General features: G+C 68.2%; 108 protein-coding genes, 1 tRNA gene and 2 riboswitches (2 of these 111 only partly in view). Of the genes, 63 read left to right on the top strand and 46 right to left on the bottom strand.

Going from position 1 to position 109,696, the window contains the following annotated elements:
* Both G8A07_RS16310 and G8A07_RS16305 read left to right on the top strand, forming a co-directional pair.
* Positions 1-158, top strand: partial view of a gamma carbonic anhydrase family protein gene (locus G8A07_RS16310; RefSeq protein WP_195793086.1) — the final stretch only. The gene continues 367 nt to the left of window position 1, outside the view; only the last 158 of its 525 coding nucleotides appear in the window; its start codon lies beyond the left edge, outside the window; its stop codon occupies positions 156-158.
* 13 nt (positions 159-171) lie between these two features.
* On the top strand, positions 172-1,140 hold the full coding sequence (locus G8A07_RS16305) for an Hsp33 family molecular chaperone HslO (protein WP_195793085.1): 969 nt from the start codon (positions 172-174) through the stop codon (positions 1,138-1,140).
* A 57-nt stretch (positions 1,141-1,197) separates the two neighbouring features.
* Here the strand turns inward: G8A07_RS16305 and G8A07_RS16300 are convergent, their stop codons facing one another.
* From G8A07_RS16300 to G8A07_RS16245, 12 genes are all read right to left on the bottom strand, one after another.
* Positions 1,198-2,910, bottom strand: a complete 1,713-nt coding sequence (locus G8A07_RS16300) for a bifunctional UDP-sugar hydrolase/5'-nucleotidase (RefSeq protein WP_195793084.1) — start codon at positions 2,908-2,910, stop codon at positions 1,198-1,200.
* 92 nt (positions 2,911-3,002) lie between these two features.
* Complete coding sequence (locus G8A07_RS16295) at positions 3,003-3,452, bottom strand: N-acetyltransferase (RefSeq protein WP_195793083.1); 450 nt, start codon at positions 3,450-3,452, stop codon at positions 3,003-3,005.
* Between the two features lie 10 nt (positions 3,453-3,462).
* Positions 3,463-4,149 (bottom strand): AAA family ATPase, encoded by a 687-nt coding sequence (locus G8A07_RS16290; RefSeq protein ID WP_195793082.1) that lies wholly within the window; start codon positions 4,147-4,149, stop codon positions 3,463-3,465.
* A complete protein-coding gene (gene pnuC, locus G8A07_RS16285; RefSeq protein WP_195793081.1) occupies positions 4,149-4,787 on the bottom strand; it encodes a nicotinamide riboside transporter PnuC in 639 nt (212 codons plus the stop codon). The genes G8A07_RS16290 and pnuC overlap by 1 nt, the downstream gene beginning before the upstream one ends.
* A gap of 19 nt (positions 4,788-4,806) precedes the next feature.
* Positions 4,807-5,076 carry a cell division protein FtsB gene (gene ftsB, locus G8A07_RS16280; protein ID WP_195793080.1) on the bottom strand — a complete coding sequence of 90 codons (270 nt, stop codon included), beginning with the start codon at positions 5,074-5,076 and terminating at the stop codon, positions 4,807-4,809.
* 76 nt (positions 5,077-5,152) lie between these two features.
* On the bottom strand, positions 5,153-6,439 hold the full coding sequence (gene eno, locus G8A07_RS16275; protein WP_195793079.1) for a phosphopyruvate hydratase: 1,287 nt from the start codon (positions 6,437-6,439) through the stop codon (positions 5,153-5,155).
* A gap of 114 nt (positions 6,440-6,553) precedes the next feature.
* The gene (locus tag G8A07_RS16270; RefSeq protein WP_195793078.1) at positions 6,554-6,841 is read right to left on the bottom strand and encodes a DUF1330 domain-containing protein; all 288 of its coding nucleotides are present in this window, start codon (positions 6,839-6,841) and stop codon (positions 6,554-6,556) included.
* A gap of 42 nt (positions 6,842-6,883) precedes the next feature.
* The gene (gene kdsA / locus G8A07_RS16265) at positions 6,884-7,741 is read right to left on the bottom strand and encodes a 3-deoxy-8-phosphooctulonate synthase (protein ID WP_195793077.1); all 858 of its coding nucleotides are present in this window, start codon (positions 7,739-7,741) and stop codon (positions 6,884-6,886) included.
* 13 nt (positions 7,742-7,754) lie between these two features.
* Positions 7,755-9,398, bottom strand: a complete 1,644-nt coding sequence (locus G8A07_RS16260) for a CTP synthase (RefSeq protein ID WP_195793076.1) — start codon at positions 9,396-9,398, stop codon at positions 7,755-7,757.
* Positions 9,399-9,445: 47 nt separating this feature from the next.
* Entirely contained in the window at positions 9,446-10,297 is an 852-nt protein-coding gene (locus tag G8A07_RS16255) for an alpha/beta fold hydrolase (protein WP_249937019.1), read from the bottom strand.
* Positions 10,294-12,906: a DNA mismatch repair protein MutS gene (mutS, locus tag G8A07_RS16250; RefSeq protein WP_195793075.1), complete on the bottom strand. Its 2,613-nt coding sequence runs from the start codon at positions 12,904-12,906 to the stop codon at positions 10,294-10,296. The genes G8A07_RS16255 and mutS overlap by 4 nt, the downstream gene beginning before the upstream one ends.
* 67 nt (positions 12,907-12,973) lie before the next feature.
* Positions 12,974-13,936 (bottom strand): inositol monophosphatase family protein, encoded by a 963-nt coding sequence (locus G8A07_RS16245; protein WP_195793074.1) that lies wholly within the window; start codon positions 13,934-13,936, stop codon positions 12,974-12,976.
* Between the two features lie 124 nt (positions 13,937-14,060).
* Between G8A07_RS16245 and G8A07_RS16240 the strand changes: the two genes are divergently transcribed.
* Entirely contained in the window at positions 14,061-14,789 is a 729-nt protein-coding gene (locus tag G8A07_RS16240; RefSeq protein WP_249937018.1) for an RNA methyltransferase, read from the top strand.
* A 52-nt stretch (positions 14,790-14,841) separates the two neighbouring features.
* Positions 14,842-15,618, top strand: coding sequence for a serine O-acetyltransferase (cysE, locus tag G8A07_RS16235; protein ID WP_195793073.1), 777 nt, complete (start codon positions 14,842-14,844; stop codon positions 15,616-15,618).
* A gap of 11 nt (positions 15,619-15,629) precedes the next feature.
* Here cysE and G8A07_RS16230 read toward each other — a convergent pair whose 3' ends face one another.
* Genes G8A07_RS16230 through yjgA form a run of 3 tightly spaced genes read right to left on the bottom strand, consistent with a single transcriptional unit; the run spans position 15,630 to position 17,246 of the window.
* Entirely contained in the window at positions 15,630-16,109 is a 480-nt protein-coding gene (locus G8A07_RS16230; RefSeq protein ID WP_195793072.1) for a peptidylprolyl isomerase, read from the bottom strand.
* Positions 16,106-16,687 carry a molybdopterin adenylyltransferase gene (gene mog / locus G8A07_RS16225; protein ID WP_195797802.1) on the bottom strand — a complete coding sequence of 194 codons (582 nt, stop codon included), beginning with the start codon at positions 16,685-16,687 and terminating at the stop codon, positions 16,106-16,108. The genes G8A07_RS16230 and mog overlap by 4 nt, the downstream gene beginning before the upstream one ends.
* The gene (gene yjgA / locus G8A07_RS16220; protein WP_195793071.1) at positions 16,680-17,246 is read right to left on the bottom strand and encodes a ribosome biogenesis factor YjgA; all 567 of its coding nucleotides are present in this window, start codon (positions 17,244-17,246) and stop codon (positions 16,680-16,682) included. The genes mog and yjgA overlap by 8 nt, the downstream gene beginning before the upstream one ends.
* Before the next feature lie 41 nt (positions 17,247-17,287).
* Here yjgA and pmbA point away from each other — a divergent pair, with 41 nt between their 5' ends.
* Positions 17,288-18,676, top strand: a complete 1,389-nt coding sequence (pmbA, locus tag G8A07_RS16215; protein ID WP_195793070.1) for a metalloprotease PmbA — start codon at positions 17,288-17,290, stop codon at positions 18,674-18,676.
* A gap of 223 nt (positions 18,677-18,899) precedes the next feature.
* Positions 18,900-19,985 (top strand): TRAP transporter substrate-binding protein, encoded by a 1,086-nt coding sequence (locus G8A07_RS16210; protein ID WP_195793069.1) that lies wholly within the window; start codon positions 18,900-18,902, stop codon positions 19,983-19,985.
* Positions 19,986-20,063: 78 nt separating this feature from the next.
* Here the strand turns inward: G8A07_RS16210 and G8A07_RS16205 are convergent, their stop codons facing one another.
* From G8A07_RS16205 to G8A07_RS16170, 8 genes are all read right to left on the bottom strand, one after another.
* Positions 20,064-20,570, bottom strand: a complete 507-nt coding sequence (locus G8A07_RS16205) for a hypothetical protein (protein ID WP_195793068.1) — start codon at positions 20,568-20,570, stop codon at positions 20,064-20,066.
* Between the two features lie 3 nt (positions 20,571-20,573).
* The gene (locus G8A07_RS16200) at positions 20,574-22,073 is read right to left on the bottom strand and encodes a TRAP transporter large permease subunit (protein WP_195793067.1); all 1,500 of its coding nucleotides are present in this window, start codon (positions 22,071-22,073) and stop codon (positions 20,574-20,576) included.
* A complete protein-coding gene (locus tag G8A07_RS16195) occupies positions 22,070-22,609 on the bottom strand; it encodes a TRAP transporter small permease subunit (protein ID WP_195793066.1) in 540 nt (179 codons plus the stop codon). Before G8A07_RS16195 ends, G8A07_RS16200 begins: the two co-directional genes overlap by 4 nt.
* 212 nt (positions 22,610-22,821) lie before the next feature.
* Entirely contained in the window at positions 22,822-23,163 is a 342-nt protein-coding gene (locus G8A07_RS16190; RefSeq protein WP_195793065.1) for a TIGR01244 family sulfur transferase, read from the bottom strand.
* Between the two features lie 16 nt (positions 23,164-23,179).
* Positions 23,180-23,626, bottom strand: a complete 447-nt coding sequence (locus G8A07_RS16185) for a GatB/YqeY domain-containing protein (protein WP_195793064.1) — start codon at positions 23,624-23,626, stop codon at positions 23,180-23,182.
* A gap of 109 nt (positions 23,627-23,735) precedes the next feature.
* Positions 23,736-23,948 (bottom strand): 30S ribosomal protein S21, encoded by a 213-nt coding sequence (rpsU, locus tag G8A07_RS16180; RefSeq protein WP_007833691.1) that lies wholly within the window; start codon positions 23,946-23,948, stop codon positions 23,736-23,738.
* 146 nt (positions 23,949-24,094) lie between these two features.
* On the bottom strand, positions 24,095-25,321 hold the full coding sequence (locus G8A07_RS16175) for an NAD(P)/FAD-dependent oxidoreductase (protein WP_195793063.1): 1,227 nt from the start codon (positions 25,319-25,321) through the stop codon (positions 24,095-24,097).
* A gap of 10 nt (positions 25,322-25,331) precedes the next feature.
* Positions 25,332-25,781 (bottom strand): OsmC family protein, encoded by a 450-nt coding sequence (locus G8A07_RS16170; protein ID WP_195793062.1) that lies wholly within the window; start codon positions 25,779-25,781, stop codon positions 25,332-25,334.
* 291 nt (positions 25,782-26,072) lie between these two features.
* Here G8A07_RS16170 and G8A07_RS16165 point away from each other — a divergent pair, with 291 nt between their 5' ends.
* A complete protein-coding gene (locus G8A07_RS16165; RefSeq protein ID WP_195793061.1) occupies positions 26,073-27,101 on the top strand; it encodes a sensor domain-containing diguanylate cyclase in 1,029 nt (342 codons plus the stop codon).
* A 7-nt stretch (positions 27,102-27,108) separates the two neighbouring features.
* Here the strand turns inward: G8A07_RS16165 and G8A07_RS16160 are convergent, their stop codons facing one another.
* The 8 genes from G8A07_RS16160 to G8A07_RS16125 form a co-directional block, all read right to left on the bottom strand.
* Positions 27,109-27,924 (bottom strand): sulfite exporter TauE/SafE family protein, encoded by an 816-nt coding sequence (locus tag G8A07_RS16160; RefSeq protein ID WP_195793060.1) that lies wholly within the window; start codon positions 27,922-27,924, stop codon positions 27,109-27,111.
* Positions 27,921-28,385, bottom strand: a complete 465-nt coding sequence (locus G8A07_RS16155) for an EVE domain-containing protein (RefSeq protein ID WP_195793059.1) — start codon at positions 28,383-28,385, stop codon at positions 27,921-27,923. The genes G8A07_RS16160 and G8A07_RS16155 overlap by 4 nt, the downstream gene beginning before the upstream one ends.
* A gap of 247 nt (positions 28,386-28,632) precedes the next feature.
* Positions 28,633-28,953: a cell division protein ZapA gene (locus tag G8A07_RS16150; protein ID WP_195793058.1), complete on the bottom strand. Its 321-nt coding sequence runs from the start codon at positions 28,951-28,953 to the stop codon at positions 28,633-28,635.
* Positions 28,954-28,958: 5 nt separating this feature from the next.
* The gene (gene zapB / locus G8A07_RS16145; RefSeq protein WP_195793057.1) at positions 28,959-29,177 is read right to left on the bottom strand and encodes a cell division protein ZapB; all 219 of its coding nucleotides are present in this window, start codon (positions 29,175-29,177) and stop codon (positions 28,959-28,961) included.
* 11 nt (positions 29,178-29,188) lie between these two features.
* The gene (nth, locus tag G8A07_RS16140) at positions 29,189-29,836 is read right to left on the bottom strand and encodes an endonuclease III (RefSeq protein ID WP_195793056.1); all 648 of its coding nucleotides are present in this window, start codon (positions 29,834-29,836) and stop codon (positions 29,189-29,191) included.
* A 31-nt stretch (positions 29,837-29,867) separates the two neighbouring features.
* Positions 29,868-30,548 carry an electron transport complex subunit RsxB gene (rsxB, locus tag G8A07_RS16135; protein ID WP_249937017.1) on the bottom strand — a complete coding sequence of 227 codons (681 nt, stop codon included), beginning with the start codon at positions 30,546-30,548 and terminating at the stop codon, positions 29,868-29,870.
* Positions 30,545-31,843 carry a polyhydroxyalkanoate depolymerase gene (locus tag G8A07_RS16130; RefSeq protein WP_195793055.1) on the bottom strand — a complete coding sequence of 433 codons (1,299 nt, stop codon included), beginning with the start codon at positions 31,841-31,843 and terminating at the stop codon, positions 30,545-30,547. Before G8A07_RS16130 ends, rsxB begins: the two co-directional genes overlap by 4 nt.
* A 138-nt stretch (positions 31,844-31,981) precedes the next feature.
* Positions 31,982-33,184 carry an amino acid aminotransferase gene (locus G8A07_RS16125; RefSeq protein ID WP_195793054.1) on the bottom strand — a complete coding sequence of 401 codons (1,203 nt, stop codon included), beginning with the start codon at positions 33,182-33,184 and terminating at the stop codon, positions 31,982-31,984.
* Positions 33,185-33,331: 147 nt separating this feature from the next.
* Between G8A07_RS16125 and uvrB the strand changes: the two genes are divergently transcribed.
* The 9 genes from uvrB to tsaD all read left to right on the top strand — a co-directional run bounded on the left by uvrB (position 33,332) and on the right by tsaD (position 42,115).
* Positions 33,332-35,461, top strand: coding sequence for an excinuclease ABC subunit UvrB (gene uvrB, locus G8A07_RS16120; protein WP_195793053.1), 2,130 nt, complete (start codon positions 33,332-33,334; stop codon positions 35,459-35,461).
* A 226-nt stretch (positions 35,462-35,687) separates the two neighbouring features.
* Complete coding sequence (gene iscR, locus G8A07_RS16115) at positions 35,688-36,221, top strand: Fe-S cluster assembly transcriptional regulator IscR (RefSeq protein WP_195793052.1); 534 nt, start codon at positions 35,688-35,690, stop codon at positions 36,219-36,221.
* Between the two features lie 34 nt (positions 36,222-36,255).
* Positions 36,256-37,476, top strand: a complete 1,221-nt coding sequence (locus G8A07_RS16110) for an IscS subfamily cysteine desulfurase (protein WP_195793051.1) — start codon at positions 36,256-36,258, stop codon at positions 37,474-37,476.
* A gap of 36 nt (positions 37,477-37,512) precedes the next feature.
* Positions 37,513-37,932: a Fe-S cluster assembly scaffold IscU gene (gene iscU / locus G8A07_RS16105; RefSeq protein WP_195793050.1), complete on the top strand. Its 420-nt coding sequence runs from the start codon at positions 37,513-37,515 to the stop codon at positions 37,930-37,932.
* Between the two features lie 10 nt (positions 37,933-37,942).
* Positions 37,943-38,266: an iron-sulfur cluster assembly protein IscA gene (iscA, locus tag G8A07_RS16100; RefSeq protein WP_195793049.1), complete on the top strand. Its 324-nt coding sequence runs from the start codon at positions 37,943-37,945 to the stop codon at positions 38,264-38,266.
* A 76-nt stretch (positions 38,267-38,342) separates the two neighbouring features.
* The gene (gene hscB, locus G8A07_RS16095; protein WP_195793048.1) at positions 38,343-38,861 is read left to right on the top strand and encodes a Fe-S protein assembly co-chaperone HscB; all 519 of its coding nucleotides are present in this window, start codon (positions 38,343-38,345) and stop codon (positions 38,859-38,861) included.
* 4 nt (positions 38,862-38,865) lie between these two features.
* The gene (hscA, locus tag G8A07_RS16090) at positions 38,866-40,734 is read left to right on the top strand and encodes a Fe-S protein assembly chaperone HscA (RefSeq protein ID WP_195793047.1); all 1,869 of its coding nucleotides are present in this window, start codon (positions 38,866-38,868) and stop codon (positions 40,732-40,734) included.
* Between the two features lie 8 nt (positions 40,735-40,742).
* Positions 40,743-41,081 carry an ISC system 2Fe-2S type ferredoxin gene (fdx, locus tag G8A07_RS16085; RefSeq protein ID WP_195793046.1) on the top strand — a complete coding sequence of 113 codons (339 nt, stop codon included), beginning with the start codon at positions 40,743-40,745 and terminating at the stop codon, positions 41,079-41,081.
* 2 nt (positions 41,082-41,083) lie between these two features.
* Positions 41,084-42,115 (top strand): tRNA (adenosine(37)-N6)-threonylcarbamoyltransferase complex transferase subunit TsaD, encoded by a 1,032-nt coding sequence (gene tsaD / locus G8A07_RS16080; protein ID WP_195793045.1) that lies wholly within the window; start codon positions 41,084-41,086, stop codon positions 42,113-42,115.
* Here the strand turns inward: tsaD and G8A07_RS16075 are convergent.
* On the bottom strand, positions 42,112-42,528 hold the full coding sequence (locus G8A07_RS16075; protein WP_195793044.1) for an Hsp20/alpha crystallin family protein: 417 nt from the start codon (positions 42,526-42,528) through the stop codon (positions 42,112-42,114). The two genes, tsaD and G8A07_RS16075, sit on opposite strands and share 4 nt — an antisense overlap.
* 119 nt (positions 42,529-42,647) lie before the next feature.
* On the opposite strand from G8A07_RS16075, the gene G8A07_RS16070 reads away from it, so the two are divergent.
* The 25 genes from G8A07_RS16070 to G8A07_RS15950 all read left to right on the top strand — a co-directional run bounded on the left by G8A07_RS16070 (position 42,648) and on the right by G8A07_RS15950 (position 66,706).
* Positions 42,648-43,931: a branched-chain amino acid ABC transporter substrate-binding protein gene (locus G8A07_RS16070; RefSeq protein WP_195793043.1), complete on the top strand. Its 1,284-nt coding sequence runs from the start codon at positions 42,648-42,650 to the stop codon at positions 43,929-43,931.
* A gap of 25 nt (positions 43,932-43,956) precedes the next feature.
* Entirely contained in the window at positions 43,957-45,120 is a 1,164-nt protein-coding gene (locus G8A07_RS16065; RefSeq protein ID WP_195793042.1) for a pyridoxal phosphate-dependent aminotransferase, read from the top strand.
* Between the two features lie 194 nt (positions 45,121-45,314).
* Complete coding sequence (gene rpsO, locus G8A07_RS16060) at positions 45,315-45,584, top strand: 30S ribosomal protein S15 (RefSeq protein WP_195793041.1); 270 nt, start codon at positions 45,315-45,317, stop codon at positions 45,582-45,584.
* Between the two features lie 232 nt (positions 45,585-45,816).
* Positions 45,817-47,964 (top strand): polyribonucleotide nucleotidyltransferase, encoded by a 2,148-nt coding sequence (pnp, locus tag G8A07_RS16055; protein ID WP_195793040.1) that lies wholly within the window; start codon positions 45,817-45,819, stop codon positions 47,962-47,964.
* 16 nt (positions 47,965-47,980) lie between these two features.
* On the top strand, positions 47,981-48,967 hold the full coding sequence (locus G8A07_RS16050; RefSeq protein ID WP_195793039.1) for an NAD(P)H-quinone oxidoreductase: 987 nt from the start codon (positions 47,981-47,983) through the stop codon (positions 48,965-48,967).
* Positions 48,968-48,999: 32 nt separating this feature from the next.
* Positions 49,000-49,740 carry a triose-phosphate isomerase gene (gene tpiA / locus G8A07_RS16045; RefSeq protein ID WP_195793038.1) on the top strand — a complete coding sequence of 247 codons (741 nt, stop codon included), beginning with the start codon at positions 49,000-49,002 and terminating at the stop codon, positions 49,738-49,740.
* A gap of 40 nt (positions 49,741-49,780) precedes the next feature.
* Positions 49,781-50,161: a preprotein translocase subunit SecG gene (gene secG / locus G8A07_RS16040; RefSeq protein ID WP_195793037.1), complete on the top strand. Its 381-nt coding sequence runs from the start codon at positions 49,781-49,783 to the stop codon at positions 50,159-50,161.
* Positions 50,162-50,315: 154 nt separating this feature from the next.
* Positions 50,316-50,400: transfer RNA gene (locus G8A07_RS16035), tRNA-Leu, on the top strand.
* Between the two features lie 194 nt (positions 50,401-50,594).
* Positions 50,595-50,954, top strand: coding sequence for an NADH-quinone oxidoreductase subunit A (locus G8A07_RS16030; RefSeq protein ID WP_195793036.1), 360 nt, complete (start codon positions 50,595-50,597; stop codon positions 50,952-50,954).
* Between the two features lie 18 nt (positions 50,955-50,972).
* Complete coding sequence (locus tag G8A07_RS16025; RefSeq protein WP_046113908.1) at positions 50,973-51,449, top strand: NADH-quinone oxidoreductase subunit B family protein; 477 nt, start codon at positions 50,973-50,975, stop codon at positions 51,447-51,449.
* 6 nt (positions 51,450-51,455) lie between these two features.
* Positions 51,456-52,061, top strand: a complete 606-nt coding sequence (locus tag G8A07_RS16020; protein WP_195793035.1) for an NADH-quinone oxidoreductase subunit C — start codon at positions 51,456-51,458, stop codon at positions 52,059-52,061.
* A gap of 2 nt (positions 52,062-52,063) precedes the next feature.
* A complete protein-coding gene (locus G8A07_RS16015; protein ID WP_195793034.1) occupies positions 52,064-53,317 on the top strand; it encodes an NADH-quinone oxidoreductase subunit D in 1,254 nt (417 codons plus the stop codon).
* A 7-nt stretch (positions 53,318-53,324) separates the two neighbouring features.
* On the top strand, positions 53,325-53,843 hold the full coding sequence (gene nuoE / locus G8A07_RS16010; protein WP_195793033.1) for an NADH-quinone oxidoreductase subunit NuoE: 519 nt from the start codon (positions 53,325-53,327) through the stop codon (positions 53,841-53,843).
* Positions 53,844-53,855: 12 nt separating this feature from the next.
* Positions 53,856-55,217: an NADH-quinone oxidoreductase subunit NuoF gene (gene nuoF / locus G8A07_RS16005; protein WP_195793032.1), complete on the top strand. Its 1,362-nt coding sequence runs from the start codon at positions 53,856-53,858 to the stop codon at positions 55,215-55,217.
* Positions 55,218-55,234: 17 nt separating this feature from the next.
* Positions 55,235-57,571, top strand: coding sequence for an NADH-quinone oxidoreductase subunit NuoG (gene nuoG, locus G8A07_RS16000; protein ID WP_195793031.1), 2,337 nt, complete (start codon positions 55,235-55,237; stop codon positions 57,569-57,571).
* A gap of 16 nt (positions 57,572-57,587) precedes the next feature.
* Complete coding sequence (nuoH, locus tag G8A07_RS15995) at positions 57,588-58,685, top strand: NADH-quinone oxidoreductase subunit NuoH (protein ID WP_195793030.1); 1,098 nt, start codon at positions 57,588-57,590, stop codon at positions 58,683-58,685.
* Between the two features lie 11 nt (positions 58,686-58,696).
* On the top strand, positions 58,697-59,179 hold the full coding sequence (gene nuoI, locus G8A07_RS15990; protein ID WP_195793029.1) for an NADH-quinone oxidoreductase subunit NuoI: 483 nt from the start codon (positions 58,697-58,699) through the stop codon (positions 59,177-59,179).
* Positions 59,180-59,329: 150 nt separating this feature from the next.
* Complete coding sequence (locus tag G8A07_RS15985; RefSeq protein ID WP_195793028.1) at positions 59,330-59,974, top strand: NADH-quinone oxidoreductase subunit J; 645 nt, start codon at positions 59,330-59,332, stop codon at positions 59,972-59,974.
* A 1-nt stretch (position 59,975) separates the two neighbouring features.
* Positions 59,976-60,287: an NADH-quinone oxidoreductase subunit NuoK gene (gene nuoK, locus G8A07_RS15980; protein ID WP_195793027.1), complete on the top strand. Its 312-nt coding sequence runs from the start codon at positions 59,976-59,978 to the stop codon at positions 60,285-60,287.
* A gap of 19 nt (positions 60,288-60,306) precedes the next feature.
* Positions 60,307-62,358, top strand: a complete 2,052-nt coding sequence (nuoL, locus tag G8A07_RS15975) for an NADH-quinone oxidoreductase subunit L (RefSeq protein ID WP_195793026.1) — start codon at positions 60,307-60,309, stop codon at positions 62,356-62,358.
* 20 nt (positions 62,359-62,378) lie between these two features.
* Positions 62,379-63,857 (top strand): NADH-quinone oxidoreductase subunit M, encoded by a 1,479-nt coding sequence (locus tag G8A07_RS15970; RefSeq protein WP_195793025.1) that lies wholly within the window; start codon positions 62,379-62,381, stop codon positions 63,855-63,857.
* 18 nt (positions 63,858-63,875) lie between these two features.
* Complete coding sequence (gene nuoN, locus G8A07_RS15965; RefSeq protein ID WP_195793024.1) at positions 63,876-65,357, top strand: NADH-quinone oxidoreductase subunit NuoN; 1,482 nt, start codon at positions 63,876-63,878, stop codon at positions 65,355-65,357.
* A gap of 7 nt (positions 65,358-65,364) precedes the next feature.
* The gene (locus G8A07_RS15960) at positions 65,365-65,670 is read left to right on the top strand and encodes a DUF2818 family protein (protein ID WP_195793023.1); all 306 of its coding nucleotides are present in this window, start codon (positions 65,365-65,367) and stop codon (positions 65,668-65,670) included.
* The gene (locus G8A07_RS15955) at positions 65,663-66,244 is read left to right on the top strand and encodes an NUDIX domain-containing protein (protein ID WP_195793022.1); all 582 of its coding nucleotides are present in this window, start codon (positions 65,663-65,665) and stop codon (positions 66,242-66,244) included. The genes G8A07_RS15960 and G8A07_RS15955 overlap by 8 nt, the downstream gene beginning before the upstream one ends.
* Before the next feature lie 27 nt (positions 66,245-66,271).
* Positions 66,272-66,706, top strand: a complete 435-nt coding sequence (locus G8A07_RS15950; RefSeq protein ID WP_195793021.1) for a DUF1178 family protein — start codon at positions 66,272-66,274, stop codon at positions 66,704-66,706.
* 5 nt (positions 66,707-66,711) lie between these two features.
* On the opposite strand, the gene G8A07_RS15945 is transcribed toward G8A07_RS15950, so the two are convergent.
* Positions 66,712-68,481 (bottom strand): bifunctional diguanylate cyclase/phosphodiesterase, encoded by a 1,770-nt coding sequence (locus tag G8A07_RS15945; RefSeq protein WP_195793020.1) that lies wholly within the window; start codon positions 68,479-68,481, stop codon positions 66,712-66,714.
* 283 nt (positions 68,482-68,764) lie between these two features.
* Between G8A07_RS15945 and G8A07_RS15940 the strand changes: the two genes are divergently transcribed.
* Positions 68,765-69,913 (top strand): efflux RND transporter periplasmic adaptor subunit, encoded by a 1,149-nt coding sequence (locus G8A07_RS15940; protein WP_195793019.1) that lies wholly within the window; start codon positions 68,765-68,767, stop codon positions 69,911-69,913.
* A 3-nt stretch (positions 69,914-69,916) separates the two neighbouring features.
* A complete protein-coding gene (locus tag G8A07_RS15935; protein WP_195793018.1) occupies positions 69,917-73,141 on the top strand; it encodes an efflux RND transporter permease subunit in 3,225 nt (1,074 codons plus the stop codon).
* A 9-nt stretch (positions 73,142-73,150) separates the two neighbouring features.
* Here G8A07_RS15935 and G8A07_RS15930 read toward each other — a convergent pair whose 3' ends face one another.
* Positions 73,151-74,566, bottom strand: a complete 1,416-nt coding sequence (locus G8A07_RS15930) for an FAD-binding oxidoreductase (RefSeq protein WP_195793017.1) — start codon at positions 74,564-74,566, stop codon at positions 73,151-73,153.
* Positions 74,563-74,967, bottom strand: coding sequence for a DUF2069 domain-containing protein (locus G8A07_RS15925; protein WP_195793016.1), 405 nt, complete (start codon positions 74,965-74,967; stop codon positions 74,563-74,565). The genes G8A07_RS15930 and G8A07_RS15925 overlap by 4 nt, the downstream gene beginning before the upstream one ends.
* A gap of 19 nt (positions 74,968-74,986) precedes the next feature.
* Between G8A07_RS15925 and G8A07_RS15920 the strand changes: the two genes are divergently transcribed.
* Positions 74,987-76,225, top strand: coding sequence for a YihY family inner membrane protein (locus tag G8A07_RS15920; RefSeq protein WP_249937016.1), 1,239 nt, complete (start codon positions 74,987-74,989; stop codon positions 76,223-76,225).
* Here G8A07_RS15920 and G8A07_RS15915 read toward each other — a convergent pair.
* Positions 76,202-76,783 (bottom strand): helix-turn-helix domain-containing protein, encoded by a 582-nt coding sequence (locus G8A07_RS15915; protein WP_195793014.1) that lies wholly within the window; start codon positions 76,781-76,783, stop codon positions 76,202-76,204. The two genes, G8A07_RS15920 and G8A07_RS15915, sit on opposite strands and share 24 nt — an antisense overlap.
* Positions 76,784-76,906: 123 nt before the next feature.
* Between G8A07_RS15915 and kbl the strand changes: the two genes are divergently transcribed.
* Together kbl and G8A07_RS15905 are read left to right on the top strand one after the other, a co-directional pair.
* On the top strand, positions 76,907-78,112 hold the full coding sequence (gene kbl / locus G8A07_RS15910) for a glycine C-acetyltransferase (RefSeq protein WP_195793013.1): 1,206 nt from the start codon (positions 76,907-76,909) through the stop codon (positions 78,110-78,112).
* A 19-nt stretch (positions 78,113-78,131) separates the two neighbouring features.
* On the top strand, positions 78,132-79,079 hold the full coding sequence (locus tag G8A07_RS15905; RefSeq protein ID WP_195793012.1) for an NAD-dependent epimerase/dehydratase family protein: 948 nt from the start codon (positions 78,132-78,134) through the stop codon (positions 79,077-79,079).
* Here G8A07_RS15905 and G8A07_RS15900 read toward each other — a convergent pair whose 3' ends face one another.
* The gene (locus G8A07_RS15900; protein ID WP_195793011.1) at positions 79,080-79,424 is read right to left on the bottom strand and encodes an Mpo1-like protein; all 345 of its coding nucleotides are present in this window, start codon (positions 79,422-79,424) and stop codon (positions 79,080-79,082) included. It lies immediately after the preceding gene.
* Positions 79,425-79,545: 121 nt separating this feature from the next.
* Here G8A07_RS15900 and G8A07_RS15895 point away from each other — a divergent pair, with 121 nt between their 5' ends.
* Positions 79,546-80,925 carry a hypothetical protein gene (locus G8A07_RS15895; protein ID WP_195793010.1) on the top strand — a complete coding sequence of 460 codons (1,380 nt, stop codon included), beginning with the start codon at positions 79,546-79,548 and terminating at the stop codon, positions 80,923-80,925.
* 2 nt (positions 80,926-80,927) lie between these two features.
* Here the strand turns inward: G8A07_RS15895 and G8A07_RS15890 are convergent, their stop codons facing one another.
* Both G8A07_RS15890 and G8A07_RS15885 read right to left on the bottom strand, forming a co-directional pair.
* Positions 80,928-81,743, bottom strand: a complete 816-nt coding sequence (locus G8A07_RS15890; protein ID WP_195793009.1) for an alpha/beta fold hydrolase — start codon at positions 81,741-81,743, stop codon at positions 80,928-80,930.
* Positions 81,744-81,758: 15 nt separating this feature from the next.
* The gene (locus G8A07_RS15885) at positions 81,759-83,063 is read right to left on the bottom strand and encodes an O-acetylhomoserine aminocarboxypropyltransferase (RefSeq protein WP_195793008.1); all 1,305 of its coding nucleotides are present in this window, start codon (positions 83,061-83,063) and stop codon (positions 81,759-81,761) included.
* A gap of 71 nt (positions 83,064-83,134) precedes the next feature.
* Here G8A07_RS15885 and G8A07_RS15880 point away from each other — a divergent pair, with 71 nt between their 5' ends.
* The 5 genes from G8A07_RS15880 (at position 83,135) to G8A07_RS15860 (ending at position 90,499) form a co-directional block, all read left to right on the top strand.
* Complete coding sequence (locus G8A07_RS15880; RefSeq protein ID WP_195793007.1) at positions 83,135-83,599, top strand: CBS domain-containing protein; 465 nt, start codon at positions 83,135-83,137, stop codon at positions 83,597-83,599.
* Between the two features lie 95 nt (positions 83,600-83,694).
* Positions 83,695-84,795 (top strand): chorismate synthase, encoded by a 1,101-nt coding sequence (aroC, locus tag G8A07_RS15875; protein ID WP_195793006.1) that lies wholly within the window; start codon positions 83,695-83,697, stop codon positions 84,793-84,795.
* Positions 84,792-86,003 (top strand): MFS transporter, encoded by a 1,212-nt coding sequence (locus G8A07_RS15870; RefSeq protein ID WP_195793005.1) that lies wholly within the window; start codon positions 84,792-84,794, stop codon positions 86,001-86,003. Before aroC ends, G8A07_RS15870 begins: the two co-directional genes overlap by 4 nt.
* 92 nt (positions 86,004-86,095) lie before the next feature.
* Entirely contained in the window at positions 86,096-87,277 is a 1,182-nt protein-coding gene (locus tag G8A07_RS15865) for an efflux RND transporter periplasmic adaptor subunit (protein ID WP_195793004.1), read from the top strand.
* 15 nt (positions 87,278-87,292) lie between these two features.
* A complete protein-coding gene (locus G8A07_RS15860) occupies positions 87,293-90,499 on the top strand; it encodes an efflux RND transporter permease subunit (protein ID WP_195793003.1) in 3,207 nt (1,068 codons plus the stop codon).
* A 9-nt stretch (positions 90,500-90,508) separates the two neighbouring features.
* Here G8A07_RS15860 and G8A07_RS15855 read toward each other — a convergent pair whose 3' ends face one another.
* A complete protein-coding gene (locus tag G8A07_RS15855) occupies positions 90,509-91,555 on the bottom strand; it encodes a LacI family DNA-binding transcriptional regulator (protein WP_195793002.1) in 1,047 nt (348 codons plus the stop codon).
* Positions 91,556-91,767: 212 nt separating this feature from the next.
* Here G8A07_RS15855 and G8A07_RS15850 point away from each other — a divergent pair, with 212 nt between their 5' ends.
* The 7 genes from G8A07_RS15850 to G8A07_RS15820 all read left to right on the top strand — a co-directional run bounded on the left by G8A07_RS15850 (position 91,768) and on the right by G8A07_RS15820 (position 97,209).
* Complete coding sequence (locus G8A07_RS15850) at positions 91,768-92,256, top strand: gluconokinase (protein ID WP_195793001.1); 489 nt, start codon at positions 91,768-91,770, stop codon at positions 92,254-92,256.
* Positions 92,253-92,765, top strand: a complete 513-nt coding sequence (locus G8A07_RS15845) for a TRAP transporter small permease (RefSeq protein ID WP_195793000.1) — start codon at positions 92,253-92,255, stop codon at positions 92,763-92,765. The genes G8A07_RS15850 and G8A07_RS15845 overlap by 4 nt, the downstream gene beginning before the upstream one ends.
* 7 nt (positions 92,766-92,772) lie before the next feature.
* Entirely contained in the window at positions 92,773-94,065 is a 1,293-nt protein-coding gene (locus G8A07_RS15840; RefSeq protein WP_195792999.1) for a TRAP transporter large permease, read from the top strand.
* Between the two features lie 46 nt (positions 94,066-94,111).
* Complete coding sequence (locus G8A07_RS15835; protein WP_195792998.1) at positions 94,112-95,125, top strand: TRAP transporter substrate-binding protein; 1,014 nt, start codon at positions 94,112-94,114, stop codon at positions 95,123-95,125.
* 179 nt (positions 95,126-95,304) lie between these two features.
* Positions 95,305-95,736 carry an MbcA/ParS/Xre antitoxin family protein gene (locus tag G8A07_RS15830; RefSeq protein ID WP_195792997.1) on the top strand — a complete coding sequence of 144 codons (432 nt, stop codon included), beginning with the start codon at positions 95,305-95,307 and terminating at the stop codon, positions 95,734-95,736.
* Complete coding sequence (locus G8A07_RS15825; RefSeq protein WP_195792996.1) at positions 95,736-96,446, top strand: RES family NAD+ phosphorylase; 711 nt, start codon at positions 95,736-95,738, stop codon at positions 96,444-96,446. The genes G8A07_RS15830 and G8A07_RS15825 overlap by 1 nt, the downstream gene beginning before the upstream one ends.
* Before the next feature lie 13 nt (positions 96,447-96,459).
* On the top strand, positions 96,460-97,209 hold the full coding sequence (locus tag G8A07_RS15820; protein WP_195792995.1) for an ABC transporter substrate-binding protein: 750 nt from the start codon (positions 96,460-96,462) through the stop codon (positions 97,207-97,209).
* A gap of 13 nt (positions 97,210-97,222) precedes the next feature.
* Here the strand turns inward: G8A07_RS15820 and G8A07_RS15815 are convergent, their stop codons facing one another.
* The 4 genes from G8A07_RS15815 to gcvT form a co-directional block, all read right to left on the bottom strand.
* Entirely contained in the window at positions 97,223-98,611 is a 1,389-nt protein-coding gene (locus G8A07_RS15815; protein WP_195792994.1) for an L-serine ammonia-lyase, read from the bottom strand.
* Positions 98,612-98,648: 37 nt separating this feature from the next.
* A complete protein-coding gene (gene gcvP / locus G8A07_RS15810) occupies positions 98,649-101,573 on the bottom strand; it encodes an aminomethyl-transferring glycine dehydrogenase (protein ID WP_195792993.1) in 2,925 nt (974 codons plus the stop codon).
* A 74-nt stretch (positions 101,574-101,647) separates the two neighbouring features.
* A complete protein-coding gene (gene gcvH, locus G8A07_RS15805) occupies positions 101,648-102,025 on the bottom strand; it encodes a glycine cleavage system protein GcvH (RefSeq protein ID WP_195792992.1) in 378 nt (125 codons plus the stop codon).
* A 43-nt stretch (positions 102,026-102,068) separates the two neighbouring features.
* Entirely contained in the window at positions 102,069-103,199 is a 1,131-nt protein-coding gene (gene gcvT / locus G8A07_RS15800; protein ID WP_195792991.1) for a glycine cleavage system aminomethyltransferase GcvT, read from the bottom strand.
* A 52-nt stretch (positions 103,200-103,251) separates the two neighbouring features.
* Positions 103,252-103,361, bottom strand: a riboswitch (glycine riboswitch).
* Between the two features lie 9 nt (positions 103,362-103,370).
* Positions 103,371-103,475: riboswitch (glycine riboswitch) on the bottom strand.
* Between the two features lie 156 nt (positions 103,476-103,631).
* On the opposite strand from gcvT, the gene G8A07_RS15795 reads away from it, so the two are divergent.
* The 4 genes from G8A07_RS15795 to G8A07_RS15780 all read left to right on the top strand — a co-directional run bounded on the left by G8A07_RS15795 (position 103,632) and on the right by G8A07_RS15780 (position 107,463).
* On the top strand, positions 103,632-104,294 hold the full coding sequence (locus G8A07_RS15795; protein WP_195792990.1) for a DUF2987 domain-containing protein: 663 nt from the start codon (positions 103,632-103,634) through the stop codon (positions 104,292-104,294).
* 159 nt (positions 104,295-104,453) lie between these two features.
* Positions 104,454-105,416: a tripartite tricarboxylate transporter substrate binding protein gene (locus tag G8A07_RS15790; RefSeq protein ID WP_195792989.1), complete on the top strand. Its 963-nt coding sequence runs from the start codon at positions 104,454-104,456 to the stop codon at positions 105,414-105,416.
* Between the two features lie 56 nt (positions 105,417-105,472).
* Positions 105,473-106,132, top strand: a complete 660-nt coding sequence (locus tag G8A07_RS15785) for a response regulator (protein ID WP_195792988.1) — start codon at positions 105,473-105,475, stop codon at positions 106,130-106,132.
* Positions 106,129-107,463, top strand: a complete 1,335-nt coding sequence (locus G8A07_RS15780) for an ATP-binding protein (RefSeq protein WP_249937015.1) — start codon at positions 106,129-106,131, stop codon at positions 107,461-107,463. Before G8A07_RS15785 ends, G8A07_RS15780 begins: the two co-directional genes overlap by 4 nt.
* A 19-nt stretch (positions 107,464-107,482) precedes the next feature.
* Here G8A07_RS15780 and G8A07_RS15775 read toward each other — a convergent pair whose 3' ends face one another.
* Both G8A07_RS15775 and G8A07_RS15770 read right to left on the bottom strand, forming a co-directional pair.
* Positions 107,483-109,546 carry a hypothetical protein gene (locus G8A07_RS15775; protein ID WP_195792987.1) on the bottom strand — a complete coding sequence of 688 codons (2,064 nt, stop codon included), beginning with the start codon at positions 109,544-109,546 and terminating at the stop codon, positions 107,483-107,485.
* Positions 109,543-109,696, bottom strand: partial view of a phosphatase PAP2 family protein gene (locus G8A07_RS15770; protein WP_195792986.1) — the end only. The gene runs 1,013 nt beyond the window's last position; the window shows 154 of its 1,167 coding nt (coding positions 1,014-1,167); the start codon falls outside the window, past its right edge; it ends in the stop codon at positions 109,543-109,545. The genes G8A07_RS15775 and G8A07_RS15770 overlap by 4 nt, the downstream gene beginning before the upstream one ends.

Here is a 109,696-nt window from a genome sequence, read left to right as displayed (position 1 = left end):
AGGGCAAGGAGTTTCCGGATGGGGTGCTGATCGTCGGCAGCCCGGCCAAGGTGCTGCGCGAGCTGACGCCCGAGCAGATCGACGGTTTAAAAAGAAGCGCCCGCCACTACATAGCGAATTCGCGTCGCTACGCGGCGGAGCTGAAGAAGATTGTTTGAGGTTGAATCCCCGATGAGTGAACTGCACAAATTCCTGTTCGAAGGCCTGCCGGTGCGCGGCATGCTGGTGCGCCTGACCGGCAGCTGGCAGGAGGTGCTGAAGCGCCGTGCCTCGCGCGATGCCTACCCCGCCGAGGTGCGCCAGCTGCTGGGCGAGATGGCCGCGGCGGGCGTGCTGATGCAGTCGAACATCAAGTTCAACGGCGCCCTGGTGCTGCAGGTGCTGGGCGACGGGCCGGTCAAGCTGGCCGTGGCCGAGGTGCAGCCCGACCTGAGCTTTCGCACCACCGCCAAGGTGGTGGGCGAGGTGCCGGCCGGCGCACGGCTGGAGGCGATGCTGAACGTGCACGGCCAGGGTCGCTGCGCGATCACCCTGGACCCGAAGGACAAGTTCCCGGGCCAGCAGCCCTACCAGGGCGTGGTGCCGCTGCATGGCGACCGGCGCGAGCCGCTGCAAAAGCTCTCCGAGGTGCTGGAGCATTACATGCTGCAGTCCGAGCAGCTGGATACCAAGCTGGTGCTGGCCGCGAACGACGAGATCGCCGCGGGCCTCTTGATCCAGCGCCTGCCGGTCAAGGGCGAGGGCAATATCGAAGGCACGGCCGCCGCCGAGCGCAACGAGGACCGCATCGGCCAGTCCGAGGACTTCAACCGCATCAGCATGCTGGCCGCCACCCTGACGCCGGAGGAACTGCTGGGCCTGGACGCGGACACCATCCTGCGCCGCCTGTTCTGGGAGGAGACGGTGCGCCGTTTCGAGCCGCAGCAGCCGCAGTTCTCCTGCACCTGCTCCCGCGAACGCGTTGGTCAGATGCTGAAAAGCCTGGGCCGCGAGGAGGTGGATTCGGTGCTCGAGGAGCGCGGCGAGGTCGAGGTCGGCTGCGAGTTCTGCGGCCTGCAGTACCACTTCGACGCGGTCGATGTCGGCGGGCTGTTCACCGCGGAGCTGCGGCAGCAGCCGGGCAGCGAGACGCTGCAGTAGCGACAAGAAAAAAGGGGCGCCGCGGCGCCCCTTTCTCATGCCGAGCCATGCGGCTCTTCAGTTCACCCGCTTGACCCGGTCCAGCGGCGCCGGGCCCAGATTGGGGTTGGCGGCAATGTAGAGCTCCAGCGCGTCGACATCCATCAGGCCGGTCAGCGCGTTCTTGCCCTCGGTGAGGACGCGGAAGCCATCGCCGCCGCTGGCGACGAAGCTGTTGACCGTCACGCGGTAGCTGGCGGCCATGTCCAGCGGCTGGCCGTTCAGGCTGAGGCTGCCCGGCACGACCCGCGCACCCAGCGGCGCCTTGGCGTCCCAGGTGTAGGCGAAGCCCCGCGAGACCTGCAGCATCTGGCCTCGGGCATGCTCGGCGTCGCGCCATTGCTGCTCCAGCAGGCGGCGGATCTGGTCGCCGCTCAGGCTCAGGGTGACCAGGTTGTTCGAGAAGGGCTGGACCGTGAACACATCGCCATAGGTGACCTGGCCGTTGGCGCGGCGGGTCAGCGCCTCGCGCACGCCGCCGATGTTCATCAGCGCGATCACCGCGCCGCCTTTGTCCGGCGCGCTGCTGGCGGCCAGCTGCGCGTCGGCCACCAGCTGGCCCATCGCGGTGGCGCCGGCCGCATCGGGTTCGCGCGAGACCGTCGCGGCGATGGCACCGATGACGCGGTTCGCCAGCGGCGCGGCCAGGTCCTCGTAGGCCTTGATCAGCGCGGTCTGGGCCGGGTCCTTGGCGTAGCGCTCGGTGCGCACCACCACATTGTTGGCGCGGCTCGAGATCACGTCGCGGGTCTTGGGGTCGAGCTGCAGGTCGATCTCGGTGATCAGGGTGCCGTACTTGTCGCCGCTGGTGACCAGGCGGCCGTCGATCTGGCAGGTGTAGGCCCGGTGCGTGTGGCCGCTGACGACGAAGTCCACCGCCTTGTCCAGCTTCTTGACGATGTCGACGATCGGGCCGGAGATGCCGGGGCATTCGTTCGGGCCGCCGGTCGGCAGGCCGCCCTCGTGGATCAGCAGCGCGATCGCCTCGATGCCCTTGGCCTTCAGCTCGGGCACCAGCTTGTTGACGGTCTCGGCCTCGTCGTCGAAGCGCAGGCCCGCGACGCCGGCCGGGGTCACGATCTCCGGCGTGCCCTTCAGGGTCAGGCCGATGAAGGCCATCGGGATGCCGTTGAAGCTCTTGATGTAGTAGGGCGGCAGCACGGTCTTGCCGGTCTTCAGATCCCAGGTGCTGGCGGCCAGGTACTGGAACTTCGCGCCCTTGAACGGTGCCGGGCCCTTGCAGCCCTCCTTGGGATGGCAGCCGCCGTACTGCTTGCGCAGCAGCTCGGCGATGCCGCCGTCGAACTCGTGGTTGCCGACCGCGGCCACATCCAGCCCCATCAGGCCCAGCGATTCGACCGTGGGTTCGTCATGGAACAGCGCCGACAGCAGCGGGCTGCCGCCGATCAGGTCGCCGGCCGCGACGAAGATATGGTTCGGATTGGCGCGGCGCAGCTCGGCCACCGCGGTATGCAGATGCTCGGCGCCGCCGGCCGCGACCGTCACGAGCTTGTTCGGATCCTTTGGGTCCTCGCCCTTGAGCCGGATGCCGCCGGCCGCGGGCTTCAGATTGCCATGGAAATCGTTGATCGCCAGCACCTTGACCGCGACCGGGCCGGTCGGCGCCGGAGCTTGCGGCGGCTGCTGGCTCGCGCAGCCGGCCAGCACAAGGGCGGCGGTGGCCAGGGCGAGGGTGGAAACGGACGGCCTCGGGATCTTCGACAGCGGCATCGTGGTGCTCCGAAATATGCAGACGGCGGATGGCCGGCGACTATAGCGGGCAAACGTTTGCAGCCCAAGGGATGAAACTACCGGGGGGCGGCTCAGCCCGCCGGGTCGATGGCCTTGAAATAGACGAGCTCCGGATCGGCCTCATCGAGGTTCTCGATCCGGCCGCTGGTGACAAAGCCGGCACGGGAGAACAGGCCCTGGGCGCGAATGTTGGAGGTGTTGGTGCTGGTGAAGAGCTTGGGGCCGATGCACAGCCGCTCGGCTTGTGCCAGCAGGAAGCGGCCGATGCCCTGGCGCTGATGGCCCTCTGCCACGCAGACCAGCGGGATGAATCCGTGGCCGAAAAAGGCGCGCTGTTGCAGCACGACGAAGCCGGCCGACTCGTTGCCGGCCAGGGCGATGAAGCAGGATTGCTGTTCGACCCAGTGTTGTAGCTCCTGCCGGCGGGCTTCTTGAGCCTGCGCATAGACATCGCAGGCGATGAGGCCGGGGAGATCGGCGTGGTCGGCGCGGCGAAGGCTCAGCGCGGGGCGGGCCGACATGGCGAAGGTCTCAAGCGTCGCGCTGCGTTCGCAGCCGCAGCGACGCATGCTCGCATTCCGGCACATCGCAGTCCTGGCAGAACCAAGCCTGCTCGGGCAGCGCCTCCTGACGCGCCTGCAGCCGGGTGAACAGGCCACCGCTGCGCTGGCCGCGCCCGCGCCGCAGCAGTAGGGGCGTCACCGCGTTGAGCGCCGATTCCAGCCGCGCACCCTCGCGGCCGCCGACGCCGCTCCAGCCGAGGCCCGCGCCCAGCAGCGCGCTGCGCAGCGCGGCGTCTACCGGCTGCTGCACCTGCGGGCCGTCGCGCTGCAGGCCGTCGGCCACCCAGGGCAGGTCCAGCGCGGTCAGCAGGGTCAGCTCGCAGCGGCGCTGGAAGTCCAGCGCGGCGGGGAGCAGGCTCGGGTCCCGGAACAGCAGCTGGCTGTAGATGGCGGTCATCAGCGGCGTGGTGTCGCAGATCACGAGCTCATGGCCCTGCGCCGCGGCCTCCTCGATCTGGCGCGCCTGCTCGGCGGCGATCGCGGCCTGCTCGTCGGCGCGCGGCGTGCGGCCGCGGGTCTCGCACCAGCTGCGCAGGTGCTCGGGCACCACCGCGCAGCGCAGGCCGGTGTCCTGCCGCAGGCGCTCGGCCAGCTCCAGCGCCAGCCGGCTCTTGCCGGTGCTTTCGGCTCCGATCAGCGCGATCTTGATCGTCATCAGGCGCGCGCCGGCAGCAGCAGCTGGCGCTGCCAGGCGCGCCAGCCGGCCACCGACATCGGGATGAACACCGCGTAGAGCACGACGGTGAGCCAGTAGCCCTTGAAGGCGAACAGCGCGACGCTGACCGCGTTGACGACCACCCAGACGCCCCAGTTCTCCTGGTATTTGCGGCCCAGCAGGTATTGGCCCAGCAGGCTGGCGACGGTGGGGAAGGCGTCCCAGTAGGGCAGGGGCGAATCGGTCTGGCGGTCCAGCAGCAGGCCCAGCAGCGGCCAGGCGGCCAGCACCGCGACCAGGGCCAGCCAGCGCGCGCGCGGGCTCATCAGGCGCACGCGCAGCTTCTGGCCGCTGGCGTCGCGGCCGCGCAGCCATTGCCACCAGCCCCACAGGGCCAGCGAGGCGAATACCAGCTGCAGCGAGGCCTCGCCGTAGAGCTTGCCGTCCCAGAACAGCAGAAAGTAGAGCAGGGAACTGGCCAGCGCCAGCGGCCAGGCCAGCACATGCACGCGCATATTGCAGATCACCATCCAGACCGCCAGCGCGAAGGCCAGGATCTCGGTCCAGGTGATCGGGCTGCCCAGCAGCTCGAAGGCCGGCGTGAACAGGGGATGCAGCAGCTGCAGCAGGTCGTCCATCGCAATGCGGTCGGTGGCCTCAGCGGCGCACTTGGACGTAGATCTCGTCGGGCTTGACCATGCCCAGTTCGGAGCGGGCCTTTTCCTCGACCATCTCCAGGCCCTCCTTCAGGTCGCGCAGTTCGGCGTCGAGCTGCGCATTGCGCTGGCGGGCCTTGTCGTTGGCGTCGCGCTGGGTGGCCAGTTCGGACTTCAGTTCGGCCACGCGCGCGATGCCGCCCTTGCCGAGCCAGAGCTGGGCCTGGATGGCGAGCAGGAAGGCGGCGAGGATCAGGCCGAGGAGTTTCACGCGCGCAAGTGTAGCCGCGAGTCAACGCGGCTTCACGATCCGCCGCCCCGCATGCGCGCGGGGCGGGGCGGGATCGTCAACGAAGGTTGTAGAAGGCAGCGCGGCCGGGATACACGGCCACATCGCCCAGGTCTTCCTCGATGCGCAGCAGCTGGTTGTACTTGGCCATGCGGTCCGAGCGCGACAGCGAGCCGGTCTTGATCTGGCCGGCGTTCAGGCCCACGGCGATGTCGGAGATGGTCGAATCCTCGGTCTCGCCCGAGCGGTGTGAGATCACGGCGGTGTAGCCGGCGCGCTTGGCCATCTCGATGGCGGCGAAGGTCTCGGTCAGCGTGCCGATCTGGTTGATCTTGATCAGGATCGAGTTGGCGATGCCCTTGTCGATGCCTTCCTGCAGGATCTTGGTGTTGGTGACGAACAGGTCGTCGCCGACCAGCTGCACCTTGTCGCCCAGCTTCTCGGTGATGTGCTTCCAGCCGGCCCAATCGCCCTCGGCCATGCCGTCCTCGATCGAGATGATCGGGTACTTGTCGACCCAGGTGGCCAGCATGTCGGTCCACTGCTCGGCGCTCAGCTTGATGCCGCCTTCGCCTTCCAGCACGTACTGGCCGTCCTTGTAGAACTCGCTGGCGGCGCAGTCCAGGCCCAGGGCGATCTGCTCGCCGGCGGTGTAGCCGGCCTTGTCGATCGCTTCCAGGATCATCTGGATCGCGGCCTCATGGTTCTCGACGTTGGGGGCGAAGCCGCCCTCGTCGCCGACGGCGGTGGACATGCCCTTGGCGTCGATGATCTTCTTCAGCGCGTGGAAGACCTCCGCGCCCCAGCGCAGCGCCTCGCGGAACGACGGCGCGCCCACGGGGATGATCATCAGCTCTTGCAGGTCGATCGAGTTGTTGGCGTGGGCGCCGCCGTTGATGACGTTCATCATCGGCACCGGCAGCTGGTTGCCGCCCATGCCGCCAAAGTAGCGGTACAGCGGCAGGCCGGATTCCTCGGCGGCGGCGCGCGCCACGGCCATCGAGACGGCCAGCATCGCGTTGGCGCCCAGGCGGCTCTTGTTCTCGGTGCCGTCCAGGTCAATCAGGGTCTTGTCCAGGAAGGCCTGCTCGGAGGCGTCCAGGCCCAGCACGGCTTCGCTGATCTCGGTGTTGATGTGCTCGACGGCCTTAAGCACGCCCTTGCCCAGGTAGCGGCCCTTGTCGCCATCGCGCAGCTCGATCGCTTCGCGCGAGCCGGTCGAGGCGCCGCTGGGCACGGCCGCGCGGCCCATCACGCCGGACTCCAGCAGCACGTCGCATTCGACGGTGGGGTTGCCGCGGCTGTCCAAAATCTCGCGTCCAACGATGTCAACAATGGCGCTCATTGAGAAGGTCTCCGGTAGGAAGTTGGTAACTCAGTTACGTTCGGCGCGCATGGTGCCAGCAAACGGTTACGCGCGCAGAACAATCGTGCGGGGCGGCGGCGGCGGGCGCCGCGCTCAAACGCCGTCGACGATCAGCATGCGCATCACGCCGGCGTTGGCGCGCAGGGTCTTGGCATGCTGATAGGTCTGGGAATCGTAGAAGGCGCGGGCGGTCGCGTGGTCGGCGAACTTCAGCAGGACCAGGCGGCTGGGCGTCCAGTCGCCTTCCAGCACCTCGATCGCGCCGCCGCGCACCTGGACCTCGGCCCCATGCTCCTGCATGGCCTTGGTGCTCCATTCGCGGTACTTGGCCATCTGCTCGGGATCGGTGATGGTGACGTCGGCAATGATGAAGGCGCTCATGCGTGCTGGGGGTCAGGAGTTGTGATTGGGCGGGGCTTAAGCTCAGCAGGAAAAATCGTTCTCGAGCAGCGGCTGGGTCTTGACCACGCGGTCCAGCGCGACCAGCTGCTCCAGCAAGGTCCGCATATGCTGCAGCGGCACGGCGTTGGGTCCATCGGACCAGGCCTCTGCCGGGCGCGGATGGGTTTCCATGAACAGGCCGGCCACGCCGGCGCCCACGCCGGCGCGTGCCAGCACCGGCACCATCTCGCGGGCGCCACCGCTGCTGGTGCCCTGACCACCGGGCTTCTGCACCGAGTGGGTCACGTCGAACACCACCGGCGCGCCGGATTTGCGCATCTCTGCCAGGCTGCTCATATCGGCCACGAGGTTGTTGTAGCCGAAGCTCACGCCACGCTCGCAGGCCAGGAAGCGGTCCTCCGACAGGCCGGCTTCGCGGGCCGCGTCGCGCGCCTTGTCGATGACGTTCTTCATGTCCCAGGGCGCGAGGAACTGGCCCTTCTTGATGTTCACCGGCTTGCCCGACTTGGCCACCGCGCGGATGAAATCGGTCTGGCGGCACAGGAAGGCCGGGGTCTGCAGCACGTCGACCACGGCGGCCACATCGGCCACCTGGGCTTCGTCATGCACATCGGTCAGGATGGGCAGGCCCAGCTGGCGACGCACCTCGTCGAGGATCTTGAGGCCGGCGTCCATGCCGACGCCGCGCTTGGTGCTGCCCGACGAGCGGTTGGCCTTGTCGAAGGAGCCCTTGTAGATCAGCGGGATGCCCAGGGCCGAGCAGGCCTCCTTGAGCCGGCCTGCCACTTCCATGCTCATCTCCAGGCCCTCGATCGAGCAGGTGCCAGCGATCAGGAAGAAGGGGCGGTCGATGCCGACCTCAAAATCGCACAGCTTCATGGCAGGGGCTCCTTCAGGCCTGTTTGTGTTCCAGCGCCGCCTTGATGAAGGCGGTGAACAGCGGGTGGCCGTCCCAGGGCGTGGACTTGAATTCCGGGTGGAACTGCACGCCGACATACCAGGGATGGACAGAGCGCGGCAGCTCGACCATCTCGGTCAGCTTCTCGCGCTGGGTGATGGCCGAGATCACCAGACCGGCCTCTTGCAAACGGTCCAGATAATGCTCGTTGGCCTCGTAGCGGTGGCGATGGCGCTCGGTGACCACCGGGCCGTAGATGTCATGGGCCAGGGTGCCGGGCTTGACGTCCGAGCTCTGCGCGCCCAGACGCATCGTGCCGCCCAGATCGCTCTTTTCGTCGCGTCTCTGGATGGTGCCGTCGGCGTCCTGCCATTCGTCGATCAAGGCGATCACCGGGTTCGGTGTCTCGGGCTCGAACTCGGTCGAATTGGCGCCGGCCAGGCCGGCCATATGGCGGGCGTACTCGATGGTCGCGACCTGCATGCCCAGGCAGATGCCCAGATAAGGCACCTTGTGCTCGCGAGCGTACTTGGCCGCCAGGATCTTGCCCTCGACGCCGCGCTTGCCGAAGCCGCCGGGCACCAGGATCGCATCGAACTGGGCCAGCTGATCGATGTTGCCCTCGTTCAGCAGCTCGGAGTCGACATACTCGATGTTGACGCGGGCATGGTTGTGGATGCCGGCGTGGCGCAGCGCCTCGTTGAGAGACTTGTAGGAATCGGACAGATCGGTGTACTTGCCGCACATCGCGATCGTCACTTCCTTGGCCGGGTTCTCGACCTCGTGCACCAGGGTGTCCCAGCGCTTCAGGTCGGTGGACTTGGTGTTGAGCTGCAGCTTGGTGCAGATCAGCTGGTCCAGGCCCTGCTCGTGCAGCACGCGGGGCACCTTGTAGATGGTGTTCACGTCCCACATCGAGATCACGCCGTACTCGGGCACGTTGGTGAACAGCGAGATCTTCTCGCGTTCGTCGTCCGGGATGCGGCGGTCGGCGCGGCACAGCAGCGCGTCCGGCTGGATGCCGATCTCGCGCAGCTTCTGCACGGTGTGCTGGGTCGGCTTGGTCTTCAGCTCGCCGGCGGCAGCGATCCAGGGCACATAGGTCAGATGCACGAAGGCCACATTGTGGGGGCCGGCCTTCAGGCTCATCTGGCGCGCGGCTTCCAGGAAGGGCAGGGACTCGATGTCACCCACCGTGCCGCCGATCTCGACGATGGCCACGTCCACGGCATCGGGCGTGCCATGGCCGGCACCGCGGCGGATGAAGTCCTGCATCTCGTTGGTGATGTGCGGGATCACCTGCACGGTCTTGCCGAGATAGTCGCCGCGACGCTCCTTCTCCAGCACCGACATGTAGATCTGGCCGGTGGTGAAGTTGTTGCTCTTCTTCATCCGCGTGGTGATGAAGCGCTCGTAGTGGCCCAGGTCCAGATCGGTCTCTGCGCCGTCGTCGGTGACGAAGACCTCGCCATGCTGAAAGGGGGACATCGTGCCTGGATCGACGTTGATGTACGGATCCAGCTTGATGAGGGTGACCTTGAGGCCACGCGATTCGAGGATGGCGGCCAGCGAGGCCGATGCAATGCCCTTGCCGAGGGAGGACACCACACCGCCGGTGACGAAGACGTACTTGGTCATTGTCTTGCAGCGCCCTCGTTCAAGAACGCTGTGGTGGTAAAAAGTGATTATAGCGAGGTCGTCCCGACCGGGTCGGGCCGCAGTGCTTGCAGCAGTTCCAGCACCAGGGCCGCGGTGTCGTCCGGGCGCTCGAAGGGATAGAGGTGCGAGCCCTCCATCCAGTGGAAATGCTCGCGCGCCAGCGCCTTCGAGGCCGCGGCGCCCGCGCTTCGAAGCTCCTCGGACTGGGTGCCGGCGATGAAGCCGACCGGGCAGCGCAGCGGGCGGCGGCGCAGCACCGCGTCCAGGTGGTGCGGCAGGGTGTCGTAGATGCGGGTCTCGATCTCGCGCGCGAAGCCCAGATGGGTCTTGCCGTCGTCGCGCTCCTCGAAGCCGCTGGCCACATAGTCGGCCAGCACGCGCGGATCCCAGCGGGCGAACTTGTGCTTGGCCGCGAAATGCGCCTGCACCGCCTCGCGTGTTGGCCATTCATGGCGGCGCTGGCGCGAGATCTTGCCGGGCGAGATCCGGGGCATCAGCCGCGTGGCCTTGGCCACCCGCACGCTGTGCGCGCGCCAGCCGCTGACCACCGGCGAGTCCAGCATCAGCAGGCCCGCGGCCAGGTCCAGCCGACGGCTCGCGACCATCAGGCTCAGCATGCCGCCCAGCGAATGGCCGACCAGCATCACCGGCGCGGCCGCCGGCATCTTGGCCTGGACCTCGCGCTCGATGAAATGGATCAGCTGGTCGCGCAGATGCGGCCAGTTGCTGGTGACCGGGTAGGCCGGGTCGTGGCCGAAGCGGGGCAGGGCATGCACGTCCCAGCCGGCCGCGCGCCAGGCTTCGAACAGCACGCGGTAGCAGCCCGCGCCGAAGCCGTTGGCATGCGAGAAGACCAGCGTGCCGCGGCTGTTCATCATGAGGAGCGGCCGAGCTTCTTCAGCTGGTACAGCGCCTCCAGCGCCTCGCGCGGGCTCATCGAGTCCGGGTCCAGCTCGGCCAGCGCGTCCAGCGCCGGATGGGCGAAATCGGCGGAGGCCAGCGCGACCGGCTCGGGCGGCGGCGCGAACAGGTCGATCTGCGCCTCGCCCTCGCTGGCCTTGGCCTCCAGCGCCTCCAGGGTCGCACGTGCCTGACGCACCAGCGAGCCGGGCATGCCGGCCAGGCGCGCCACCTGCACGCCATAGCTGCGGCTGGCCGGGCCGGGCTGGATCTCGTGCAGGAACACGATGTCCTCGCCGCTCTCCACCGCCGAGACATGGTGGTTCTGCGCCTGCTGGTGCTTGGCCGGGAACTCGGTCAGCTCGAAGTAATGGGTCGCGAACAGGGTGAACGCGCGGTTTTTGTCGTGCAGATGGCTGGCGATTGCGCCGGCCAGGGCCAGGCCGTCGAAGGTCGAGGTGCCGCGGCCGATCTCGTCCATCAGCACCAGGGACTGGTCGGTCGCGCCATGCAGGATGGCGGCGGCCTCGGTCATCTCCAGCATGAAGGTCGACTGCGCATTGGCCAGGTCGTCGGCCGCGCCGATGCGGGTGTGGATTGCGTCCATCGGCCCGAGCCGGCAGCTGGCGGCCGGCACATAGGAGCCGATGGCGGCCAGCAGGCTGATCAGCGCCACCTGGCGCATGAAGGTGCTCTTGCCGCCCATGTTCGGGCCGGTGATCACCAGCAGCTTGGTGCGCGCATCGAGCCGGCAGTCGTTGGCCATGAACTCGCCACCGCCGGTCTCGCGCAGGCGCATCTCGACCACCGGATGGCGGCCGGCCTGGATGTCGATGCAGGGCTGGGCCACGAAGTCGGGCCGGCTCCAGTTCAGGGTTGCGGCGCGTTCGGCCAGCGCGGCCAGCGCGTCCAGGCTGGCCAGCGCGCGGCCCAGGGTGGTCAGCGGCTGCAGCTCCTCCACCAGATGGTCGATCACCATCTCGTAGAGCAGCTTCTCGCGCGCCAGCGAGCGCTCCTGGGCCGACAGGGCCTTGTCCTCGAAGGTCTTCAGCTCCGGCGTGATGTAGCGCTCGGCGTTCTTCAGGGTCTGGCGGCGCTGGTAGTCCATCGGCACCTTGTCGACCTGGCCCTGCGTCACCTCGATATAGAAGCCATGCACCTTGTTGAACTGCACGCGCAGGTTCGCGATGCCGGTGCGGGCGCGCTCGCGCGCCTCCAGGTCCAGGAGGAAGGCGTCGCAGTTCTGTGCGATGCCGCGCAGCTCGTCCAGCTCGGCGTCGAAGCCGGTGGCGATCACGCCGCCGTCGCGCAGCAGCACGGCCGGCTCGTCGGCGATCGCGCGCTCCAGCAGCTCGCGCACATGGGGTGAGGCGGCCAGGCCGGCGGCCAGCTGCTCGATCAGCGCCGAGCCGCCGGGCAGGGTCTCGCGCAGCTCGGGCAGGGTCTGCAGGGTGGCGCGCAGGCCGGTCAGCTCGCGCGGGCGCACCTGACGCAGCGCGATGCGCGCGGCGATGCGCTCGACGTCCGACACATGGCGCAGCGCCTCGCGCAGCGGCTCGTAGCCGGCCGCGATCAGCGCCGCCAGTGCGTCATGGCGCGCCAGCGCCTCGGCGCGCTCGCGCCGCGGGTGCAGCAGCCAGTGGCGCAGCGCGCGGCTGCCCATGCCGGTGCGGCAGCTGTCCAGCAGCGACAGCAGGGTCGGCGAGCTCTCGCCGCGCAGGGTCTGGATCAGCTCCAGATTGCGCTGGGTGGCCGGCGGCAGGTCCAGCAGCTCGCCGCCGCGCAGCACCTGCAGGCTCTTCACATGGGCCAGCGCCCGGCCCTGGGTATGTTCGGCATAGGCCAGCAGCGCGGCCGCGGCGGCCTGGGCGGCCTCCAGCCGGTCGGCATTGAAGCCCTGCAGGCTGGCCACACCCAGCTGCTCGCAGAGCTTGCGCACGCCCAGCGTGGTGTCGAACTGCCAGCCGGGGCGGTTGGTGATCGGCAGCCGCGCCGCCAGCACCGCAGCCGGCTGGCGCTCGCGGTCCACCAGCACCTCGGCCGGGCTCATGCGTGCCAGGTAGGAAGGCAGCTCGGTGTCCTTGCATTCGGCCAGGCCCAGCTCGCCCTTGGTCAGCGACAGCCAGGCCAGGCCCAGGCTGCTCCTGCCCTGTTGCACCACGGCCAGCAGCACCGAATCCTGCTTGTCGGCCAGCAGCTCGGTGTCGGTGACCGTGCCGGGCGTGACCACGCGCACCACCTTGCGCTCGACCGGGCCCTTGGCGGTGGCGACGTCGCCCACCTGCTCGGCGATCGCCACCGACTCGCCCAGCTTGATCAGCTTGGCCAGGTAGCTCTCCAGCGCATGCGCCGGCACGCCCGCCATCACCACCGGCTCGCCGCCGCTCTGGCCGCGCGTGGTCAGCGTGATGTCCAGCAGCGCGTTGCACTTGCGGGCATCGTCGTAGAACACCTCGTAGAAGTCCCCCATCCGGAAGAACACCAGCACGTCCGGGTGCTGGGTCTTCAGCCGGAAGTACTGCTGCATCACCGGGGTGTGGGCGCTGAAATCCTGGGAGTCGGCTGCTGAAGGGGCTGCTGAGGTCATGGGCGGGGTCAAAATGAACAAAGCCCTCGGGCGAGGGCTTTGCTGAGGCTGGAAAGGGAGTTTAGCGTCAGGCGGCGCTGTCGCCCTCGACGTCTGCCTTCTTGATGCGCACCGGGCCGCGCTTCTTCGCGGGGGCGGCCGCGGCAGCGGCGACGGCATCGGCGGCCGTGGGCTTGCCGCCGGCCTCGGCGGCGGGCGCCGCCGTCTCGTCCTCGGCCTTGATCACGCGGGTGTAGGGGCTCAGGATCTGCACCAGCTGACCGTAGATCTTCGGGCTGCCGGCGACCACCTCGCGCTGGTTCAGGAAGTCGGCTTCGCCGGTGAAGTTGCCGATCAGGCCGCCGGCCTCGGTGATGATCAGCGAGCCCGCGGCCACGTCCCAGGGGTTCAGGCCGGTCTCGAAGAAGGCGTCGTAGTAACCGGCGGCCACATAGCAGAGGTCGAGTGCGGCGGCGCCAGGGCGGCGCAGGCCGGCGCATTGCTGCATCACCTCCTCGAACATCTTGACGTAGCGCTTGAAGTTGTCACCGCGGCGGAAGGGGAAACCGGTGCCGATCAGCGCGTCGCTCATGCGGGTGCGCTTGGAGACGCGCAGGCGCTTGTCGTTCAGGAAGGCGCCGCGGCCCTTGGTGGCGTAGAACAGGTCGTTGCGGGTCGGGTCGTAGACGACGGCCTGCTCGATCTTGCCGCGGAAGGCCAGCGCGATCGACACGCAATAGACCGGGAAGCCGTGGATGAAATTGGTGGTGCCGTCCAGCGGATCGATGATCCAGACATAGTCGGAATGCTTGTTGCCGTGGCTGCGGCCCGATTCCTCGGCCAGGATGCCGTGGTCGGGATAGGCTTGCAGCAGGGTTTCGATGATGGCGTTCTCTGCCGCCTGGTCCACCTCGGTCACGAAGTCGTTGGGCGACTTGGTGTTGATCTTCAGGATGTCGAGATCCAGCGACGCGCGGTTGATGATGGAACCGGCTGCACGGGCCGCCTTGATGGCGACGTTCAGCATGGGATGGAGTGCGGCTTGCGTCATGGCTTGGATAAACCTGCGTGGGGAGGGTGGACTGGCGAAGGCAAAGAGCGGGGGCGGTGACCCCGGGCGACAGGGCCCGGCCGCGGATAATCGCGCATTTTAACCGAGAGCGGCCCGCAGCACCGTGGATTCCACACGTTTCATCCTGATCCAGACCAGCCACCCTGGCAATGTCGGCGCCACCGCGCGGGCGATGAAGGTGATGGGTTTTTCCGAGCTGGTGCTGGTGCGCCCGCGTTTCGCCGATGTGCTGTCCCAGGAGGAGACGGTCGCGATGGCCAGCGGCGCGGCCGACATCCTGGCCCGCGCGCGCATCGTCGACAGCCTGGCCGAGGCGCTGGACGGCGTCAGCTTCGCCTGCGCCACCGCGATGACGCCGCGCGACTTCGGGCCACCGACGCGCGAGCCGCGCCCGCTGTTCGCCGAGCTGGCGGCGCAGGGCACGCACAAGATCGGCCTGGTGTTCGGCTCCGAGCGCTACGGCATGAGCAACGAGGATGTGTATCGCTGCCATGCGGTGCTGTCGATCCCGACCCATCCCGACTACGGCTCCCTGAATCTGGCCCAGGCAGTGCAGCTGCTGGCCTATGACCTGCGCCAGGCCCTGGGTGGCTTCGCGGTGGCGCCGCGCACCGCCGATCCCGATCTGGCCGATGGCCGGGCGGTGCAGGGCCTGCTGGCGCATCTGGAGGAGGCGCTGGTGGCGATCGACTACCTCGACCCGGCCGCGCCCAAGAAGCTGATGCCGCGCCTGAACCAGCTGTTCAACCGCGCGCAGCTGACTTCTGAAGAAGTGCACATCCTGCGCGGCATGGCCCGCGCGATGCTCAAGACCCGCCGCGGCGAGGGTTGATCCGCCCGGCTAGACTGACAGCCCTTCTTTACTTTCTGCAACCCCAGTCCTCATGTTCCAGCGCCTTCGCGAAGACATTGCCTGCATCCTCGAGCGCGATCCGGCCGCCCGGTCGGCTTGGGAGGTGCTGAGCTGTTATCCGGGGCTGCACGCGCTGGTGCTGCACCGGCGCGCCCATTGGTGCTGGACCCATGGCCTGAAATGGCCGGGGCGTTTCATCTCGCATCTCTCGCGCTGGCTGACCGGCATCGAGATCCATCCGGGCGCGACGATCGGCCGCAAGGTCTTCATCGACCATGGCATGGGCGTCGTGATCGGCGAGATGGCCGAGATCGGCGATGGCTGCACGATCTACCAGGGCGTGACCCTGGGCGGCACCTCGCTGGTCAAGGGGGCCAAGCGGCATCCGACCCTGGAACCCGGCGTGATCGTCGGCGCCAATGCCTGCGTGCTGGGCGGCTTCACCGTCGGGGCCGGTGCGCGCGTCGGCTCGCTGGCGGTGGTCACCAAGCCGGTGCCGGCGGGCGCCACCGCGGTGGGCAACCCGGCGCGCATCATCGAGGCCAGGGCGGACGCGGAGCGCGAGGCCGCGGCGGCCAAGATGGGCTTCTCGGCCTATGGCGTGACGCAGAGCGACGACCCGCTGTCGCAGGCCCTGCGCGGCCTGATCGACAACGCGGCCGGCCAGGAGCACCAGATCGCGCTGCTGTGGAACGCGATCGAGACCCTGTCCAAGCGGGCCGCGGCCGAGAAGGACTGCCTGCCGGCCGATGCCGCCCGCGAGGAGAACTTCGAAGCCTCGAAGTTCAACCAACTGGTCGGCAAGTAGCCGAGCGCTTTTTAGTGGTGATGCCCGTGGTCGCCATGCGCGTGACCATGGGCCACTTCCTCGGCCGAGGCCGCGCGCACCGAGATCACCTTCAGCGTGACCGCCAGGCCAATGCCGGCCAGCGGGTGGTTGCCGTCCAGCAGCACCTGGCCGCCCTTGATCTTCACGACATTGAAGACCTGGGTCTGGCCGCTCTCGCTCTCGCGGATCTCCAGCTGACCGCCGACCTTGACGCCGGGCGGGAAGTCCTTCTTGGCGATCGAGCGCAGCAGGCTCTCGTCGCGCTGGCCGAAGGCGTTCTCCGGCGCCAGCTTCAGCGTGGTCTGGAAGCCGGCCTCCTGGCCCTCCAGCGCCGCCTCGATCGCCGGCAGGGTGTTGCCGTAGCCGCCGATCAGCACGGCGGCCGGCTCCTTCGAGTCCTCGATCAGGCGGCCGTTGGCGTCTGCCACCTTGAGCTTCAGGGTGGCGATGGTGTCTTTCGTGATCTTCATTGGGTTTTTTCGTTCTTGGTTCGAATGGCGCTTTTGGGGCGGAAGGCCTTGCAGACCTCAGCGCGGGTTTCCAGATAGGGCCCGCCGATCAGGTCGATGCAATAGGGCACGGCGGCGAAGATGCCGCTGGCTTTCTCATGGCCGGCCAGCGTCTCGGCGATCGCCTTGGGCTGGCCGGGCAGGTTGATGATCAGCGCCCGGCCGCGGATCACCGCGACCTGGCGCGACAGGATCGCGGTGGGCACGAAATGCAGCGAGATCTGGCGCATCTGCTCGCCGAAGCCGGGCATCTCGCGCTCGGCCACGTCCAGGGTCGCCTCGGGCGTGACGTCGCGCGGCGCCGGGCCGGTGCCGCCGGTGGTCAGCACCAGGTCGCACTTCGCCTCGTCGACCAGCTCGCGCAGGGTGGCGGCGATCTGCGCGCGCTCGTCGGGGATCAGGCGCGGCTGGAACTCGATCGGGTTCAGCAGCGCGGCCGACAGCCATTCCTGCAGCGCCGGCAGGCCCTTGTCCTCGTAGACGCCGCTGGAGGCGCGGTCGCTGATCGAGACGATGCCGATCCTGACCGGATCACTCATCATCGCCGGCCTCGGCCGCATCGCCGTCCGGCGCGACGCGCTTGCGCTCGGCCTTGATCAGCTGGAACAGCTCGCGATAGGCGCGGCCATTGCGCTGTTCCGGGGTGCCGGCGGCGTCCTTGCGGGCCGCGCGCACCAGGCTGCGCAGCTGCTGCATGTCGACCTGCGGATGCTCGGCGATGAAGGCCTGCAGCGCCTCGTCGTTGTCCAGCAGGCGCTCGCGCCAGCGCTCGGATTCGTGCAGGGCCAGGCTGTCCTGCGCATGGCCCAGCTTGAAGGCGGCCACCGCCTCGCGGATCGGCGCCGGATCGACCTTGCGCATCAGCTTGCCGATGTACTGCATCTGGCGGCGCTTGCCTTCGAAGTTGGTGATCTTCTTCGCGTCCTTCAGCGCGTCCAGCAGGATCTCCGGCAGGTCCAGCGGCTCGACGCGGCTGGCCGGCAGGGCCAGCAGGTCGTCGCCCAGCGCCTGCAGCTCGTGCATGTCGCGCTTCTTCTGGCTCTTGCTGGGACGCTCGTCGAAGTCGGCGTCGAAATCGTCATCGGGGAAATCGCTCATAAGTATGATTGTCGCCCACTCCGACTTTCCCGATCGACCCCATGTCTATCCGTTCCTCCTCCTCACCCGCAGCGCAAGCCGGCTTCGCCTACAGCCAGGAGCGCTTTCGCGAGCTGGTGGAGACGGTGCTGGCCGAGGCCAAGACCCTGGGCGCCAGCGATGCCGGGGCCGAGGTGTCCGAGGGCTGCGGCCTGTCGGTCTCGGTGCGCCGCGGCTCGGTCGAGAACGTCGAGCGCAACCGCGACAAGTCGCTGGGCATCAGCGTCTACCTGGGGCAGCGCCGCGGCAATGCCAGCACCTCCGACTTCTCGCCGCAGGCGCTGAAGGACACGGTGCGCGCCGCCTTCGACATCGCGCGCTTCACCGCCGAGGACCCGGTGGCCGGCCTGCCGGACGAGCAGGACCTGTCGCTGGACGCGGCCGCGCGTCCGCAGCTGGACCTGTTTCATCCCTGGGCGGTGGATGCCGAGCAGGCCGCCGCGCTGGCGCTGCGCTGCGAGGACGCGGCCTTCGCGACCGACCGCCGCATCACCAATTCAGAAGGCGCCGCGGTGTCGGCCCAGCAGTCGCATTTCTATGCGGCCAACACGCGCGGCTTCGGCGGCGGCTATGCGAGCTCGCGCCATTCGGTCTCGGTCGCGCCGATCGCCGGCCGCGGCGCCGGCATGCAGCGCGACGCCTGGTACAGCTCGATGCGCGATGCCACCGAGCTGGCGGCGCCGGAGGCGGTTGGCCGCTACGCCGCGGAGCGCGCGCTGTCGCGCCTGAAGGCGCGCAAGGTCAAGACGGCCGAGGTGCCGGTGCTGTTCGAGAACACGGTGGCCGCGGGCCTGCTGGGCGCGCTGGTGCAGGCGACCAGCGGCGGCGCGCTCTACCGCAAGGCCAGCTTCCTGCTCGACAGTCTGGGCCAGGGCGTGATGGCGCCGCATATCGACATCGACGAGGACCCGCACGAGGTCAAGGGCAAGGGCAGCGCGCCCTTCGACGACGAGGGCGTCGTGACCCGCGCGCGCAAGGTGGTCGAGGCCGGCGTGCTGCAGGGCTACTTCCTCTCCAGCTATTCGGCGCGCAAGCTGGGCCTGCGCACCACCGGCCATGCCGGCGGTTCGCACAACCTGCGCATGACGAGCCGCGTCACCGCGCCCGGCGACAACCTCGACACGATGCTGCGCCGCATGGGCCGCGGCCTGCTGGTCACCGAGCTGATGGGGCAGGGCGTCAACTACGTGACCGGCGACTACTCGCGCGGCGCCAGCGGCTACTGGGTCGAGAACGGCGAGATCGCCTTCCCGGTGCACGAGGTGACGATCGCCGGCAACCTGCGCCAGATGTTCCAGGAAATCGTCGGCATCGGCACCGACACCTACACCCTGGGCAGCAAGACCATCGGCTCGGTGCTGGTCGCGCGCATGAAGCTGGCGGGCAGCTGAGCCGCACCAGCGGCGGGATTTTGTGCGCGCGGCGGCGCGCCGATTTGCACGCGCGGTTCCGCGCGTCAGCCTGTTGAAAGCCTGCTGTTGACGGCTTTTCCGGTACTCCGAAAGAGGGCCGCTGTCACTCTGGTTTTCACGGGTTTCTCCCGGTCAGGCCCCGGAAGTCGACTCCTAGAATCGATGCGCTCTCAAGCATTCATCAATACGAGGAGATCAACTGATGGAGCGTCGTTCCTTTGTCAAGCAGGCCGGTCTGGCCGGCGTGCTGGCGGCCGGTGCCGCCCCGGCCGTCGTCAATGCCCAGGCCAATGTGCGCTGGCGCTTGGCGTCGAGCTTCCCGAAGTCGCTGGACACGATCTACGGCGGTGCCGAGGTGTTCGCGAAGGCGGTCAAGGCCATGTCGGGCGGCAAGTTCGAGATCTCGGTGCATGCCGGTGGCGAACTGATGCCCCCGTTCGGTGTGGTGGATGGCGTGCAGAACGCGACCGTCGAGATGGCCCACACCGTGCCGTACTACTTCTACGGCAAGGACCCGGCCTTCGCGCTCGGTTCGGCGATCCCCTTCGGCCTGAACTCGCGCCAGATGACGGCCTGGATGCTGCATGGCAACGGCCGCAAGCTGATGAACGAGTTCTACGCGAACTACAACATCGTCAGCTTCGCCGGTGGCAACACCGGTTGCCAGATGGGTGGCTGGTTCCGCAAGGAGATCAAGGCGCCGGCCGACTTCAAGGGCCTGAAGATGCGCCTGGGCGGTGGCCTGATCGGCGAGGTGATGCAGAAGCTCGGCGCGGTGCCGCAGAGCCTGCCCGGCGGCGAGATCTATCAGGCGCTGGAGAAGGGCACGATCGATGCGGCCGAATGGGTCGGCCCCTACGACGACCAGAAGCTGGGCTTCAACAAGGTCGCGCCGTTCTACTACTACCCCGGCTGGTGGGAAGGCGGTCCCGAGGTGGACTTCTTCATCAACCAGAAGGCCTATGACGCCCTGTCGGCCGAGTACAAGGCCATCATCGACGCCGCCTCGGCGCTGGCGCATACCGACATGCTGGCCAAGTACGACGCGCTGAACCCGACCGCGCTGAAGCAACTGGTCGGTGCCAAGACCCAGCTCAAGCCTTTCTCGCAAGCGGTGCTGGATGCGTCCTTCAAGGCCTCGATGGAGGTGTTCGAAGCCAACGGCGCGAAGAGCCCGGCCTGGAAGAAGATCTACGCCGACCTGCGCACCTTCCAGCGCGACCAGGTGCTGTGGTTCAAGTTCGCCGAGAACCGCTTCGACAACTTCATGGCGCAGCAGAAGCTGTAAACCCGGCGGGGCGAAAGCCCCGTCCCAAACAAAAAGAGCAGCCCGCGAGCTGCTCTTTCTTCTTGTATTGCCGGGAGTTCAGCGCGGCGAGGGCGGCTCGCCCAGGCCCAGGCGGCGCGCCAGCGCCAACACCGCCGGGTCGGCGATGTGGAAGGTGTAGAGCCCGCGGCCGCGCACCTTGACCATCAGGCGCGGTGCGATCAGCCAGGCCAGGCCCGGCAGATGGATCAGCTTGGCCTGGTGCACATCGGCCAGCGCGACCTCCTTGGTCCACAGCCAGCGCTGGCGGATATGGGTCATGCTGATCGAGGTGCGGCTCTTCAGCATGCCGACGTAGCAACTCACTAGCACCAGCACGACCGACAGCAGGAAACCGATGGCGCCGGCGTCGAGCTTCGCGCCGGCGATCTCGTCGGCGGCGCGCCAGCCCCAGACCAAGAGGGCCAGCATCATCGCGCTGGCCAGCAGCCGGGTGGTCAGCGGGAAGGAGGGGCCCTCCGCGCTGAGTTCTTCGCCGGCCTCCGCAGCAGGAGGGTCCGGCAGCGCGGGCAGGGTGGGGATGGCGTCCTGCGACATCATCGTCATCGCCTACTGCGAGGCCGCGCTGGCGGGCTCGGCCGACGGGGCCAGGTCGTCGAGGCTGGGTGCCGGCTCGTCCGTGCTGGGCATCAGCGGCTCGGTGTCGGGCATCACCACCTTGTCCAGGTCCACCACCTCGGGCTTGTCCAGGAATACCGTCACCGTCTGCGGCACGAAGATCACGATCACCACCAGCAGCAGCTGCAGGAACACGAAGGGCACCGAGCCGAGGTAGATGTCCTTGGACTCCACCTTGCGCGGCAGGCCGCCGTTCTTGAACAGGGTGTCGGAGATGCCGCGCAGGTAGAACAGCGCGAAGCCGAAGGGCGGGTGCATGAAGCTGGTCTGCATGTTGACGCACAGCAGCACACCGAACCAGATCATGTCGATGCCCAGCTTGTCCGCCACCGGCCCCAGCAGCGGCAGGATGATGAAGGCGATCTCGAAGAAGTCGAGGAAGAAGGCCAGGAAGAAGACGAACAGGTTGACGACGATCAGGAAGCCGGTCTGGCCGCCGGGCAGGCCGGTCAGCATATGCTCGATCCACTTGGCGCCGTCGACGCCCTGGAACACCAGCGAGAACACGCGCGAGCCGATCAGGATGAAGACCACCATCGCGGTGATGCGCATCGTGCCGGCCAGGCTGCCGACCAGCAGCGGCCAGGTCAGGCGGCGGTGCAGCGCGGCCAGGATGAAGGCGCCGACCGCGCCCATCGCGCCGGCCTCGGTCGGGGTGCAGATCGCCTTGCTGATGCCGGGCAGGCCGCCCATGCTGCCCAGCACCGCGAAGATCAGTACGGCCGAGGGGATGATGCCGCGCAGGCATTTCTTCCACAATGCCCAGCCCTGCAGGGTGCGCGCCTCGGGGGGCAGGCCCGGCAGGTAGCTGGGCTTCAGGCGGGTCAGGATGAAGGTGTAGATCGCGAAGATCAACACCTGCAGCACCGAGGGGCCCCAGGCGCCCTTGTACATGTCGCCGACCGAGCGGCCCAGCTGGTCGGCCATCACGACCAGCACCAGCGAGGGCGGCACCAGCTGCGTGATGGTGCCGGAGGCGGCCAGCACGCCGGTGGCGTAGCGCATGTTGTAGCCGTAGCGCATCATCACCGGCAGCGCGATCATCGCCATCGCGATCACCTGGCCGGCCACCGTGCCGGTGATCGCGCCGAGGATGAAGCCCACCACGATCACCGCATAGCCCAGGCCGCCGCGCACCGGGCCGAACAGCTGGCCCATCGAATCCAGCAGATCCTCGGCCAGCCCGCATTTCTCCAGGATGGCCCCCATCAAGGTGAAGAAGGGGATCGCCAGCAGCAGCTCATTGGACAGGATGCCCAGCACATTGAGCGGCAGATTGGCCATGAAGGCGGGCGGGAACCAGCCGGCCTCGATCGCGACGAAACCGCACAGCAGGCCGAGCGCGGCCAGCGAGAAGGCCACCGGGAAGCCGATCAACATCACGATGATCAGCCCCGCGAACATCAGCGGGGCAAAACTCTCCATGCTCATTGCAGCGGCCTCTCGTAATGCGTGTCCATGTCGAACTTGTGGGCGAGCCAGCCGATGCGCTTGATCGCCTCGGACAGGCCCTGCAGGATCAGCAGGCCGAAGCCCAGCGGGATCAGCAGCATCACCGGCCAGCGGATCAGGCCGCCGGCGTTGTTGGACATCTCACCGGTCTCGTACATGCGCACGAACATCGGCCAGGAGAGATAGAGCATCGCCACCATCACCGGCAGCAGGAAGAACAGCAAGCCCAGCAGGTCCACCCAGACCTTCATGCGGGTCGGGTAGCGGCCGTACAGCACATCCACGCGCACATGCTCGTTCAGGCGCAGCACCTGCGAGGCGCCCAGCATCACCGCGCCGGCGAACAGGTACCACTGGATCTCGAGGAGGGCGTTGGAGCTGTAGTCCAGCGCATAGCGCACCACGGCATTGGCGGCGCTGATCAGGCAGGCCGCCAGCACGGCCCATTTGGCGATTGCGCCGAACCGGTCGTTCAGCGCATCGATCCATCTGGCCAAGGCCAAGAGGGGTTTCATTCGGACTCCTTGCCGGGCGCCGGGCCCGGCGGCAAATCGAACTTCGGAACTGCTCGCAGCAGACCCCGGGCAGGAGTCTGCGAGCAAACCGAAGAGGATAGCAATGGAGTCCCGGCCGCCGAGGGGAAATGGGCTAGGGATACACCCTGAGCGTTGCGGCGCCTGCGCGCAAGCTGGGTGTCAGCCGGCTGTGCCGCCGGCTGCCGTTGTCGTCAGAGCTGGCTGGCCGCGCCGAACAGCTTGGTCGAGCGGGCGCCCGATCGGCAGAAGGCCAGGATCGGCCGCGGCAGGCTGTCCAGCAGCTCGCGGAAGGCGGCGATCTCCTCCGGCGACTGGTAGGCGCCGTTGACCGGCAGATGCCGGTATTCCAGGCCGGCGGCGCGCGCCGCGGCCTCGATCTGCGCGCTGGTCGGCTGCTCCGGGCCGCCCTCGAAATCGGGGCGGTTGTTGATCACGCTGCGAAAGCCCGCGGCGGCGGCCTCGGCCATCGCGGCCGGTTCCAGCTGCGGGGCGACGCAGAACTCGGGATTCAAGGCTTGCAGGGGCAGGCTCATGGTGCAGTGCTCCGGATCAGGGGTTGAGGGCCTTCTTGACCGCGGCGGACACCAGGCCCATGTCGGCCTTGCCGGCCAGCTGGGTCTTCACCGCGCCCATCACCTTGCCCATGTCGCCGGGGCCCTTGGCGCCCAGCTCGGCGACGATGGCATTGACCGCGGCCTGGATCTCCTCGGCCGACAGGCGCGCCGGCAGATAGGTCTCCAGCACGACCAGCTCGGCCTGCTCCTTGTCGGCCAGGTCCTGGCGGCCGGCGGCGGTGAACTGGCTGATCGAGTCCTTGCGCTGCTTGATCAGCTTGTCGATGATGGCCACCAGCGCCACATCGTCCACCACGATGCGCTCGTCCACTTCCTTCTGCTTCACGGCGGCCAGCAGCATGCGGATCGTGCCCAGGCGTTCGGTCTCCTTGGCGCGCATGGCGGATTTCATGTCTTCGGTAATGCGGTCTTTCAGGCTCATGGCAGGGTTCTCGTGGCGATGCTGGAATTAGAAAAGAAAAAGCCCGCGGCAGCGTCCTGCGCGGGCTTTCTCTGGCTGTATTCGGTGGCTGCGTGGCAGCCTGCCGGAATCAGTACAGCTTCTTGGGCAGCTGCATGCTGCGCACGCGCTTGTAGTGGCGCTTGACGGCGGCGGCCTTCTTGCGCTTGCGTTCGGCGGTGGGCTTCTCGTAGAACTCGCGGGCGCGCAGGTCGGTCAGCAGGCCCAGCTTTTCGATGGTGCGCTTGAAGCGGCGCAGGGCAACATCAAACGGCTCGTTCTCTTTGACGCGAATGGTGGTCATGAAACTCAGTTTCCTTCATTAAGCGCTCGGTGTTCGCTAAGCCTTCATCACTCTTTCGAGCAGGCCTTAAGCAGAAATATCCGGATTCTGCTTCCGAATCGACGCGCAGGGGTTTGCTAGCAAAGACGGCGAGTATAACCATAAATTCAGGATATGGCCAGAGCCTCGGTCTGCGACGCCACGGCACGGGCGCAGGCGGCCGCGCTGGCCCAGGCCCATTGGAAGTTGTAGCCGCCCAGCCAGCCGGTCACGTCGACCACCTCACCGATGAAATGCAGGCCCGGCACCTTCTTGCTTTCCAGGCTCTGCGAGCTGAGCTCGCGGGTGTCGACGCCGCCGCGCATCACCTCGGCCTTGCGCCAGCCCTCGCTGCCGTCGGGTGTCAGCTGCCAGGCCTGTAACTGCTCGGCCAGACGCTGCAGATCCTTGTCCTTGCAGTCGGCCATCGGGCGGTTGCCGGGCAGGGCCAGGCGCGCGAGCCAGGCCTGGGCCAGGCGGCTGGGCAGCAGCTCGGCCAGCTCGTTGCCGAGCTGGCGCTTGGAGCCGTTCTTGGCGTTCAGCAGGGCCGGCGCCAGTTGCTGCTCGGGCGCAAGGTCCAGGCTCAGTGCCTGCCCCTCATGCCAGAAGCTGGAGATCTGCAGGATCGCCGGGCCGCTCAGGCCGCGGTGGGTGAACAGCAGGTCCTCGTGGAAACGGGTGCGCTGCTTGCCGGCGCCGGTGCTGACGACCACCGGCAGCGACAGCCCGGCCAGCTCGGCGAACGGCGCCCAGTCGGCCGGCGCGAAGGTCAGCGGCACCAGGGCCGGACGCGGCTCGACGATGCTGTGGCCCAGGCGCTGGGCCAGGCGCAAGCCCCAGTCGCTGGCGCCGATCTTCGGGATCGACAGGCCGCCGGTCGCGATCACCAGCCGCGTGGTGCGCAGCGAGCCGGCGCTGCTGTCCAGCTCGAAACCACCGCCGGCCAGCGGCCGCACATCGGCCACGGTGCAAGGCTGCCAGCGCTGCACGCCGCCGGCCTCGCATTCGCGCAGCAGCATCTGGATGATCTGCTCGCTGGAGTCGTCGCAGAACAGCTGGCCCTTGTGTTTCTCGTGGAAGGCGATGCCATGCTTCCTGACCAGTCCGATGAAGTCCTGCGCGCTGTAGCGGGCCAGGGCCGAGCGGCAGAAGTTCGGGTTCTCCGACAGGAAGTTGGCCGGGCCGGCCTCGCGGTTGGTGAAGTTGCAGCGGCCGCCGCCGGAGATGCGGATCTTCTCCGCCAGCTTGCTCGCATGGTCCAGCAGCAGCACGTGCTGGCCGAGTTGACCGGCGATGCCGGCGCAGAACAGGCCGGCCGCGCCGGCGCCGACGACGATCAGGTCAAACGACTGCATGCCCCGCGCCTTACTTCAGCTGCACGCCGTCGGCGTCGAACACGCTGACCTGCACCGGAATGCCGGCACGCACGCTCTGGGTGACGGTGCAGTAGTCCTCGAACTGCTCCAGCACCCGCTCCAGATGGGCCAGGCTGGCCGCCGGCACGCCCAGGCGCAGACGGGCGTGGATCGCGAGCACGCGCATGCGGCCCTGTTCGTTGCGACCCACCGTTGTCTCCAGCTCGCAACTCAGCGGCTCGGGGTTCTGCTTGAATTTGCGCAGAGCGAACAGCAGTGAGTTGCTCAGGCAGGTGCCGACCGCGGTGCCGAGCAGCTGCACCGGCGAGGGGCCGGCGGACTGGCCCAGCGGCGGCGGCTCGTCGGACAGCAGGCTGGTTTCGACGCCCTCAAAGCGGGCCTCGAACTGGTGGTTGCTGCGTTGTTGCAGATGTCCGCGGATCGTCTGCTGGTCGGCCATCGTGGTTCCTTGGGTGTCCCGGCGTGGGAGGTGGGAGGGGAGCCCGGTATTGTAGGTTTGAGGTGTCGGGCGCCTCGTTTGCCCGGTCCGGCTCGGGCGCTACCCCGCGGATAGGGTGAGTTCGGTTCTGGCCCTCGGGATCTTCGCTACCATTCAAGCTAGGGGGTGAGCTGCGAACAGGGGATGCCTCGTACTTGCCGCCGTCTGCGCAAGCCCTCTACATTGCTCCAACCCGCCGGTGCCAGACCTTGCCGTCGCGCCGTCTTCCCCGCTACGCCCTGCCAGGATTTCATGGATACATCTGCCGCCCTGCACTCCGGTGCATCGCCCCAAGCCAGCGATGCCTGGTTTGCCAGCCTGAGTCTGGCGGACCATGAGCTGGCGAACGGCGTGCTGGGCCTGGTCGAGCCGCTGGGTCTGCTGGTGACGGTGAAGTCGCTCGCCACCGGCCGCTATGTGCATGGCAGCGCCGGCATGGCGGCCCTGTTCGAGCGCCATGAGGCGGGCATCGTCGGCGCCGGCGACAACGAGCTGATGCGTCCCGACGAGGTGCTGGCGATGCGCCGCGCCGAGCAGGCGGTGATGGCGCAGCGCACCGTGGTGGTCAGCGAGCATCGGCTGGAGCTGGGCGGGCGCCGGCGCGAATTCGCGGTCACCCGCGTGCCACTGGGCGGCGAGCATGTGATGGCGATGTGGGCCGAGCGCACCGAGGAGCGCCATCGCGAGACCCATCTGCAGCGCGCGCTGAACCAGATCGAGCAGCAGCAAAAGGCGCTGGAGCAGATCCGGCGTGAGATGCAGCAAGGCAGCGGCCGCGACGATGTGTCCGGCCTGTACCTGCGGGCCCAGTTCGACGACCAGCTGCTGCGCGAGATCGACCTGTCAACCCGCGAGCACCGTGAGTTCGCGCTGGTGCTGATCGCGCTGGATCCGGCCTCGGCCGCGATCCAGGCGCTGGGCCCGGAGGCGCATCAGCGCATGCTGGAAGGCTTGGGGCGCATGCTGCGCGCCAATACCCGGGCGATGGATGCGGCCTGCCGTGTCGGCGAGCATACCTTCGCGGTGCTGCTGTCGGGCGTCGGGCTGGCGACAGCCCATGCCCGCATGGAGCAGCTGCGTCGCCAATGTACCGCGCAGATCGTGGTGCTGAACGGCCAGGATCTTGGCCTGTCGCTGTCGATGGGTGTGGCCAGTTTCCCGCATACCGCGTCCAAGCAGGACGAGTTGCTGAAGGCCAGCGAGACCGCGGTGCAGGAGGCTCAGCGCCGCGGCGGCAACCAGGTGGTGCTGGCGCCGATCCCCTTCGGGAACCTCGGCTGACGGCGGCTCAGCCGGCCAGGCCCTTGTAGAACATATAGGCGGCCAGCACGAACAGCAGCAGCGCGAAGGCGCGCTTGAGTTGCTTCACATTCATCGCATGCGCCGCCTTGGCGCCCAGCGGCGCCATCGTGACGCTGGCCGCGGCGATCACGGCCAGGGCCGGTAGGAACAGGTAGCCGAACGCGCCGGGCAGGGTGGGCGGCAGGTTCCAGCCGCCGATCAGATAGCCCAGGGTGTTGGCCAGCGCGATCGGGAAGCCCAGCGCGGCGCTGGTGGCCACCGCGTTGTGCATCGCCACATTGCACCAGGTCATGAAGGGCACCGAGACGAAGCCGCCGCCGGCGCCCACCAGGCCCGACAGCAGGCCGATGCCGGTGCCGGCGCCGATCTGGCCGGCGGTGCCGGGCATCTGGCGGCTCGGGGCGGGCTTCTTGTCCAGCAGCATCTGGAAGGCCGAGAAGCTGACGAAGCCGGCGAAGAACAGCGCCAGCCAGGCGCCCTTGAGCAGCGCGAAGATGCCGGCGCCGGCGATCAGGCCGCCGAGCAGGATGCCGGGCGCCATGCCGCGCACCAAGTCCCAGCGCACCGCGCCGCGCTTGTGGTGCGCGCGCACACTGGAGATCGAGGTGAACATGATGGTCGCCATCGAGGTGGCGATCGCCATCTTGACCGCCATGTCGCCGGTCACGCCCTGCTTGGACAGCATCCAGGTCAGGAAGGGCACCATCAGCATGCCGCCGCCGATGCCCAGCAGGCCCGCGAGAAAGCCGGAGCACAGGCCGAGCGCCAGCAGCTCGGCCAGGAACAAGGGATCGAGATTCATCGGGAGGGGGAGTCGAGCAATTGCAGGAGGCGGGCCCATTCGGCGGCGCTGACCGGCGTGATCGACAGCCGGTTGCCCGGCTGCAGCGTCCGCATCTGGGCCAGCGCCGCGTCGGCGCGCATTTCGGGCAGGCCCAGGAGCCGGGTCTTGCGCAGGAAGCGCACGTCCACATGCTGCCAGCGCGGCGCCTCGGGGTCCGACTTGGGGTCGTGATAGGGGCTCTTGGGGTCGAACTGGGTGGCGTCGGGGTAGGCGGTGCTGCAGACCTCGGCCAGCCCTGCGATGCCCGGCTGGGGGCAGGAGGAGTGGTAGAACAGCACCCCGTCGCCGATGCGCATGCCGTCGCGCATGAAGTTGCGGGCCTGGTAGTTGCGCACCCCGGTCCAGGGCACCCGACCCAGGCGCTGCAGATCGTCGATCGAGACCTCGTCGGGCTCGGACTTCATCAACCAGTAGTTCATGTGTCCTGTTCTTGTGAGGGTGTCCACCGCGAGCCGTGAGCCGCATTCCTGAACCCAGGGGATTCAGGTGGGCGAGGTCAACCGGGCTTCGGGTTCATCTGACGCGAGACGATCACGCCCGCCGGGCATTTTCCAAGCCCTTGCTCGTAGAGCATCGGTTCAAGGAAATATAGAACTCACGCGAACGCGATGGACCGGGCCATTCTAAGCGCTATACCGAGAACGCGCGTGACAGCCCCGGGTCCGTTCAGAGCAGTTGGCCGTCGTGGCCCAGGGCCTCGTCCAGGCGGCGGATCAGCGCCTCCAGCTCGGCGGGCACGGTCTCGGTGGCCGGCGCGGCGGCCACCGCTGCGGCAGCGGCGGTGGCCGGGCCTTCGGCCAGCTGGTAGGCCAGGTTCAGCGCGGCCAGCACCGCGATGCGCTCGCGCGCCTTGACCTTGCCGGCGTCGCGGATCGCACTCATCTCACGGTCCACCTGGGAAACGGCGTTCTTGAGCGTTGACTCGCCGCCCTCGGGGCAGCCGAGCAGATAGCTCTGGCCCATGATGGTGACTTCCATTTGTTTCATATCGACTACTTCTCGTGCTTCACGGCTTCGCTATCGTCGACGGGCAGACGCTCCAGCAGGGCATCGATGCGCTGGCGCGCGGCACCCAGGCGCGCGCGCAGGCTGTCGCGCTCCTGGCTGACCGACTGCAGCTGGTCCTGCAGCAGCGCATTGGTGCGCTGAAGCTCCTCATGGCGCAGCAGCAGGCGCTCGACGCGGTCGAGCAGATCGGTGATGCTAGGCATGACTTCCCATCTCAAGCGATATTGCGGTCCATTGTAGAGGCCGGGTAATCGCAGTACGGCCGCACCTGGCAGCGCTCGCACAGCGGGCGGCGCGCCTGGCAGATGTAGCGGCCATGCAGGATCAGCCAGTGATGCGCGTCGACCAGATATTCGGCCGGCACGCGCTTGAGCAGCGCCTGCTCGACCTCCAGCACGTTCTTGCCCGGCGCCAGGCCGGTACGGTTGCCGAGGCGGAAGATATGCGTGTCCACCGCCATCGTCGGCTCGCCGAAGGCGACGTTGAGCACCACATTGGCGGTCTTGCGGCCGACGCCGGGCAGGGCCTCCAACGCCTCGCGCGAGCGCGGCACCCGGCCGCCATGCAGCTCGATCAGCATGCGGCAGGTCTTGATCAGGTTGGCGGCCTTGGTGCGGTACAGGCCGATGGTCTTGATGTAGTCGGCCAGACCTTGCTCGCCCAGCGCCAGGATCCGGGCCGGCGTGTTGGCGATGGGGAACAGCCGGCGGGTGGCCTTGTTGACGCCGACATCGGTGGCCTGGGCCGACAGCAGCACGGCGGCCAGCAACTCGAACACGCTGGAATACTCCAGCTCGGTCTGCGGCGAGGGGTTGGCGGCCTTCAGGGTGGCGAAGAAGCCCTCGATAGCTTGTTCATTCATGGGCGGGCATTGTGCCCGCTGGCGAGTGTGCTCAGGCCTCGCCGCGCTTGGCGCGGGCGCGCGCCAGCGCGGCCTCGATCATCGCGCGCTTGCGGTCCAGCAGGGCCGGATCGGTGATCTGGCTGGCGGCGGGCAGGTCGGCCAGCTTGGCCTCGGCCTTGGCCTGCAGGCGCGCATCGTTCTCGCGCTTGTCTCGCTCGATGCGCTGCTGGCGAAAGCGGTAGCGCTGCAGCGCCTCATCGGCCTGCGGGGCGCTCCAGGCCGACCAGCCGGTGGCCTCGCCGCTGGCATTGACCAGCGAGATGCAGTCCACCGGGCAGGCCGGGATGCAGAGCTCGCAGCCGGTGCATTGCGCGGCGACGATCAGATGCATCTGCTTGGGCGCGCCGACGATGCAGTCGGCCGGGCAGGCCTTGATGCACAGGGTGCAGCCGATGCACCAGTCCTCATCGATCACCGCCAGCTGGCGCGGCGCCTCCAGCCCATGTTCCGGGCTCAGCGGCAGGGCGGGGCGGCCGGTCAGGGCGGCCAGGCGCCGCACACCCTCGGCGCCGCCGGGCGGGCATTGGTTGATCTCGGCCCGGCCCTCGGCGATCGCCTCGGCATAGGTCTGGCAGTCGGGATAGCCACAGCGGGTGCACTGGGTCTGCGGCAGGGCGGCGGTCAGCCGCTCGACCAGGCCGCCGGTCGGCTCTGCGGGGATCGGGTTCAAGCGCCGTTCTTCTTCCTGCTGCGGCGCGCCGGGGCGGCCGTGCCCAGCGGGGCCTGGTCGTACTTGGCGATGAAGTCGCGGATGGTCGGGTAGACCTTCTCGCGCCAGCGCCGGCCCGAGAAGATGCCGTAATGGCCGGCGCCGATCGCGTCGTAATGGGCCTGGTGCTGGGCCGGGATGCCGGAGCACAGCTCATGGGCGGCCTTGGTCTGGCCGGCGCCGGAGATGTCGTCCAGCTCGCCCTCGACGGTCAGCAGCGCGGTGCCGGTGATGTCCTGCGGACGCACCAGCTCACCATCGACCGCCCAGGTGCCGTTGACCAGGGCGAAGTCCTGGAACACGGTCTTGATCGTGTCCAGATAGTACTCGGCCGGCATGTCCAGCACCGCGTTGTACTCGTCGTAGAAGGTACGGTGCGCCTCGACGCTGTCGTCGTCGCCGCGCACCAGGTCCAGGAAATAGTCGTAATGCGAGCTCAGGTGGCGGTCCGGGTTCATCGCGACGAAGCCGGTGTGCTGCAGGAAGCCGGGATAGACCTCGCGGCCGGCGCCCGGGTAGTTGGTCGGCACGCGGTAGATCACATTGTTCTCGAACCAGCTGAAGCTGCGGTTCATCGCCAGGTTGTTGACCGCGGTCGGGCTCTTGCGGGCGTCGATCGGGCCGCCCATCATGGTCATCGAGCGCGGCGTGGTCTCGCCGCGCGAGGCCATCAGCGAGATCGCGGCCAACACCGGCACGGTGGGCTGGCAGACCGAGATCACATGGCAGTCGGACGCGTCGATATGGCGGATGAACTCCTGCACATAGGCGATGTAGTCGTCCAGATGGAAGGGGCCCGCCTCCAGCGGCACCATGCGGGCGTCGGTCCAGTCGGTGATATAGACCTTGTGGTCCTTCAGCAACTGGCGCACGGTGTCGCGCAGCAGGGTGCTGTGGTGGCCCGACAGCGGCGCCACCACCAGCACGGTCGGCTGGTCCTTCATCTTGGACAGCACCGCCAGGTCATCGGTGTAGCGCTTGAAGCGCAGCAGCCGGCAGAAGGGCTTCTCCAGCGGCACCAGTTCCTGCACCGCGACATCGACGTCGTCGACCTCGACGCTGCGGATGTTGAACTCCGGCTTCTCGTACTCCTTGGCCAACCGGTGCATCAGATCCAGGCCTGCCGACACGCGCTGCGACAGCGGGCCATGGGCGAAGGGCGACAGCGGGTGGCTGTAGAGCTTGGCCGAGGCGCTGGCGAACTCCGCGAAGGGGCTCATCAGCGCGCGCTGGGTTTCGTAGAACTGATACAGCATGGTCGGACCTCGCAAGACGGGCTGGGGGCTGGGGCTTGTAATGTCAACAATACTGCCAGAATTTGTGCGGCGCAGCATGACTAGGGTTCGCCGAGCGGCAAACCCGTCAAGATTGCGCGGCCGGGGCCGCCTTGTGGCTCAGCCCTTCAGCACCGCGGCCATCGCCTGGGCGACGGCTGGCAGGTTCTTCTCGTTGAGCGCGGCGACGCAAATGCGGCCCGAATCCACGCCGTAGACGCCGAACTCGGCGCGCAGGCGCTGCATCTGGGCGGCGGACAGGCCCGAATAGCTGAACATGCCCTTCTGGCGGGTCACGAAGCTCAGGTCCTGGGTGACGCCGGCGGCCTGCAAGGCCTTGACCAGGGCCTCGCGCATCGCGCGGATGCGCAGGCGCATGCCGGCCAGCTCGTCCTCCCACAGCTGGCGCAGGGCCGGGGTCGACAGCACGCTGGCGACGACCTGGGCGCCATGGGTCGGTGGGTTGGAATAGTTGGTGCGGATCACGATTTTCAGCTGCGACAGCACCTTGGTGGTCTCCTCGGCCGAGGCGCAGACCACCGACAGGGCGCCGACGCGCTCGCCGTACAGCGAGAAGCTCTTCGAGAAGCTGGTCGAGACGAAGAAGTCCAGGTTAGCGGCCAGGAACTGCTGGATCACCGCGCCGTCCTCGGCGATGCCCTCGCCGAAGCCCTGGTAGGCCATGTCCAGGAAGGCGACCAGATTGCGTGCCTTGACGGCGGCAACCACCTGGTCCCACTGGGCCGGCGTCAGGTCGTAGCCGGTCGGGTTGTGGCAGCAGGCGTGCAGCACGACGACCGTGCCGGCCGGCGCGGCGTTCAGCGCGGCCAGCATGCCGTCGAAGTTGATGCCCAGCTTGGCGGCGTCGTAATAGGGGTAGGTCTCGACCGCGAAACCGGCGTTGGTGAACAGCGCGCGGTGGTTTTCCCAGCTCGGGTCGGAGATCAGCACCTTGGCGGCGGGGTTCAGGCGCTTCAGGAAATCGGCGCCGATCTTCAGGCCGCCGGTGCCGCCCAGGGCCTGCACGGTGGCGACGCGCTTGGCGGCCAGGATGGCGCTCTCAGAACCGAACACCAGGCCCTGCACCGCCTTGTCATAGGCGGCGATGCCGTCGATCGGCAGGTAGCCGCGCGCCTTCGGGTCGGCCTGCATCTGCGCCTCGGCCTGGGTCACGCATTTCAGCAGGGGCAGCTTGCCGTTCTCGTCGTAGTAGACACCGACGCCCAGGTTGACCTTGGCGGGGTTGGTGTCGGCATTGAATTGCTCGTTGAGGCCCAGGATGGGGTCGCGGGGGGCCATTTCGACGGCGGCAAACAAGCTCATGGAAACTTTCCTGACAAGACGGTGGCAGTAAAACAGGGAGGGCCGGGCGGTGCCGGGGCAGCGCGGACGCGGGGGCTACGCTACCCTGTCGGATTGCGCGGCCCGCGAATTCTAGGCGGGCCGGCGCGACCATCCAGGGATCACCCCATGCAAGAAACTCCTAACGTCCAACCCGCCGCCGTGGCTGACAGCGAAGCGCCGAAGGGCGAGTTCGTCTCTTTCGAAGGCTCGCCCTATGAGTTGTTCCAGCCCTTCCCGCCGGCCGGCGACCAGCCGACCGCGATCGCCCAGCTGTGCGAGGGTATCAACGACGGCCTGAGTTTCCAGACCCTGCTGGGCGTAACCGGCTCCGGCAAGACCTACACGATGGCCAATGTGATCGCCCGGCTGGGCCGGCCGGCCATCATCTTCGCGCCCAACAAGACCCTGGCGGCGCAGCTCTACAGCGAGTTCCGCGAGTTCTTTCCGAAGAACGCGGTCGAGTATTTCGTCAGCTACTACGATTACTACCAGCCCGAGGCCTATGTGCCGCAGCGCGATCTGTTCATCGAGAAAGATAGTGCGATCAACGAACAGATCGAGCAGCTGCGCCTGTCCTGTACCAAGAGCCTCTTGGAGCGGCGCGATGTGGTGATCGTCGCCTCGGTGTCGGCGATCTACGGTATCGGCAACCCGAGCGACTACCACCACATGGTGATGACCCTGCGCGTGGGCGACAAGATGGGCCAGCGCGACGTGATCGCCCAGCTGATCCGTATGCAGTACACCCGCAATGAGATGGAGTTCAGCCGCGGCGCCTTCCGGGTACGCGGCGACACCATCGACGTCTTTCCCGCCGAGCATTCGGAGCTGGCGGTGCGCATCGAGCTGTTCGACGACGAGGTCGACGGCCTGTCGCTGTTCGACCCGCTGACCGGACAGATCCGCCAGAAGATCCCGCGCTTCACGGTCTATCCCAGCAGCCACTACGTGACGCCGCGCGAGAAGGTGCTGGAGGCGTTGGAGGGCATCAAGGCCGAGCTGCGCGAGCGGGTCGGCCAGTTCGTCGCCGACGGCAAGTTGGTCGAGGCGCAGCGCCTGGAGCAGCGCACCCGCTTCGATTTGGAAATGCTGCAGGAGGTGGGCCACTGCAAGGGCATCGAGAACTACACCCGGCATCTGTCGGGTGCCGCGCCGGGCGAGCCGCCGCCGACCCTGGTCGACTACCTGCCCAGCGACGCGCTGATGTTCCTGGACGAGAGCCATGTGCTGATCGGCCAGTTCGGCGGCATGTACAACGGCGACCGGGCGCGCAAGACCACCCTGGTCGAGTACGGCTTCCGGCTGCCCTCGGCGATGGACAACCGGCCGCTGAAGTTTGCCGAGTTCGAGCGCAAGATGCGCCAGGCGGTGTTCGTCTCGGCCACGCCGGCCCAGTACGAGAAGGACAACGCCGGCCAGGTGGTCGAGCAGGTGGTGCGGCCGACCGGTCTGGTCGACCCGGTGGTCGAGGTGCGGCCGGCCACGCACCAAGTGGACGATGTGCTGCAGGAGATCCGGCTGCGGGTCGAGGCCAACGAGCGGGTGCTGATCACCACGCTGACCAAGCGCATGGCCGAGCAGCTGACCGACTATCTGAGCGACAACGGCGTCAAGGTGCGCTATCTGCACTCGGACGTGGACACGGTCGAGCGGGTCGAGATCCTGCGCGACCTGCGGCTGGGCACCTTCGACGTGCTGGTCGGCATCAATCTCTTGCGCGAAGGACTGGACATCCCCGAGGTCTCGCTGGTGGCGATCCTGGACGCCGATAAGGAGGGCTTCCTGCGCGCCGAGCGCAGCCTGATCCAGACCATCGGCCGGGCGGCGCGCAACCTGAACGGCAAGGCCATCCTCTACGGCGACCGGATCACCGACTCGATGCGCAAGGCGATCGACGAGACCGAGCGCCGCCGCAGCAAGCAGATGGCCTTCAACGAGGCCAATGGCATCACGCCGCGCGGCCTGAACAAGCGCATCAAGGAGCTGATCGAGGGTGTCTACTCCGACAAGCCGGGCCGCGACGACAGCAAGCTGATGCAGGCCGCCCAGGTGGAGGAGTTGTCCGAGAAGGACCTCGGCAAGCGCATCGCCCAGCTGGAAAAGCAGATGCTGGAGCATGCCCGCAACCTGGAGTTCGAGAAGGCTGCGCGGGTGCGCGACCAACTGGCCCAACTGCGCGAGCAGGCCTTCGGCGCCGCGGTGCACGACAATATCGTGCCCATCCAGCCGGAAAAACGTCCGGCCAAGCGCGCCTGAGAGGCGCTGGCCGAAACCCGCCCCGGGTTTCCCTGTGGTTTGCTAAGGGCTTTGAGGGCCGCCCGGGAGGGCTGCTCGGCACGCTTGGCGATAATTGAGTAAAATGCTCGGGCATACCCAAGGGTTAACCCGTGAGCCTCGCTCGGCCAGCCCCGGTCTGCCCAGTTCGCTGGCATATCCGCTGTTGCCGAGGCCGTTGGCTTTACCGAGCCGAAGGAGAAGTTCTATGCGTCTCACCACCAAAGGTCGCTTTGCCGTCACCGCGATGATTGATTTGGCCCTGCGCGAAAACAGTGGCCCGGTGGCGCTGGCGGCCATCAGCCAGCGCCAGCAGATCTCGCTGTCCTATCTGGAGCAGCTGTTCGGCAAGCTGCGCCGCCATGAGCTGGTGGAGAGCACGCGCGGCCCGGGCGGCGGCTATTCGCTGGGCCGCAAGAGCGAGGAGATCACCGTCGCCGACATCATCGTCGCGGTCGACGAGCCGATCGACGCCACCGGCTGCGGTGGCAAGGAAAACTGCATGGGCGAGGACACCGGCCGCTGCATCACGCACGAGCTGTGGACCAGCCTGAACGCCAAGATGATCGAGTACCTGGATTCCGTCTCGCTGCGCAAGCTGGTGGAAGACCAGCTCGCCAAGGGCGTGACCATCGAGGAGGCGCCGATCAAGCGCGCAATCTCCACGGTCCCGGTGGTCAAGCCGATCCGCATCACCGCCCCGAATTCGGTGTTCGCCCTGGGCAATGCCCTGACCAAATAAGACGACCCGACGAAGTCAAGAAGCTAGCAAGAACATGGACATGACGCCTCACTTCCCGATCTACATGGACTATGGCGCGACGACGCCGGTCGACCCGCGCGTGGTCGAAGCCATGATCCCCTGGCTGCGCGAGCATTTCGGCAATCCGGCCTCGCGCAGTCATGCCTGGGGTTGGGAAGCGGAAGCGGCGGTCGAGAAGGCGCGCGAGCAGGTGGCCTCGCTGATCAACGCCGACCCGCGCGAAATCGTCTGGACCTCGGGTGCGACCGAGTCGATCAACCTGGCGATCAAGGGTGCGGCGCAGTTCTACAAGACGCGCGGCAAGCACATCATCACCCTGAAGACCGAGCACAAGGCCACGCTGGACACCTGCCGCGAGCTGGAGCGCCAGGGCTTCGATGTGACCTACTTGGATGTCCGCGAGGATGGCCTGCTGGATCTGGGCGCCTTCAAGGCCGCGCTGCGCGAGGACACCATCCTGGTCTCGGTGCTGTTCGTCAACAACGAGATCGGCGTGATCCAGGACGTCACCGCGATCGGCAACATCTGCCGCGAGAAGGGCATCGTGTTCCATGTCGACGCGGCCCAGGCCACCGGCAAGATCGCGATCGACATCACCCAGCTGCCGATCGACCTGATGAGCCTGGCCTCGCACAAGACCTACGGCCCCAAGGGCATCGGCGCGCTGTTCGTGCGCCGCAAGCCGCGCGTGCGCCTGGAGGCTCAGATGCATGGCGGCGGCCATGAGCGCGGCATGCGCTCCGGCACCCTGGCGACGCACCAGATCGTCGGCATGGGCGAGGCCTACCGCATCGCCAAGGAAGAGATGGCGAGCGAGAACGAGCGCATCCGCGCGTTGCAGAAGCGCCTGATCGACGGCCTGAGCGGCATCGAGCAGGTCTTCATCAATGGCGACCTCGAACAGCGCGTGCCGCACAACCTGAACATCTCGTTCAACTATGTCGAGGGCGAGTCGCTGATCATGGGCGTCAAGGGCCTTGCGGTGTCGTCCGGCTCGGCCTGCACCTCGGCCAGCCTCGAGCCCAGCTATGTACTGCGCGCGCTGGGCCGCAGCGACGAGCTGGCCCACAGCTCGCTGCGCATGACCATCGGCCGTTTCACGACCGAAGAAGAAATCGACTACGCGGTAACGGTGCTGAAGGACCGTGTCGCCAAGCTGCGCGAACTCTCGCCGCTGTGGGACATGTACAAGGACGGCATCGACATCTCGACCATCCAGTGGACCGCCCACTGAACGGCCGCTCATCACAAGACTCGTTGGAGAAAGATCATGGCATACAGCGACAAGGTTGTTGATCACTACGAAAACCCCCGCAACGTCGGCGCCTTCGAGAAGGGCGACGAGACCGTGGGCACCGGCATGGTGGGCGCGCCCGCCTGCGGCGACGTGATGAAGCTGCAGATCAAGGTGAATCCGGCCACCGGCCTGATCGAGGACGCCAAGTTCAAGACCTACGGTTGCGGCTCGGCGATCGCGTCGAGCTCGCTGGTGACCGAATGGGTCAAGGGCAAGAGCCTGGATCAGGCGCTGTCGATCAAGAACACCCAGATCGCCGAGGAACTGGCGCTGCCACCGGTCAAGATCCACTGCTCGATCTTGGCCGAGGACGCGATCAAGGCCGCGGTGGATGACTACCGTGCCAAGCATGGCGCGCCCACCGCCGCCGAGGCGGTGGCCGTCGCCCAGTAAGGACCGTCCGATGTCCGTGACCCTGACCGAAGCCGCGGCACGCCATGTGACGCGCTACATCGCCAAGCGCGGCCGCGGCGTCGGCGTGCGCCTGGGCGTCAAGACCACCGGCTGCTCGGGCCTGGCCTACAAGCTGGAATATGCCGACGACGTGACGCCCGAGGACGTGGTGTTCGAGGGCCATGGCGTCAAGATCCTGATCGACCCGAAGAGCCTGCCCTACCTGGACGGCACCGAGCTGGACTTCGTGCGCGAAGGCCTCAACGAGGGCTTCAAGTTCCGCAATCCGCGCGAGAAGGATCGTTGCGGCTGCGGCGAATCCTTCCGCGTGTGAGCCTCCGGTTCCTTTCGCAGGGGCGCGGCTCGGACCGCGCCTTTTTCTTGTGGGTTAGCCAGCGCCAGCACCTCCGATGAAACTCGACGACGACGACTTCAGCCTGTTCGGCCTGCCGCAGCGCCAAGCCCAGGAGCGCGCGGAGATCGACGCGCGCTGGAAGGCACTGCAGGCTCAGGTGCATCCGGACAAGTTCGCCGCCCAGGGCGCCGCGGCCCAGCGCCTGGCGATGCAATGGGCGCTGCGCGTCAACGAGGCGCATCAGCGCCTGCGCGACCCGCTCCGGCGCGCCGCCTATCTGTGCGAGCTGCGCGGCGCGGCGCTGCAGGTGGAGAGCAATACCCGCATGCCGGCCAGCTTCCTGATGGAGCAGATGGCCTGGCGCGAGGCGCTCGACGAGGCGGACGGCCTGGCGGCCGTCGAGGCCCTGGACGACGAGGTCGCGGCGCGCGAGCGCGCGCTGCTGGACGAGACCCGGCGCCTACTGGACGAGGCGGGCGACGCGCCGGCCGCGGCCGAACAGGTGAGAGCCCTGATGTTCATTGCGCGCTTTCGCGCCGACATAGACCGGCGTCTGGAGGCGCTGGGACAATAACGACATGGCACTGCTGCAGATTTCCGAACCCGGGCAATCGCCCAACCCGCACGAGCGCCGCATCGCGATCGGCATCGACCTTGGCACCACCCATTCGCTGGTGGCCGCGGTGCGCCATGGCGTCGCCGAATGCCTGCCCGACGAGCAGGGCCGGGTGATCCTGCCCTCGGCCGTGCGCTACCTGCCCGAGGGCCGCCGCCAGATCGGCGTCGAGGCCCTGGCCGCTCAAGGCCTGGATCCCGAGAACACCGTCGTTTCGGTGAAGCGCTTCATGGGCCGCGCGCTGGCCGATGTGGCCGGCCGCGAGAAGCTGCCCTACCGCTTCGAGGACACGCCGGGCATGCTGTCGCTGCACACCCGCGAGGGGTTGAAGACGCCGGTCGAGGTCTCGGCCGAGATCCTGGCCACCCTGCGCTTTCGCGCCGAGGACAGCTTCGCCGACGACATCTTCGGCGCCGTGATCACGGTGCCGGCCTATTTCGACGATGCGCAGCGCCAGGCCACCAAGGATGCCGCGCAACTGGCCGGCCTGAAGGTGCTGCGCCTGATCAACGAGCCGACCGCGGCGGCCATCGCCTACGGCCTGGACAATGCCAGCGAGGGCCTCTATGCGGTCTACGACCTGGGCGGTGGCACCTTCGACATCTCGCTGCTGCGCCTGACCAAGGGCGTGTTCGAGGTGGTGGCGACCGGCGGCGATGCGGCGCTGGGCGGCGACGACTTCGACCAGGCGCTGGCCGACTGGGCCCTGGCCGAGACCGGCCGCCAGGCGAGCAGCGCGCATGACAAGCGCGCGCTGCTGGTCGCGGCCCGCGCCGCCAAGGAGGCGCTGTCCGATGCCGCCGAGACCACGCTGGTTGCTGAGCTGGATACCGGCGAGCTGCGCCTGGCGGTTTCGCGCGAGACCTTCGAGCGCATCGGCAAGCCCCTGATCGACAAGACCCTGGCCTCGGTGAAGCGCGTGCTGCGCGACGCCAAGCTGAAGGCCGACGAGGTGCAGGGCACGGTGATGGTCGGCGGCTCCACCCGCATGCCCTGCGTGCGTGCGGCGGTCGGCGCGCTGTTCGGGCCCGATGGTCAATCTAAGGTGCTGACCAATCTGAACCCCGACGAGGTGGTGGCGCTGGGCGCCGCCATCCAGGCGAATCAGCTGGCCGGCAACAGCGCCGACGGCGAGATCCTGCTGCTGGACGTGATCCCGCTGTCCCTGGGCCTGGAGACCATGGGCGGGCTGGTCGAGCGTGTGATCGAGCGCAACGCGACCATCCCGGTGGCCAAGGCGCAGGACTTCACCACCTTCAAGGACGGCCAGACCGCGATGGCCATCCATGTGCTGCAGGGCGAGCGCGAGCTGGTGGCGGAATGCCGCTCGCTGGCCCGCTTCGAGCTGCGCGGCATCCCGCCGATGGTGGCCGGCGCGGCGCGCATCCGCGTCACCTTCCAGGTCGATGCGGACGGCCTGCTGAGCGTCTCGGCCAAAGAGCTGATCTCCGGCGTCGAGGCAGCGGTGCAGGTCAAACCCAGCTACGGCCTGTCCGACGAGCAGATCGCCGGCATGCTGAAGGACGGCTTCGCCAGCGCCGAGGCCGACATGGATGCGCGCAAGCTGCGCGAGTCCCAGGTCGAGGCCGAGCGCATGACCCTGGCCACCCGGTCCGCGCTGCAGGCCGATGGCGACCTGCTGTCCGCCGCCGAGCGCGCCGCGATCGAGGGCCTGCTGCAGGCCCTGGCCGAGGCCGCCGCCGACAGCGACGCGAACCTCATCGACGCCGCGGTCGAGACGCTGGCCAAGGGCACCGAAGCCTTCGCCGCCGAGCGCATGAACCGCGGCATCCAGCAGGCCCTGACCGGCCGCAGCATCGAACAAGTCTGATCAGCCCTATGCCCATCATCAAGATCCTGCCCCACGTCGAATACTGCCCGCAGGGCGCCGAGATCAGCGCGCCGGCCGGCACCTCGATCTGCGAGGCCCTGCTGGACCACGACATCGAGATCGAGCATGCCTGCGACCAGGTCTGCGCCTGCACGACCTGCCACGTGATCATCCGCGCCGGGGCGCGCTCGCTGTCCGAGATGGAGGAGGGCGAGGAGGACATGCTGGACCGCGCCTGGGGCCTGGAGCCCGACTCGCGCCTGTCCTGCCAGGCCATCCTGGGCCAGCAGGACGTGACGGTCGAGATCCCGAAATACTCGATCAACCACGCCAAGGAAAAGCACTGACGATGAAAGTGCTGGGCTTCGAGTCGTCCTGCGACGAGACCGGCGTCGCGCTGGTCGAGGTGCCGGAGCTGGGCGCGCCGACCCTGCTGGCCCAGGCCCTGCACAGCCAGATCGCGATGCACCAGGCCTATGGTGGCGTGGTGCCGGAGCTGGCCTCGCGCGACCATATCCGCCGCGTGCTGCCGCTGACCCGCGAGGTGCTGCGCGAGGCCGGCGTCGGCCTGGCCGACATCGACGTGGTCGCCTATACCCAGGGGCCGGGTCTGGCCGGGGCGCTGCTGGTGGGCGCCGGCGTGGCGGTGTCGCTGGCCGCGGCGCTGGGCAAGCCGACCCTGGGCATCCACCACCTGGAAGGGCATCTGCTGTCGCCCTTCCTCTCCGCCGACGCGCCGGAGTTTCCCTTCGTCGCGTTGCTGGTCTCGGGCGGGCATACCCAGCTGATGCGGGTCGACGAGGTGGGACAGTACGAGATCCTCGGCGAAACCATCGATGATGCGGCCGGCGAGGCCTTCGACAAGAGCGCCAAGCTGCTGGGCCTGCCCTATCCCGGCGGGCCGCATCTGGCCAGGCTGGCGGAGCAGGGCGACGCCCAGGCCTTCGCGCTGCCGCGCCCGCTGCTGCACAGCGGCAAGCCGGACTTCAGCTTCGCCGGCCTGAAGACCGCGGTGCTGACCCAGGTGAAGAAGCTCGGCGAGGCCCCGACGGAACAACAGCGCGCCGATCTGGCCGCGGCCACACAGGCCGCGATCGTCGAGGTGCTGGTGAAGAAGTCGCTGCTGGCGCTGAAGGACACCGGGCTCAAGCGCCTGGTGGTGGCCGGCGGCGTCGGCGCCAACCGGCTGCTGCGCGAACAGCTGAATGCCGCCTGCGCCAAGCGCGGCGTGCGCGTGCATTACCCCGAACTGAGCCTGTGCACCGACAACGGCGCGATGATCGCGATGGCCGCCGCGCTGCGGCTGCAGCGCGGCATGGCCGTGCTGCAGCCGGGCGGCGGCTTCGCGGTGCGGCCGCGCTGGCCGCTGGGCGCGGTTTAGCTCACCGCCAGTTCGCCGGAGCCTTCCAGCTGGCGCTTGACCAGGGTCAGGGTCAGCACGCCGTTGTCCAGCTTGGCGCTGGAGTCGGCCTGGGTCACCTCCTTGGGCAGGTTGATGCTGCGCGAGAAGCGGGTCACGGCGCGCTCGCGGTACAGGCTGCGCTCGCCTTCCTTGGCTTCGCCGCGCACCTGCTCGGCATCGATGCTGACCTTGCGGCCCTCGATGCGCACCTTGACGGCCTCCCTGGCCACGCCGGGCAGATCCAGCCGCAGGGTGTAAGCGGCGTCGGTCTCGCTGATGTCCAGTGCGGGGCTGCGCAGCGCGACCGCGTCCTGGCGGTCGAGGTCGAACAGGCGCTCGATGCGACGCGAGAATTCGGCGGCAGGGTGGCGGGCAACGGGGATCACGAACATGACAGGCTCCTAGAATTTAAGACTGATCGCTGCTGGTTTGATCGTTGGGAGCAGCGCCCATGAACCCGAATTGAGAGTGCCTCAGGCGCTTTCAAGACCCCGAAAAAATAGAGTCGACGATGTCTTGGAATTGTTTTGCCCGCCACTATCTTCGTCCGCTCGTCGCGGCCGGCGCCCTGTGCCTGGCGCTCGGCGCGCAGGCCGCCGAGCCGATCAAGCTGGCCCTGATCGAGGGTCTGTCGGGCCCCTTCGGCAATGCCGGCGAGGCGGTTTACCGCAACATCCTGTGGGCCACCGAGCGGGTCAATGCGCGCGGTGGCGTGCACCTGCCCGGCGGGGCGCGCCCGCTGCAGCTGCTGCGCCTGGACAGCAAGGGCGCGACCGAGGAGGCACTGGCCATGCTGCGCTCGGCGGTGGACCAGCGCGCCGGCTTCGTGCTGCAGGGCAACAGCTCTGCCACCGCGGCGGCGCTGGTCGACGCGCTGAACAAGCACAACGAGCGCGAGCCGCAGCGCCGCGCGCTGTTCCTCAACTACTCGGCGGTCGACCCGGTGCTGACCAACGAGAAATGCAGCTTCTGGCATTTCCGCTTCGACGCGCATGCCGACATGCGCCTGGCGGCGCTGACCGACGAGCTGGCCGAGGACCGCGCGCTGCAGAAGATCTACCTGATCGGCCAGGACTACAGCTTCGGCCAGCATGTGCTGAAGAAGGGCCGCGAGATGATCGCGGCCAAGCGCCCCGATGTGCAGATCGTCGGCGACGAGCTGCATCCGGTCGGCCGGGTGAAGGACTTCCTGCCCTATGTCACCAAGATCAAGGCCAGCGGCGCGCAGGCGGTGCTGACCGGCAACTGGGGGAATGACCTGACCCTGCTGATCCGCGCGGCGCGCGACGTCGGGCTGAACGCGCGCTTCTACACCTTCTACGGCAACGGCCTGGGCGCGCCGGCCGCGCTGGGCGACGCCGGCATCGACCGCGTGCTGGCGGTGGCCGAATGGCATCCGAATGTCGGCACGCCCAGCTCGGACCGCTTCTACGAGGCCTTCCGCACACGCTTCCCCAAGCCCGAGGACGACTATGTGCATGCGCGCATGCAGGCCATGGTCGAGGTGCTGGTGGCCGCGATGGAAAAGGCCCGAAGCGTCGACCCCACCGCGGTGGCGCGTGCGATGGAGGGGCTGACGTACGACGGCAAGACCCTGGGCGGCATGCATTCCGGCCAGATGCGCGCGGCCGACCACCAGTTCATCCAGCCGCTCTATGTCTCGGTGATGAAGAAGGCCGGCGGCCCCGGCGTACGCTTCGACAACGAGGGTTCGGGTTATGGTTTCCGCACCCTGCGCTTCGTCGAGGCAGCGCGCGCCGAGCAGCCGCAGCAATGCCGGATGAAACGCTACTGATCCCAACCCAGGAGGGCCCGACCCGATGCGCGAGCTGATCACCCAATTGCCGGCCTCGAAGATCCGCGAGGTGGCCAATGCCGGCATCGGCCGTGAGGATGTGCTGGCCTTCTGGTTCGGCGAGAGCGACGAGGTCACGCCGCAGCCGGTGCGCGAGGCGGCCGCCGCCTCGCTGGCGCGCGGCGAGACCTTCTACTCGCACAACCTCGGCCTGCCGGAGCTGCGCGAGGCGCTGGCCGGCTATGTGGCGGGGCTGCATCCGGCGGTCGGCCCGGGTCGCATCGCGGTGACTTCATCGGGCGTCAGCGCGCTGATGATCGCGCTGCAGGCCCTGGTGTCACCCGGCGACGAGGTGGTGGCCGTGGTGCCGCTATGGCCGAACCTGACGGCGCAGGCGCAGATCCTGGGTGCGCGGGTCAGGCGCGTCTCGCTGGCGGTGGAGCAGGGCGCGGGCTGGGGTCTGGATCTGCAGGCGCTGCTGGATGCGATCACGCCGGCCACCCGCGTGCTGCTGCTGAACGCGCCGAACAACCCGACCGGCTGGACCCTGAGCCGCGCCGAGCAGCTGGCCCTCCTCGAGCATTGCCGCCGCACCGGCACCTGGATCGTCGCGGACGAGGTCTACGAGCGGCTTTACTACGTCGAGGGCGAACGCGCCGCGCCGAGCTTCCTGGATCTGGCGGCGCCGCAGGACCGGGTGATCGTCGTGCACAGCTTTTCGAAGAGTTTTCTGATGACCGGCTGGCGCCTGGGCTGGCTGGTGCTGCCCGAGGGGCTGGCGGACGGCGTGGCCAAGCTGATCGAGTTCAACACCTCCTGCGCACCGGTGTTCGTGCAGCGCGGCGGGCTGGCGGCGGTGCGGATGGCGGCCGATTTCGTGCCGCAGCTGGTGGCGCGCATGAAGACCTGCCGCAACACCCTGCTGCCGGCCCTGGCCGCGCTGCCGGCGGTGCGGGTGCGGGAGCCGCTGGGCGGCATGTATGCCTTCTTCCGCCTGGAAGGCGTGCCGGGCGGCGATGACTCGCTGGCCCTGGCCAAGCGCCTGGTGCGCGAGGCCGGTCTGGGTCTGGCGCCCGGCGCGGCCTTCGGCGACGAGGGGGAGGGCTGGCTGCGCTGGTGCTTCGCCTCGCGCGACCCGCAGCGCCTCAGGGATGGGGTGGCTCGCCTGGCCGGCGCGATTGGTCTATAATCCGCGGGTTTTGTGTCTTTCGGGTGCTTGAGGTTGATCTTCAAACCGCCCGGCGGATGCGGAATGCAAGAGCACGGCATGGGTCGGTTTCACCCGTGACCGCAAGTCAAAACCCCCTGGAAACCGTCTGCGCCATGCATGTCTGCAACAGACATGTCGCTGCCAGCGGGTTCCGTCCATCAAAGGAACACATCATGGCAGTCGCCGATATCAACAAGGCCGAAATCGTCAAGTCGAACGCTCGCAGCGCCAACGACACCGGATCCCCGGAAGTCCAGGTCGCCCTGCTGACCGCTCGCATCAACGAACTGACCCCCCACTTCAAGGCCAACGCCAAGGACCACCACGGTCGCCGTGGCCTGCTGAAGATGGTCAACACCCGCAAGAGCCTGCTGGCCTACCTGAAGGCCAAGGACGCTGCTCGTTACACCGCCCTGATCCAGAAGCTGGGCCTGCGCAAGTAATCGCGGCACGATGACGAGGAGCCTGTCTGGTCTTTGCCCAGCACAGGCTCTTTGTCTTTCTGTCCGACCCCAAACGGAGTCGAGCTGACGTGGCGCTGCTGTGTCATTCCAACAGGGCTTGATGGCTGTATCGAGGCCAAGCTTTACTGGAATGGCATCCCGCCAAACCCAGCCCCGCTCCCGGTTCCGCGCCGCACCGCAAGCGGCCGTTCACAACTGAGGAGAACAGAACATGAGCATGTTCAACAAGGTCACCAAGACCTTCCAATGGGGCCCCCACAGCGTGACGATGGAGACCGGCGAGATCGCGCGCCAGTCCACCGGCGCCGTGCTGGTGAACATCGAAGACACCGTTGTGCTGGCTACCGTCGTGGCCAAGAGCGCCCCCAAGGCCGGCCAGGACTTCTTCCCGCTGACCGTCGACTACATCGAGAAGACCTATGCCGCCGGCAAGATCCCCGGCAGCTTCTTCAAGCGTGAAGGCCGTCCCAGCGAGCTGGAAACCCTGACCTCGCGCCTGATCGATCGCCCGATCCGCCCGCTGTTCCCCGAAGGCTTCTTCAACGAAGTCCAGGTGGTCGTGCATGTGCTGTCGCTGAACCCCGAAGTTCAGGCCGACATCGCCGCGATGATCGCCACCTCGGCCGCCCTGTCGGTCTCCGGCATCCCGTTCAACGGCCCGATCGGCGCCGCCCGCGTGGGTTATGTGAACGGCGAGTACGTGCTGAACCCGGGCAAGACCCAACTGCTGGAATCCAAGATGGATCTGGTGGTGGCCGGCACCGAAGCCGCCGTGCTGATGGTCGAGTCGGAAGCCGACCAGCTGAGCGAAGAGCTGATGCTGGGCGCCGTGGTCTACGGCCACGAGCAGGGCCAGATCGCGATCAATGCCATCCATGAGCTGGTGCGCGACGCCGGCAAGCCGGTCTGGGACTGGAAGGCTCCGGCCAAGGACGAGCCCTTCATCGCCAAGGTCAACGGCCTGGCCGAGGAAGCGCTGCGCGCCGCCTACCAGATCCGTTCCAAGCAGGCTCGCACCGAGGCCTGCCGCGCCGTCTACGCCAACGTCAAGGAAGCCCTGAAGGCCGAAGGCGTCGAGTTCGATGGCGTCGAGGTCGACGGCCTGCTGTTCGAGATCGAAGCCCGCATCGTGCGCGGCCAGATCCTGGCCGGCGAGCCCCGCATCGACGGCCGCGACACCCGCACCGTGCGCCCGATCGAGATCCGCGCCGGTGTGCTGCCGCGCGCCCACGGCTCCTCGCTGTTCACCCGCGGCGAGACCCAAGCCCTGGTGGCCGCCACCCTGGGCACCGAGCGCGACGCGCAGACCATCGATGCGCTGGCCGGCGAGTTCAGCGAGCGCTTCATGCTGCACTACAACATGCCTCCGTTCGCCACCGGCGAAACCGGTCGCGTGGGCTCGCCCAAGCGCCGCGAAATCGGCCACGGCCGCCTGGCCAAGCGCGCCCTCGTGGCCGTGCTGCCGAGCAAGGAAGACTTCCCCTACTCGATCCGCGTGGTCTCCGAGATCACCGAGTCGAACGGCTCCTCGTCGATGGCCTCGGTCTGCGGCGGCTGCCTGTCGCTGATGGATGCCGGCGTGCCGATGAAGGCCCATGTGGCCGGTATCGCCATGGGTCTGATCAAGGACGGCAACCGCTTCGCGGTGCTGACCGACATCCTGGGCGACGAAGATCATCTGGGTGACATGGACTTCAAGGTGGCCGGTTCCACGACCGGCATCACCGCCCTGCAGATGGACATCAAGATCCAGGGCATCACCAAGGAAATCATGCAGGTCGCGCTGGCCCAGGCCAAGGAAGCCCGCATGCACATCCTGGCCAAGATGGTCGAGGCCGTGTCGGGCGCTTCCACCGAGGTGTCGCAGTTCGCGCCGCGCCTGTACACGATGAAGATCAATCCGGAGAAGATCCGTGACGTGATCGGCAAGGGCGGCGCCACCATCCGCGCGCTGACCGAAGAGACCGGCACGCAGATCGACATCGCCGAGGACGGCACCATCACGATCGCCTCGACCGACGCCGACAAGGCCGAAGCCGCGAAGAAGCGCATCGAGCAGATCACGGCCGAGGCCGAGATCGGCAAGGTCTACGAAGGCCCGATCACCAAGATCCTGGACTTCGGCGCCCTCGTGAACATCCTGCCGGGCAAGGACGGCCTGTTGCACATCAGCCAGATCGCCCACCAGCGCGTCGAGAAGGTCACCGACTTCCTGCAGGAAGGCCAAGTGGTCAAGGTCAAGGTGCTGGAGACCGACGAGAAGGGCCGCATCAAGCTGTCGATGAAGGCCCTGATCGAGCGCGAAGCCGCTCCCGCCCCGGTGGCCGCTCCGGCCGCCGAAGAAGGCGCGGCGGAGTAAGCCGGGCCTCGATGCCATGAAGGCCATCGCCATCAGCCGCCCCGGCGGCCCCGAGGTGCTGCAGTTGATCGAGCGCGCCGACCCCGTCGCCGGGGTCGGCGAATGCCTGATCGCGGTCGAGGCCTATGGCATCAACCGCCCCGACGTGCTGCAGCGCAAGGGCGCCTATCCGCCGCCGGCCGGCGCCAGCGATCTGCCGGGCCTCGAAGTGGCCGGGCGCATCGTCGCCGGCGATGCGGCGGCGCTGGCCGAGGCCGGCCTGACCATCGGCGACGCCGTCTGCGCGCTGGTGGCTGGTGGCGGCTATGCCCAGCTGTGCACCGCGCCGGTGGCGCAATGCCTGCCGGTGCCGGCGGGCTGGACCATGGCCGAGGCGGCGAGCCTGCCCGAGACCTTCTTCACCGTGTGGAGCAATGTCTTCGAGCGGGCGCGCCTGGCCAGCGGCGAAAGCCTGCTGGTGCATGGCGGCAGCAGCGGCATCGGCGTCACCGCGATCCAGCTGGCCAAGGCCTTCGGCGCGCGCGTGCTGGTGACCGTGGGCAATGCCGAGAAGGCGGCCGCCTGCGTCAAGTTGGGCGCCGATGTGGCAATCAATTACCGCGAACAGGATTTCGTTGCCGAAACCAAGGCCGCCACCGGCGGCCGCGGCGTCGACGTGATCCTGGATATGGTGGCGGGCGACTATGTCGCACGCAATGTGCTGTGCCTGGCCGATGACGGCCGGGCCGTGATCATCGCGGTGCAGGGCGGCGTGAAGGCCGAATTCGATGCGGGTCAGGTCTTGCGCCGGCGCCTGACGATCAGCGGCTCCACCCTGCGGCCGCGCTCGCTGGCCTTCAAGGCCGGCATCGCCCGCGCGCTGCGCGAGCGGGTCTGGCCCCTGCTGGCCGAACGCCGCATCGCGCCGGTGATCTACCGCGAGCTGCCCGCCGCGCAGGCCGCCGAGGCTCATGCGCTGATGGAGTCGGGCGAGCATGTCGGCAAGATCGTGCTGAGCTGGTAGGCGAAAAGAAGAGAACAGAAGAGGGCAAGGCAATGCGCAAGAAGCTTGTTGTTGGCAACTGGAAGATGCATGGCAGCCGCGCCGCCAACGCGGTGCTGCTGGCAGGGCTGAAGGAAGCCGGCCCGTGGAACGCCGATGTGGCGGTCTGCGTGCCGTTCCCCTACATCACCGAGACCGCGCTGGCGCTGACCGGCACGGCCGTGGCCTATGGCTCGCAGGACTGCTCGGCGCATGAGCAGGGCGCCTACACCGGCGAGGTGTCGTCGGCGATGTTGCATGACATCGGCTGCCGCTATGCGATCGTCGGCCATTCGGAGCGCCGCGCCTATCACCAGGAAAGCGACCAGCTGGTGGCCGACAAGGCCAAGGCCGCGCTGGCCCATGGCGTGACGCCGATCGTCTGCGTCGGCGAGACCCTGGCCGAGCGCGAGGCGGGCCGCACCGAGGAGGTGGTCAAGCGCCAGCTGGCCGCGGTGATCCACACGCTGACGCATTGCATCGGCGAGATCGTCGTGGCCTACGAGCCGGTCTGGGCCATCGGCACCGGGTTGACCGCGACGCCGGAGCAGGCCCAGGCGGTGCACCATGTGCTGCGCCAGCAGCTGCAGGCGGCGACGCAGAAGGCCGACGCGATGCGCCTGCTGTACGGCGGCAGCGTCAAGCCGGACAACGCGCTGGCGCTGTTCGGCCAGGCTGACATCGACGGCGGCCTGATCGGCGGCGCGGCCTTGAAGGCGGCGGACTTCGCCGCGATCTGTCGCGCAGCGGGCTGAGCGGCCCCGAATCTGACAAGAATTACTGGAGTGTTTTGAGATGCAAGTTCTGATGAATCTGGTGCTGGTCGTTCAACTGCTGAGCGCGCTGGTGATGATCGGCCTGGTGCTGGTGCAGCATGGCAAGGGCGCCGATATGGGCGCGTCCTTCGGCAGCGGCGCCTCCGGCAGCCTGTTCGGCGCCACCGGCAGCGCCAACTTCCTGTCGCGCAGCACCGCGATCTGCGCCACGCTGTTCTTCGCCTGCACGCTGGCCCTGGCCTATATGTCGAACAATCGCGCCAACGCGCCGGCCGGCGACAGCGTGCTGGACCGTGCCGTGCCGGTGACGGCTCCGGCTTCCGGCGCCGCCGCGGTTCCGGGTGCCGTGCCGGCCCCGATCGCCGCACCGGCGCCGTCGGCCTCGGCCGCCTCGAACTGAGGCGGGGTAGCATGCTGGGCGCACATGCACTGCGTCCAGATGCTTGCCTGAGCAAATTTCCACCGTTTATCCCCGGACCCTAGGGATTTTCGGTATAGAATGCGAGGCTGTCTGGGAAGCAATTCCTCATGCCAACAGACAGTGTGCATAACAAGCCGTCGTGGTGAAATTGGTAGACACGCTATCTTGAGGGGGTAGTGGCGAAAGCTGTGCGAGTTCGAGTCTCGCCGACGGCACCAGAACAATAATCGGCTGGCAACGGCATCTGAATCCCGGAGGGGCAGGTGGCTGGCCGGTGCGCCCTGTTGCAGCACCTCGGTGCTGCGGGGGACAAGGCGGGCGCGTTCCGTAAGCGACATGAGTCGCCGACGGCGCGCCCGTAGCTTTTGGCGAAAGTCAAATGCGATTCATTCTCGATAACTGAGCACTCGCCATGAATCTGGAACAGTACCTGCCCGTCATCCTCTTCATTCTGGTCGGCGCGGGTGTCGGGGTGGCGCCTCAGGTTCTGGGCTTCCTGCTGGGCCCGAATCGGCCGGATCAGGCCAAGAACTCCCCCTACGAATGCGGCTTCGAGGCCTTTGAAGACGCGCGCATGAAATTCGATGTGCGCTATTACCTCGTCGCCATTCTCTTCATTTTGTTCGACCTGGAAATCGCCTTCCTCTTCCCGTGGGCGGTGGCGTTGCGTGAAATTGGCGCAACCGGTTTCTGGGCCATGATGATTTTCCTGGGCATTCTGGTCGTGGGCTTTGCCTACGAGTGGAAAAAAGGCGCCCTGGACTGGGAATAAAACCCGAAGGCATATTCCATGGGTATCGAAGGCGTTTTGAAGGAAGGCTTTGTCACCACCTCGGTCGACAAGCTGATCAACTGGTCCAAGACCGGTTCTCTGTGGCCGATGACCTTTGGTCTGGCCTGCTGTGCGGTCGAGATGATGCATGCCGGTGCGGCGCGCTATGACATCGACCGCTTCGGCATGCTGTTCCGGCCCAGTCCGCGGCAGTCCGATCTGATGATCGTGGCCGGCACCTTGTGCAACAAGATGGCGCCGGCACTGCGCAAGGTCTATGACCAGATGGCCGAGCCGCGCTGGGTGCTGTCGATGGGCTCTTGTGCCAACGGCGGCGGCTACTACCACTACAGCTACTCGGTGGTGCGCGGCTGCGACCGCATCGTGCCGGTGGACGTCTACGTGCCGGGCTGTCCGCCCACCGCCGAGGCGCTGCTGTACGGCATCCTGCAGCTGCAGGCCAAGATCCGTCGCGAGAACACCATCGCCCGCTGAGCACCCATGAGCATCAAACTCGACACCCTGCAGGCGGCCCTGCAAGCCGTTCTCGGCGACAAGATTGTTGAACTGAAGCGCGAACTGGGCGAGCTCACGCTGCGCGTGAACGCCGCCGACTACTTCGGCGTTGCGCAGACCCTGCGCGACCATGCCGACCTGAAGTTCGAGCAGCTGATCGACCTGTGCGGCCTGGACTACAGCGACTACGGCAACGGCGCCAGCCCGCAGGCCGAAGGCCCGCGCTTCGCGGTGGCCTCGCACCTGCTGTCGGTGAGCAAGAACTGGCGCCTGCGCCTGAAGGTCTTCACGCCCGACGACGACCTGCCGCAGATCGCCTCGGTCACCCCGGTCTGGAACTCGGCCAACTGGTTCGAGCGCGAGGCCTTCGACCTGTACGGCATCCTGTTCGACGGTCACGAGGACCTGCGTCGCATCCTGACCGACTACGGTTTCATCGGCCATCCGATGCGCAAGGACTTCCCGGTGTCGGGCCATGTCGAAATGCGCTACGACGCCGAGCAAAAGCGCGTGATCTACCAGCCGGTGACGATCGAGCCGCGTGAGATCACGCCGCGCGTCATCCGCGAAGACAACTACGGCGGGCTGTAAACATGGCCGAGATCAAGAACTACACCCTCAACTTCGGCCCGCAACATCCGGCCGCCCACGGCGTGCTGCGCCTGGTGCTGGAGCTGGACGGCGAAGTCATCCAGCGCGCGGATCCTCACATTGGCCTGCTGCACCGTGCCACCGAGAAGCTGGCCGAGAGCAAGACCTTCATCCAGTCGCTGCCCTATATGGACCGCCTCGACTATGTGTCGATGATGTCCAACGAGCATGCCTACTGCCTGGCCATCGAGAAGATGCTGGGACTGGAAGTGCCGCTGCGCGCGCAGTACATCCGCGTGATGTTCGGCGAGATCACCCGCCTGCTGAACCACCTGATGTGGATCGGTGCGCACGGCCTCGACTGCGGCGCGATGAACATCCTGATCTACGCGTTCCGCGAGCGCGAGGATCTGTTCGACATGTACGAGGCGGTGTCGGGCGCGCGCATGCACGCGGCCTACTTCCGTCCGGGCGGCGTCTACCGCGACCTGCCGGACACGATGCCGCAGTACAAGGTCAGCAAGATCAAGAACGCCAAGGCGATCGCCCAGCTCAACGAGAACCGCCAGGGCTCGTTGCTGGACTTCATCGACGACTTCTGCAAGCGCTTCCCGAAGAACGTCGACGACTACGAGACCCTGCTGACCGACAACCGCATCTGGAAGCAGCGCACCGTCGGCATCGGCGTCGTCTCGCCGGAGCGCGCGCTGAACCTGGGCTTCACCGGCCCGATGCTGCGCGGCTCGGGCATCGCCTGGGACCTGCGCAAGACCCAGCCCTACGACGTCTACGACAAGATGGACTTCGACGTGCCGGTCGGTACCCAGGGCGACACCTATGACCGCTATGTGGTGCGCGTCGAGGAAATGCGCCAGTCCAACCGCATCATCAAGCAATGCGTGGACTGGCTGCGCAAGAACCCCGGCCCGGTCATCACCGACAACCACAAGGTGGCACCGCCCGCCCGTGTCGACATGAAGTCGAACATGGAGGAGCTGATCCACCATTTCAAGCTCTTCACCGAAGGTTTCCGCGTCCCCGAGGGCGAGGCCTATGCGGCGGTCGAGCACCCGAAGGGCGAGTTCGGCATCTACATCGTCAGCGACGGCGCCAACAAGCCCTATCGCCTGAAGATCCGCGCGCCCGGTTTCGCCCATCTGGCGGCGCTGGACGAGATGGCCAAGGGCCACATGATTGCCGACGCCGTGGCCGTGATCGGCACGATGGACATTGTTTTCGGCGAGATTGACCGTTGAGCGACCGATGAGCAGCAACACCAGCGAATATGTTCTGAGCGAGGCCACCGCGGCCCGCTTCGCCCGCGAAGTGGCCAAGTACCCGGCGGAGCAGGCCCAGTCCGCCGTGATGGCCTGCCTCTCGATCGTGCAGCAGGAAGAGGGCTTCGTCTCGCGCGCGGCCGAGGACGTGATCGCCTCGTATCTGGGCATGCCCGCGATCGCGGTCTACGAGGTCACGACCTTTTACAACATGTACAACCAGCGCCAGCTGGGCAAGTTCAAGCTGAACGTCTGCGCGAACCTGCCCTGCCAGCTGCGCGACGGCCAGACCGCGCTGGACCACCTCTGCCACAAGCTGGGTGTGGAGGCGGGCGGCACGACGGCCGACGGCCTGTTCACCGTGCAGAAGAGTGAATGCCTGGGGGCCTGCGCCGACGCGCCGGTGATGCTGGTCAACGACCGCCAGATGTGCAGCTTCATGAGCGAGCAGCGCCTGGACGAACTGGTCGACACGCTGCGTGCCCACGCCGCGGCCAAGAACTGAGGGATGGGAAGCATGCTGGACCTTTCCAAATTCCAGGCCACCGGGGCCGAGACCTGTTTCCATGACCGCCATATCGGTGCGCAGATCTATGCCGATCTGGACGGCAAGAACTGGGGCATCCAGGACTACATCGCGCGCGGTGGCTACCAGGCGCTGAAGAAGATCCTGAAGGGCGAGGGCACCGCCGACGGCGCGCCGCTGACGCCCGATCAGGTGATCGCCGAGGTCAAGGCCTCGGGTCTGCGCGGCCGCGGCGGCGCCGGCTTCCCCACGGGCCTGAAGTGGAGCTTCATGCCGCGCCAGTTCCCGGGCCAGAAGTACCTGGTCTGCAACTCGGACGAGGGCGAGCCCGGTACCTGCAAGGACCGCGACATCCTGATGTTCAACCCGCACATCGTCATCGAAGGCATGGCGATCGCGGCGTTCGCGATGGGTATCAAGGTCGGCTACAACTACATCCACGGCGAGATCTTCGAGGTCTACGAGCGCTTCGAGGCCGCGCTGGAAGAGGCGCGCGCCGCCGGCTTCCTGGGCGACAAGATCCTCGGCTCGGACTTCAGCTTCCAGCTGCACGGCCACCATGGCTTCGGCGCCTACATCTGCGGCGAGGAAACCGCGTTGCTGGAATCGCTGGAAGGCAAGAAGGGCCAGCCGCGCTTCAAGCCGCCGTTCCCGGCCAGCTTCGGCCTGTACGGCAAGCCCACCACGATCAACAACACCGAGACCTTCGCCGCGGTGCCCTGGATCATCCGCAACGGCGGCCAGCCCTATCTGGAGATCGGCAAGCCCAACAACGGCGGCACCAAGATCTTCTCGGTCTCCGGCGACGTCAACAAGCCCGGCAACTACGAGGTTCCGCTGGGCACGCCCTTCGAGAAGCTGCTCGAGCTGGCCGGCGGCGTGCGCACCGGCCGCAAGCTGAAGGCGGTGATCCCCGGCGGCTCCTCGGCCCCGGTGCTGCCGGCCGACGTGATGATGGCCTGCACGATGGACTATGACTCGATCGCCAAGGCCGGCTCGATGCTGGGTTCCGGCGCGGTGATCGTGATGGACGATTCGCGCTGCATGGTCAACAGCCTGCTGCGCCTGTCCTACTTCTACGCCCACGAGTCCTGCGGCCAGTGCACGCCCTGCCGTGAAGGCACGGGCTGGATGCACCGCGTGATCGAGCGCATCGCCCACGGGCAGGGCAGGGCAGAGGATCTCGACCTGCTGAACTCGGTGGCCGACAACATCCAGGGCCGTACCATCTGCGCGCTGGGTGACGCGGCCGCGATGCCGGTGCGGGCGATGATCAAGCACTTCAAGCACGAGTTCGTGCAGATGATCGAACAGGCGCAGAAGACCCCCGCGCAGACCGCCAAGGCGGCTTGAGCGAGCCAGGACAGAACATGGTTGAAATCGAACTCGACGGCAAGAAGGTAGAGGTCAAGGAAGGCAGCATGGTGATGCATGCCGCCGAGAAGGCCGGCACCTACATCCCCCACTTCTGCTACCACAAGAAGCTCTCCATCGCCGCCAACTGCCGCATGTGCCTGGTGGACGTGGAGAAGGCGCCCAAGCCGATGCCGGCCTGCGCCACGCCGGTGACGCAGGGCATGATCGTGCGCACCAAGAGCGAGAAAGCCATCAAGGCCCAGCAGGGCGTGATGGAGTTCCTGCTGATCAACCACCCGCTGGATTGCCCGATCTGCGACCAGGGCGGCGAGTGCCAGCTGCAGGATCTGGCCGTCGGCTACGGTGGCGGCAAGTCGCGCTACTCGGAAGAGAAGCGCGTGGTGTTCCACAAGAACGTCGGCCCGCTGATCTCCATGGAGGAGATGAGCCGTTGCATCCATTGCACCCGTTGCGTCCGTTTCGGCCAGGAGATCTCCGGCCAGATGGAGCTGGGCATGGCGCACCGCGGCGAGCACAGCGAGATCCAGACCTTCGTCGGCCGCACCGTCGATTCCGAGCTGTCGGGCAATATGATCGACATCTGCCCGGTCGGCGCGCTGACCAGCAAGCCCTTCCGCTACAGCGCCCGCACCTGGGAGCTGTCGCGCCGCAAGAGCGTCTCGCCGCATGACTCCACCGGCGCCAACCTGATCGTGCAGGTCAAGGGCAACGAGGTGATGCGCGTCGTGCCGCAGGAGAACGAGGCCGTCAACGAGTGCTGGATCGCCGACCGCGACCGCTTCTCCTACGAGGCCCTGAACAGCGACGCCCGCATCAACCAGCCGATGATCAAGCAGGGCGGTGCCTGGAAGGCCGTCGACTGGACCACCGCGCTGGAATATGTGGCCAACGGCCTGAAGGGCATCAAGAGCGACCATGGCGCGGCCGCGATCGGCGCGCTGGGTTCGGCCCACAGCACCGTCGAGGAGCTGCACCTGCTGGCCAAGCTGGTGCGCGGTCTGGGCAGCCAGAACATCGACCACCGCCTGCGCCACGCCGATTTCGGCAATGTGGCCGAGGCCGGCAAAGCCCAGTGGCTGGGCAGCTCGATCGCCGCGCTGTCCGAGCTGGACCGCGCCTTCGTGATCGGCTCGCAGCTGCGCAAGGATCACCCGCTGTTCGCGCAGCGTCTGCGCCAGGCCGCCCGCCGCGGCGCGCAGATCGTCGCACTGGGCGGCAGCGATGACAGCTGGCTGATGCCCGTCGCCACCCGCGTCACCCTGGCGCCGAGCGCCTGGGTGCAGGGCCTGGCCGATGTGGCCGCCGCCATCGCCGCCTCGACCGGCGCCACAGCACCCGCCGCCGGCAACGCGACCGGCGCCGCCAAGGCGATCGCCGCCGCGCTGCTGTCCGGCCAGAAGAAGGCCGTGCTGCTGGGCAACGCCGCCGCGCAGCACCCGCAGGCCGCCAGCCTCCTGAGCCTGGCCAACTGGATCGCCGCGCAGACCGGCGCCACGGTCGGCTACCTGACCGAGGCCGCCAACACCGTCGGCGCGCAGCTGGTCGGCGCGCTGCCGCAAGCCGGTGGCCTGAACGCCGGCCAGATGCTGGGCGGCGAGAGCCTGAAGGCTGTTCTGCTGCTGAACACCGATCCGGTGCTGGACGGCGCCAATGCCGCCGCCGCGGCCAAGGCCCTGGCCGCCGCCGAGATGGTGGTCGTGCTGAGCCCCTTCAAGACCGGTCTGGAATACGCCGACGTGCTGCTGCCGACCGCACCGTTCACCGAGACCTCGGGCACCTTCGTCAATGCCGAGGGCCGCGCCCAGAGCTTCGTCGGCGTCGTCAAGCCGCGCGCCGAGACCCGCCCGGGCTGGAAGATCCTGCGTGTGCTGGGCAATCTGCTGGGGCTGGACGGCTTCGCGCAGGAAAGCTCGGAGCAGGTCAAGGCCGAGGCGCTGGGCGTCGACGCCGCCGACCTGTCGGCCCGCCTGTCCAACGCCTCCTCGGCCGCGGTGCAGTTGAACGGTGTCGCCGCCGCTGGCGTCGAGCGCCTGGGTTCGCTGCCGATCTATGCCGCCGACGCGCTGGTGCGCCAGGCCTCGTCGCTGCAGCTGACCGCCGATGGCCGTCAGGCCGCCGCCGCCGGCATCCCGAGCGCGCTGTGGGAGCAGCTCGGTCTGGCGGAGAAGGGCGCGCGCGTGCGCATCACCCAGGACGGCGCCGGCGCCGCCGAGCTGAACGCCAGGCTGGAACCGGGCCTGCCCGCCAATGTCGTGCGCGTGCCGGCCGGTCTGGCCGAGACCGCCGCCCTCGGTGCCCTGTTCGGCACCCTGACCGTGAGCAAGGCCTGAGGACGCGAACACCATCATGATCGATACCCTCTACACCTCCGGCGCATCCCTGCTGGGCGGCATCTGGCCCCTGGTCTGGAGCCTGATGAAGATCATCGCGGTGGTCGCGCCGCTGATGATTTGCGTCGCCTACCTGACCCTGTGGGAGCGCAAGGCCATCGGCTGGTCGCAGATCCGCCCGGGCCCGAACCGCGTCGGCCCCTACGGCCTGCTGACCCCGATCGCCGATGCGGTGAAGCTGATCTTCAAGGAGATCATCCGCCCGACGGCCGCCAACAAGGGCCTGTTCTTCCTCGGCCCGGTGCTGACCATCATGCCGGCGCTGGCCGCCTGGGCCGTCGTGCCCTTCGGCCCCGAGACCGCGGTCGCGAACATCAACGCCGGCCTGCTGTTCATCATGGCGATCATGTCGCTGGAGGTCTACGGCGTGATCATCGCCGGCTGGGCGTCCAACTCGAAGTACGCGTTCCTGGGCGCGCTGCGCGCCTCGGCCCAGATGGTCTCCTACGAGATCGCGATGGGCTTTGCGCTGGTGGTCGTGCTGATGGTGACCGGCAGCCTGAACATGACGACGGTGGTGCAGTCGCAGGAAGCGGGCATCTTCGCCTCGATGGGCCTGAACTTCCTGTCCTGGAACTGGCTGCCGCTGCTGCCGGTGTTCATCGTGTACTTCATCTCCGGCCTGGCCGAGACGAACCGCCACCCCTTCGACGTGGTGGAAGGCGAGTCGGAAATCGTGGCCGGCCACATGATCGAGTACTCGGGCATGTCCTTCGCGATGTTCTTCCTGGCCGAGTACGCCAACATGATCCTGGTGTCGGCGCTGGCCGTCATCATGTTCCTGGGCGGCTGGAGCGCGCCGATCTCCTGGAGCCTGCTGGGCATGGAGACGCCGCAGTTCATCCAGAACACGATGGCGTTCTGGAACTGGGCCTGGCTGTTCGGCAAGACCTTCTTCGTCGTGACCCTGTTCCTGTGGGTGCGCTGCACGTTCCCGCGTTTCCGTTATGACCAGATCATGCGTCTGGGCTGGAAGATCTTCATCCCCGTGACCCTGGTCTGGCTGGTGGTGGTCGGTCTGTGGATCCAGTCGCCCTTCAATATCTGGAAGTAAGAGAAGAAGCGATGCTGAAAGATTTCGTCAAGAGCTTCATGCTCACCGAGCTGTTCAAGGGCATGGCCCTGACCGGCCGGCATTTCCTGTCGCGCAACATCACGGTGCAGTTCCCCGAGGAGAAGACGCCGCTGTCGCCGCGCTTCCGCGGTCTGCACGCGCTGCGCCGCTATGACAACGGCGAGGAGCGCTGCATCGCCTGCAAGCTCTGCGAGGCGGTCTGCCCGGCGATGGCGATCACGATCGAGTCCGACGTGCGTGCCGACGGTTCGCGCCGCACCACGCGCTACGACATCGACCTGACCAAGTGCATCTTCTGCGGCTTCTGCGAGGAAAGCTGCCCGGTGGACTCGATCGTCGAAACCAACATCTTCGAATACCACGGCGAAAAACGCGGCGACCTGTACTTCACCAAGGACATGCTGCTGGCCGTCGGCGACCGCTACGAACAAGAAATCGCAGCCACCAAGGAGGCCGACGCCAAATATCGTTGACCCCTCGTCCGGGAGTACCCGGCCGGTCCCCCTGGGGGACGCAGATGAGCAGCGGCGGTGCCGCCACCCATCTGCAAGAGTCGTCAAAGATCAAATCTTGACGGCCCGGCGGACGACTCAAGGACGAGACCACGTGTTTGCTGGAACCGCATGGATACCATCACCGCGCTTTTCTATGTCTTCTCGGCCGTGCTGCTCGGCGCCTCGTTCCGTGTGATCACGGCACGCAGCACCGTGCACGCCGCCCTGTTCCTGATCCTCGCCTTCTTCAATGCAGCCTGCATCTGGATGCTGCTGAAGGCCGAGTTCCTCTCCATCGCCCTGGTGCTGGTCTATATCGGCGCGGTGATGGTGCTGTTCCTGTTCGTCGTGATGATGCTGGACATCAACTCCGACAATGTGCGCGAGGGCTTCTGGAAGCACCTGCCGCTGGCCGGCCTGGTCGGCGCGCTGATCGCGCTGGAGATGGCCGCGGTGCTGATGGGCGGCTTCCGCGTCAGCGAGGCGCCCGAGCTCTCGGCCGAAGCGGTCAAGATGGGCAACACCAAGCTGCTCGGCATCGACATCTACACGCATTACCTGTATCCGCTGCAGATCGCGGCGGTGCTGCTGCTGGTGGCCATCATCGCGGCGATCGCGCTGACCCTGCGCCAGCGCAAGGACTCGCGCTACCAGAACCCCTCCGAGCAGGTCCGGGTCAAGAAGGGCGACCGCCTGCGCATCGTCAAGATGCAGCCCACCATCGAGGTGCCGGCCCAACCCGCCGCCGAGAACAACACGCAAGGAGGCGCTTGAGATGGCCGCGCTGACCCTGGGACATTTCCTGACGCTGGGCGCGATCCTGTTCGCGCTGTCGGTGATCGGCATTTTCCTGAACCGCAAGAACCTGATCGTGCTGCTGATGGCCATCGAGCTGATGCTGCTGGCGGTCAACATGAACTTCATCGCCTTCTCCCATTACCTGGGTGACATGGCGGGTCAGGTCTTCGTGTTCTTCATCCTGACCGTGGCCGCGGCCGAGTCGGCCATCGGCCTGGCCATCCTGGTCGTGCTGTTCCGCAACCGCGCCACGATCAACGTGGAAGAGCTGGACCAGCTCAAGGGCTAAAGGAACAGGACGCATCAAGATGTCTGCAACACTTTCTCAGAACATGCTGCTGGCGGTGCCGCTGGCACCCCTGGTCGGCGCCATCGTGGCCGGCCTGTTCGGCAAGCAGGTGGGCCGCCGCGGCGCCCACACCGTCACGATCCTGGGCGTGCTGATCGCCTTCATCATCTCGGCCATGGTGCTGAAGTCGGTCGCCGTGGACGGCGCCCGCTTCAACGAGACCATCTACGAATGGATGGTGCTGGGCGGCCTGAAGATGGAGGTCGGCTTCCTGGTCGACGGCCTGACCGCGATGATGATGGTGGTGGTGACCTTCGTGTCGCTGATGGTGCATATCTACACCATCGGCTACATGGAAGAGGACCCGGGCTACCAGCGCTTCTTCAGCTACATCTCGCTGTTCACCTTCTCCATGCTGATGCTCGTGATGAGCAACAACATGCTGCAGCTGTTCTTCGGCTGGGAGGCGGTGGGCCTGGTGTCGTATCTGCTGATCGGCTTCTGGTACACCAAGCCGACGGCGATCTTCGCCAATATGAAGGCCTTCCTGGTGAACCGGGTCGGCGACTTCGGTTTCATCCTGGGCATCGGCCTGCTGGTGGCCTACGGCGGTTCGCTGAACTACACCGAGACCTTCGCCAAGGCCGACGAGCTGTCCAAGATCGCCTTCCCCTCGCCGCTGTGGGGCGGCGACTGGATGATGCTGAGCGTGGCCTGCATCTGCCTGTTCATCGGCGCGATGGGCAAGTCCGCCCAGTTCCCGCTGCATGTCTGGCTGCCGGATTCGATGGAGGGCCCGACCCCGATCTCCGCGCTGATCCACGCCGCGACCATGGTGACCGCCGGCATCTTCATGGTGGCCCGCATGTCGCCGCTGTTCGAGCTGTCGGACACCGCGCTGAACTTCATCCTGGTGATCGGTGCGATCACGGCCCTGTTCATGGGCTTCATGGGCATCATCCAGAACGACATCAAGCGCGTCGTCGCCTACTCGACCCTGTCGCAGCTGGGCTACATGACCGTGGCGCTGGGCGTCTCGGCCTACTCGGTCGCCGTGTTCCACCTGATGACGCATGCCTTCTTCAAGGCCCTGCTGTTCCTCGGCGCCGGCTCGGTGATCATCGGCATGCACCATGACCAGGACATCCGCAACATGGGCGGCCTGCGCAAGTACATGCCCATCACCTGGATCACCTCGCTCTTGGGTTCGCTGGCCCTGATCGGCACGCCGCTGTTCTCGGGCTTCTACTCGAAGGACTCGATCATCGAGGCCGTGCACGCCAGCCATCTGCCGGGCGCCGGTTTCGCGGGCTTCGCGGTGCTGGCCGGCGTGTTCGTGACCGCCTTCTACAGCTTCCGGATGTACTTCCTGGTCTTCCATGGCAAGGAGCATTTCCGCCACAAGCCCTTCCCGGGCGAGCATGACCATCACGACGATGATCACCACCATGAGCCACACGTGCCGCACGAGTCGCCCTGGGTCGTGACCGCGCCGCTGGTGCTGCTGGCGATCCCCTCGGTCGTGATCGGCTTCCTGGCGATCCAGCCGATGCTGTTCGGCGATTTCTTCAAGGATTCGATCTTCGTCAACCACGGCGCGCACCATGCGATGACCGAGCTGCGCGAGATGTTCCATGGCGCCGGCGCGATGGCGCTGCACGGCCTGCAGACCGCGCCGTTCTGGCTGGCCTTGGCCGGTGTCGTGACCGCCTACCTGTTCTACATGGTCTGGCCCGCGATCCCCGCGACCCTGGCGAAGGTGCTGCGTCCACTGGTCGTGATCCTGGAGAACAAGTACTTCATGGACTGGATCAACGAAAACATCCTGGCCAAGCTGGCCCGCGGCCTGGGCCTGGTGGCCTGGAAGGTGGGCGACCAGGGCGTGATCGACGGTGTGCTGATCAACGGCTCGGCGCGTGGCATCGGCGGCATCGCCGCGATCGTGCGCCGTGTCCAGACCGGCCACCTGTACTGGTACGCGCTGGTGATGATCCTGGGCGTGATCGGTCTGATGACCTGGAAGCTCTGGCCTTATATCGGGCCCCAATTCAAGGCCCTGGCGGGCTTCTGAGTCGAGGGCGGAGAACAAGAATGTTGCTAAGTCTTGCCATTTGGTTGCCCATCGCCTGCGGTCTGCTGCTGCTGGCCCTGGGTCGTGACGAACAGGCCAACACCGTGCGCTGGCTGGCGCTGGTGGCCTCGGTCGTCAGTTTCCTGGTCACCCTGCCGCTGATCACCGGTTTCGATACCGCGCTGGTCGGCATGCAGTTCGTCGAGAAGCAGGCCTGGATCGAACGCTTCAATGTGTTCTACCACCTGGGTGTCGACGGCATCTCGATGTGGTTCGTGCCGCTGACCGCCTTCATCACCATCATCGTGGTGATCGCGGCCTGGGAGGTGATCGAGTACCGCGTCAACCAGTACATGGGCGCCTTCCTGGTGCTGTCCGGTCTGATGATCGGCGTGTTCTCGGCGCTGGACGGCCTGCTGTTCTACGTCTTCTTCGAGGCGACCCTGATCCCGATGTACATCATCATCGGCGTCTGGGGCGGCCCGCGCCGTGTCTACGCGGCCTTCAAGTTCTTCCTGTACACGCTGGCCGGCTCGCTGCTGATGCTGATCGCGCTGCTGTACCTGTACCTGAAGTCCGGCGGCAGCTTCGACATCCTGAGCTGGCACCAGCTGCCGCTGCCGCTGTCGGCCCAGACCCTGCTGTTCTTCGCCTTCTTCGCGGCCTTCGCGGTGAAGGTGCCGATGTGGCCGGTGCACACCTGGCTGCCGGACGCCCACGTGGAAGCGCCGACCGGCGGTTCCGTCGTGCTGGCCGCGATCATGCTGAAGCTGGGCGCCTACGGCTTCCTGCGCTTCTCGATGCCGATCGCGCCGGACGCCGCGCGCGAGTACGCCTGGGTCATCATCGCGCTGTCGCTGATCGCCGTCGTGTACGTGGGCCTGGTCGCCCTGGTGCAGCAGGACATGAAGAAGCTGGTGGCCTATTCGTCGGTCGCCCACATGGGCTTCGTGACCCTGGGCTTCTTCGTCTTCAACGAGCTGGGCGTCTCCGGCGGCCTGGTGCAGATGATCTCGCACGGCTTCGTCTCCGGCGCGATGTTCCTGTGCATCGGCGTGCTGTACGACCGCGTGCATTCGCGTGAGATCTCGGCCTATGGCGGCGTGGTCAACACCATGCCCAAGTTCGCCGCCTTCGCGCTGCTGTTCGCGATGGCCAACTGCGGTCTGCCCGCCACCGCCGGCTTCGTCGGCGAGTGGATGGTGATCCTGGGCACGGTGAAGTACAACTTCTGGCTTGGCGCTATCTCCGCCACCGCGCTGATCTTCGGCGCCGCCTACACGCTGTGGATGTACAAGCGCGTCTACTTCGGCGCGGTGACCAACGACAACGTGCGCCAGCTGCAGGACATCAATGCCCGCGAGTTCCTGATGCTCGCCTTGCTGGCCGTGGCCGTGCTCTACATGGGCCTGTATCCCAAGCCCTTCACCGACGTGATGCATGTGTCGGTCACCGAGCTGCTCAAGCATGTGGCCCAGTCCAAGCTGGTCGCTCCCTAAAGCCGAGGGCCGTCAACAATGAACTCTATGAACTGGCTCACGGCCTTTCCCGAAATCGTCCTGCTGGTGATGGCCTGCGTGGTGGCCATGGTCGACCTGTGGGTCACCGACGAGCAGCGCCGCCCCACCTACTGGCTGACCCAGCTGACCCTGGTGGTGGTCGGTGCGATGCACCTCAGCTACTTCTATGAAGGTCGCTCCGAGATCGGCATGCAGGGCATGATCGTCTCCGACCCGATGGGCCATCTGCTGGGCTTCTTCGCCTGCGCGGCCACCCTGGTCACCCTGGTCTATGCGCGCCCCTATGCCGGCGTGCGCGAGATCCTGAAGGGCGAGCTGTTCACGCTGTCGCTGTTCTCCCTGCTGGGCATCATGGTGATGCTGCAGGCCAACAACTTCCTGGTCATCTACCTCGGCCTGGAACTGATGAGCCTGTCGCTGTACGCCCTGGTGGCCCTGCGTCGCGACCATGCGGTCTCGACCGAGGCGGCGATGAAGTACTTCGTGCTGGGCGCGCTGGCCTCGGGCTTCCTGCTCTACGGCCTGTCGATGATGTACGGCGCCACCGGTTCGCTGGACATCCCGCGCGTGTTCGAGGTGATCGCCACCGGCGCACCGAACAAGGCGGTGCTGGTGTTCGGCGTCGTGTTCGTCGTCGCCGGCCTGGCCTTCAAGCTGGGTGCCGCGCCCTTCCACATGTGGGTGCCCGACGTCTACCAGGGCGCGCCGACCGTGATGACCCTGCTGATCGGCGCCGCGCCGAAGCTGGCCTCGTTCGCGATCACGATCCGCCTGCTGGTGGAGGGCATGCTGGGCCTGGCCTTCGACTGGCAGCAGATGCTGCTGGTGCTGGCGGTGATCTCGCTGATCGTCGGCAACCTGGCCGCGATCGCCCAGACCAACCTGAAGCGCATGCTGGCCTACTCGACCATCGCGCAGATGGGCTTCATGCTGCTGAGCCTGGCCTCCGGCGTCGTCGGCGACAGCAAGGACCTGACCGCCAACGCCTACAGCTCGGCGCTGTTCTACGCGGTCACCTATGTGCTGACCACGCTGGGCAGCTTCGGCATCATCCTGCTGCTGTCGCGCCAGGGTCATGAGGCCGAGGAGATCAAGGACCTGGCCGGCCTGGCCAAGCGCAGCCCCTGGTATGCGCTGGTGATGACGATCTTCATGTTCTCGCTCGCCGGCATCCCGCCGACGGCCGGCTTCTACGCCAAGCTGTCGGTGCTGCAGGCGGTGATCGCGACCAATGTGCCGTTCTATATCGGCCTGGCCGTGGTGGCGGTGCTGCTGTCCCTGGTCGGCGCGTTCTACTACCTGCGCGTCATCAAGGTGATGTTCTTCGACGAGCCCACCGACACCGCGCCGATCCAGGCGCCCGCCGATGTGCGCGCGGTGCTGTCGCTGAACGGCGTCGCGGTGCTGGGCTTCGGCCTGCTGCCGGGCGGCCTGATGGCGATGTGCGCCCAGGCCATCGTCAAGCTGCTGGCCCCGTAAACGGCGGATGGATCAGTCCGCCGCGGTCTGGCTGGTGCTGCTGGTCGCGCTGATCGCGGCCAACGCACCGTACTTCAGCGACCGGCTGCTGCTGGTCGGTCCGAAACTCAAGCCCAAAGTCTTCGGCTGGCGGCTGCTGGAACTGCTGCTGCTGGCCCTGCTGACCCTGGGCCTGGGCTTCCTGCTGGAAGCCCGCCTGGGCCAGCGCCAGCCGCAGGGCTGGGAGTTCTATGCGGCCGGGTTGTGCCTGTTCATCACGCTGGGTTTCCCCGGCTTTGTCTGGTGTTACCTGAAGCGCCATCGCCATGGCTGACGACGAGCTGCATCTGCGCGAGACTCGGATCGATTCCGAGCCGGTCTACGAGGGCCATTTCCTGCAGGTGCGGCGCGACCGCGTGCGCCTGCCCTCGGGCCGCGAGGCGGCGCGCGAGTACATCCGGCATCCCGGCGCGGTGATGATCGTGCCCATCCTCGACGACGGCCGCCTGCTGATGGAGCGCCAGTACCGCTACCCGATGGAGCGGGTGATGCTGGAGTTCCCGGCCGGCAAGCTGGACCCGGGCGAGGACCGGCTGGTCTGCGCCCAGCGCGAGCTGCTGGAGGAGACCGGCTACCGCGCCGCCGAATGGGCCCATGCCGGCGTGCTGCACAACGCGATCGCCTATTCGGACGAGGGCATCGAGATCTTCTTCGCCCGCGGCCTGCGCGCCGGCGAGCGCCAGCTCGACGAGGGCGAGTTCCTCGACGTCGTGACCCACACGCCGGCCGAGCTGGACGCGCTGGCCGCCAGCGGTTCGCTGACCGACGCCAAGACCCTGATCGGCCTGCTCTGGCTGTCGCGCTGGCAGTCCGGCGCATGGTCATTGGACTGGCGAGCCGCGGCCTGAGGCGCCACGCGCCACAATCGTTCCACCATGCTCGTCCTCAATCTCGGCTGCAGCCAGGGCCACCGCTTCGAAGGCTGGTTCGGCTCCGCCGATGATTTCGAATCGCAGCAGGGCCGCGGCCTGGTCGCCTGCCCGGTCTGCGCCAGCAGCGAGGTGCAGCGTCTGCCCAGCGCGCCGCGCCTGAATGTTGCGAAGTTGCGCGAGGACAGGACCCCCGCAGCGCCGCAGCCCGACGAACGCCGCCAGCTGCAGCAGGCCGCCTTGCAGGCGGTGCGCCAGATGCTGGCCAAGACCGAGGATGTCGGTGAGCGCTTCGCCGAGGAGGCCCGTCGCATCCATTACGGCGAATCCGAGGAACGCGCGATCCGCGGTCGCGCCAGCCGCGACGATGCGCTGGCGCTGGCGGAAGAGGGCATCAAGATCATCGCGCTCCCCGAGCCGCTGAAAAGCACCCTGCAGTAAGCGCCTCAAGCCTCGGGCAGCCCCTGCTGTTGACGCAGCAGTTCGCCGAGCGCCGCGGCCTCGAGCGGGCGATGGAACAGATAGCCCTGCGCGAAGCCGCAGCCTTCCTCCAGCAGCACCTGGCGCTGCGCCTCCTGCTCCACCCCCTCGGCCACCACGCCCAGTTGCAGGTTGTGGGCCAGCTGGATGATGGTGCGCACCAGCATGCGTGCCGGCTGGTTCTCGTGGCAGTGATCGACGAAGCTCTTGTCGATCTTCAGCACATCGAGCGGCAGCCGGGTCAGCTGGCTCAGCGACGAGTAGGCCACGCCGAAGTCGTCGACCGCCACCTGCACGCCTTCGCTGCGCAGGCGCTGCAGCGCGGGCTGCACATTGTCGAGGTCGGCCACCATGCTGGTCTCGGTGATCTCGACCTGCAGCTGCTGCGGCGCCAGCGCCGCATCGCGCAGCGCCTTGCGGATGCCGTCGAGCATCTGCTCCTGCTCCAGCTGCACCGGCGAGATATTGACCGAGAGCTTGAGCGTCACGCCGGCCTGTGCCCAGCTGCGGGCCTGGCGGCAGGCCTGCTCCAGCACCCAGGCGCCGAGCGGGATGATCTGGCGCGTGCTCTCGGCCAGCGCGATGAACCGGCCGGGCGAGATCAGGCCGAGCTCCGGATGCCGCCAGCGCACCAGGGCCTCGGCCCCGGTGATGCGCAGGGTCCGCAGGTCCACCTGCGGCTGGTAGAGCAGGAAGAACTGGCCCGCGGCCAGCGCCGGCAGCAGATCGCGCTCCAGCCGGTCCTGCAGCTCGCGGGCGCCGAGCAGGGCGGGGTGGTAATGCACGGTCTCGTTCTTGCCGAGCGCCTTGGCCTGGTACAGCGCCAGATCGGCGTTGCGCGCCAGGAGGCTGCTGTGCTGGCAATGCGCGTCGCATTGCGCCACGCCGATGCTGACGCTGGACTCCAGCTGCCGGTTCAGCAACTGGTAGGGCGCGCGCGAGGCGGTCTGGACGAAGCGCGCCAGCTCGGTCGCGCTGGCCGCACCGCCGCTGGGCAGCAGGACGGCGAACTCGTCGCCGCCGATGCGGTAGGCCCGGCCCGCCGGCAGGACCTCCAGGCGCTGCGCAAACTGGCGCAGCAGCAGGTCGCCATGCTGGTGACCGTACAGATCGTTGATGCGCTTGAAGTTGTCCAGGTCGACCAGCAGCAGGGCGTGCTGCTGGCGCGCCTCGGGCGGCAGCGCGTCCAGCTGGTGCAGGGCCGTCGCATAGGCCTGGCGATTCGGCAGGCGCGTCAGGTAGTCGGTCAGGCTGTCCTTGCGGTAGTCCTCCATCTGCTGCCGGGTGCGCAGGTAGTAATGGCTCATCACGGTGGCGAAGCCGGTGATGACCAGCAGCTCCAGCGCATCCTCCAGCAGCTCCGCATGGTCGCCCGCCGGCGAGTGGATCCAGTAGCTCAGCACCAGCAGCAGGGCCAGCACCGGCGCCGGCCAGCGCCCGGGATAGAGCATCAGGTACAGCAGCGGCAGCAGCAGAAAGCCCGACTCGATCGCATCCACCGGCATCGGGCTGATCAGGCCGCCGCCCAGCAGCAGCAGGGCGGCGGCGCCCGCGCATCCGGCCCGGTTGCGCGCCGATGGCGCAAAGCGCGCCAGCAGCAGCAGCGGCGGCAGGAGCAGCAGGTACAGGACGCGCCAGAACGGATCGGGATGGGTCTTCAGCACCAGCAGGATGACGAGCAGCGCCGCCAGATAGGCGGCCTGCAGCAGGCTCCGGGAAACAAGAGAACTGAGCATGGAGGGGAGCTGCCTGCGGGAACGGTGGTCTGGGGTGTCAACGCCCTGGGGCGACTCGGGGGCGCATCGTGCTTCACAAACCCGACCTTGGCCATCCGGACTCTCCTGGGGAGGCGCTCTACCGCGGCCCGGCAGCTGCGGTCCGCGTCGCAAGGCCCGCCGCTCATCCCCGGTTTCTGCTGCTCAGCAGGCGGAGGCTTTCGTTCGTCGCAAGCGGGTGCCGCTCTTCATGTGCGCATGGCAAGATGCCCGGATTCGACCAACAACATCCTGCGGAGTCTCGATGCGCCATCGCTTGCTCGTTCTCGCTGTAGCCAGTGCCCTGATCGCCTGTGGCAAACCCTCGGAAAAAGGGGCCGGCGAGGCCCAAGCGGCCAAGGCCGTGGCGCTCAAGCCGCTGCAGGTGTCGCCGGAGGATGTGCTGACCCTGGGGTTGTCGCAGTACGCCAGCGGGCCGGTGATCACCGGCTCGATCCAGCCCGAGAAGCGCGCCGATCTGCGCGCCGAGGTGCAGGCGGTGGTGCTGCAGGTGCTCAAGGAGAACGGCGAGCGCGTCAAGCGCGGCGACCTGCTGGTGCGCCTGGACGACAGCGCGATCCGCGAGAGCCTGTCCTCGGCCGAGGAGGCCACCCGCGCCGCGACCCAGAGCTTCGAGCAGGCCGAGCGCCAGTACCAGCGCATGAAGACCCTGCAGGCCCAGGGCATGAGCTCGCTGCAGGCGATGGAGGATGCCGAGATCCGCCGCAACAACACCCAGAGCGAGCTGGTCGCGGCCAAGGCCCGCGCCGCCACCGCGCGCCAGCAACTGCAGCGCACCGAGGCGCGCGCGCCCTTCGACGGCATCGTCTCCGACCGCAAGGTCTCGGCCGGCGACTCGGCCCAGATCGGCAAGGAGCTGGTCAAGGTGATCGACCCGGCCAGCATGCGCTTCGAGGGCCTGGTATCGGCCGACCGCATGTCCGAGCTGAAGCTCGGCCAGACCGTGTTCTTCAAGGTCAACGGCTATGCCCAGGCCGATTTCCAGGGCCAGGTGCGCCGCATCGCGCCGGCCGCCAACCCGACGACCCGCCAGGTCGAGGTGCTGGTCGGCTTCGCCGGCGAGCAGCAGCCGGGCGTGGCCGGCCTCTATGCCGAGGGCCGGGTGCAGAGCCAGAGCGTCAGCGCGCTGATGCTGTCCGACGCGGCGATCCAGCGCGAGGGCGACCAAGCCTTCGCCTGGGCGGTCAAGGACGGCAAGCTGGCGAAGGTCGCGATCAAGCTGGGCGAGCGCGACGAGCGCCAGGGCCTCTACCAGGTCAACACCGGCCTGAAGCAGGGCGACCAGGTGCTGCGCCACCTGAACGCGGCCCTGTCCGATGGCCGCCCGGTGCAGCTGGCCCGCGCCGCCGCCAGCGCGCCGGCCGCCGCCTCCGCCGCCCGCAACGGAGGTTGAGCGATGTTCTTATCCAATTTCAGCGTCAAGAAACCGATCGCGACGATCGTCATCATCATCGCGCTGATGGCCCTGGGGCTGCTGGCGCTCAAGAAGCTGCGCGTCAACCAGATCCCGGACGTGCAGCAGCCGATCATGGTGGTCAACATCAACTATCCCGGCGCCTCGCCGGAGACCACCGAGCGCGAGATCATCAACCGCATCGAGAAGTCGCTGCAGAGCATCTCCGGCGTCGATGAGGTGCGTGCCACCGCCAGCGAGGGCAATGCCCAGCTGCTGCTGATCTTCAACTTCAACAAGAACATGATCGAGGCGGCCGACGAGGTCCGCAACGCGATCAGCGCGGTGCGGCACAAGCTGCCGATCGAGATGCGCGAGCCGGTGCTGCAGCGCCTGGATCCGGCGGCCGAGCCGATCATGCAGCTGGCGCTCTCGTCCGATACGCAGACCCATGCCGAGATCTCGCGCCTGGCCGAGGACCAGCTGGCCGACCGCTTCCGCGCGCTGGCCGGCGTCTCCACCGTCACGGTCAACGGCTCGCTGACGCGGGAGCTCTCGGTGCTGCTGCATGCGCAGAAGCTGCGCGAGTTCAATGTCTCGGTGACCGAGGTGGTGAACGCGCTGCGCGCGCAGAACACCACCGCGCCGGTCGGCAAGGTGCGCGGCACCCTGGAAGACCAGAGCATCCGCCTGCTGGGCCGCATCGAGTCGCCGGCCGAGTTCGAGCAGATCGTCGTCAAGCGCCAGGGCGAGCAGCTGGTGCGCCTGGGCCAGGTGGCCAGCATCCGCGACGCCTTCGCCGAGCGCACCAGCGTCAGCGTGCGCAATGGTCATCCCAATGTCGGCCTGTCGGTGACCCGCTCGCGCGACGCCTCGACGGTCTCGGTCGCCAACGAGATCCGCAAGCTGGTCGAGGAGATCGGCAAGACCCTGCCCAAGGGAACCAAGCTGGAGGTCACGCAGGACGGCGGCAAGGATGCCGAGAACAGCCTGTACAACGTGATCCATGCGCTGGTGTTCGGCGCCGGCCTGACCATCCTGGTCGTCTATGTGTTCCTGAACAGCTGGCGCTCGACCCTGATCACCGCGCTGTCGCTGCCGACCTCGGTGATCGCGGCCTTCATCGCGGTCTGGCTGTGCGGCTTCACGCTGAATTTCATGAGCCTGCTGGGCCTGTCGCTGGCGATCGGGGTGCTGATCGACGATGCGATCGTGGTGCGCGAGAACATCGTGCGCCATATGGAGCGCGGCGCCGACCGCGTCACCGCGGCGCTGAACGGCACGGCCGAGATCGGACTGGCGGTGGCCGCCACCACCTTCTCGATCGTCGCGGTGTTCGTGCCGGTGGCCTTCATGCCGGGCATCTCGGGCGAATGGTTCCGCCCCTTCGGCCTGACCGTCGTGGCCTCGGTGCTGGTCAGCCTGTTCATCTCCTTCACCCTGGATCCGATGTTGTCGGCCTTCTGGGGCGACCCGCCGGGGCATCATGAGGCGCCGAAGAAGGGCATCTCCCTGCTGCTGCAGCGTTTCAACGACTGGTTCGACCGCCAGGCCGACCGCTATGGTCAGGTGATCGCCTGGGCCCTGCATCACCGGCGCTGGATGGCCTTCTTCGCGGTGGCGAGCTTCGTGCTGGCGATCGCGCTGCAGGCCAAGTTCGGTGGCACCAGCTTCCTGCCGGCGTCCGACTCGGGCACGATCGCCGTCGAGGTGCGCACGCCCGCCAGCTCCAGCCTGGAATACGCGAAGCTGAAGATGGAGTCTGCGGCCAAGCTGGCACGCCAGCTGCCCGAAACCAAGGCGACCAACAGCTATGTCAATGTCAGCGGTGGCCGCATCTATGTCGACCTGGGCAAGAGCACCGAGCGCCGTCGCAGCGCCGCCGAGATCGCGCAGGACCTGCGCGAGCGCATCAGCACCCTGGTGGGCGCCGAGTACGTGGTGCTGGATGATCTGAACAACGGCGCGCAGAAGCCGGTGCAGATCCGCTTCTACGGCAGCGATTCGCGCAAGCTGCTGGAGATCACCAACGACTACATGGCCAAGCTGCGCCAGGTGCCGGGCGCGGTCGATGTCGGCCTGTCCGAGCAGGACCCTCAGAACGAATTGCAGATCGAACTGAACCGCGGCCTGGCCAACGCGATGGGCATCTCGGTCGGCGACACCGCCACCGCGCTGCGCGTCGCCTTCGCCGGCGTCGAGGTGGGCGACTGGGTCGACCCCAGCGGCGAGACCCGCGACGTGGCGGTGCGCCTGGCGCCGGAGGACCGCGTCGACGCGAGCAATATCGAGCGGCTGCCGATCACGGTGGCTGGCAGCAACATGATGGTGCCGCTGGAGCAGATCGCCGACGTCACGATGGGCAAGGGCCCGGCCAAGATCCAGCATGCCGACGGCAAGCGCATGATCGCGGTCTCGGCCAATGCGCAGGGCCGCTCCTCGGGCGAGGTGACGGCCGACGCGATGAAGCTGGCCAAGGCGATCAACTTCCCCGAGGGCTATGGCATCAAGCTGGCCGGCGCCTCGAAGGACCAGGAGGAGGTGTTCGGCGCGATGCTGGTGGCGCTGATCTCCGGCATCGGCCTGATGTACCTGATCCTGGTGATGCAGTTCGGCAGCTTCACCGCGCCACTGGGCGTGATGCTGTCGCAACCGCTGTCGCTGATCGGCGTGGTGATCGCGCTCTTGCTGACCAAGGGCACGCTGAACCTGATGAGCTTCATCGGCATCATCATGCTGGCCGGTCTGGTGGCGAAGAACGCGATCCTGCTGCTGGACGCGGCGCGCCAGGAGGAGGCCAGGGGCGTGCCGCGCGAGGAGGCGCTGATGCACGCGGGCCGCATGCGCTTTCGCCCGATCCTGATGACCACCTTCGCGCTGATCGCCGGCATGCTGCCGGTGGCCATCGGCGTGGGTGAGGGCGGCGAGTTCTACCGCCCGATGGCCGTGGCCATCATCGGCGGCACGATCACCTCGACCTTCCTGACCCTCTTGATGGTGCCGAGCTTCTACGACAGCATCGAGATTATGCGCGACCACCTGATCGAGAAGTTCAAGCGCCGCGAGGCCCGCTGGAACACCGGGGTGTCGGTGCTGCTGTGCATGCTGGAGATGATCGCCTTCCTGACCCTGCTGCGCTTCGTGTTCCGCCTGCTGCGCGGCGGCTGGCGCTGGATCCAGCGCCGCCGCGGCGGTGGCGGCAAGGTGATGCCGCAGGGAGCGGATTAAGGCGCGGGGCTAGAGCACCCGCCCCGGATTGAGCAGGCCCTGGGGATCCAGGGCCTTTTTTATGGCCCGCATCAGGTCCAGCGCGGTCGCGTCGCCGCGCCGCGCCAGCTCCTCGCGCTTGAGGCGGCCGATGCCATGCTCGGCCGAGATCGAGCCGCCATGGGCCTGCACCGCGTCGAACACCAGGGCGTTGACCGCGGCCTCGCGCTCGCGCAGGAACAGGGCCGGGTCTTGCCCCTCGGGGGCCTGCACGTTGTAGTGCAGGTTTCCGTCGCCCAGATGGCCAAAGTCGACCAGGCGCACGCCGGGGAAGGCGGCCTGCAGCGCGGCATCGGTGTGCGTAACGAAGGCCGGGATGCGCGAGACGGGCAGGGCGATGTCGTGCTTGATATTGAGCCCTTCCTCGCTCTGCGCCAGCGGGATCGATTCGCGCAGATGCCACAGCGCGTGCGACTGCTCCAGGCTCTCGGCCACCGCCGCGTCCGCGATCAGACCCTGTTCCAGCGCGGCCTCCAGCAGGCCCTCGAACAGCGCGCGGGCATGGGCCTCGCTTTCGCTGTCGGACAGCTCCAGCAGCACGGTCCAGGGCGAGGGCGGCAGCGGCTGGACCAGCTGCGGGAAATGGCGCCGCACCAGGGACAGCGAGAAGGCGTTCATCACCTCGAAGCCGGTCAGCCCGGAGCCGGCGCGGGCCTGCGCCAGCGACAGCAGGCCCACCGCGGCCTCCAGGCTGTCGCAGGCGGCCAGCGCGGTCATGCGCGCCAGCGGCTGCGGGTAGAGCTTCAGGGTCGCGGCGGTGATCACGCCCAGGGTGCCCTCGCTGCCGACGAAGAGGTTGCGCAGGTCGTAGCCGGTGTTGTTCTTGCGCAGGCCCGACAGGCCGTTCCAGACCTCGCCGGCCGCGGTGACCACTTCCAGCCCCAGGCACAGCTCGCGGGTATTGCCGTAGCACAGCACCTGGGTGCCGCCGGCATTGGTCGCCAGATTGCCGCCGATCGTGCAACTGCCCTCGGCCGCCAGGCTCAGCGGGAACAGCAGACCCTGCGCCGCGGCGGCCTCCTGCACCGCCTGCAGCACGCAGCCGGCCTCCACCGTCATCGTCAGGTTCGCCGCGTCGATCTCGCGCACGCGGTTCAGGCGTGCCAGGCTCAGCAGCAACTGCGTGCCGCTGTCGTCCGGTGTCGAGCCGCCGACCAGTCCGGTGTTGCCGCCCTGCGGCACCACGGCGACCTGATGCGCGGCGCACAGCCGCAGCAGCGCGGCCACCTCGGCCGTGCTGCCGGGGCGGGCCACCGCCAGCGCGCGGCCGGTGTAGCGCTTGCGCCAGTCGCGCTCGAAGGCGGCGGCGTCGGCGCCGACCCGCACCTGGGCCGGGCCCAGCAGCTGCCGCAGCGCCTGCAGGAAATCGTTGTTGCTGCTGCTCATGCTTGCTTGGCGGCCGCGAGGCGCTGGCGCACATGCAGCGCGCAGGCGGTGAAGATCAGGCCGGACAGCGCCAGCTCGGCCCAGGCCAGCGGCACCGAAGGGCCGCGGTCACTGGTGGCGCGCACCGCGCCCTCGGCCACATAGAGCCAGATCATCAGGCTGAGCCAGCGGAAGGTGTAGAGCCGGTAGCGCCACAGGCCGACGATCGGGATCAGCAGCGGCAGCGCCTTGACGCCCAAGGTGCCGCGCCCGGTCGGCGCGAGCCACAGCTCCCAGGCCAGGCACAGCAGGAACAGGGCGATCAGGCCGACCAGGGCCAGGTTGCGCGACAGCATTTCCGGCGCGCTGGCGCGGGTGCGCAGCGGGGGCGATGCCGGGTTTTCGGAGGAGGGGGTGGACATGGCTGGCATCATAGCCAGCATGATTGTTTCGAGTCCCTCCGATGCCGACGGCCCGCAGACGCTGCTGCAGCGCCTGCTGCACTGGCCCTGGCTGGCCACCCTGCAGACCCTGCGCCTGCGTTTCGCCGAGGCCCGCCTGGGCCAGACCGCCGGCAGCCTGACCTTCACCACCCTGATCTCGCTGGTGCCGCTGCTGACGGTGATGCTGGCGCTGTTCACCGCCTTCCCGATCTTTTCCAGCTTCCAGCAGGCGCTGGAGAAGTATTTTCTGCAGAGCCTGATCCCGCCAAACATCGCGCGGCCGGTGCTGGCCTCGCTGACCCAGTTCGCGGCCAAGGCGAACCGGCTCGGCCTGGTGGGCCTGGCGGTGCTGGGGGTGACCGCGCTGACCCTGATGTTCACGATCGACCGCACCCTGAACACGATCTGGCGCGTCAAGCGCCCGCGGCCGATGGTGCAGCGGGTGCTGGTCTACTGGGCCGCGCTGACCCTGGGGCCGCTGCTGCTGGGCGGCAGCCTGACCCTGACCGGCTATGCGGTCTCGGCCGGCAAGGGCCTGGTCAGCGGCCTGCCGGGCGGGCTGGCGGTGCTGCTGAACGGGGTCGAGCTGGTAGTGCTGAGCGCCGCGGTGGCGGGCCTGTTCCATTACGTGCCCAACACCCATGTGCGCTGGCGCCATGCGCTGGCCGGCGGCCTGTTCGTCGGGATCGCCTTCGACCTGGCCAAGAGCCTGCTGGCCTGGTACGTCAAGCAGGTGCCGACTTACTCGACCCTGTACGGCGCCTTCGCCACCGTACCGATCTTCCTGATCTGGATGTACCTGGGCTGGGTCATTATGCTGCTGGGCGCGCTGCTGGCGGCCAACATTCCGGCGCTGGGCGGCAAGATGCTGCACCGGCCCGAGGCACCGGGCCTGCCGCTGGAGCTGGCGCTGGAGGTGATCCGCGAGCTCTGGTGCGGCCAGAAGAACGGCCGGCCTGGCCTGTCGGCGCAAGACCTGGCCCTGCGCCTGCGCATCGACCCGCTGCAGCTGGAGCCCTCGCTCGACGCGCTGCTGGCGATGGACTGGCTGGGTCGGCTGGAGGAGGCCGGTTCGCAGCGCCTGGTGCTGCTGGTGGCGCCCGATGTGACGCCCGCCGAGCCGCTGCTGCGGGCCCTGCTGGCCGAGCGCAGCGGCGCGCTGACGCCGCTGTGGCGCCATGGCGACTGGGAACGTTGCTCGGTGGCCGAGCTGTTAGGGATGCAGGACGACCAGTAGCGCCGTCGCCGGCTCGCCGCCGCGGTTGCGGATCGCGTGCGGGCCGTCCACCGCGTAGCGCGCGGTCTCGCCGCCCTTCAGGGTCTGGCTGACCGCGCCGGCCGTCACCTCCAGGCTGCCGCTGAGCACCGACAGATGCTCGCGCGAGCCCGGCTCATGGGCGGCCGATTCCAGCGCGCCACCGGGCTGCACCAGCAGCTCGTACCACTCGAACTGCCCGGCCAGGTCGATCGGGCCCAGGATGCGCAGGGTGCACAGCCCGTCCGGGCTGGCCAGGCTGGGCGTGGCATGCGAGGCCACGGTCTCGATCGCCGGCGCCGCCGGCCGCTCGCCGCTCAGCAGCTCCGACATCTCCACCCGCAGCGCATTGGCCAGGCGCCAGACCACGGCCACCGTCGGGTTGGCCTGGTTGCGCTCGATCTGCGACAGCATCGACTTGCTGACGCCGGCGCGGCGCGACAGCTCGTCCAGCGACAGGCCCTGGGCCTGGCGCAGGTTCTGCAGGGTGGCGCCGACCTTGGGCGGTTCCAGCGTGGAGTCGGAAAGATTGGCGGACATGGGGCGTGTAAAAAAGCTGTGTCTTCCGGCTTGACCGTGAAAAGCAATTCTCAGATACTGCACAAAAGTTCGATATATCGAACTACGTTCTGTTTAGTGAATTGTGCACCAGGAGCGCCGAGCATGAGCACCCGCGACGATTTTTATGCCCATCTGCAGACTGAACTGGCCGGTATCCGCGAGGCCGGGCTCTACAAGAATGAACGCGTCATCACCAGCCACCAGGGCGCGGTGGTCAGGACGGCCGACGGCCGCGAGGTGATCAATCTCTGCGCCAACAACTACCTGGGCCTGTCCTCGCACCCGCAGGTGATCGAAGCGGCGCATGAGGCGCTGCGCACGCATGGCTACGGCCTCTCCTCGGTGCGCTTCATCTGCGGCACGCAGGATCTGCACAAGACCCTGGAGGCGCGCATCGCCAGGTTCCTCGGCACCGAGGACACGATCCTCTACGCCGCCGCCTTCGACGCCAACGGCGGCCTGTTCGAGCCGCTCTTGGGCGAGCAGGACGCGATCATCAGCGACGAGCTGAACCATGCCTCGATCATCGACGGCATCCGCCTGTGCAAGGCCAAGCGTTTCCGCTACAAGCACAACGACCTGGCCGACCTGGAGGCCAAGCTGCAGGAAGCCAAGGCGGCCGGCGCGCGCCACACCCTGGTGTTCACCGACGGCGTGTTCTCGATGGACGGCACCATCGCCCAGCTCGACAAGATCCGCGAGATCACCGACCGCTATGGTGCGCTGCTGGGCATCGACGAATGCCATGCCAGCGGCTTCCTCGGCGCCACCGGCCGCGGCACGCATGAGCATCGCGGCGTGTTTGGCAAGGTCGACATCATCACCGGCACCCTGGGCAAGGCCCTGGGCGGCGCCTCCGGCGGTTTCACCACCGGCCGCAAGGAGGTGATCGAGTTGCTGCGCCAGCGCTCGCGCCCCTATCTGTTCTCCAACACCGTCGCGCCCAGCATCGTCGGCGCCTCGATCGCGGTGCTGGACATCCTGGAGGGCTCGACCGCGCTGCGCGACAAGCTGGAGGCCAACACCGCCTATTTCCGCGAAGCCATCCAGGCCGCCGGCTTCGAGATCAAGCCCGGCACGCACCCGATCGTGCCCATCATGGTCTATGACGCGGTGATCGCGCAGAAGCTCAGTGCCCGCATCCTGGAGCTGGGCGTCTATGCGGTGGGCTTCTTCTTCCCGGTCGTGCCCAAGGGCCAGGCGCGCATCCGCGTGCAGCTCTCGGCGGTGCATGAGCGCGCGCATCTGGAGCAGGCCGTCGCCGCCTTCGCCCAGGCCGGCCGCGAACTGGGTCTGATCAAAGCATAAGTAAGCAGCGGGACGAGACATGAGCACCAAGATCCTGATCATCGGCGCCAACGGCCAGATCGGCAGCGAACTGGCGGTCGAGCTGGCGGCGCGCCACGGCAATGCCAACGTCATCACCAGCGACCTGGCGCCCGAGGGCCGCGTGCCGGCGCTGCGCCACGAGATGCTGGACGTGACCGATGCCGCCGCGCTGGCCGCCATCGTCAAGCGCCATGGCATCACCCAGATCTACCACCTGGCCGCCGCGCTGTCGGCCACCGGCGAGCAGCATCCGATGTGGGCCTGGGATCTGAACATGAAGGGCCTCCTGAACGTGCTGGAGCTGGCCCGCACCCAGAAGCTGGACAAGATCTTCTGGCCCAGCTCGATCGCCGCCTTCGGTCCCAACACCCCGGCACTCGACACGCCGCAGACCACGGTGATGGATCCGACCACGATCTACGGCATCTCCAAACTGGCCGGCGAGCGCTGGTGCGCCTGGTACCACGCCAAGCATGGCGTCGATGTGCGCAGCCTGCGCTACCCGGGCCTGATCAGCTACAAGACCCCGCCCGGCGGCGGCACCACCGACTACGCGATCGACATCTTCCACGGCGCGTTGAAGGCCGGGCGCTACAGCTGCTTCCTCGAAGAGGGTCAGGCCTTGCCGATGATGTACATGCCCGACGCGCTGCGCGCGACCATCGAGCTGATGGAAGCGCCGGCTGAAGCTGTTCGGCAGCGCGGCAGCTACAACCTGGCCGGCGTCAGCTTCACGCCCGCCGAAATCGCTGCAGAGATCAAGAAGCACATCCCCGGCTTCCAGATCGACTACGCGCCCGACTTCCGCCAGGCGATCGCCGCCAGCTGGCCGCAGCGCATCGACGACAGCGCCGCACGCGCCGACTGGGGCTGGAAGCTGGACTACGACCTGGCCGCGATGAGCCAGGACATGCTGACGCAGCTGCGCCCGCTGCTGGCCGCGTGATCAGAAGGGGATGCGGCCGGTCCAGATGTCCTTGTACATCACCCAGTCGCCGATGAAGCTGTAGAGCGGGCGCTTGAAGGAGGCCGGTCGGTTCTTCTCGAACATGAAGTGGCCGATCCAGGCGCAGCCGTAGCCGCACAGCAGGCCGTAGAGCAAAAAGACCGGCCGACCGCTGGCCAGCCCCCAGGCCAGACACAGCAGGGCCAGGCTGGAGCCGAGGAAATGCAGGCGCCGGCAGGTCCGGTTGCGATGTTCGCCCAGATAGAAGGGGTAGAACTCGGCGAAGCTGCGGAAACGCTTGACCGCCGTTTCGTCGTCAACGGCCGGCTTGCTGCTGGGATCCATGGCGTTTGTCTCCGTGGGCGGGCGTGAATCATTCAATGCCCGGCGTCGCGGCCGGGCCATTGGTGAAAGCCCGGCCCGGTGCTTGTTGCAGCGCGGCAAGCGCCTGGGCGACACTGCGCGCGTGTCCTTCGCCCTCCCGCTACCGGCCGCGACGCCCGGCCCCTCCCTGGATCTCCTGCCCGAACGCCGGCTGAAGCAATGCCTGCTGCTGGCGCTGCTGCTGCATGTGTGGCTGGTCCTGCTGCTGGGCAACACGCCGGGCGGCAGCGCCCGGCCGGGCGAGGGCGTCTGGGGCAGCCTCAGCGTGCGCCTGCGCGGCGACGAGGCCGCCGACAAGACCCCCGGCCCGCCGCGGCCCGCGCCGGCGGCCGAAGCACCGGTCGCCCCGCAGCGCAATGTCGGCGCGGTCGGTGAAGCCAAGAGCGAACGCTTCGGCGGCGCGGTGCGGCGCGAGGGGGAGGAGGCCGAGGCGCTGCCGAAGACGCCCGGCGCCGCCCGCCTGGGCCAATGGAATCAGCAGGACACCGGCCGCCTGCTGGAGGAGCCCGCGGCCGCCGCACCCATCGCCCAGCAGCTGCCGGCGCCGAGCCGCCTCGATGCGCCGCGGCCGCTGCCGGAGCTGGCGCGGCCGGCCGTCAGCGCCGCACCGGCCGTCGAGGCCTTGCCCCAGCCGCCCAGCCTGCCGCCGCAGGTGACGGCCGAGCTGCCGGCGCCGAGCCGCGCGCTCGAGCGCGCGGCCGAAGCCTTGCCGCGGCTGGCGGCGCCGGCTGCCGCGCCGCTCGAGGCCCTGCCGGCCGCACCGCGCGCGCCGCGCCTGCCGGCGGCCATGCCGGAACCGCTGGCGCCGAGCCGCGCCGTCATGCCGCCGACCCTGGCCCCGGCCGAGGCCTTGAGCCGGGCCTTGCCCGAGCTGCCGCCCCAGGTCACCTCGACCCTGCCGGCGCCGAGCGCCTCGCCCAGCCGCGTCGCGCCGGCCGAGACCTCGGCGCCGCTCGCGCCGCTGGCCGGCGTGCCGGACGAGAGGCCGCAGGCCCTGCCGGAGGCGCCCAGCCTGCCGGCGCCGCGGCCGACCCAGTTCGCCACGCCCTCATCGACCTCGCGCGCGACGCTGGAGCACGGCCGCGACCAGCAGGCCCTGCAGCCGCTGGCCGCCGAACCCGCGCCCTCGCTGCTGCCCGCGGTGCCGGCCCCGTCCTTGCTCGGCGCGCCGGACGCCGGCTCGCGCGTCGGCCAGGACGTGGCGACGCCGCCCTCGACCCCGGCCAGCGCGCCGCCGCCCAAGCTGAACCTGAACCTGCCGCGCAGCGGCGAGGTCTCGGGCCGCAGCTCGCGCGGCGTGCTGCAGCTGATACCGCATCCGCCGGAGCGCAAGAACAAGCTGCAGGAAGGCATCGAGAACGCCGCCCGCAAGGACTGCCGCGAGGCCCATGCCGACAAGGGCCTGGTCGCCGCGCTGCCGCTGGTGCTGGGCGCGGCCAGCGACAAGGGCTGCCGCTGGTAGCTTCAGGCGCCCAGCAGTTCGCGCAGCGCGCGCAGCATCGCGTCCGGCGCCTCGGCCATCAGCGAATGGCCGGCGTTCAGGCGCAGCAGCTGCGGCTTGACCGCGGCCAGCGCCTCGACCAGCGCGGCGGTCTGCTTGGGCGCGGTCATCTGGTCGCGCTCGCCCAGGATCAGCCGGGTCGGGCAGCGCACCTTAGCCGCCGCCTCCAGCCCGCCCGTGTAGCCATCGCAGAGCCTGAAGTCATGCTCGAACAGATTCAGCGCCGATTGCCGGCCCTGGATGCGGCGCTTCAACGCGATCTCGCCACCCTGCAGCCAGGCGCCGGGACCGGGGTAGGCCGGCTTGGCCGCCAGGCCGGAAAAGGAGAAGCTGTTGACCATCGCGATCGCGCGCTCGGGCTGCTCGCGCGCGGTGCTCAGCAGGGCCTCCGAGACCTTCATCGGATAGGCGGTGCCGACCAGGGCCAGCGCACGGCTGCGCTCGGGCGCCTGGGCCGCGGCCTCCAGCGCGATCAGCGAACCCATGCTGTGGCCGACCAGCGCGGCCGGCTGGCGCACGCCGGCGGCCTCCAGCAGCTGGCCGACCCAGGCGCCCAGCGCCGGGATGCTGGCCAGCGGCGCGCCGGCGCTGCGGCCATGGCCGGGCAGGTCCGGCGCCAGCACGCCATGGCCATGGTGGGCGAACCAGCGCGCCAGCAGGGTCCAGACGCTGTGGTCGTTGAGCGCGCCATGCAGGAACACGACGCAGGGCAGGGCGGGGTCGAAGGGCTTGCCGCCGGTGTAGGCATAGGCCTCGGTGCCGTTGACGATCAGTTTCATGAGGCTCCCTCGTTCTTACTTGGCCGCGGCCTTCAGCGCGCGCTTCAGGTCGGCGATCAGGTCGTCGGCATCCTCCAGCCCGATCGACAGTCGGATCGTGCCGGGCGTGATGCCGGCCTGGGCCAGTGCGGCATCGTCCATGCGGAAATGCGTGGTCGTGGCCGGGTGGATCACCAGCGAGCGGCAGTCGCCGACATTGGCCAGGTGCGAGAAGATCTGCAGCGCCTCGATGAAGCGCTTGCCCTGCTCGCGCGAGCCCTTCAGATCGAAGCTGAACACCGAACCGCAGCCGCGCGGCAGCAGCTGCTGCGCCAGCCCATGGTCCGGATGGCTGGCCAGGCCCGGATAGCCGACCTTGGCGACCAGTTCATGGCCGGCCAGGAACTCGGCCACCTTTTGCGCATTGGCCACATGGCGCTGCATGCGCAGCGACAGGGTCTCGATGCCCTGCAGGATCAGCCAGGCGGTATGCGGGCTCATGCAGGCGCCGAAGTCGCGCAGGCCCTCGCGGCGCGCGCGCAAGAGAAAGGCGCCGACCGTGCTCTCCTCGGCGAACACCATGTTGTGGAAACCGGCGTAGGGCTCGCACAGCTCCGGGAAGCGGCCATGCCGGTCATGGGCGGCCTGCCAGTCGAACGTGCCGCCATCGACCAGCACGCCGCCGACCACGGTGCCATGGCCGGACAGGAACTTGGTGGCCGAGTGGTAGACCAGGTCCGCGCCCAGCTCGACGGGGCGCAGCAGATAAGGCGTGGTCAGCGTGGCGTCGACCAGTAGCGGCAGGCCGGCCTCATGGGCGATGGCCGAGATCGTCGGGATGTCCAGCACGTCCAGGCCGGGGTTGCCCAGGGTCTCGCCGAACAGCAGCTTGGTGTTGGGCCGGATCGCGGCGCGCCAGGCATCGATGTCGCCGGGCTTGACGAAGCTGGTCTCGATGCCGAAGCGCGCCAGGGTGTAGTGCAACAGATTGTGCGAGCCGCCGTAGAGCGCGGCCGAGGCGACGATGTGTGAGCCGGCGCCGGCCAGGGTGGCGATGGCTAGATGCAGCGCGGCCTGGCCGCTGGCGGTGGCGATCGCGCCGACCCCGCCCTCCAGCGCGGCCATGCGTTCCTCGAACACCGCGGTGGTCGGGTTCGAGATGCGCGAGTAGACATGGCCGGCGCGTTCCATATTGAACAGCGAGGCCGCATGCTCGGAGTTCTCGAACACGAAGGAGGTCGAGAGATGGATCGGTGTAGCGCGCGCGCCGGTGGCCGGGTCGGGCGCGGCGCCGGCATGTAGCGCCAAGGTGTCAAAGCCGGGGTCGTTGTAGCCCGCCATGGTGTCTCCGATGTATTTGATGCGGGCATTGTGTGCTATGTTGAATACCAGTTTCTCTGGAGGTTCCCATCATGAAAGTCGTCGACATCCTGCGCGTCAAGGGCGGCACCCTGTTCACCGTCACGCCCGACGAGCAGTTGGCTCAGGCGATCGCCACCATGGCCGAGCGCGATATCGGCTCCCTGGTCGTGATGGAGCATGGCGACCTGGTCGGCATGCTGACCTTCCGCGAGGTGATCTCGGCGGTGGTCGCCAACGGCGGCTCGGTCGGCGGCTCGCTGGTGCGCAAGGTGATGGACGACCATCCGTTGACCTGCACGCCCGAGACCGAGATCGACGAGGTGCGCCGCATGATGCTGGGCCGCCATGCGCGCTACATGCCGGTGCTGAACGGCCGCACCCTGATGGGCGTGATCTCCTTCTACGACGTGGCCAAGGCGGTGGTCGACAGCCAGGACTTCGAGAACCGCATGCTGAAGGCCTATATCCGCGACTGGCCGCTGGAAGAGAACCCGGAGCCGGAATCCAAGCTCTGAGTCCGACCGGCTCCCCGGCAAGGCGGCCCGCGGGCCGCCTTTGTCTTGCGCGCCTGCTCGTAGAATCGCCCGGCTAATCAACCCCACGGATCCCCATGTCAGGCAGCACCATCGGCGAGTTGTTCCGCGTCACCAACTTCGGCGAGAGCCATGGCCCCGCCATCGGCTGCGTGATCGACGGCTGCCCGCCGGGGATGGTGCTGTCCGAGGCCGACATCCAGCCCGAACTGGACCGCCGCCGCCCCGGCACCAGCCGCCATGTGACCCAGCGCAACGAGGCCGATGCGGTGGAGATCCTCTCCGGCGTCTACGAGGGCAAGACCACCGGCACGCCGATCTGCCTGCTGATCAGGAACACCGACCAGCGCAGCAAGGACTACGGCAACATCCTCGACACCTTCCGCCCGGGCCATGCCGACTACACCTACTGGCGCAAGTACGGCATCCGCGATCCGCGCGGCGGCGGGCGCAGCTCGGCGCGCCTGACCGCGCCGACGGTTGCGGCCGGCGCGGTGGCGCGCAAATGGCTGAAGGAAAGGTTCGGCACCGAGTTCCGCGGCTGCATGACCCAGCTGGGCGAGATCGAGATCCCGGTCGAGGACTGGAGCCTGACCGCCGGCAATCCCTTCTTCGCCGCCAGCAGCACCAAGCTGGCCGAGCTGGAGGCCTATATGGACGCCTTGCGCAAGGCCGGCGATTCGGTCGGCGCGCGCATCTATGTCGAGGCGACCGGCGTGCCGGTCGGTCTGGGCGAGCCGCTGTATGACCGGCTGGATGCCGACATCGCCCACGCGATGATGGGCATCAATGCGGTCAAGGGCGTCGAGATCGGCGACGGTTTCGGCGTCGTCGCGCAGCGCGGCAGCTATCACGGCGACGAGCTGACGCCCGAGGGCTTCGCCAGCAATCACGACGGCGGCGTGCTGGGCGGCATCTCGACCGGCCAGAACCTGACGGTCTCGATCGCGATCAAGCCGACCAGCTCGATCCGCACGGCCAAGGCTTCGATCGACCGCGCCGGCCAGCCGACCCAGGTCGAGACCTTCGGCCGCCATGATCCCTGCGTCGGCATCCGCGCGACGCCGATCGCCGAGAGCCTGCTGGCCCTGGTGCTGATGGACCATGCGCTGCGCCACCGCGCGCAATGCGGCGACGTGTCGCTGCCGGTGCCCGCCATCCCCGCCCAGCGCGGATGACCGCCGCCGCGCCCGACAGCGGGCGCACCCTGCGGGCCAGCGCCGTTCTGTCCTGCGCCTATTTCGCGGCGATCGGCGGCTTCAATCCCTACGCCCCGCTCTGGTACAAGGAGCTGGGCCTGCCGGTCTTCATGATCGGCGTGCTGGTCTCGCTGCAAAGCTGGACCCGGCTGTTCGCGCCCTATGCCTGGGGCGCGCTGGCCGACCGCAGCGGCCGGCGCGTCAGCATCATCCGCTGGGCCGCGCTGGCCAGCTGCATCGCCGGCTTCGGTTTCCTGCTGCCGGCCGATCCGCTGCTGCTGGGCGCGGCGGTGTTCCTGATGTTCAGCTTCAACGCCGCGATCGTGCCGCTGACCGAGACGGTGGTCGCGGCCCAGCTGACCGATGCCGAGGGCCGCATGGATGCGCGGCGCTACGGCCGGGTGCGGGTCTGGGGCTCGGTCGGCTTCCTGGCCAGCGTGGTGCTGGCCGGCTGGTGGTACCAATGGCTGGGCCTGCGCGCCTTTGCCGCCACCACCGTGGTGCTGCTGGCCTGCGTGGTTCTGGCGGCCTGGTCCATGCCGCGCTCGCGTGCCGCGGTGGCGGCCCATGAGGCCGGCCCGCCGGTCGGTGCGGTGCTGCGCCGGCCCGAGGTGCGCTGGTTCTTCGCCGGCGTGTTCCTGACCGTGCTGTCCCATGCGGCGCTGTACGGCTTCTTCAGCCTCTACCTGGATTCGCTGGGCTATGGCAAGCAGACGGTCGGCCTGCTGTGGGCGATCTCGGTGGTGATGGAGATCCTGTGGTTCGCCTTCCAGGGCCGGCTGCTGGAGAGCGGCACCCTGCATCGCTGGCTGCTGGCCTCGGCCCTGCTGGGCGCGCTGCGCTTCGCGCTGACGGCCGTCGGCGGCGCCAGCCTGGCCCTGCTGATGCTGGCCCAATGCCTGCACGCGATCACCTTCGCGGTGCAGCACACCGCCTGCATCGCGCTGATCATGCGCTACTTCCCCGGCCCGCTGCGCGGCCGCGGCCAGGCCCTCTATTCGGTGCTGGGCTACGGCCTGTCCGGCGTGCTGGGCGGCCTGGGCGGCGGTTGGCTGGCGCAGCAGCTCGGCTATGCCAGCGTGTTCTGGGTCGCCAGCGCGGTGGCGCTGGGCGGCGCGGCCTGCTGCTGGCGCAGCCTGCGCCTGGAGCGGCGGGAGCCATCCGGGCCCGGTGCAGATCAGGCCTAGCTTTCTGCATTTCGTCGCAGCGCGTATCCCGGTAAAGTTCTGTCTCCCTACACTGCGGCCACTTTCTGAGTGAGTCGAATCTGGGGGAGACCATGCGCAAGCAGTGGCTTTATGGCGGGATGGCCGCCTTGGTGCTGGCCGGCGGTGCCGGTGTGGCGGTCTGGGCCTCCAAGGGCGATGGCCCCAAGAAACCCGCGGGCGACAAGGCGCCGCAGGTCGCGCTGGAGTTCGTGCCCAACGAGGTGGTGAAACCGAGCCTGGCCAGCATGCCCGGCCTGATCGAGTTCTCCGGCCCGCTGGTCGCACCCGGCACCGTGATCGTGCGCAGCAAATCGGCCGGCACCCTGCTGAGCCTGGCGGTGGGCGAGGGCAGCCGGGTGCGCGCCGGCCAGAGCCTGGGCCAGGCCGATCTGGAGGAGCTGCGCTACCGCGTCGCCGAGCGCGGCGCGACCCTGGAATCGGCGCGCGCGCAGCTGGCCCAGTCCGAGCGCCAGCACAAGGCCAACGAGGGCCTGGCGGCGCAGAACTTCATCGCCCCGACCGCGCTGGAAACCTCGCGCGCCAGCCTGGAGGCGGCGCGTGCTCAAGCGCTGGCGGCCAAGGCCCAGCTGGACACCAGCCAGGTGGGGCTGCGCCAGGCGGCGCTGGTCTCGCCGATCAACGGCGTGGTGGCCAAGCGCCATGCGCTGCCGGGCGAGAAGCTGGCGTCCGAGCAGCAGATCCTGACCATCGTCGACCTCTCCAAGCTGGAGCTGGCCGGCCTGGTCGGTACCCATGAGGTCAGCCGGCTCAAGCCCGGCATGCCGGTGCAGGTGCGCATCGAGGGCGTCGAGCAGCCGGTGCAGGCGCATATCGCGCGCATCGCGCCGGCGGCCGAGCTGGGCACGCGCTCGATCGGCGTGACCCTGGAGCTGGCCAATCCGCAGGAGCAGTTCCGCGCCGGGCAATATGCGGTGGCGCGGGTCGAGCTGCCGGACGAGACGCAGCGCCTGACCGTGCCGCAGACGGCGGTCAGCAGCAACGCGGGCCAGGAGCAGGTCTGGATCATCGACAACGGCGCGCTGGTGCGTCGCATCGTCACCACCGGCCGGCGCGACGCGCGCGAGGGCAAGATCGAGGTGCTGCAGGGCCTTAATGCCGACAGCCAGGTGCTGGCCGCGCGCTTCGACAATCTGCGCGAGGGCAGCAAGGCCAGCGTGGTGGCCGGGCGTACCAAGCCCGCCGCGCCCCAGGTGGCCAGCGCCGCCAGCGGCCCGGCCGGCCAGCGCCAGTAAGCGGGAGGTGCCATCATGTGGATGACCCGCGTCTCGATCCAGCACCCGGTGTTCGCCACCATGGTGATGGTGGCCCTGTGCGTGCTGGGCCTGTTCTCCTATGCCAAGCTGGGTGTCGAGCAGATGCCCGACATCTCGATGCCCGGCGCCTGGATCGATGTGCGCTACCCCGGCGCCAGCCCCGAGGCGGTGGAGCGCGAGGTGGCCAAGCCGCTGGAGGAAACGATCAACTCGATCGCCGGCGTCAAGCGCATCCAGTCGCGCAGCTTCGAGGGCCGCGCCCAGACCAGCGTCGAGTTCACCCTGGACACCGACATGGGCCGCGCGATGCAGGACCTGCGCGACCGCATCTCGCTGGCGCAGGCCCGCTTCCCGAAGGATGTGAAGCCGGCCAATGTGTCGCGCTTCCAGGGCGACAACAGCCAGCCCATCGTCGTGATGGCGCTGATGAGCAAGACCCGGCCGGCGCGCGAACTGTCGATGCTCGGCGAGCTGACCGTGGCCAAGCGGCTGCAGCGCGTCGAGGGCGTCGCGACGGTGGACATCGGCGGCCTGACGGTGCGCGAGGTGCGCATCGACCTGGACCCGCTGCGCCTGCGCGCCTACGGCATCACGACCGCCGAGATCGCCCAGGCCCTGGCCGCGGCGAATGCCGACCAGCCGGTGGGCCTGCTGTCCGACCGCTATCAGGACGCGACCCTGCGCGTCGAGGGCCGGGTGCGCGATCCCAAGCAGTTCGCCAATGTGGTGGTGGCCAAGCGCGGCAGCCTGTCGCTGACCCTGGGCGACCTGGGCAGCCTGGTCGAACGCGAGCGCGAGCCGGACAGCCTGGCGCGCATCAACGGCCAGCCGGCGGTGAGCTTCAACATCTTCAAGCAGCAGGACGCCAACATCGTCAAGACCGGCGATGCGGTCAAGGAGGCCGCCGAGGAGCTGCGCCGGACCCTGCCCAAGGACATGGAGCTGACCCTGATTTATGCCAGCAGCGACTTCGTCAAGGGCTCGCTGAAGGGCCTGCAGCACACCCTGATCGAAGGCGCGCTGCTGACGGTGGCGATCGTGTTCCTGTTCCTGCACAGCTGGCGCTCGACCATCATCACCGGCCTGACCCTGCCGATCGCCGTGATCTCCAGCTTCATCGCGGTGCATGCCTTCGGCTTCACGCTGAACTTCATGACGATGATGGCGCTCAGCCTGTGCATCGGCCTCTTGATCGATGACGCGATCGTGGTGCGCGAGAACATCGTGCGCCATGTCGGCATGGGCAAGGACCATCACCAGGCGGCGGCCGATGGCACCAACGAGATCGGCCTGGCGGTGATGGCCACCACCTTCGCGATCTGCGCGGTGTTCGTGCCGGTGGCCTTCATGGGCGGCATCATCGGCAAGTTCTTCTATCCCTTCGGCATCACGGTGGCGGTGGCGGTGCTGGTGTCGCTGTTCGTCAGCTTCACCCTGGACCCGATGCTGTCCTCGATCTGGAAGGACCCGCCCAGCACCCGGATGAAGACCCTGCCGGTGATCGGCCACCTGATCCGCGGCACCGACCGGATGATGGACGTGCTGCACGCGGTCTACGAGAAGACTCTGCGCTGGGCCTTCTCGGGCCGCCGCTACCGGCTCTGGGTGCTGCCGGCCTTCGGCCGCCCCTTCGGCGCCGACGGCAGGCGCGACAAGGCGCAGAAGCGCCGGCTGCGCTCGGCGACCATCACGCCGCGCGGCATCGTGATGGCGGGCGGCGTGGCGAGCTTCGTGGTTGCGATCCTGCTGACGCCGCTGGTGGGCAGCGAGTTCGTGCCCGAGACCGACCAGGGCTTCACCCAGATCAATCTGCGCATGCCGGTCGGCTCCAGCCTGGAGCGCAGCCATGCCAAGGTGGCCCAGGTCGAGGAGATCCTGCTCGGCTTCCCCGAGGTCAAGACCATCTCCACCGTGGTGGGCAGCAGCGGCGAGGGCCTGTCCACCGGCCGCAACCAGGCGGCGCTGAACATCGCGCTGACCGACCGCAAGGAACGCAAGCGCAGCCAGAAGGAGGTCGAGAACGCCGCGCGCGCCGCGATCGCCAAGATCCCCGGCATCGACGTCTCGGTGGGTTTCAACCGGCCGATCTATGTCGCCATCCTGGGCTCGGATGCCGAGGTGCTGACCCGCACCGCGCAGGAGTTCGCCGAGAAGGTGAAGAAGATCCCGGGCGCGGTGGACGTCGAGATCTCGGCCAAGCCGGGCCTGCCGGCCTATGCGGTGCGGCTGAAGGATTCGGCGATCCGCGAGCTGGGCTTGAACCCGCCGCAGGTGGCCGCCTCGCTGCGCGCCTATGTGAACGGCGAGACCGCGACCTACTGGACCACGCCGGACGGCACCCAGGTGGAGGTGAACCTGCGCCTGCCGGGCAGCTTGCGCGAGCGCATCGAGCAGATGAGCAAGCTGCCGGTGGCCTATGCCGCCAACGGCTCGCCGATCGCACTGGACCAGGTGGCGACGATCGAGCCGGTGTTCAATCCCGAGGTGATCCGGCGCCAGAACCTGCAGCGCCGCGAGGCCATCTTCGCCGGCGTGCAGGGCCGCGCGGCCGGCGACGTCGGCGCGGAGGTGCAGAAGCTGGTCAAGGAAACCCAGCTGCCGCCCGGCATGAGCTTCGACGTCGGCGGCCAGACCAAGGACCAGGAGGACGCCTTCAAGGGCATGGTCGGGGCGATGGGCCTGGCGGTGATCTTCATCTACATCGTGCTGGCCAGCCAGTTCGGCAGCTTCCTGCAGCCGATCGCGATCATGGCCTCGCTGCCGCTGTCGCTGATCGGCGTGATGCTGGCGCTGCTGCTGTGGAACTCGACCCTGAACGTGTTCTCGATGATCGGCCTGGTGATGCTGATGGGCCTGGTGACCAAGAACGCGATCCTGCTGGTCGACTTCGCCAACCATGCGCGCCAGGCCGGCGCGACGGTGGCCGAGGCCCTGCTGCAGGCCGGCCTGATCCGGATGCGGCCGATCATGATGACCACCGCGGCGATGGTGTTCGGCATGCTGCCGATGGCGATCGCGCTGAACGACGGCGGCGAGGTGCAGGCCCCGATGGGCCGCGCCATCATCGGCGGCGTGATCACCTCGACCCTCCTGACCCTGGTCGTGGTGCCGGTGCTGTATTCCTATCTGGTGCGGGAGCGCAAGCCGAAGCCGGACGAGGCGCCGCAGGGACTGGCGGTCGCGCCGGCAGGGGATGACTGAAGGGCTTGATCAGGTGCTGCCCCGCAGCAGCACCTCATAGCCCAAGTCCCGCTGCGGCGCGGCCACCGCCTCGCCGCGCATCAGCGCCAGGAGCATCGCGGCGGCCTCGCGGCCGATCTCGCTGCGCGGGGTGCGCACGGTGCTGAGCGGCGGCAGCATCTGGTCGCTGCCGGTCAGGTCGTTGAAGCCGGCCACGGCCAGGCGCTGCGGCACCCGGATGCCCAGTCGCAGCGCGGCCAGCAGCGCGCCCTGGGCCAGGTCGTCGTTGTTGAAGAAGATCGCATCGACCTCAGGGGCCTCGGCCAGCACCCGCTCCAGCAGGCGGCCGCCCAGAGCCAGCGAGGAGGGCGCCGCGTCGAGGAATTCCAGCGCCGGGTCGTAACAGCCGGCGGTGCGCAGCGCGCGGCGGTAGCCCTCGGCGCGCTGCAGGGTGCGCGGGTCCAACTGCGCCGCGGCGAAGGCGATGCGGCGCCGACCGCGCAGCAGCAGGGCCTCGGTGATCGCCTGGCCGGCGGCGGCCTGCGAGAAGCCGACGCTGTAGACGCCGTCGCCGCCCTGGGTCTCCATCACATGCACGCAGGGCGCACCGCTGGCGCGGATCAGCGCGGCCGCGGCCTCGCTGCGGTCGAAGCCGGTGACGATCAGGCCGGCCGGGCGGTGCAGCAGGTAGCTGCGCAGCAGCGCCTCCTCCTCGACCGGGTCGTAATGGGTGACGCCGATCAGGGTCTGGTAGCCGGCCGGCAGCAGGGTGCGCTGCACCGCGTCCAGCAGGTCGACGAACAGGGCATTGGACAGCAGCGGGATCAGCACCGCGACCTGGGAGCTGCGGCTGGAGGCCAGCGCGCGCGCCGCGGGATCGGGCACATAGCCCAGGCGCTGCACCGCGGCCTGCACCCGCTCGACCAGCTCCGGCGCCACCGCGCGCTCGCCGCGCAGCGCGCGCGAGGCGGTGATCGGGCTGACGCCGGCGGCCTGCGCCACCTCCTGCAGGGTCACCCGGCCGCTGGAGCGGCGGCGCCGGGGTGGTGCGGGATCGAGCGGGGGCCTGTGACTCATCGGTGCGTAGTTTCCCTGATACGGTGCATTTTGATTGAAGCCTAGGATAGCGCTATCCGAGTCCGGGGCCAAGGTGGATCACCCTTGATCACCGCCTTGATCGCCCGAAAGGGCGGGTCGACGGCTCGTGGCGGGTGGTGTCCTGATGCAGATCGCACCACCTTTTGTTTACCTGAATTGGATAGCGCTGTCCGATGGCTGCAGTGGTTGTCATGGGGGTTGCCGGTTGCGGCAAATCCAGCCTGGGTCAGGCCCTGGCGCAGGCGCGCGGCTGGGCCTATGTCGAGGGCGATGCCTTCCATGCCCCAAGCTCGATCGAGAAGATGCGCGCCGGCGTCGCGCTGACCGATGCGGACCGAGCCGGCTGGCTCGACACCTTGGGCGGGGAGCTGCAAAAGCATCCCGGCGGCGTGGTGCTGGCCTGCTCGGCGCTCAAGCGCGCCTACCGCGAGCGCCTGCGCGCCGCGCGGCCTGGGCTGCGCTTCGTCTTCCTGGAGATCGACCGTGAGCTGGCGCTGCGGCGCGTCTCGGCGCGCGCGGCCCAGCATCTGTTCCCGGCCAGCCTGGTGGACAGCCAGTTCGCCGCGCTGGAATCGCCGCAGGGCGAGGCCGGGGTGTTGACGGTGGCGGCTGCGCAGGCGCCGCAGGAACAATTGAGCCAGGCCCTGGCCTGGCTGGCAGTAGAAGGAGAAAGCGCATGAGCAGCAGCAGTGGTGACAGCGAGCAGCAGCCCTGGTGGACCCGGCTCAGCAATGCGCTGATGGCGCTCTGCCTGGCCGTGATGGCGCTGGCGGTGTTCATCAATGTGGTGCTGCGCTACGGCTTCGGCAGCGGCATCGCGGCCAGCGAGGAGCTGTCGCGCCTGCTCTTTGTCTGGATGGTCTTCATCGGCGCCACGGCCGCCTACCCGCGCGGCGAGCACATGGCCTTCACCAGCCTGCTGCTGCCGCTGCGCAAGCGGCCGATGGTGCTGAAGGCGATGACGCTGCTGATCCGCGTGGCGGTCGTGCTGGCCTGCGTGCTGCTGGCCTGGGGCGCCTGGCAGCAGGTGGTGGTGGGGTTGGGCAGCCAGTCGGTGGTGCTGGGCTATTCGTCCGCGCTGCTGCCGCTGCCGGCCTTTCTGAGTGCGGTGGCGATTGGGCTGATGGCCCTGTGGCAATTGCTGCGTGGCCAGGCGCTGGACCTGGGCCACGAGGCGGAAGTGGAGTGACGGACCGATGAGCAACGAGGCACTCTCCTTCGTCGTTTTCTCGCTGGGCATGCTTGTGCTGATGGGCATCGGCATCCCGATGGCCTTCGCGCTGGTGCTGACCGGCGCGGGCATGGCCTGGGCGCTGGACTTCTGGGACACCCAGCTGCTGGCGCAGAACCTGGTGGCCGGCATCGACAGCTTCCCGCTGCTGGCCGTGCCCTTCTTCATCCTGGCCGGCGAGCTGATGAACAGCGGCGGCATCAGCCGGCGCATCATCACGATGGCCCAGGCCTGGGTGGGGCATATCCGCGGCGGTCTGGGCTTTGTCGCGATCGGCGCGGCGGTGCTGATGGCCAGCATGAGCGGCTCGGCCCTGGCCGATACCGCGGCGCTGGCCACGATCCTGCTGCCGATGATGCGCGCCCATGGCTACCCGATGGCGACCTCGGCCGGCCTGATCGCCTCGGGCGGCATCATCGCGCCGATCATCCCGCCCTCGATGCCCTTCGTGATCTACGGCGTGACGACCAACACCTCGATCTCGGCGCTGTTCCTGTCGGGTATCGTGCCGGGCCTGATCATGGGCATCGGCCTGCTGGTCGCCTGGAAGCTGCAGCTGCGCAAGCTTGAGCTGCCGGCCGGCGAGCCGCTGCCGCTCAAGGAGCGCCTGCGCGCGACGGCCAAGGCCTTCTGGGCCATCCTGATGCCGGTGATCATCATCGGCGGCATGAAGAGCGGCGTGTTCACGCCGACCGAGGCGGCGGTGGTCGCGGCCTTCTATGCGCTGGTGATTGCGCTGTTCGTGCATCGCGAAATGAACCTGGGCGGCCTGAGCCAGGTGCTGGTGCGCGCGGCCAAGACCACCTCGATCGTGATGCTGCTGTGCGCCGGCGCGCAGGTGGCCAGCTACATGATCACCCTGGCCGACCTGCCGGGTGTGCTGACCGGCTGGCTGGGGCCGCTGGTCGAGTCTCCGCGCCTGCTGATGGCGGTGATGATGATCGTGCTGGTGGTCATCGGCACCGCGCTGGACCTGACGCCGACCATCCTGATCTTCGCGCCGGTGATGCTGCCGATCGCGGTCAAGGCCGGCATCGACCCGGTGTACTTCGGCCTGATGTTCGTGCTCAATGGCGCGATCGGCCTGATCACGCCGCCGGTGGGCACGGTGCTGAACGTGGTGGCCGGCGTGGGCCGGCTGTCGATGCACCAGGTGATCAAGGGCGTGAACCCCTTCCTGTTCACCTATGTGCTGATCCTGATCCTGTTCACCCTGTTCCCGCAGCTCGTCACCGCGCCGGTCGCTTGGATGCGCTGAGCCGCCGACCCCCCCACCCCCTCATACCCACAAGGAGACCGTCACCATGAAAACTCTGCGTCGCACCCTGCTGGCCGCCGCGGCCCTTTGCCTGGCCACGGCCGGCGTGGCCCAGGCCCAGGACATCAAGCCGCGCCTGATCCGTTTCGGCTACGGCCTGGCCGAGGCCAGCAACCAGGGCCGCGCGGCCAAGGTGCTGGCCGAGAACGTCGAGAAGCTCTCCGGCGGCAAGATGAAGCTGCGCGTGATCGGCGGCGCGGCCCTGGGTTCGGACAACCAGATGCAGCAGGCCCTGATCGGCGGCGCGCAGGAGATGATGGTCGGCTCCACTGCCACCCTGGTCGGCATCACGAAGGAAATGGCCCTGTGGGACACGCCCTTCCTGATCAACAACACCAAGGAGGCCGATGCGCTGCTGGACGGACCGGTCGGCGAGAAGGTCAAGGCCAAGCTGGAAGAGAAGGGCCTGGTCGGTCTGGTCTATTGGGAAAACGGCTTCCGCAACCTGACCAATAACAAGAAGCCGGTCGCCAAGCTGGAGGACCTGGACGGCATCAAGCTGCGCGTGATGCAGAACAACGTCTACCTGGACAGCTTCAAGATCCTGGGCGCCAACGCGGTGCCGCTGCCGTATTCCGAGCTGTTCACCGCGCTCGAGACCAAGGCGGTCGACGGCCAGGAGAACCCCTACAACACCATCCTGTCGGCCAAGTTCTACGAGGTGCAGAAGTACCTCAGCGTGACCAACCATGTCTACGCGCCCTGGATCGTCACCGTCAGCAAGAAGTTCTGGGACGGCCTGTCCAAGGACGAGCGTGCGGTGCTGCAGAAGGCCGCCGCGATCAGCCGCGACTTCGAGCGCAAGGACACCCGCGAGGAGGCCGCCAAGGCCCTGGCCGAGCTGAAGGCCAAGGGCATGCAGGTCACCGAGCTGAGCCCGGCCGAGGTCGGCCGCATGCGCGACAAGCTGACCAAGGTCAACGCCGGCATCGCCACCCAGGTCGGCATGGAGCTGTGGAACGAGACGCAGGCGGAACTGGCAAAGATCCGTAGGAAGTAGGCCTACCCCCTACGGCCTGCGGCCGCCCCCTCGAGGGGGCGCGCCCGCAGGCCCGGCAGAGCCGGATCCTCGGACGCCGCTGGGGAATGCAGAAGTTCTAGAGTGGACTGAAATTTGACTTCAGTTCTCAATTGAACTTACACTGAGAGCCATCAGGGACATCCCTTTAGGAGGACCCGATGGCTCTCGTCTTTCACGCCCGCGAAGCGGCACCGGCCACGGCTCCGGGCGCCGCCGATCTGGAATCGCCGGCCGCCGCCGCCGCGCTGCGCACCTTCTTCAATATCGCCAAGGCCTGGGAGCTCTCCAACGAGGAGCAGCAGCGCCTGCTCGGCTGCGGCCGCACCACCTTCTTCGACTGGAAGGCCGGCCGCATCAAGCGCGGCCTGGACGGCGCGACCCTGGAGCGCCTGTCGCATCTGTTCGGCATCTATGCCGCGCTGCAGATCCTGCTGCCGATCCCCGAGCGGGCCAATGCCTGGATGCGCCGGCCCAACAGCGCGCCGCTGTTCGGTGGCGGCACCGCGCTGGAGCGCCTGCTGGGCGGGCAGGTATCCGACCTGTTCGTCGTGCGCCAGTACCTGGACGCGCAACGCGGCGGTTGGGCCTGATGGCGCTGCAGGACGACGAAACCGCCGCCCTCGACACGCCGCGCCGCGAGCTCCACTGGGCCGACAGCTGCCGGCTGATACCGAGCCGTTTCCCGCCGGTCTCGCTGTTCGATGCGGTGGCCGATCCGGCCGATCTGGACGTGGTGTTCGCGATCGAGTCGCTGGGCAATCCGCGCCTGCGCGAGGAGGTCGGGCAGCTGCGCCTGGTCTCGCCCGAGCAGCGCATCAGCGGCCCGGGCAGCAGTCCCATCATGGCGGCCTTCACCCATCTGAATCCCGAGGGCTCGCGTTTCTCGGACGGCAGCTACGGCGTCTACTACGCCGCCGCGGCGCTGGAGACCGCGGTGGCCGAGGTCAGTCATCACCGCGCGCGCTTCCTGTCCCGCACGGCCGAGCCGGCGCTCGATATCGACCTGCGCTGCTACCGCGTCGCGGTGCGCGCCAGCCTGCGTGACCTGCGCGGCCTGGGCGGCGTGCTGCACGATCCGGACAGCTACGCCGTCTCGCAGGTCTATGGTGTGCAGCGCCGCCTGGCCGGCGAGGCCGGCATCGTCTATGACAGCGTGCGCCATCCCGGCGGGCAATGCGTGGCGCTGTTCACGCCACGCGCCACCGTGCCGCCTTGCCGCCAGGCCGAGCATGTCTGCCTGCGCTGGGACGGCGAGCGCATCGCCGAGTGGTACCTGAAATCGGAGCTGCGGGCGCTGTAGCGCCTGCGCCATCATGTCGCCGCTGCGGACCTGGCTTTGCTTGCTCCTGCTGGCCTGGCCCTGGGTGGTGAACGCAGCGCCGCTGCGCCTGCTCAGCGAGGAATTCCCGCCGATCAACTACAGCGAGCAGGGGCGGCCGCGCGGCCTGGCGGTGGAGGTGGTGCAGGAGATCCAGCGCCGCCTGGAGCAGCCGGCCGAGATCGAGTTCATGCCCTGGGCGCGCGCCTTCCGCGAGGCGCAGCAGCCGCAGCGGCCCGCCGCGCTGTTCGCGATGGCTCGCACGCCCGAGCGCGAGCGCCTGTTCAAATGGGTCGGGCCGATCGTCACCTTCTACAGCGCGCTGTATGCGCCGGCCGGCGGCGGGCTGCGGTTGCGCCATCTGGGCGAGGCGCGCCTGGTCGAGGAGGTGCTGGTGGTGCGCGGCTGGTACACCGCCGAGCAACTGCGCAGCCAGGCCTTTCGCAATCTGTTCGAGGTCAGCGATCCGCAGCAGGGCGTGCGCATGCTGCTGGCGCGGCGCGCGCCGCTGTTCGCGACCGAGCGCATCTCGATGCCGGCGACGCTGGCCGAGATGGGCCTGCCGGCCGACGCGCTGGAGATCGTCTACAGCTTCGCCAGCACCGAGGGCTATATCGCCTTCTCGCGCGGTACGCCGGACGCCCTGGTGCGCGCCTGGCAGCGCCAGCTCGACGCGATGAAGCGCGACGGCAGCTTCCAGGCGATCTACAAGCGCTGGCTGCCGGAGGACAACCCGCCGCACTGAGGCCGTCGCGGGCTCAGCACTCGACGATGTTGACCGCCAGGCCGCCGCGCGCGGTTTCCTTGTACTTGGTCATCATGTCGGCGCCGGTGTCGCGCATGGTCTTGATGACCTTGTCGAGGCTGACGAAATGGGTGCCGTCGCCGCGCAGCGCCATGCGCGCGGCATTGATGGCCTTGACCGAGGCGATCGCGTTGCGCTCGATGCAGGGGATCTGCACCAGGCCGCCGACCGGATCGCAGGTCAGACCCAGGTGGTGCTCCATGCCGATCTCGGCGGCGTTCTCGACCTGCTCGGGCGTGCCCCCCATCACCTGGCACAGCGCGGCGGCGGCCATCGAGCAGGCCACGCCGACCTCGCCCTGGCAGCCGACCTCGGCGCCGGAGATCGAGGCGTTTTCCTTGTAGAGGATGCCGATCGCCGCGGCGGTCAGCAGGAAGTCGACCACGCCCTCGTCGTTGGCGTGATGCACGAAGCGCGAGTAGTAGTGCAGCACCGCCGGCACGATGCCGGCCGCGCCATTGGTCGGCGCGGTGACGACGCGGCCGCCGGCGGCGTTCTCCTCGTTGACCGCCAGCGCGTAGAGATTCACCCAGTCCATCACCTGCAGCGGGTCGCGCAGCGCCGCCTCGGGGTTGGCGGTCAGGTCGCGGTGCAGCTGGGCCGCGCGGCGCTTGACCTTGAAGCCGCCGGGCAGGATGCCCTCGGTGCGGCAGCCGCGGGCCACGCAGTCCTGCATCACCCGCCAGATCTTCAGCAGGCCGGCGCGGGTCTCCTCGTCCGCTCGCCAGTGGCGCTCGTTGCGGCGCATCACCTCGGCGATCGAGATGCCATGCTCCCGGGTCAGCGCCAGCAGCTCGTCGCCGGTCTTGAAGGGATAGGGCAGCACGGTGGCATCGGGGGCGATCACCTTCTGCTTGCTGCCATCCGCCGCCACCTCGTCGCTGACGATGAAGCCGCCGCCGACCGAGTAGTAGACCCGGTTGGCGATCTCGCCGCCCTCGGCGTCGAAGGCCAGGCAGCGCATGCCGTTGGCATGGAAGGGCAGGGACTCGCGGCGCTTGAACACAAGGTCCTTGGTCTCGTCGAAGCGCAGCATCCGCTCGCCGACCAGGTTCAGGTCGCCGGCGCGGATGCCGTCCAGCAGGCCCGGGATGGCCTCGACGTCCACCGTGTCCGGCTCATGCCCGGCCAGGCCCAGCAGCACCGCCTTGTCGCTGCCATGGCCCTTGCCGGTGGCGCCCAGGCTGCCGTAGAGGATCACCTGCACGCGGGCCACGCGTTCCAGCAGGCCCTCATGCTTCAGGCGCAGGCCGAACAGGCGCGCAGCACGCATCGGGCCCACCGTGTGGGAGCTCGACGGGCCGATGCCGATCTTGAACAGGTCGAAAACGGAAACGGCCATCGTCGGCGCTCCTTGGGGCGGGCTGGCTGGGAGAGGGTCAGGCCTTGCTGGCTTCGTCGTCGCTGCCGTACTCGGACAGCGGCAGGCAGGAGCAGAACAGGTTGCGGTCGCCGTAGACATTGTCCACGCGGCCCACCGGCACCCAGTACTTCTGCTTGCGCAGGCTGGCCACCGGGTAGGCGGCCTCGTCGCGGCCGTAGCCATGGGTCCAGTCGCCCGTCAGCAGGCTGGCGGCGGTGTGCGGCGCGTTGACCAGCGGGTTGTCCTCGCGGGTCCAGGCGCCGCTCTCGACTTTGGCGATCTCGGCGCGGATCGCGATCATCGCGTCGCAGAAGCGGTCCAGCTCGAACTTCGACTCGCTCTCGGTCGGCTCCACCATCAGGGTGCCGGCGACGGGGAAGCTGAGCGTAGGCGCGTGGAAGCCATAGTCGATCAGGCGCTTGGCCACGTCCTCGGCGCTGACGCCACTCGTGTCCTTCAGCGGGCGCAGGTCCAGGATGCACTCATGGGCCACGCCGCCGCCCTTCACGCCGGCGATATTGCCGCTGAAGTGGATGTCGTAATGGTCGGACAGGCGTGCCGCCACATAGTTGGCCGACAGGATCGCGGTCTCGGTCGCCGCGGTCAGGCCCTCGGCGCCCATCATGCGCACATACATCCAGGAGATCGGCAGCACGGCCGCATTGCCCAGCGGCGCGGCTGAGACGGCGCCGATATTGCTGTCGTTACCCAGGCCGGCCGAGCGGTGCGCCGGCAGGTAGGGCACCAGGTCCTCGACCACGCAGACCGGGCCGACGCCGGGGCCGCCGCCGCCATGCGGGATGCAGAAGGTCTTGTGCAGGTTCAGGTGCGACACGTCGCCGCCGAACTCGCCCGGCGCGGCGATGCCGACCAGCGCGTTCATGTTGGCGCCATCCACATAGACGCGGCCGCCATGGCTCTTCACCAGCGCGCAGATCTCCTTCACATGGGTGTCGAACACGCCATAGGTGGAGGGGTAGGTGATCATGATCGCGGCCAGGTTGGCGCTGTGCTGCTCACACTTGGCCTTCAGGTCGGCCAGATCGATATTGCCATCACGATCGCACTTGGTCACGACGACCTGCATGCCCACCATCTGGGCCGAGGCCGGGTTGGTGCCATGGGCCGATTCGGGGATCAGGCAGATCTTGCGATGGCCTTCCTTGCGCGCCTCGTGGAAGGCCTTGATCGCCAGCAGGCCGGCGTATTCGCCCTGCGAGCCGGCATTGGGCTGCAGGCTGATGCCGGCATAGCCGGTGGCCTGGCACAGCCAGCTGGTCAGCTCCTGGTTCAGCAGGCTGTAGCCCTTCAACTGGTCCTGCGGCGCGAAGGGATGCACGCCGGCGAACTCGGGCCAGGTGATCGGGATCATCTCGCTGGTCGCGTTGAGCTTCATCGTGCAGGAGCCCAGCGGGATCATCGAGCGGTCCAGCGCCAGGTCCTTGTCGGCCAGGGCGCGCAGATAGCGCAGCATCTCGGTTTCCGAGTGGTGCGTGTTGAAGACCGGATGCGTCAGGTAGGCGCTGGAGCGGGCCAGCTCGGCCGGGATCAGCGGCGCGACGCCCTTCTCGAAACTCTCGAAGCCGGGCAGGGTGGTCTTGCCCTCGGCGAACACCGACAGCAGGGCCAGCAGGTCCTTGCGGGTGGTGGTCTCGTCCAGCGAGGCGCTGACGCTGTCGGCGCCCGCGCGGCGCAGGTTCATGCCGGCGGTGACGGCCGCGGCCAGGATCTGCTCGGTCTTGGCGCCGGTGGCGATGTGCAGGGTGTCGAAGGCGCTGGCCTCGTTCAGCACGCTCCAGCCCAGGCCCTTCAGGCCCTGGGCCAGGATCGCGGCATAGCTGGCGACGCGCTGGGCGATGCGCTTGAGGCCCTGCGGGCCATGGTAGACCGCGTACATGCTGGCGACGACGGCCGGCAGCACCTGGGCGGTACAGATGTTGGAGGTGGCCTTCTCGCGGCGGATATGCTGCTCGCGTGTCTGCAGCGCCAGGCGGTAGGCGGGGTTGCCATGCGAGTCGACGCTGATGCCAACCAGGCGGCCCGGCAGGCTGCGCTTGAACTCGTCCTTGCAGGCCATGTAGGCGGCATGCGGGCCGCCGGCGCCCATCGGCATGCCGAAGCGCTGGGTCGTGCCCACCGCGATGTCGGCGCCCTGTTCACCGGGCGACTGGATCAGGGTCAGGGCCAGCAGGTCGGCCGCGGCGATCAAGAGGCCGCCCTGGGCATGGACCGCGTCGGCGATCGGCTTGAGCGCGCGCAGCTGGCCATTGACGCCGGGGTACTGCACCAGCGCGGCGAAGCATTCGGTCTTGCCGGCGTCCTCGGCGCGGCCGACCTGCACCGTGATGCCCAGCGGCTTGGCGCGGGTGTTCACCACTTCCAGGGTCTGCGGCAGCACGTCGTCGGCGACGAAGAACACCAGGCTCTTGCTCTTGCCCACGCGGGCGGCCAGGGTCATCGCCTCGGCGGCGGAGGTGGCCTCGTCCAGCATCGAACTGTTGGCGATGGCCATGCCGGTCAGGTCGGTCACCATGGTCTGGAAGTTGACCAGGGCCTCCATGCGGCCTTGCGAAATCTCGGCCTGGTAGGGCGTGTAGGCGGTGTACCAGGCGGGGTTCTCCAGGATGTTGCGCAGGATCACGCCGGGGGTCAGCGTGCCGAAGTAGCCTTGGCCGATATAGCTCTTCAGCACCTTGTTCTGCGAAGCCAGCGCCTTCAGCTCGGCCAGCGCCTGCGCCTCGGTCACCGCGGCCGGCAGGGCCATGCCCTGCGAGCGCTTGATGCTGGCCGGCACGATGGCCTCGATCAGCGCGCGGCGCGAGGCCTGGCCGATCACGGAGAGCATGCCGACCTCGTCGGCGGCGTCGGGGCCGATATGGCGGGCCTGGAATTCGGCGGCGTTTTCGAGCTCGGTCAGGGGCTTGAGCGCAGACATCAACATGGAAGTTCCTTGGAATACGACGACGGGCACATGACGTGCCCGTCCTTACTGCTACTGCTGGATGGAGTTAAGGCTCAGCTGTTCTTGACCAGCTCGTCGTAGGCCGTGGCGTCCATCAGGCCGTCCAGCTCGGCGCTGTTCGCCAGCTTGACCTTGAAGAACCAGCCGCTCTTGAGCGGGTCGCTGTTGGCCAGCGAGGGATCGTTGCGCAGGTCCTCGTTGACCTCGGTGATCTCGCCGGCGACCGGCATGTAGACGTCGGCGGCGGCCTTGACGGATTCGACCACGCCGGCCACTTCCTTGGTCGCAAAGCTCTTGCCGACTTCGGGCAGGTCGACGAACACCACGTCGCCCAGCGCGTCCTGCGCGTGGACCGTGATGCCCACGACGACCGTGCCGTCGGCTTCGATCTGGACCCATTCGTGGTCGGCGGTGTACTTGATGGTGCTCATGGGCTCTTGCTCCGTTGGGGAAGGGTTGTGTTTCTTGGGCGCTTTAACCGCGGTAGTAGCGGTTCGGCGTGAAGGGCGTGGCGGACACGGTCATCGGGGTGCGCTTGTCGCGCACCAGCGCGAACAGCTCGGTGCCCAGCGCGGCATGGGCGGCGCCGACATAGGCCAGGGCCACCGGTTTGCCGACCGTCGGGCCGACGGTGCCGCTGGTGACGGTGCCGACCTCGGCGCCGCTGGCGTCGACCAGCTTGGCGCCCTCGCGCACCGGCATGCGCTCGTTGCTGACCAGGCCGACGCGCTTTTTCGCGGCGCCCTCGGCGAACTGCTGGTCGATCACCGCGGCGCCGGGGTAGCCGCCGGCGCGCGCGCCGCCGGCGCGGCGCACCTTCTGGATCGCCCAGGTCAGCGCGCCCTCGACCGGGGTGGTCGTGGTGTCGATGTCATGGCCGTACAGGCACAGGCCGGCCTCCAGGCGCAGCGAATCGCGCGCGCCCAGGCCGATCGGCTTGACCTCGGCCTGGGCCAGCAGCTTGCGCGCCAGCGCGACGGCCTGGTCCTGGTGCACCGAGATCTCGAAGCCGTCCTCGCCGGTATAGCCCGAGCGGGTCACGAAGGTCGGGATGCCGTCCAGCTCGAAGAAGCCGCCGGTCATGAACACCAACTGCCTGACGTCGGGGTTCAGGCGCGCCAGCGCGGTGACGGCCTCGGGGCCCTGCAGGGCCAGCAGGGCCTGCTCGGGCATCGGGATGACCTCGCAACGGCCGCCGATCTTGGCCTGCAGATGGGCGATGTCCTGTTCCTTGCAGCCGGCGTTGACGACCACGAACAGGTCGTCCGGGCGGCGGCAGACCATCAGGTCGTCCAGGATGCCGCCGTTCTCGTCGGTGAAGAGGGCGTAGCGCTGCTTGAGCATGCCCAGGTCGACGATGTCGACCGGCACCAGGGTCTCCAGCGCGGCGGCGGCATCGGCGCCGACCAGGCGCACCTGACCCATGTGCGAGACGTCGAACAGGCCGGCGGCGGCGCGGGTGTGCTTGTGCTCGGCCATCAGGCCCGCCGGGTACTGGACCGGCATGTCGTAGCCGCCGAAGGGCACCATCTTGGCGCCGAGTTCCAGGTGCAGCGCGTGCAGCGGGGTGGTCTTCAGGGATTCGTTGTGGGGGGCTGCGGACATGGACCAGGCTCCGAGGGCATTCGACAGACCCACTCCGGGTGGAGTGGGGGGATATGCCCTCGCTGTCCGCTTTACCTGAGAGATTGGCCGCTGACCGATCGCCAACGGCTTGCCCCTTCGGTGGACGGACTCGATGGCCCGCCTCTCTCCAGTGAGGAACGCCCGGTTATGGGCGTTTTGTCAGTCCTTTTGCCTGAGCGTTCGCAGCGTGGGATCACCAGTGCCACTGCGCCTTCGGCGGCTTCCGGCTGGGAAGCTCTCTCCTGACGGGCGGCATTGTAGCCAGGGTTTGGGCTGCCCGGGGCGAAGTCGCCGCACGGCCCTGTCGCCGCCTTTTCTTCATCCTCGCTTCATGCAGGGCTCAGCCGCGCTTCAGCCCGGCTGCGCAGACTGGGCCGGTTTGCCTCACATCTGCCCTATTCAGGAGTCCTCATGCCGATCCGTGCTTCCGTCCTCTTGTCTTCTTCCCTGCTGCTGGCCGTAGCCGCGCAGGCCGTGCCGAATGCCCAGATGCCCGCCAGCAAGCTGTTTGAGGCCGCCGCCCAGCTGGAGCGCCTGCCCAGCGGCGAGCGTGACGCGATCGCGCTGCGCCACACCCTGGTCAGCAAGACCCCCGGCACCGTGGTGAAGGTCTGGTACCAGGACCAGGGCCAGCGGGTCGAGCTGCCGCTGCGCGCGGACGGCAGCTTCGAGCGCCCGGCGGGCCTGGCCAAGCCGGGCTTCGATCCGGTGGTGCAGGCGGACCGGCCGGAGGACGATCTGGACCTCAATATCGACCTGGTCGCCAAGGTGCCGGATCCGCGCCAGTTCGACTATGCCGACCTGCAGCGCTCCGCCACGCAAATGAACGGCTTCATCAAGCGCCAGGCCGGCATGCTCAGCCTGCTGGCGCCCAAGGTGCACAGCATGGTGTTCCGCTGCGCCAGCGCCGCGCCGCCCTGTGCCCTGGTGGTGCATCTGCCGGAGGGGGCCAAGACCTACAAGGCGGACGCCAAGGGCCAGATCGCGCTGCGCATGAGCCCGGAGCTGCAGCGCGCGCAGCCGAAGCTGACGACCGAGGGCCAGATCAGCGCGATCGTCGGCGACATGGAGTGATCAAGGAGTCGCCCATGCGCGACGCAAGTGACTTTCGTCGGGTTTGAATCGCGGCAAATCGCACACTTTGCACCGCGACGGTGCGGTCGTCGCAGGTGCGCAAGCGCGGTGGGCCCCCTAGACTCCCGCCACATCAGACAAACCAGGGAGGTGGGCAAGATGGTGGATCGTCGTCATGTGCTGCTGGGGGCTGCCGCCGCCCTGTGCGGTGCCGGGGCCCGGGCCCAGAAGTTCGAGACCCTGCCGGAGCTGCGCATCGTCATCCCGGCCAACCCGGGGGGCGGCTGGGACCAGACCGGCCGCGCGCTGGGCACCGCGATGCAGACCGCCAAGTTGGTGGACCGCATCCAGTACGAGAACATCGGCGGCAAGGCCGGCACCCTGGGCCTGGCCCAGTTCGTCGAGCGCTATCCGAGTGCGCCCAACACCCTGATGGTGGCCGGCATGGTGCTGCTCGGCGGCATCGCGCTGCAGCGGCCCAAGGTCGACCTGAGCCAGGTCAACCCGATCGCCGGGCTGACCAGCGACTTCATGGTGGTGGCGGTGCCGGCGGCCTCGCCGATCCGCACCCTGAAGGACCTGGCCGCGCGCCTGGCCTTACCGGACTTCAAGGCCACCGTGGTCGGCGGCTCGGCCGGCGGCGTCGACCATATGCTGCTGGGCATGATGCTGCGCGCCAGCCGCGGCAACCCCGACAACTTCAGCTACCTGCCGACCAGCAGCGGCGGCGATGCGGTGCGCGCGCTGACCGAGGGCAAGGCGCAGCTGGGCATCTCCGGCTACAGCGAATTCCGCGGCGCGATGGCGTCCGGCACGATCCGCGTGCTGGCGGTCAGCTCGCGGCGCGGCCGCTACGGCCTGCCGGCGCTGCGCGAGGGCGGCATCGACACCGAACTGGCCAACTGGCGCGGCGTGTTCGCGCCCTCCGGCCTCAACGAGGGCCAGACCCAGGCCATGGCCAGCCTGCTGGAACGTGTTGCCCGCTCCAACGAATGGGCCGACCTGGTGCGCCGCAACGACTGGCTGTCGACCTACCGCTCCGGCAGTGACTTCCGCAGCTTCGTCGAATCGGAGATGACCACCGCCCGCGTGGTGGTGCATATGCTCAAGCTGAAGGCCTGACCCGCTCCTAAGCCTCGTCTAAGTCGGACGCCGCCGCCGGCTGAGACAATCGGCCGATGCGTTTATTGCTGGTGGAAGACGATCCGATGATCGGCGAGCAGCTGCTGGACCTGCTGCGCGCCGAAAGCTATGCGGTGGACTGGGTCAAGGACGGCGAGCTGGCCGATACCGCCTTGCAGACCCAGAACTACGACCTGCTGCTGCTCGACCTGGGCCTGCCCAAGCGCGACGGCCTGTCGGTGCTGCGCGCCTTGCGCGCGCGCAAGCAGCAGCTGCCGGTGCTGATCGCGACCGCGCGCGATGCGCTGAGCCAGCGCGTCGAGGGGCTGGACGCCGGCGCCGACGACTATGTGCTGAAGCCCTTCGAGCTGGACGAGCTGCTGGCGCGCATCCGCGCGCTGCTGCGCCGCGCCAGCGGCCGCGGCGAGCCGATCTACGAGCATATGGGCATCAGCCTGAACCCCGCCACCCATGAGGCCATGGTCAACGGCCAGTCGGTCGTGCTGTCGGCGCGCGAATGGGCGGTATTGGAGCCGCTGCTGGCGCGCCCGGGGCTGGTGCTGTCGCGCCAGCAACTGGAGGAAAAGCTCTATGGCTGGAAGGACGAGGTCTCCAGCAATGCGGTCGAGGTCTATATCCATGGCCTGCGCAAGAAGCTGGGCGCGGCGCTGATCCAGAACGTGCGCGGCCTCGGCTATATGGTGCCCAAGCAATGAGCGGCGGTATTGCTCGCGTGATGGCCATGGGCCCCTCGCTGAAGCGCCGGCTGATGTGGTTCCTGTTCGGCGCGGTCAGCCTGGCCGCGTTGCTGCAGGGCGGCAGCGCCTATCACACCGCGCTGCAGGAGGCCGACGCGATCTTCGACTACCAGATGCAGCAGACCGCGCTGTCGATGAGCGGCGCGCGGCCCGGCATCGGCCATTCGATGCCCGAGGAGCTGGAGCTGGTGATCCAGGGCTGGAGCGTCGACGGCCTGCAGCTCTTTGCCCAGCCGCGCGCGCGCCTGCCGCAGCGCGCGGTGATGGGTTTTGCCGATGTGCGGGGCGACGACGGCAAGCTCTACCGCGTGCTGTCGATGCAGGCCGGCGGCCAGGTGGTGCAGGTGGCCCAGGAGCTGGCGGTGCGCGAGCGCCTGGCCAGCCGCCTGGCCTGGCGCACGGTGACGCCGATCGCGATCGTGCTGCCGCTGCTGCTGCTGGTGGTCGGCTGGGTGATCAGCCGCTCGCTGGCGCCGGTCGAGCGGGTGCGGCGCCAGCTGTCCGAGCGCGCGGCGGAGGACCTGTCGCCGGTCGGCGAGGAGGGCTTGCCGGTCGAGATCCGGCCGATGGTGCGCGAGCTGAATTCGCTGCTGCTGCGGATGCGTCAGGCCTTCGAGACGCAGCGCCATTTCGTCGCCGACGCGGCCCATGAGCTGCGCTCGCCGCTGACCGCGCTGAAGCTGCAGGTCGAGGGCCTGGCGCGCGCCGGGGCCGACGAGGCGGCGCGCGGCCAGGCCCGGACCCGGCTGGCCGCCGGCGTCGAGCGGGCCAGCCATCTGGTCGAACAGCTGCTGCTGCTGGCGCGCCAGGAGGCGCCGGAGGGCGCGCAGCTGCAGCCGCTGGCGCTGGAGCCGCTGCTGCGCCGGGTGCTGGGCGAGCAGGTCGCGGCGGCGCAGGCGCGCGGCATCGACCTGGGCCTGCTGCGCGCCGATGCGGTGCAGATCCAGGGGCAGGGCGAGGCGCTGGCCGTGCTGCTGCGCAATCTGCTGGACAACGCGATCAAGTACACGCCGGAGGGCGGCAAGGTCGACGTGCTGCTGCTCGACGAGGGCCCGCAGGCGCGGCTGCGCATCGAGGACAGCGGCCCCGGCATCCCGGCCGAGGAGCGCGAGCGCGTGTTCGACCGCTTCTACCGCAGCGGCGAGGCCCAGGGCCGCGCCACCGGCAGCGGCCTGGGCCTGGCCATCGTCAAGACCATTGCGGACCGGCATGGCGCCGGCCTGCGGCTGGAGCGCTCGGAGGCGCTGGGCGGGCTGCGGGTCGATCTGCAGTTCCGCAAGGCCGGCTGAAGCGAAGTGGAAAGCCGGCTCAGGGCTTGCCGCGACGCAGCGCCGAGCGGCGTTCCTGCTCGGCGTCGGGCTCGACGAAGGACCGTGCCACCCCGTTGTGATCGAGCGCCAGCGGCGGCACCGCGGCCTTGGCCGCGGCCGATTGGCCGAGCCGGCGCGCATGCTGCGGGGCGGCCATGCTGGTGCCGCTCAGGGCCACGACGCTGCCGCTGCGACAGCCCGCGGCATGGATGCCGCGCAGCACCGGCGAATCCTCGCTGATCGCCAGCTTGCGCAGGTTAGCCCGCGGATCGCTCGGCAGGCCGACCGAGGAGTAGGGCGCCGGCGCCAGGCTGCCGTCCGGTTGCCGCGTCAGACCGCCGACCACCTCGACCTGCGTGCCGCAGGCCAGCGCGTTGATCGAGCCGGCACGGCGGATCAGGCAATCGCCCCGGTCCTGAAGCCGCGGCCAGCCCAGCTCGTCATAGACCTGGTCGCAGCCCTTGTCCTCCAGCACCGCCTGGCGGCCGCGACCGGGATGGCCGAAGGACTTCTCGTCGCGCTGCGAATAGACGCTGCAGGCCAGGGGCGCGCTGCCCGCGTGCTGGCGCAGGTCCAGCGCCCAGGCGCCGGACGGCGCGGCATAGGTCCAGGGGCCGTAGGGCGCGGTCGGCGCCACCGTCAGCAGGCCCAGCGCATGGTTGCCGTTGGCCGGGTCCGGATGCAGACCGAACAGCGCCAGGGTCCGGCCCTCGGCATCGCGCAGCGCCCATTCCTGCGCCGGCGTCGCCGCGCTAGGCGGCAAGGTGAAGCTCAGGTCCAGCGCCGGGCCGCCGGGCGGCGTCAGGCGCCAGTCCATCGCGATGGCGCCAGCTTGTTCGGGCAGCAGCCATGTCTCGAGGTAGCTGGAGGTGCCGTCGTCGGGGCGTAGCCGCCATTGCAGCGCCATGCCCTTTGTCGCCTCCAGCCGGGCTCGGGCATGGCAGCGCGACAGATGGCTGTTGCCCTCCGGCAGCACCAGCTCGACGGGAGTCAGGCCGGGCCGGCGCCGCAGCGCGATCAGGGCGTCGACCGCCGCCTCGAACATCGAGGAGCCGTTGTGCGGCCCGGCGATATTGCCGAGGCTGGCATTGACGACGATGCGTTCCGCGCCGGCGCGGTCGGCGCGCTCGACCACGAAGCGCAGCGCATCGAACAGATGGGCGCCGGCGGAGATGCACAGGGTTGACTCCATCGGCCGCAGCTGCACGCCGACGATGGCCGGCCCATGCTGGGCCTGCGCGGGCGGCGGCATGCCGCAGGCCAGGTCGGCCACATGGGCGCCATGAGTGGCGCGATGCCGCAGCAGGCGCCCCATGTCCAGCAGCGCGTAGGCGGCGTCCTCGTCGACATGGCCGGCCGCGTCGCTGGCCAGCGCGATCGCCTGGTCGAGCCGCGCCTGGTCCAGCACCTCGCCGCTGCCCCATTGCGGGTCCGGGGCGCCGCGGGCGGCCAGGTTCCACAGGGACAGGAAGCGGCTGTGGCGGCTGCCATCGGCCGCGCGCCAGCTCAGGCGCTGATGGGCGAAGGGCAGGCCGTCGTCGATGATGCCGATCACCAGCGGGACGAGGGGATCGCCGGGCACGCGCGGCAGCGTCTCCCAGGCGGTCGCGGCCTCCCACCAGTCGCCCTCCAGCGCGATCTCGTAGCGGTCGATCGCGGCGCGGATCTCCAGCAGGCGCTCGCGCAGATCCGCCGGCTGGCTCGCGAGCCGCCCGGCATCGCCCAGCGCCCGGATGAAATCGGGGTTGGCCAGCGCGGTGCAAAAGCGCAGGCTTTCCAGGCCGAGCAGCGGCTGGGCATAGCTGTCGGGCAGGCGCAGCCAGTTCGGGGGCAGCTCGGCGGCCCTCTGATGCAGCCAGGCGCAGGGCGGGTCGAGCTGGTCGGGCGCCGGTTCCCGCAGCTCCAGCATCAGCCACAGGGCCTGGGGCGGCCCCGAGCGGCCGGGCAGCTGGGCATCGTTGAAGTCGGTGGCCTCGGCCCAGCCGGCGAAGGCGTCATGGCGCGGGTCCAGGGCCGGGGCGCGGGCGCGCGCGGGCAGCGCGTGCCAGGCGAGCCCGCTCATGGCAGCTCCTGCTTGGCCTCGTCCCAGAGCCAGGCCAGCAGGTCCTGGGCCGCATCGCCGCTCCAGGGGTTGGCGGGGCCGGCCTGCTCGCCGATACCCAGCGCGGCCTGCCCCGGCGGCTGCAGCATGAAGTCCGCGTCCATGGCCTCC

This window comes from Roseateles sp. DAIF2 (genome assembly GCF_015624425.1).
GTDB lineage: Bacteria > Pseudomonadota > Gammaproteobacteria > Burkholderiales > Burkholderiaceae_C > Kinneretia.
This window is presented reverse-complemented; position numbering and strand designations above follow the sequence as displayed.

Excerpts from the sequence above, each read along its gene's own strand:
- G8A07_RS16300 (WP_195793084.1), bottom strand. The coding sequence starts at position 2,910 with ATGCCGCTGTCGAAGATCCCGAGGCCGTCCGTTTCCACCCTCGCCCTG.
- G8A07_RS15880 (WP_195793007.1), top strand. The coding sequence starts at position 83,135 with ATGAAAGTCGTCGACATCCTGCGCGTCAAGGGCGGCACCCTGTTCACC.
- fdx (WP_195793046.1), top strand. The coding sequence starts at position 40,743 with ATGCCCATCATCAAGATCCTGCCCCACGTCGAATACTGCCCGCAGGGC.
- yjgA (WP_195793071.1), bottom strand. The coding sequence starts at position 17,246 with ATGAGCGATTTCCCCGATGACGATTTCGACGCCGACTTCGACGAGCGT.
- G8A07_RS15815 (WP_195792994.1), bottom strand. The coding sequence starts at position 98,611 with ATGGCCGTTTCCGTTTTCGACCTGTTCAAGATCGGCATCGGCCCGTCG.
- kdsA (WP_195793077.1), bottom strand. The coding sequence starts at position 7,741 with ATGAAGCTGTGCGATTTTGAGGTCGGCATCGACCGCCCCTTCTTCCTG.
- G8A07_RS16195 (WP_195793066.1), bottom strand. The coding sequence starts at position 22,609 with ATGAAACCCCTCTTGGCCTTGGCCAGATGGATCGATGCGCTGAACGAC.
- G8A07_RS16175 (WP_195793063.1), bottom strand. The coding sequence starts at position 25,321 with ATGCAGTCGTTTGACCTGATCGTCGTCGGCGCCGGCGCGGCCGGCCTG.
- pnp (WP_195793040.1), top strand. The coding sequence starts at position 45,817 with ATGAGCATGTTCAACAAGGTCACCAAGACCTTCCAATGGGGCCCCCAC.
- G8A07_RS15775 (WP_195792987.1), bottom strand. The coding sequence starts at position 109,546 with ATGAGCGGGCTCGCCTGGCACGCGCTGCCCGCGCGCGCCCGCGCCCCG.
- G8A07_RS15850 (WP_195793001.1), top strand. The coding sequence starts at position 91,768 with ATGGGGGTTGCCGGTTGCGGCAAATCCAGCCTGGGTCAGGCCCTGGCG.
- G8A07_RS16125 (WP_195793054.1), bottom strand. The coding sequence starts at position 33,184 with ATGAGCTTGTTTGCCGCCGTCGAAATGGCCCCCCGCGACCCCATCCTG.
- G8A07_RS15915 (WP_195793014.1), bottom strand. The coding sequence starts at position 76,783 with ATGTCCGCCAATCTTTCCGACTCCACGCTGGAACCGCCCAAGGTCGGC.
- nuoL (WP_195793026.1), top strand. The coding sequence starts at position 60,307 with ATGTCTGCAACACTTTCTCAGAACATGCTGCTGGCGGTGCCGCTGGCA.
- G8A07_RS15830 (WP_195792997.1), top strand. The coding sequence starts at position 95,305 with ATGGCTCTCGTCTTTCACGCCCGCGAAGCGGCACCGGCCACGGCTCCG.
- G8A07_RS16305 (WP_195793085.1), top strand. The coding sequence starts at position 172 with ATGAGTGAACTGCACAAATTCCTGTTCGAAGGCCTGCCGGTGCGCGGC.
- G8A07_RS15820 (WP_195792995.1), top strand. The coding sequence starts at position 96,460 with ATGTCGCCGCTGCGGACCTGGCTTTGCTTGCTCCTGCTGGCCTGGCCC.
- nth (WP_195793056.1), bottom strand. The coding sequence starts at position 29,836 with ATGAATGAACAAGCTATCGAGGGCTTCTTCGCCACCCTGAAGGCCGCC.
- G8A07_RS15940 (WP_195793019.1), top strand. The coding sequence starts at position 68,765 with ATGCGCCATCGCTTGCTCGTTCTCGCTGTAGCCAGTGCCCTGATCGCC.
- iscA (WP_195793049.1), top strand. The coding sequence starts at position 37,943 with ATGTCCGTGACCCTGACCGAAGCCGCGGCACGCCATGTGACGCGCTAC.
- G8A07_RS16075 (WP_195793044.1), bottom strand. The coding sequence starts at position 42,528 with ATGTTCGTGATCCCCGTTGCCCGCCACCCTGCCGCCGAATTCTCGCGT.
- G8A07_RS16270 (WP_195793078.1), bottom strand. The coding sequence starts at position 6,841 with ATGAGCGCCTTCATCATTGCCGACGTCACCATCACCGATCCCGAGCAG.
- nuoH (WP_195793030.1), top strand. The coding sequence starts at position 57,588 with ATGATCGATACCCTCTACACCTCCGGCGCATCCCTGCTGGGCGGCATC.
- G8A07_RS15855 (WP_195793002.1), bottom strand. The coding sequence starts at position 91,555 with ATGAGTCACAGGCCCCCGCTCGATCCCGCACCACCCCGGCGCCGCCGC.
- eno (WP_195793079.1), bottom strand. The coding sequence starts at position 6,439 with ATGAGCGCCATTGTTGACATCGTTGGACGCGAGATTTTGGACAGCCGC.
- nuoE (WP_195793033.1), top strand. The coding sequence starts at position 53,325 with ATGAGCAGCAACACCAGCGAATATGTTCTGAGCGAGGCCACCGCGGCC.
- hscA (WP_195793047.1), top strand. The coding sequence starts at position 38,866 with ATGGCACTGCTGCAGATTTCCGAACCCGGGCAATCGCCCAACCCGCAC.
- kbl (WP_195793013.1), top strand. The coding sequence starts at position 76,907 with ATGAGCACCCGCGACGATTTTTATGCCCATCTGCAGACTGAACTGGCC.
- G8A07_RS15900 (WP_195793011.1), bottom strand. The coding sequence starts at position 79,424 with ATGGATCCCAGCAGCAAGCCGGCCGTTGACGACGAAACGGCGGTCAAG.
- G8A07_RS15945 (WP_195793020.1), bottom strand. The coding sequence starts at position 68,481 with ATGCTCAGTTCTCTTGTTTCCCGGAGCCTGCTGCAGGCCGCCTATCTG.
- G8A07_RS16295 (WP_195793083.1), bottom strand. The coding sequence starts at position 3,452 with ATGTCGGCCCGCCCCGCGCTGAGCCTTCGCCGCGCCGACCACGCCGAT.
- aroC (WP_195793006.1), top strand. The coding sequence starts at position 83,695 with ATGTCAGGCAGCACCATCGGCGAGTTGTTCCGCGTCACCAACTTCGGC.
- G8A07_RS15840 (WP_195792999.1), top strand. The coding sequence starts at position 92,773 with ATGAGCAACGAGGCACTCTCCTTCGTCGTTTTCTCGCTGGGCATGCTT.
- nuoN (WP_195793024.1), top strand. The coding sequence starts at position 63,876 with ATGAACTCTATGAACTGGCTCACGGCCTTTCCCGAAATCGTCCTGCTG.
- tsaD (WP_195793045.1), top strand. The coding sequence starts at position 41,084 with ATGAAAGTGCTGGGCTTCGAGTCGTCCTGCGACGAGACCGGCGTCGCG.
- G8A07_RS15870 (WP_195793005.1), top strand. The coding sequence starts at position 84,792 with ATGACCGCCGCCGCGCCCGACAGCGGGCGCACCCTGCGGGCCAGCGCC.
- G8A07_RS15950 (WP_195793021.1), top strand. The coding sequence starts at position 66,272 with ATGCTCGTCCTCAATCTCGGCTGCAGCCAGGGCCACCGCTTCGAAGGC.
- G8A07_RS16200 (WP_195793067.1), bottom strand. The coding sequence starts at position 22,073 with ATGAGCATGGAGAGTTTTGCCCCGCTGATGTTCGCGGGGCTGATCATC.
- G8A07_RS15885 (WP_195793008.1), bottom strand. The coding sequence starts at position 83,063 with ATGGCGGGCTACAACGACCCCGGCTTTGACACCTTGGCGCTACATGCC.
- G8A07_RS16290 (WP_195793082.1), bottom strand. The coding sequence starts at position 4,149 with ATGACGATCAAGATCGCGCTGATCGGAGCCGAAAGCACCGGCAAGAGC.
- gcvH (WP_195792992.1), bottom strand. The coding sequence starts at position 102,025 with ATGAGCACCATCAAGTACACCGCCGACCACGAATGGGTCCAGATCGAA.
- nuoI (WP_195793029.1), top strand. The coding sequence starts at position 58,697 with ATGCTGAAAGATTTCGTCAAGAGCTTCATGCTCACCGAGCTGTTCAAG.
- G8A07_RS15925 (WP_195793016.1), bottom strand. The coding sequence starts at position 74,967 with ATGTCCACCCCCTCCTCCGAAAACCCGGCATCGCCCCCGCTGCGCACC.
- G8A07_RS15960 (WP_195793023.1), top strand. The coding sequence starts at position 65,365 with ATGGATCAGTCCGCCGCGGTCTGGCTGGTGCTGCTGGTCGCGCTGATC.
- G8A07_RS15790 (WP_195792989.1), top strand. The coding sequence starts at position 104,454 with ATGGTGGATCGTCGTCATGTGCTGCTGGGGGCTGCCGCCGCCCTGTGC.
- G8A07_RS16130 (WP_195793055.1), bottom strand. The coding sequence starts at position 31,843 with ATGCTGTATCAGTTCTACGAAACCCAGCGCGCGCTGATGAGCCCCTTC.
- gcvT (WP_195792991.1), bottom strand. The coding sequence starts at position 103,199 with ATGTCCGCAGCCCCCCACAACGAATCCCTGAAGACCACCCCGCTGCAC.
- G8A07_RS15860 (WP_195793003.1), top strand. The coding sequence starts at position 87,293 with ATGTGGATGACCCGCGTCTCGATCCAGCACCCGGTGTTCGCCACCATG.
- G8A07_RS16210 (WP_195793069.1), top strand. The coding sequence starts at position 18,900 with ATGGAGCGTCGTTCCTTTGTCAAGCAGGCCGGTCTGGCCGGCGTGCTG.
- rpsO (WP_195793041.1), top strand. The coding sequence starts at position 45,315 with ATGGCAGTCGCCGATATCAACAAGGCCGAAATCGTCAAGTCGAACGCT.
- G8A07_RS15905 (WP_195793012.1), top strand. The coding sequence starts at position 78,132 with ATGAGCACCAAGATCCTGATCATCGGCGCCAACGGCCAGATCGGCAGC.
- G8A07_RS16205 (WP_195793068.1), bottom strand. The coding sequence starts at position 20,570 with ATGACGATGATGTCGCAGGACGCCATCCCCACCCTGCCCGCGCTGCCG.
- rpsU (WP_007833691.1), bottom strand. The coding sequence starts at position 23,948 with ATGACCACCATTCGCGTCAAAGAGAACGAGCCGTTTGATGTTGCCCTG.
- G8A07_RS16150 (WP_195793058.1), bottom strand. The coding sequence starts at position 28,953 with ATGAAACAAATGGAAGTCACCATCATGGGCCAGAGCTATCTGCTCGGC.
- G8A07_RS15970 (WP_195793025.1), top strand. The coding sequence starts at position 62,379 with ATGTTGCTAAGTCTTGCCATTTGGTTGCCCATCGCCTGCGGTCTGCTG.
- pnuC (WP_195793081.1), bottom strand. The coding sequence starts at position 4,787 with ATGGACGACCTGCTGCAGCTGCTGCATCCCCTGTTCACGCCGGCCTTC.
- G8A07_RS16245 (WP_195793074.1), bottom strand. The coding sequence starts at position 13,936 with ATGACGCAAGCCGCACTCCATCCCATGCTGAACGTCGCCATCAAGGCG.
- G8A07_RS16110 (WP_195793051.1), top strand. The coding sequence starts at position 36,256 with ATGGACATGACGCCTCACTTCCCGATCTACATGGACTATGGCGCGACG.
- mutS (WP_195793075.1), bottom strand. The coding sequence starts at position 12,906 with ATGACCTCAGCAGCCCCTTCAGCAGCCGACTCCCAGGATTTCAGCGCC.
- G8A07_RS15935 (WP_195793018.1), top strand. The coding sequence starts at position 69,917 with ATGTTCTTATCCAATTTCAGCGTCAAGAAACCGATCGCGACGATCGTC.
- pmbA (WP_195793070.1), top strand. The coding sequence starts at position 17,288 with ATGTCTATCCGTTCCTCCTCCTCACCCGCAGCGCAAGCCGGCTTCGCC.
- secG (WP_195793037.1), top strand. The coding sequence starts at position 49,781 with ATGCAAGTTCTGATGAATCTGGTGCTGGTCGTTCAACTGCTGAGCGCG.
- G8A07_RS15930 (WP_195793017.1), bottom strand. The coding sequence starts at position 74,566 with ATGAGCAGCAGCAACAACGATTTCCTGCAGGCGCTGCGGCAGCTGCTG.
- G8A07_RS15865 (WP_195793004.1), top strand. The coding sequence starts at position 86,096 with ATGCGCAAGCAGTGGCTTTATGGCGGGATGGCCGCCTTGGTGCTGGCC.
- nuoK (WP_195793027.1), top strand. The coding sequence starts at position 59,976 with ATGGCCGCGCTGACCCTGGGACATTTCCTGACGCTGGGCGCGATCCTG.
- G8A07_RS16230 (WP_195793072.1), bottom strand. The coding sequence starts at position 16,109 with ATGAAGATCACGAAAGACACCATCGCCACCCTGAAGCTCAAGGTGGCA.
- G8A07_RS16255 (WP_249937019.1), bottom strand. The coding sequence starts at position 10,297 with ATGATGAACAGCCGCGGCACGCTGGTCTTCTCGCATGCCAACGGCTTC.
- G8A07_RS16065 (WP_195793042.1), top strand. The coding sequence starts at position 43,957 with ATGCGCGAGCTGATCACCCAATTGCCGGCCTCGAAGATCCGCGAGGTG.
- nuoG (WP_195793031.1), top strand. The coding sequence starts at position 55,235 with ATGGTTGAAATCGAACTCGACGGCAAGAAGGTAGAGGTCAAGGAAGGC.
- zapB (WP_195793057.1), bottom strand. The coding sequence starts at position 29,177 with ATGCCTAGCATCACCGATCTGCTCGACCGCGTCGAGCGCCTGCTGCTG.
- G8A07_RS16015 (WP_195793034.1), top strand. The coding sequence starts at position 52,064 with ATGGCCGAGATCAAGAACTACACCCTCAACTTCGGCCCGCAACATCCG.
- G8A07_RS16170 (WP_195793062.1), bottom strand. The coding sequence starts at position 25,781 with ATGGCCGACCAGCAGACGATCCGCGGACATCTGCAACAACGCAGCAAC.
- gcvP (WP_195792993.1), bottom strand. The coding sequence starts at position 101,573 with ATGTTGATGTCTGCGCTCAAGCCCCTGACCGAGCTCGAAAACGCCGCC.
- G8A07_RS16070 (WP_195793043.1), top strand. The coding sequence starts at position 42,648 with ATGTCTTGGAATTGTTTTGCCCGCCACTATCTTCGTCCGCTCGTCGCG.
- G8A07_RS16025 (WP_046113908.1), top strand. The coding sequence starts at position 50,973 with ATGGGTATCGAAGGCGTTTTGAAGGAAGGCTTTGTCACCACCTCGGTC.
- hscB (WP_195793048.1), top strand. The coding sequence starts at position 38,343 with ATGAAACTCGACGACGACGACTTCAGCCTGTTCGGCCTGCCGCAGCGC.
- cysE (WP_195793073.1), top strand. The coding sequence starts at position 14,842 with ATGTTCCAGCGCCTTCGCGAAGACATTGCCTGCATCCTCGAGCGCGAT.
- G8A07_RS15845 (WP_195793000.1), top strand. The coding sequence starts at position 92,253 with ATGAGCAGCAGCAGTGGTGACAGCGAGCAGCAGCCCTGGTGGACCCGG.
- G8A07_RS15825 (WP_195792996.1), top strand. The coding sequence starts at position 95,736 with ATGGCGCTGCAGGACGACGAAACCGCCGCCCTCGACACGCCGCGCCGC.
- mog (WP_195797802.1), bottom strand. The coding sequence starts at position 16,687 with ATGAGTGATCCGGTCAGGATCGGCATCGTCTCGATCAGCGACCGCGCC.
- G8A07_RS16030 (WP_195793036.1), top strand. The coding sequence starts at position 50,595 with ATGAATCTGGAACAGTACCTGCCCGTCATCCTCTTCATTCTGGTCGGC.
- G8A07_RS15785 (WP_195792988.1), top strand. The coding sequence starts at position 105,473 with ATGCGTTTATTGCTGGTGGAAGACGATCCGATGATCGGCGAGCAGCTG.
- G8A07_RS15795 (WP_195792990.1), top strand. The coding sequence starts at position 103,632 with ATGCCGATCCGTGCTTCCGTCCTCTTGTCTTCTTCCCTGCTGCTGGCC.
- G8A07_RS15835 (WP_195792998.1), top strand. The coding sequence starts at position 94,112 with ATGAAAACTCTGCGTCGCACCCTGCTGGCCGCCGCGGCCCTTTGCCTG.
- nuoF (WP_195793032.1), top strand. The coding sequence starts at position 53,856 with ATGCTGGACCTTTCCAAATTCCAGGCCACCGGGGCCGAGACCTGTTTC.
- G8A07_RS16260 (WP_195793076.1), bottom strand. The coding sequence starts at position 9,398 with ATGACCAAGTACGTCTTCGTCACCGGCGGTGTGGTGTCCTCCCTCGGC.
- G8A07_RS15890 (WP_195793009.1), bottom strand. The coding sequence starts at position 81,743 with ATGAAACTGATCGTCAACGGCACCGAGGCCTATGCCTACACCGGCGGC.
- G8A07_RS15955 (WP_195793022.1), top strand. The coding sequence starts at position 65,663 with ATGGCTGACGACGAGCTGCATCTGCGCGAGACTCGGATCGATTCCGAG.
- G8A07_RS16155 (WP_195793059.1), bottom strand. The coding sequence starts at position 28,385 with ATGAACTACTGGTTGATGAAGTCCGAGCCCGACGAGGTCTCGATCGAC.
- tpiA (WP_195793038.1), top strand. The coding sequence starts at position 49,000 with ATGCGCAAGAAGCTTGTTGTTGGCAACTGGAAGATGCATGGCAGCCGC.
- G8A07_RS16185 (WP_195793064.1), bottom strand. The coding sequence starts at position 23,626 with ATGAGCCTGAAAGACCGCATTACCGAAGACATGAAATCCGCCATGCGC.
- iscU (WP_195793050.1), top strand. The coding sequence starts at position 37,513 with ATGGCATACAGCGACAAGGTTGTTGATCACTACGAAAACCCCCGCAAC.
- G8A07_RS16165 (WP_195793061.1), top strand. The coding sequence starts at position 26,073 with ATGGATACATCTGCCGCCCTGCACTCCGGTGCATCGCCCCAAGCCAGC.
- G8A07_RS16050 (WP_195793039.1), top strand. The coding sequence starts at position 47,981 with ATGAAGGCCATCGCCATCAGCCGCCCCGGCGGCCCCGAGGTGCTGCAG.
- G8A07_RS16020 (WP_195793035.1), top strand. The coding sequence starts at position 51,456 with ATGAGCATCAAACTCGACACCCTGCAGGCGGCCCTGCAAGCCGTTCTC.
- G8A07_RS15985 (WP_195793028.1), top strand. The coding sequence starts at position 59,330 with ATGGATACCATCACCGCGCTTTTCTATGTCTTCTCGGCCGTGCTGCTC.
- G8A07_RS15920 (WP_249937016.1), top strand. The coding sequence starts at position 74,987 with ATGATTGTTTCGAGTCCCTCCGATGCCGACGGCCCGCAGACGCTGCTG.
- uvrB (WP_195793053.1), top strand. The coding sequence starts at position 33,332 with ATGCAAGAAACTCCTAACGTCCAACCCGCCGCCGTGGCTGACAGCGAA.
- G8A07_RS16190 (WP_195793065.1), bottom strand. The coding sequence starts at position 23,163 with ATGAGCCTGCCCCTGCAAGCCTTGAATCCCGAGTTCTGCGTCGCCCCG.
- iscR (WP_195793052.1), top strand. The coding sequence starts at position 35,688 with ATGCGTCTCACCACCAAAGGTCGCTTTGCCGTCACCGCGATGATTGAT.
- G8A07_RS16160 (WP_195793060.1), bottom strand. The coding sequence starts at position 27,924 with ATGAATCTCGATCCCTTGTTCCTGGCCGAGCTGCTGGCGCTCGGCCTG.
- G8A07_RS15780 (WP_249937015.1), top strand. The coding sequence starts at position 106,129 with ATGAGCGGCGGTATTGCTCGCGTGATGGCCATGGGCCCCTCGCTGAAG.